The sequence below is a fragment of the Thermanaeromonas toyohensis ToBE genome (genome assembly GCF_900176005.1).
Classification (GTDB): Bacteria; Bacillota; DSM-521; order Neomoorellales; family Neomoorellaceae; genus Thermanaeromonas; species Thermanaeromonas toyohensis.
Window position 1 is genome coordinate 2391800 of record NZ_LT838272.1, and the last position, 115343, is coordinate 2507142.

Here is a 115343-nt window from a genome sequence, read left to right on the forward strand (position 1 = left end):
CAAGGCTTTGGATAACTTGAGAAAGATATAAAGGGGCTATTATCTCATCAGTAACTATTAAGCACCGTTTAGCCAGGTCCAGGGGCTGCAAAAGTACACCTAATTTTTTCAGCAAACCCTGCCCGCAATAAATATTATAACTGCGGTCCCCCAGGTCTACCTGCAACTTTCCAACCATACCTTTAGTCCCTCCAATATCTCCTGAGCTATTTGTCCCGGGCTTTTTCCCTCTACCTCCACATGTAGATGGGCTAAGGCGTAGTAGGGTTCCCGCTGCTTAAACAGGGCCTCTACTTGTTCCCTGGTGCTTCCCTTTAATAAGGGCCGGCTGTCATCTCCTGCCGTCCGTTGCCATACAGTATCTAAAGGTATTTTAAGCCAAACTACCTTGTTATCCGCCCAAAGCCGCGCTCTGTTTTCCGGATCTAATATAGCTCCACCACCGGTAGCTATTACCTTTCTGCTAGCCATGGCCACCCGGGCAATAATCTCTTTCTCCACCTGGCGAAAATAAGCTTCTCCCTTTTGGGCGAAAATAGCTGGTATAGGAGAGCTTACAAGCTTTTCTATTTCACCATCAGTGTCCACAAATTCCCAAGTCAGATATGTAGCTAAAAGGCGGCCTACAGTAGTTTTACCGCTCGCCATAAAACCGATTAAAACGATATTACAGGGCAAAGCAGCCCTCCTCCCTGGCCAGCATCACCAACGAGCCTCTTAAAAAGTGTGCTATAAATTACGTACATAATCCCAATACTCTTTTACTCGTTTCTTTATCTCTTCTAGGTGATCCCCGCCAAATTTCTCAAGATAAGCACAAGCCAGGACCCAGGCTACCATAGCCTCACCTACAACCGCTGCTGCCGGGACCGCGCAGACATCTGAACGTTCTACGGCTGCTACAACTTCTTCTTTGGTTATCCAATCTACACTGCGGAGAGGCTGGCGTAAGGTAGGAATAGGCTTCATAGCCGCACGTACAATAAGGATCTCGCCATTAGTGATACCACCTTCTAAGCCTCCCGCCCGGTTAGAATAATGGAAAAAACCTTTACCTGGAGTAAAACCTATTTCGTCATGGGCTTCAGAGCCACGCTTGGCAGCCAGGGCAAAGCCCTCACCTATTTCTACCCCTTTAATGGCGGGAATGCTCATAAGGGCCTGGGCCAGGCGGCCATCTAGGCGTCTATCCCAATGGACGTGGCTGCCTAGCCCCGGAGGTAAGCCCCGGACTAAAATTTCAAAGATACCGCCTAAAGTATCGCCTTTTTCTCGCGCTTCATCGATAGCTTCCAGCATGGACCGGCTAGCTTCCTCATCAGCACAGTAGACCGGGGAAGCTGTTGCACCCAGGGCTTCATCAAAGGGGATTTCCCGTTTAACCTGTACTGGGCCTATACGTACTACATGGGTAGCCAATTCTACCCCTAGACACTCTAGAAAAGCTATAGCTATAGCTCCGGCTGCCACCCGTGCAGCCGTTTCCCGGGCGCTCGCCCTTTCGAGGACATTACGCAAATCTCCTTGAGCATATTTTATCCCCCCGGGTAGGTCAGCATGGCCTGGCCGTGGCCTTGTAACCCGGCGGTCCTCTTTAGCACCAGGAGCCGGAGACATTATCTCCCGCCAGTTAGCCCAATCCCGGTTAGCTATCCTAAGGGCAATGGGGCTACCTAAAGTAAAGCCGCCGCGCACGCCAGAAAGGATCTCTACTTCATCCTTCTCAATGGCCATACGCTCTCCCCGGCCATAGCCACCCTGCCGCCTAGCCAACCTCGCGTTAATAAATTCAATATTTAGGGGGATACCGGCAGGCATCCCCTCCACGATGGTTACCAAACTAGGGCCATGGGATTCTCCAGCGGTTAAAAAGCGCAACATGGTTTCCCACCTGTCCGTAAAGCCATCCTAGCGTTTAAAGCAAACTATCTAGGACCTCCTTCATGACTTCTAAAGGAGCTTCCCGTCCAGTCCATAAAGTAAAAGCTTCAGCTCCCTGGTATAAAAGCATGCTCCGGCCAGAGATAGTTCGACACCCCCTGCTACTAGCCAATTCCAAAAGCTTAGTACGGGGAGGATTATATACTAAGTCATAAACAATATGGCGGGTTTCTAATTTTCTAGCTTCTAAAGGGAGCTCCCCTCCTTTAGACTCCATTCCCACGCTAGTAGTATTGATTATTAAATCCACTTCCGGCAGGATAGAAGCCAAAGAGCTCTCTTCTAAGGGAAAGGCTTTTACTGGGATCGAACCCGCCTTTTCCAAAGTTTTGGCTAGTTCCTGGGCCCTGTGGTATGTCCGGTTAGCAAGGTATAAACTGCTACAACCCTGCTTAAGTAATGTAAAGGCCACAGCCCGGGCAGCACCACCTGCCCCTAAGATCAAGGCTTGCCGACCCTTAGGGTCTACTCCTTCTTCCTTAAGGGAACGCCAAAAACCGCTCGCGTCGGTATTATAGCCCACCAATTTTCCCTCTTTTACTACCACTGTATTAACTGCGCCGATGAGCTCCGCTAGGGGATCTATCTCATCCAGAAGAGGTAGAATGGATTCCTTATAAGGGATAGTAACATTAACTCCCATAAAACCTAAGGCTTTGATACCAGCTACAGCGGCCGGTAGCCACCGAGGTTCTACACTAAAAGCCAGATACACCCAGTCTAGCCCTAAAGCTTTAAAGGCAGCATTATGCATGGGAGGGGAAAAGGAGTGGGCAACCGGGTAACCCAGTAGACCTACTACCTTAGTGCGAGCTGAAATAGGCAAGAATAGCTACCCCCCACCTGGAAACAAAAGATAAGCTGGCAGAAATACTACCCTGGTTCTTTTAAGTCTAACCATTTTAATACTAATCGTTCCACCAGGCGGATAAGCCTTGTCCCCATAAATTCCTTTTTATCTAAAGGGACTACTAAAATTGTATACAGATCTAAGAGGTTTCCACCCAATATATCGGTAAAAATCTGATCACCAATAACAGCCGTCTCCGCGGGTGAAGTCCCTAACAGTTCCATGGCCTGGCGGAAGGACCGTGCACGCGGCTTGCCAGCCCGAAAGATGGCAGGTATTCCTAAATTCTGGGCTATAGCCTGGACCCTTTTCTGCCTATTGTTGGAAAGAAGGCACGCTCCCAAACCATAGGCCCTCAGGTTCTTAAACCAATCCTGGACCTGGCTATCGAGGGTAGCGCGCCCCCATTGAGTTACTGTATTATCCAGATCTATAATTAAACCCTTAATACCCCGTCTGACTAGGTCCTCCAGGGGCACATCTTGCAAGGATTTAACATAGAGATCTGGGCGTAGGTATTTTAACATCCTCCACCCCTAAGTCGCTAACCTATCTTGTGTTGCTATTATACCACAAAATGTTTTCCTCACTTTAGGCGGCAGTAACTAAGTTACCTCTTACAACTTCCAGTCCGGAAGTATTACAGCCCAATTCCCACTGATACTGATGGCCTTCCCTTTTAATTAAGAGATCCAAGATCCCTTCCCCTACCCGGAGATTACGGATCTCTAAATGGGAGAGGCTTTCAGGAAGAACTGGATCCAAATAAAGTTGTCCCTGGGAGGCTCTAGGGAAAAGACCAAGGAGAGCCTGAATTAAAAGGAACACTGTACCAGCTGCCCAAGACTGGGGAGCACAGGCCGTTGGATAAGGAACCGGCCCCCCTTTGTCCCGACTAAAACCACAGAAAAGTTCGGGAAGGCGATAGTTAAAATGCTTAGCAGCTTGTAAAAGTCCCTCGATCACTTGATTGGCTTCCTGCCGGAAACCATAGCGTGTAAATCCCATCACGATTAAAGAATTATCGTGGGGCCATACAGAACCGTTATGGTAGCTAAGAGGATTATAGGCTCGAGCTTTACTGCTCATAGTCCGGATGCCATAACCCGAAAACATATCGGGTGCCAGTAACCGCCTTACCACTTGACTTGCATTTTTCTTATCCAAGAGCCCAGACCACAAGCAATGACCTGCATTGGAGGCCACCGTCTCCACACGCTGTTTATCCTTATCTAGCGCCAAGGCTATAAATTGAGCATCTTCCATCCAAAAGGCCTGACGGAAAGCCTGTTTAAGCTGCCTTGCGCTTTCTCGCAATCTCCGAGATTGGGCTACCTCTCCCAGCTTCTCTAGGATAAAAGCCCACCGCACTTTAGCATCATAAACATACCCTTGCACTTCTGCCAAAGCGATGGGAGCCCGGGCTAGCTCCCCAGAGCGGTGGACGATAGCTCCTTCCGAATCTTTCCATCCTTGGTTTTCAATTCCTAAAGGCGATTCCTTTAAATATTCCACAAAGCCATCTCCATCTCGATCCCCATACTCATCGATCCACTCTAGGGCTTTAGAGGCCGCTGGCAAAAGTTCCCGCAGGAAAGAAGTATCCCCCGTCCAGTCATAATACTCGGAAAGCAAGATTAAAAAAAGAGGAGTAGCATCCACAGTTCCATAGTAGGGGGTATGGGGAATCTGCCCAGTATTAGCTAGTTCACCCCAGCGTATTTCGTGGGGTATCTTACCCGGCTGCTCATCCCGCCAGGGGTCTATCTTTTTACCCTGATACTTAGCTAGGGTTTTGAGAATAGAAAGGGCTATGGCCGGGTTAAGAATCAGGGTCTGTAGAGCTGTAATTAAACTGTCCCTTCCAAAAGGGACAGCAAACCAAGGCACCCCTGCTACCGGAAACAAGCCTTCCCCAAAATCAACCATCAGAGTCCCCAAATCCTGCAAACTTTGTTCAATCCATTGATTAAAATCTGGATTATCAGTAATGATTTCTGTACAAGGTTGTACCCATTGTTTAGAGGGGGAACGGAGGTCACGTAACGCTCGAGAGATATTCACCCTACAAGGCCTCTTTTCTCCCTCAATAACCGGGGTAATAAAAAGATGGACGGCAAAGGTTCCTCCTGAAGGCAAGGAGATCCTATAACTTGCTTTCCCTTCCGGCGATAAACTACTGGGAGCAGGTTCAAAATTTATTTCCGTCTGCCGAAATAACCCATCTGCCCCGTGGTAGCGAAAAACCAATTCTCGCTCACTAGAACTTACTGTTAAGTTTCTTACTCTTTGGCTAGGGATATACCCCCGGACCTCAAAGAGGTCTTTAAAATCAGCACTTAAGTATAGATCTAAAGTAAAGGAGAGGCTATCCCTGTAATAATTGCGCAAAATTACCTGCACATACAGGACACCTTGGCTAATAAATAGGCGCTTGCGGATAAGGAGAGACCCTTCCGGGAGCATACCCTGGGCAATACTTAATGGGCGGTTGGTCAATAAAGCATTTATAGCATTATTTTCATGTTTTAAAGTAAGAAGAAGGGGCTTTTGTCCGTTAATGTAGCATTCCATCCTGTCTAGAAACCGGGTGTCCCGGGTATACAACCCTAAAGTGGATCCATCTTCCTTGGGCACTTCTCCTGTAGGATCGGCTAGGAAAAAAAGTCCGTTATCTTTTACGACCAAATATTCCACCACAGATCCCCCATATTAGCTACTTCTAGTTCGACTTCTGGTGGTGTTATAACATTAAAAAGAAAACCTGACAAGCCCCAAATTTTTAGATGGAAGGATTATCTCCCTTCTACCTGTAACTCCTTAAGCAGCTTTTGCAGGGCTTTTTTTTCAATACGCGATACGTATGAGCGAGAAATCCCCATCCTTTTAGCTATCTCCCTCTGGGTTTTACCAAACCCCCCTAGAAGGCCATAACGCATCTGTAAGACCTTTATTTCCCTTTTACTTAAGGATTTAATCTTCTCCAGTACTCGTTTCCGTTCATATTTGCTCTCTATAGCCTCCGTTATATCCTGTTCGGTCCCCAGAACGTCTATGAGGGTAATTTCATTCCCCTCTTTATCTACCCCTACCGGATCGTATAAGGAAACCTCACCCCGGCACTTCTTTAAAGCCCGCAGGTGCATGAGAATTTCAGTGTCACTTACAAAGGCTAGCGGTATATACTTCCAGTGTTGTAACCAAGTGGTATACATATTTGCTTCCATCAATGTCCAGAAATTCGTGTACATCTCATTCGGAAGGGTAATATTCATTCTAAGGTCCAACTCAAAGAAATGAGCGGTGAACCTCCACCGAGTTTGCAGCGGTAGATGTTCACCGCTCATAAAGCACTTTCCCTTCTTCTAAGGCAACGTGACAAACCGTCCACCATGCGTCCTTACATTTCCTTATTTTCCCGATTAGCAACAATAATGTCTGTGGGAACCTTAAACTGTTTTCACCTCCCGGAGTCCCTTCCTGCCACCTAGTCCCGCACCCTGTACATAACAATTGTCGATACCACCTTCTTTTTAGGCCTTCGGCCTGTGCCCTCCGGCCTTCGTTACACATATACAGACACCTGTGCTGGCAGCAAGGGCCGCTCCAGGCGGGGCTGAACAACTAGGGAATAGGCGAAACGCAGCGGAGCCAAAGAGCATATACCACAGGCCGAACCCTTGCTGGGCGCCTTACACTTGCACTCCTCCATTATTCTAAAATGGGGTTTCATGGCCTACATAACATACTAAATTATAGCTATTAAATATCTTTTTTATCTGAGCCAATCTTTCATCCGGTGTCCATTCTTTATCCCGGTAAAGATAAGTCTTTCCTAATTGCCGCCACTTAGATTCTCCTAACCGGTGAAAGGGCAGAATATTTATTTCTTCCAACCCTACCTTATTTAAAAACTCAGCCGTCGCCACAATATTTTCTTCCGAATCGTTAAAGCCCTCAATTACTGGCATACGTATAATCAACCGGCCTGGCCAGTCGGAAGCCGCTAAAGTAGCAATGTTTTGCAGAATAATCTCGTTGGAGACGCCTGTCTTCTCTCTATGCTTTTCAGGATCCATATGCTTTATGTCTATAAAGGCCCATTCCACGTAACGAATCGCTTCTAAGAATACTTCTTCCGGAGCATAAGCAGAAGTCTCAATAGCAGTATGGATAAATGCCTCTTGGCATTTTTCTAGCATACTTATTAGAAATTCTTTCTGTAAAAGCGGTTCGCCGCCGGTAAAAGTTACCCCCCCTTCTGCACCCCAGTACTGCCGATCTCTGTTTAATACATTCATCAATTCTTCTACAGTCATCCACTTACCACAGACCTCCAAAGCTTCATATAAGCATACCGTTGTACAAACGAAAGTTTTACAGGAAGCGCAGAGCGACCTATCGATTCGCACAGGAGGTTCCTCTTTATTATCTATCCGAATAGCCTCATACGGGCATGCTTCTACACACCGGGTGCAGCCCCATGCTTTGTACTTACATTTGGTTTCTCTGTACAGCACCTTCTGACCAAATTCCATACCTTCTGGGTTGGCACACCATTCGCAGCGCAGAGGGCAACCAGTTAAAAACACTAGAGTCCGGCATCCTGGTCCATCGTGGACGGAATATCCTTGAATATCAAATATCAAGCCTTTAAGATTACTATTTGCTTTCACTCTTTAAGACCCCCTTCTAAGTACAAAGGGCGGTGAACAAGGTGGCTTTATAGACTCTGTCTCTGACACTCAGTTCACCGCCCTTCCCAAATATAGTCTACAATTATTTGCCCTACTATGCCTTATGAGGGGTTCCCGTTTCAGAAGTTACCTGTAAGCTTTCCAACTCGTGGGCCAAATGGCTCGGTTCAGCTGCCAGGGGTAGACAAACAGCCACTAAGCAGGAAAGCGCATAAGCACCCAAGGCAAATAGGATAGAGTTGCGGTAGGAACCTGATATATCGTACAAATACCCCCCCATAAAGCTCCCAAAGGCTGGTCCAATACCCATAACGATCAGCGTTGCTAGACCCCAAATTTTTCCTAAACTTTTTCTACCGTAAATAGCCCCAGCATACCCTGCTACACCACCTGGTTCGATGGCCCAATACACGGCAAAAAGGATGCAAGCTAATAACCCAAAAACCATAGAAATTTTGGTGGCCAATAGGAGTAAACAAGCCAAAACCCCTACTGCAGGGGCAAAAATCAACATGATTTTTCTTCCCAGGGGTTCGTTTTTAACTGCCCCCACAACTTTATCAGCTACCATACCCATCAAAGGCATGGTAAATATACCGGCTATGCCAATAGCCACATAAAGATTAGTTGCTGAAGCCAAAGATAGCTTCACATCTTTTACCCAAAACATTATAACCTGGGTCCAGATTAAAAACTCCGCCACCATGCTGGTTAGGAAAGCTAAAATAGCTCCCCAGATGGCGAAGCGTTTAAAGGCCTCTCCTAGTGGCCATACATATTCAGGTTTAGTTGGGTCGCCCGAACCTGGGGCCAACCCAAAAGGCTTCAAATTATATGCTTCAGGGCTCTTCTTAGCTATAAGAGCAGCTACCACTAGGGCTATTAAAACTACCACGGCTAGAGCTTGCATGGCCGCCCGCCAATCCATAGTCAACAATATTTTTTTCACTCCCAGGCTTAATACCACCTGGGCTACAGGAGCTCCGGCAAAAGCCAAACCCCACATAGTTGCATAGGACTTACCTACAAACCACTTGCGTACTGAAACTGTAGAAGAAACCCAAAGCATACCAGTGCCTATACCAGCAAACAATGCATAACATAATAAATATTGCCAATAGTTAGTGACCAAACTAGTAAGGTAGAAACCCAGAGCCCCACAAACGGCACCGATAAAGTAAGCAGGCCTAGTACCCCATTTATCAATGATCATACCACTAAAGAAAGCGGTGATAGCATATATGCTCATCATCAAGGAATATCCCAGCGAGGTCTGGGAAACTGTCCAATTCATGCTATCCCGCATGGGACCTAAAAGTACCGAAAATGTAGCGCGATACCCGAACAAACAGAAAACAGCTAGCCATGCGGCAGCTACTACCATGTTTCCCATTTTTCTTGCTTCTCTTTCTTTCATGACTTTCATCTCCTCTAAAGGGATTGGGATTGGAGGGTGCAGGAGCCTGCACCCTCCTTAAAAATTAGTCTATTTAGCCGCGTTATACATTTCGCAGGTAACCGCAATTAATTCGCTGTAGGTCCAGGGCTTGCTCTTTTCCGCTTCGCAGGTTCCTATAAATTCTTCTGTCTCGCTGGCACTAAAGTGACTGCAATTTTTACACTTTGGTAGTGCTGTAAAATTAGGGCACACGGGACTATCGATAACTATCAGTTGTTCAGTACGTCTACAAATCCCTTTAGCTACGTCTACCGGGATAAAATTCCGGCAATCATTATGCTTAAGATCTATATTGGTCATAGATATTACACCCCTTATACAGCTTCATATTCAGTTCTTGCAATGACTTCATCTTGGATAGGCTTACCTAATTCAACCCAATACTGAGTGAAGCCTGCTACTCGCACCATGAGGGTTCGGTATTGTTCCGGATGGGCTTGGGCGTCTTTAAGCATCTTAGAATCGACAATATTGTATTGAATATGAAACCCACCTCTTCTCATATAAGCGCGGGTAAGCTCTAAAAGCTTCCTAGAACCCCCTAGCCCCCTAACGGCACTCGGATGGATCTTTAAGTTCAACTGGGAATTCTGGGACTTGGAGTGATCCCAGACCGTAGCTGAAGTAAATATAGCGTAAGGCCCGTTTCGATCTGTTCCCGGATAAGGTGACATAGAGGCATCAGCGAAGGTGGTACCTGCCAAGCGACCGTCTGCTGAGGCTAGGGTAGCCGCACCCATGGGGCCATGGGTAGAAACTGAAATCTGGCAGGCGTAAAGAGGCTTGCCATATAGAGACTCGTACTTGCGGCACATAGAGCAGAACCACTCTTCGTATTCGGCCAGAATAGAATCTACATAGGGATCGGCATTTCCGTACTTAGGAGCTAACAAGCAATCACTGTGAATTTGATCGTACTTCTCACCGTCCTCTCTCTTTTCCTGCATAGCCAGGGAGTAGCTACCCACCTCTTCCGCCGTCTTAAATCCGAAGTTAGCTAATATAGCTTCTCTCAATTCGTCTAGGGTGTACTTTTTCTCATCGTAGACTAGTTTTTTGATCGCAGCCAAAGAGTTGACCATGTTTATGGTCCCACAACTTTCCACATTGAAGGTAGCATTATATCGGTAGCCAAGATGGCCTATATGGTGCCCCTTCTCTAGACAGTCGGGTTTCAAGAGAGAGTTGAATATAGCCATATTGACTTTCCGCCATATATCGTGCTGGATATTGTTACACTTGGCCAGACAATTTACTGTCTGCTCGTAATAGTCTTTGAAAGCCTCCCAGAGTTCTTCAAAGGTTTCCAGTTTTTTATTGTGAGGTTCATACACCTGCGTACCTGTTCTATGGTCATAACCGTTGAACAAGACTAACTCCAAAACCTTTGGATTGGATATGAAGTGTACACCCACGCTAGTTGGCTGGCCCGCGCCGCCGGGTATTACATATTTCCTGCCATTAAGAGTCAATTCATGCCAGGCACAAGGTGAAGTCTCCAGACAACCACCAATTGCAATGGCTCGAGCTTCTTCCACCGTCATTCCTTCGGGTCCATACTGGTCACATAAGAACTCTATAGCCACCCGGTTATTCATCCACGCCGGCATACCTAAGCCTGTCTTACAACATTCTATGGCTTTTAACAAGAAGTCTTCTGGTAGTTTCTCATCGTACAGCACCGATAAGGTTGGCTGCGGTGTCGGGCATCTTATAGCTGCTTCTAGGATGAGCATCTCCAGTTTGTTAGAAGCGGGCTGACCGTCCCTAGTCAGGCCCCCCAGGCTGACATTATTGAACGTGTTACCTGATAATACGCCGCCAACTACACCCATGGAGGCAAAACAGTCAATACAAGTAAATTTCACTCGGTGCAACTCCAGAAGTTCTATGGTCTTCTCCTCATCTATCCGGCCAGCCTCCATATCCTGTTCCCACCAAGGATAAAGAACCTGTCCCAACCTACCTGGAGACATGCCGGAAATAGCATCTTCATTAAGTACAGCGATGTGAATGAAATAAGTAAGCTGCAGGGCCTCATAGAAAGTCCGCGGTTGCTTCGAGGAAATCCATTCGCAGCAATCAGCGATCTGGTCATATTCTGCTTTACGCTGCGGATCTGAAGTAATAGAAGCCAGCCGTCGAGCTTCTTTAGCGTAGTTTCGTATCCAGGCTTGAATGCCTTCTAGCACCAGGATCACGGCTTCATAGAAATATAACCGATCCATCCCTATAAGGCCGTCTCCATCGGCTTTACCTGCCACTTCGGCTTTCTTTTGCCTTGCCATTTCGATAAGCCCGTCGATACCGTATTGGAGCGGGTAATAATAGTTGATTACCTCGCGGCCTTGGGGAAGGGTATAGCCCGAGTCAAACATGCAAATTATACTGCGCATTATTTTTTCTTTTAGCGGATATTCTGGGACCATCTGCTCATATTTGTGGCCCAGATCCTCGACTGACTTGCCCACCCAGGCCCGGGCCAGTTTAAGTAACGCCGGGACCTCTTCTTTGCGAATACCAAACTTTCCAGCAATGGAGACTACATTTCCGAAGCTCTTGGTTACGTTACCGCCACCTGCGCCGAATTTAGTAACCTCGTCAGCACTGGCGCTACCCCGCTTTAAAGCATCCTGGTAAAGCTCATCCTCTTTAGCCACGAAGAAACTTTCCGACAACCAGGGCATAGGGAAAGAGCCTCTATAATAGTAGGCCTTTCCGCCCACTAGTAACTCTCCAGGAAAAATGGTGGGAGTAAGATGGGAAAAAGCATGCTTTAAAGCCGCTGCCCGGCGAACAACCGGAAGTTCGCCCTCTAATTCTTGGTATTTACGGGTATACCAGTAAGGAAATTCAACGGTCACAGAAGACAACGTATTATAATATAATTCCAGTAATTTTTGCGCTCTCGGGCTTGGATTTTTCTTAATCTCACGATCTACCATTTCTTCAGGTGCTTGACCACCGTACTGAAAACTTAAAGGTATTCCCTTCTCTTTCAAGATATCCGCAAGCTTCTTCGGCATTAAAAAATCCCTCCTGCCCTTGTTTACAAGGTTTTTCTCTCTAACAAAGATCGGGATATGCTTAGAAATATGGTCTTAAGGTTATCCCCTTACTTCACCTCCCCTATAACTTCTTGTGTTTAATTTCACTGTAACATGCCTCGGAAGCTAAGGAAATTGGCCATCAGTTTGAAAAAAGAAGGATAAATACCCTATATCCTGCCTTAGTACTAGTTCTAAAGATGTAATTTATAAACTCAAGGCAGGAAAAACAGGAGAGCAAACGAAATATAAAAATTAAAGCCCCAAAAACTCCGTAGACCCTTTAAAGGGAGAAGTGAGGTAAAAGTGCCAGGCCTCTGGCCTTCAGAACCCCTACTACAACTACAAACACTACAGGATTTACTGTCTGAGGAGTTAGGCCTTTGCCTGGTTTTGGTGGACGAGGAAGGTAGAGAGGTTACGTTGCCTTCGGGTTTACCATTGACTTGTTATCACGCGGAAAGCCAAGGCGAGGATTGTCGTGCTGAGCTTTTAAACCTTATCGGACGGGCCAAGCTAAATAGTGAACCAGTCACCCGGCAGTGTCGCCAAGGGTTATATTGTATGGCATATCAAATTCGCTTAAATCATGAACATAAAAAGTTATTTTTGGTAGCCGGTCGTACCCCATGTTTAGACATTTTACAAAAACACTCAAGGTTGCTAATTGCTATTTATTCTCTGCCACTCTGTTTTAGTATTCACGAAAATATTCCTGAAGGCTCCCGAGTAAAAAACGCTTCCGGTCGCGTTGGTTATGACCTGACCAGCCAGGAAAAAAGGATTTTGTCTCTTATCGGGGCTGGCTTGTCTAATAAAGACATCGCGGCCAAGCTTTATATAAGTGAAAGTACAGTCAAAACCCATGTAACCCATATCTTACAAAAATTGAATCTCTCCAATCGTACAGAAGCAGCCATCTTTGCAGTGGAAAATGGGTTAGTGGTGAGGGAGCATCGTGAAAAGAATTAAAAATTGGCAATTGTTTCCTACTATTTATAGTTACTTGTTGTCTTCCATCGGGTTGGTACTGCTCTTATCCTTACTTTTATTTACAGCCTCCTCTTTAAGTATCTTTTTTGCCCGTAACCAAAATAACATCAATAACCTTCTGGACCGCTCCCTAGCTGTGGCCTGGCAAGAATATAACCTCTTTTACGAAAAGGCTTTAACTTTATTATCACCTCTGGGCTCCCTAATTGGCGATGAAAAAAAATCCTCTCCCTATATGGAGTACATCTCTAAACTATTAGATAGCCAGGAAGAAATTGATTTTTGGCTTATTGTCGACCATCAATCCCATCTACCGGCCCAACTTTCTAAGCTTGTCTATAACAGTTGGCAGCAAAAGGATATAATTACCTGTTCTGAGGTTATATCTCTCTCTGAATTGAGCCTAATAGATTCCTCTCTAGTTAAAAAAGCGCTAGTTGAAGTAAAAGATACTTCTGGGCAAGGTTTACATTATTTTGCTCCTGTCCTGGTACAAGTCATTGTCATGCCACTTACTACTAAGAATTCTAGCTTACAAAGGGCTTTAGTAGTTGGACATATATTAAATAATGATCATGGTACAGCTGATCGCTATTCAACCAAAATCCCAGGTTCCTATCTGTCTATCGGTGTAAACGGTATACGTGTATCAGCTAATATTCAAAGCCCTTCCGGTTCTGATTTTGTAGGAGGTATTCAAAGCGGAATTCTTTTAAAAACGGTTCAAGAAGGTAAAAGATATATAGGCCAAGCGAAGATAGAGCCCAACGAGATACATTTTGTAGCCTCGGATCCTATCAGGGATTTTGAAGGTAATATAATAGGAGCTTTAAGTGTAGGGGTTCCCTCCCAGGGACTGGCCAATCTAAAACGGGATACTTTACTATCCATTTTTATATCTGCCTTCGTCTGCCTGAGCGTCGCCATGGGCGTAGCTTCCTTTGTCGCCAGGAAAGTGGCCACTCCTCTAGTAGTTCTAAGTCACTTGGCTAAGGAAATTTCCCAAACGGAGAGCATTATTTCTGACCATATTGACAAACTAGAAGCTCAACCGGTGGCCAGAATACGAGAGCTTTGGTATTTACAGCGCTGTTTTACGCGGATGGCCAAAACTCTTTACCAAAAATGTCAAGAAAATCAAGCTTATTTAGCTGAATTGGAAAAAGACAGAGAGGAACTGCAGCGTCTGACCAGTGAGTTACAACAAGTAAACCTTTCCCTTGAAAAAAAAGTTGAGGAACAAACTCTCGAATTACGGCAGCTAATAGCAGAGCTTAAAACCCTTAACACACTTAAGTCCCAATTCCTAGCTAATATGAGCCATGAACTCCGTACACCTTTAAATTCTATCATCGGCTTTTCTGAAATGTTATATGACGAACTGTATGGACCACTCAACACAACCCAAAAGGAGTACTTGGAAATAATTCTTAGTAGTGCCCGCCACCTCTTGCAGATTATAAGCGATATCCTGGACCTATCACGGATAGAGCAAGGTAAGATCGCCCTGAGCAGACAAAAGGTCAGCTTGGAAGAACTCGTCCGTTCAGTAGAAAGTATAATCCGTCCCCAGGCTGAAAACCGTCATCTCTCTTTATTTGTCCTTCTACCAGATAAGCTACCTATGATTTATGTTGATCCTACTCGAATTAAGCAGGTACTCTATAATCTCCTCTCCAATGCAGTAAAATTTACACCCTCCGGAGGAACCATTACTATCACAGCTCATTATAACAACCAAGAAATAGCCGTATCCGTGGAAGATACAGGTATTGGAATTAAGGAAGAGGACCAAGCCCGCGTATTCGATGAGTTTTATCAAGCAGAAAGCTTATATGAAAAAAAATTCGACGGGGTGGGCCTAGGACTACCTTTATCCAAACGTTTAGTTGAGCTTCACGGCGGTCGTATTGAATTGCAAAGCAAGTTAGGGAAAGGCACTAAAGTAACCTTCTATTTACCTCTCCACTCTTAAAGCCCTAGAATAAAGAGGAGGAAACCTTGTATGGAAAACCCAGAACAAAATGCGCCACTGGTACTTATTGTGGAAGACAATCCTGCTAACATGCGTTTAGTATGCGATCTTTTGCACGTCCATGGTTTCCGGATTTTAAGAGCCTTTAATGCACTAGAAGCCCTAAAAATTATTCGCCACAACCCCCCCGACTTAATTTTGATAGATATTTCCCTTAAGGGTATGGATGGTTTATCTCTTGTTAAATTATTAAAAACTAATCCAGCTACTAAAAATATCCCCATTATAGCCCTTACTGCACACGCCATGAAACAAACTGAAGAAGATGCTTATGCTGCCGGCTGTCAAGGTTTTATTGTTAAACCCATTAATACCCGTTCCTTCCCCTCTCAACTCCGTGAATTTCTGTCGGGGAAACATTCAAAGTGAGGAGAGGAATAAACCTTGCTAAGACCTGGCATAAAGATATTAGTTATTGAAGACGATCCAAACAGCGCAAGGCTTTTGCACGACCTCCTTACAAGGCAGGGCGCCATAGTTGTCTGCGAAAATAACGGTCCCGCCGCTATGGCGCGGATCGAAAAAGAAAATTTTGATTTAATCCTCTTAGACCTCCGCCTACCAGGACAGAACGGCTTTGTGGTAGCAGAACATTTAAGACGACACCCAGCTTCCGCCAATCTTCCGATAATCGTTATTAGCGCCTTTGCCGATCGTCAAAATCGCTTGCGAGCTTACGAGGCAGGAGCCGATATTTTTTTAAGTAAGCCCATCGATGTTCAAGAGCTCTTGCTTATTATAAAAAACCAGGTAGACCGTAAATTTTTTAAAGGGTCGGTAAACTGGGCTCCCTGATCGCTATTCATTATCTCGGGCTTAGCTTTAGCAATTGCTTCTTTTACTGCTATTAGCACAAAGGCTGTCTCTAAGCACTGGTCCAGGGCCCAGCTTACTACAAAGCGGGTGTACCAGTCCGTGATGCCCACCAGGTACATCCATCCCCAGACTAGCCGGATGTAGGTGATGTCTATACCCCAGACCTGGTTGGGGTAAGTAATAGGAAGGCCCCGCAGCAAGTAGGGGTATACTCGATGCTCGTGGTTTCTCTTGTTTAAGTTAGACTTGGGATAGAGATGACAGGTATACCCATTTCTCGCATGTGGCACTGGACGCCTTTGCGTTAACCGGAGATCCCTTCCGTCGAAGCTGGGCCGTAATGCGCCTGGAACCGTAAAAGGGAAACTCGGTAATATACTTCGTCGATATGGTGTTTTATGGCTATTTCTTCTGGGGAAGGGAGCACTGGGTGGCGTAGCTAATTGCAAAAACGACCAGAAATTCATGATCTAAATGACCTTCGCAAACTGCTGTTCGAATTTGCTAAGATACTAAGAAGGGACAACTTATAGGACCCACACTCACTGATCGTACCTGTCCATCGAAGCCGCCGGGATGATGATCCGCCTGCAAAGGCTATTATCAGTCTCCGGCCGAGGTATTTTAGCCAGAACTGTAATGTTTACTTCCGACAGGTTATACCTTCCGGAGCTGACACGTCCTGAAATGATAACCTGTGTCACCAGTGCCCTGATTAGCGATTTCTTGGACGTAAAATCCAGGTCATTTAGCCTACTTAATACCTCCTGGGCCAATCTGCGTAACTCCTCTGTCCTTTGTTCTAGGGTTCCAGCCCCTTGGAAGACAGCCATAAGCTCCCTATGGCGCTGCTCCAAACTTTCCTTTCGCCGTTTTAACTCAGCCAATTTATTTTTTGTTTGATCATCCAATTCTAGGAGGCCAGAAGCCAGTGCATCCAGGATGGCCACCTTTCCCTTCTCAACTTCTTTTAAATGCTTCTCAATGCGCTCTATCTCCTTACTTATCTCTTCCACCTGGGGGGAAGATTCTAAGGCAGCTTTAACCAGCCTCTCAGGGTCCTTAAGCCAAGAACAAACCTGTTCCCACACCACGTTCTCCAGGGGTTCTGCCAAAAGCATCTTGAGAGGCCTGCACCCCGGATTTTTTGTGCCTTGGCTGTTTTTCCTGCAAGTATATCGCCGTTCCCTAACCCCCCACCATTTAGAGGATACCCCGGTCATGCTGTTGCCGCAATCAGCGCAGGTAATCAACCCACTTAAGAGATAATTGTGTCGACCTCGACCTGCCCATAAGCGCCGGGCCTCCTTCAATTTCTTTTGGGCTTTCTCCCAAAGGTTAGGGTCAATGATGGGAGGAACTGAAATATCTATATCTTTATATCTCCACCTTCCCGTATATACCGGATTAGTTAATATCTGTCTTACTACCATCCGGTGCCATAAACCTTGTCGTTTACGGGTCGGTATTCCTAAATCATTTAACCGCTTAGCCACACCATTAACCCCTATATCTTCCTGAACAAACCACTGGAAAATATTCTTCACCACCGCTGCTTCTTCTTCCAATATCGACACTTTGCCCCTCTCCGGGTCGTAGTTGTAGCCATAGTTGTAAAAACCTATGGGAATACCACCCTGCCTGGCCTTCTGGGTCTTCCCCCTGATCATACGCTCACGGATCTTCTCTTTTTCAAACTCAGCAATAGCCCCTCTGATGGCATAAAACATGCGGCCTTCCGGGGTATCCTGCCAGGTGAAGTCCAGGAAATCAAGCCGTACTCCAGCCTTCTCAAATTCCTCCGTGAGAAGTAGCTGGTGCGCCAATCTCCTGGATAAGCGGTCCGGGTCGCGCACGATTATAACGTCTATACGGCCTTCTTGAACTGCTTCACGTAAAGCGTTCAACCCCGGCCTGTCCAGGGTGGCCCCACTCACACCTTCATCAGCAAATTCTAATATCACCGCGGCACCTAACGAAATAGCCCGACGGTAGCAAGCCTCACGCTGCTCCGCCAGGCTATAACCATGCTTTACCTGCTCCTCTGTGCTAACTCTTAGGTAGATTGCTGCCTGCACTTTGATCTACAGGCCTCCAATACCTTCTGGGCTAGTAGTCGGTACGCATCCCGCAGTCCTGTACTGTCTTCTGAGGAATAAATAACCTTCAGGTTAACAGGAAAATTCCCCGAAGCCTTCAATTTACGGTTTTTACTTGGCACCGGTCATCTCCCCTTCCCCTATTATTTTACGAAGGTTCTAGATTGTCCTACTACAGGAAAAGGACTCCAGATAAAGGAGCCCTTTTAGTCTTAATAAAACGCTTTGAACCTCCAGCCTCTTTCAGTTTTTTCCTCGCCGTCAAGGACGTTATCCCTCACCAGTAGTCTGAAGCTCAGGAAGGCCTGCATGGGCAGACTCTCCGAATGGTCCCTATATCGAGTAGGAGGGGGCGGCTAGCCCCCGTCCTCTCACACCACCGGACATGCGGGTCCGCATCCGGCGGTTCACCAAGCTTGACGAAGACAAGAATAGCGTTCGGTTAAGCTCATGAGGCCCTGGGACTGCCAATAGGCATTACCCAGGGCTCTATTCATTGGACCATGAGCCATCCACCATGGCCCTTTGCGAGCATTAGCAAATTGATGTACCACCCATTCCGGCAGTCCCAATGCGCGTAGCTCCCGATATCTGGTCCGTACTCGCTTCCACTGCTTCCAGAGGCACATGCGCAGCCTCCTCCGCATCCAGCCTTCTATCTCCTCAAAAACGCTGGGCGTTTCGGCCAGGGCAAAGTATCCTATCCACCCGCCCAAATAGGCGTTGAGACGCTCTATGCGTTCGGCCATACTCACGGGTTTATTCCGGGCAGTTATCTCCCGAATTTTCCCTTTCACCCGCTCGATGGTCTGAGGCGCCAGGCGGATAAGAATTTCTCCTGTCTTGCGCTTGTGCATGCTAAACCCCAGGAATTTCAGTTTCCACGGCCGGTCTACCGCACTTTTCTGCTCGTTAATTTTGAGCTTCAACCGTTCCTGCAGGAACTTACGGATACTTGCCATGACCCTCTCCCCCGCCCGCTTGCTCTTGACGTAAATGTTGCAGTCATCAGCATAGCGGACAAACTTGTGGCCCCTCTTCTCCAGTTCTTTGTCCAGGTCGTCCAGGAGTATGTTGGCCAAAAGTGGACTTAAAGGCCCGCCCTGCGGCGTCCCTTCCACCGTCTCTACGACCACCCCGTTTACCATGACACCTGCCTGGAGATAGCGACGGATAAGGGTAAGCACTCTCTTATCTGTCACTTTTCGGGCCACTCGGGCCATGAGTATGTCGTGGTTGACCCGGTCAAAGAATTTCTCTATGTCCAGGTCCACGACCCATTCGTATCCTTCTTCCACGTATTGACGCGCTCTCCTTACCGCATCATGGGCTCTCCTCCCAGGCCGAAACCCGTAACTGGCCTCCGAAAACTGCGGGTCGAAAATGGGCGTCAATACTTGCAGGAGAGCCTGCTGGATCAGGCGGTCCATTGCGGTAGGTATCCCTAATAGCCGCTTGCCTCCCCCGGGTTTCGGGATTTCGACCCGGCGCACGGGCTTAGGCCTATAGGTACCTGTAAGCAATTCCTCCCGGATGCGCGGCCATTCGGCACGAATTTGGTCCCGAAGCCGTTCGGTCGGGATGCCATCTACGCCGGGCGCGCCTCCGTTCCGCTCTACCCGCCTCAAAGCGGCCAGCATGTTGCTTCTTTCCACCACCTGCTCCATCAGGCCGCTACCTTGGCCTCCGCGAGGTGACGTCCCGCCTTGTGCCGGAGAAGAACTCGGCCCTCCCCCAGTCCCCCGTGGCTTCACCACTTCCTCCTGTGGGCAGGCCCCTTCCGGGGTTTTCTGCTTTCTTCGCCCTTCTCGCGAACGCACCAGTCCCACCTCTGACTTGATGTTCGGGCCTTCCCCTGGAGTTCATGACCCCCAGGGTACTATGCCCAAAGCTTCCTCCTGCCAGTTCAGCCGTGCCTTCCGACACGGGTTACCAGCTCTACCTGGCTTATCCGGCAGGCCTCCCCGGGTAAGAGCGTTAACCTTCACCCCGCGCCCGCCCCATATACTCCGCCGTCCTTATGTCTGCCTGGGATTTCGCTGTGTTATGCCAGCTCATCCGAACGGCTTAGCCTCTTATGGGGTTCTTGTTCATCGGGCCGTGGCTTTGCCTCCGGCTTCCTTCGGATTCCACCTCACGATGGACACCCTTGCCTTCGGCTAGCAGGCTCGTGCTGCCTCGCCTGCAGTGGACTCTCACCACCAAGTTAACGCCCATGCCGGGCGCACATAAACAGAGTGCCCGGCAAAACGCCGGGCTGGACAGATGGCTATTCTGATATATTAGATAAGAACGTGCTAACTTCGTCTATCAGGGACCTTACGGCGTCTTTCGCTTTCTCTGTCTCCTCCAGGGTAAAGCTCTTAAAGTCATCATAATCGGCCTCGGTCCTCAGATTAAAAAGTATTGATAGAGTTGTGCTGGCCTCTTTGCTTATTAGGCCAGGCTTCACAAACTCACGGTTAAACAGAGAAATAACACCGCTATGCTTAGCTGAATCCAACCTCTTAATCGCCAGCAATGCCCTTGCCGCATGAAAGGCCGCATAGTAAAAGCGGTTGATAGCCCCATTATAAGACCCTACTTCTAGTAACTGCTCTCCCTCCCGAAAGGTTCGTTCCGCTTTTTCCAGGCGCCACCGGCTTAACTCTATGCTCATAGAGGAATTCCTTCTTCCTGGAGGGACTTATAGAAATGCGTCTCCTTAAATAAGGGCGCTGAATAGCGATCAGCGGACATAATTACTGGCGATACTACAACATCATGCTTTAAATTTACCTCTACGGCTGCCTCGATTATGGCCTCTCTGGCAGCGCTGTCTTCCCTTTGCACGAGTACGAGTATATCAATATCCGACTCTGGAGTAGCGGTGCCGCGGGCTACCGAGCCAAATAAGCGAATCCCCAAAAGGTTCGCACCTAGCTCTCGCCTGAGAAATTCACAGAACTCCTTGATAGCTTTGTCGGCTCTATCTGGTATAATATTTTGGGTCACGGTGACAATCCCTCCTAAACCCTGATTATATACCATCTGCCCTGCACTTACCAGTATTTACAAACTAAGGGAGCCTCACAAGATCCAGCCTCCCCCAAAACATCCCGGATTGTGTACTCAACTTCTGAGGGTGTACTCGCTACTGTTCACCTTCTGGACCTCAACTTCCCTGGGCTGCGCTTATCTAGTTTTTTGAATTGTATTAAGAGTTAATACCTGTCTACATGGGCTCTTAGGTAGCCTTACCGTAAATACTGTTATTCCTTCCTCAACTCGCGAGTCAAAAGAAATGATTCCACCGCATTCAATCACCAAATTCTTAACAATAAACAAACCCATGCCAGACCCTTTCTCTCTCTTGGTCGTAAATCCAGGTTCAAAGATCCTTTCTTGAATTTCAGGCGCAATAGTACCGGGATTGGTTATTTCAAATACAAACCAATCAGCTTCTTCGTCAATTCTTATTTTAAGCCATTTCTCAGCATAAAAGCTCGTCTCATAAATAGCATTATCAAGCAAATTGCCCAGAATACTTACCAGCTTTTCTGGAGATATAGAAAGCCCGGCTAAGTTAGTAGTTATTTCTAACGAAGCTTGTAGATAACTAATGGTTGCCAGCTTGCTGCTAATAAGAGCAGCAACCTCCGGTCTTTCCAAACAGACAAGCTTTTCTATTTGAATCAAGTCCTTAGATAGTCGCTTAATATAATCAACCGCCTCATTATCTCGCTTCATTTGGATAAGTCCTAATATTACTTGTAAGTGGTTTATAAAATCATGATGCTTAGACCTCAAGGTAGTGATCAATCTCTCGGCTTCTTCCAATCTTACCATTATCTTTTCGGCTTCCCTTTCCTTATCGGCTAACCTTAGCATTTCCTGGACTACCCAAAGACTTGAAATCATCGAAGCAATGATGATACACAAAACAACGAAAATGGGTATTCTAAAACTCGTAAAAACATCAAAAACATAATTATAAGCTAATAAAAGGAACAAGAATAACTGCAGTAGGAGCAGGTCTACAAACAATAGCCACCTTTTCTTCATTAATTATCCCTGCTTACCTGTTTTTCGAGAGGTTTAGTCAACGTAAACCCAAACCTACTATTAACTATTAACATTATTACCAGAAAAACATTTTCTGTATGTCCTATTAATACGTGTAACCAAGGGTTGCTTAAGACATCCGTTACACTTAGTTGGAAAAACTGTATTATTAGTATGGATATACCTCCACCAAGCATTCCCAGGCTCGAGCTAACCAGAGCAGCCCCCAGAGCAATCCCCCAATTCACTTTACCGATCGTTCTTATTAAAAGGGAAAAAATCAAAGTAAGAATAATTGTATGAGTGCCAAGGGGAATATGGTAATGACCATATATTCCCCGAACTATCCATACCGCAACCCCATAAGTAATACTAAGGGTTATAAGAGTCCTTAAGCTGCTTCTATAACCGAATAAACGCAAACCAGTCATAGACAATAAGAATGCATTTATTATATGTAAAAAAAGTAGGACTCGAAGGTCCTCCAAAATAGCCCATCCTCCCTAAAAAGAGGATCTCAAATTTTTTTTTATAATTCTCAAGTTCTTATCCTTTCACTTCAAAGCTACTTCGTCCACACTGCCTACTTAAGTAACTTGTTAGGCACTTCAGGTTGGTAGGACCACGGACCGGTAGCAGCAGCGACATTGGCAAAAGCCAGTAAACTGAGCAAAGTCGCCGCTAAAATAATTAGAACCCGCCTCATTCTTATCCCCTCCTATCTCAATTTTTTGCTTAAATCTCCCTCTATCTCTCGCTCTCTTAGATTTTCAAGTTTTTCATCCTCCATCTAAGAAACGAGAGAGAAGGGTTAAAAATTACCATGGGTATTTTTGAGTATTTTTTATCCTAAGGTTTTGGGTGGACCCTCACCTTAAAATTCGCCCCCAGGCTACCCTATCATTTCTCGCAGGGTCTTGCCCTTTCATTCCTTCGTCCTGCCTTAAGGGGGCGGGTGGGGCCTGCCTTTACTTAATTACAGGGTCTATGCCCTTATGGAGGGATTTGGCTTCCCCCACCCAAAACCTCCCTAGCTCTTTAAGCTACTTTCTTTAGTTGTTCTTCCCGGTATTTCCCTAATACTTTGCTGGCATCATATTCCTTCTTCTGGGTAATAAGGGTAAACATCACCCGCACTAGCTTTAAAGCCACAGCTACTAGAGCCTGCTTCCTCGTTAAAGGATTTTCCGGCCTCTTTAGGAAATAGTGATATAGCGCTTTAAATTCTTTGTTCTTAGCCACTAGAATAAGGCTCACCTGGTAAAGTAGATTCCTTAGCCCCGGCCGACCCCTCTTGGATATGGTGGTCTTGGCCTTCTGTTTCTTCCCCGATTTCTGGGCCGTTAGGTTATAACCAGCTAGTTTCCGTATCTGTCTCCAGTGCTGGTATTTCGCTGGGTCACCTATCTCCCCTAAAAAGCCTGCCGCTGTTACTACCCCTACCCCAGGAATGCTTAAAAGATAATTCGCTAAACCTGTCTCCTCTAGGTATCGCCCCATGGCTTCCTCTGTCTTCCTTATTTGACCTTGGTAAAACTCGATTTCTTCCAAGCAGGCTTGAAGTTTGACTTTAGCCCCTTCTAGCCCTTCTTTAACACCTATGCTCTTTTCTGCTGCTTGCCTTAGAGCAAGAGCCCTCTTTATCCCTACTCTACTGTTCGAGGCCTGTTTTAGCCCTTCTTCTAGTTCTTCTAACTTTAGGCTTAATATGTCCTTAGGAAAGGGACAGTTCCTTAAGACCCACTGGGCTGCCTTGCCTAAAAGACTCTTAAATACTTCCATTAGCTCGGGAAAATATTCATCTACTATGGCTTTAAGCTGGCAGAGGGCAGCGTTAAGTTTTTTGTGTTCCTGCTGCCGGGTAATATAAAGGGTCCTCAGTTCTGCATATATCCCTTCCGGTAAGATGCAGTGCAAGAATTTGCCCTCTTTTACCAGTTGGGCTATAAGGCCTGCATCCTTGCGGTCGTTCTTGTCTTGGCTATTGTCTTCCATCTCTTTGCTGTTTTTAACGTGATAAGGATTTACAATTACTACAGTGTAACCTGCCTCTTTTAGGAAATAGGCTAGAGGTTTCCAGTAGTGTCCTGTGGGTTCCATGCCTATAATGATACGTTCCGCCTTCTCTTTCTCCTTGGCTTCGCTTATTTTCCCTAGTAGACGGCAGAAACCTTCTCTGCTATTATGAAAGTAGAACGGTTTTACTACGTCGATACCCATGCTGTTATATATCCGGGCGTAATGGTTTTTCTTAGCTACATCCACTCCCACGATCAGCACGTTGCCATAAACTAAGGCTTTCTTTTCGGCCTTTTGCATCGCTTGCTCGCCTCCTGGTATCTGAGGTTTTGTCGTTCAATTTCTTTCTACCAGGAGGCTTTCTTATTGGCAACGGCTATCCTAAATCATTACAGGAATGCTTTTTATAAAGTGCAAGTGTATAAAGTCAATAATAGGAACACCTCTAAAGGCACAAATCATACCGTGAAAGTATCTCTCTCGCAGCCTGTTCTCAGAACTTAGCTTTAGCAGCTTAGACCATATACCCGCTTCTTCTTAAATATGTTGCAGTTTAATTATCGCTCCATAGATATATCAGGTCTTTATGTAAAATGTTTAAGCAAGGCATCCATTTTCCCTACTACCCTGTAGCCTAATGGTGTAAGGGTGAACAATTGCCATGCCATGCCCAAACAGCTAGATAGTATCATCTTTCTTCCAATAATCTCTACAACAAAACTCAGTTCCCAAAGACTTACGATACCCCAAACGGTTAACAAGGAAAAAGAGATAATTCTTAAGTACCTTCTTTGCAGCTGAGAGGAAATTGGTTTTCCTGGGGTTTCTGCTGGAACGTATCTATAAATAATATAGAATCCGACAAGAAACATAATAATGGGTATAGATATGAGTAGCGTATAATTGTAATTGGGATGGAAGTACATTTTTACTAGATATCCAAATACTGAAAAAACGCTCACTCCAATTAAATTACATCGTAATGGCGAGGAAGCATGGGCACCGCCAGAAAAAATCCTAAACACAGAAGCAGTAATGGCTGCGGCCAATACATAGGGGAGTATTCGTAACAATAAAGCTATAATAATTAACGCAATATAACCAGAAATGCTCGTTAAAAACAAGCGCAGACCAAATAAAATTATCTCCACATCTCGTCCGGATTCATTAGCCAAATAATGTGCCGCTCGGTTTAATAAACTGCTGCCGCCCATGATAAGATTATATTCGCCATAATTTGCCTGTATCCTTCATCTTCTATTAATTAATTTGGGTGAGTAATAGATTGCTCATATCATCAGGGACAGAGGCAAATACCGGATACGCTATTACAACAACCTGCAGGATGTGTTGCGGAGGAAGACGGGCCATTACAATCTCATGCTACCCTTTGTAATTCAGATTTCATTTTCAATACACCGGGCAGCATAGGTAGCCAGTTTAGTTCCCTTTTCGGAATTAAAAGTATTGATGGCTTTAATTAAACCTATGGTACCGATGGAGATAAGATCGTCCATGTCCTCGCCCGTTCCTTCAAACTTTTTAGTAATATGGGCCACGAGCCGCAAATTACGTTCAATTAAAATATCCCTGGCTTCCCGGTCACCTTTTTTAAACTTCTCTAGGTAATATTGTTCTTCCTCCTCGCTTAAGGGCTGTGGGAAGGCATTGTTGGATAGATAAGATAAAAGCAAGGCCAAACCCTTAAGGACAGAAAGAGCCACCAGCGCCAGGATAGTAGGCACCATCTAAATCTTTTCCCCTCCCTTAAGGTAACTCACGGTTTTATAATATGGGCCCCTGGCGTTAGTGGTGCTTGTTCAATTCAAAAATTCTATCTTTCCTCCTGAGAGGCTACCTATCCGTACTAGGGACTCTAACCGGATACCTTGCTTCCGCAAATATTCACCACCGCTCTGGAACACTTTTTCTATTACGGTGCCTACGCCCACCAGCTCTGCGCCCGCCTGTTGTATAATTTTAATAAGCCCTCTAACTGCTTCACCTGAAGCTAAAAAATCATCAATAATAAGCACGCGATCCCCTGGGCCAAGATAGCTGCCTGCTACCACTATATCTACCACTTCTTCCCTCGTAAAAGAGCGCACCTTTCCGCAGTAAGCATCTGAACCAATGGTGGAGGGTTGCTTCTTTTTGGCAAATACTACAGGCACCCGCAAGGCCAAGCCGGTCATAAGGGCTACCGCTATTCCCGAAGCTTCCACCGTAAGCACTTTAGTTACTTTATCTTGAGCAAAGCGTCGGGCAAACTCTTCCCCTACTTTAAGCATTAAGACGGGATCTATCTGGTGATTTAAAAAGGAATCCACTTTAAGTATATCTTCAGATATTACTTTGCCTTCCTGGCTTATCTTCTCCTTCAGCAGTTCCACAACATCCCCATTCAAGGCCTTCACCTCATATGGTCTTAAAGTTTCAAACGGAAAATTCGACCTAAAAAGAACCGCAGCGCCAGGATGGTAGGCACTAGGTCCCTGGCGCTCACGGTACTTGAATTCTTTACCTAGATTCCCGCATCCCTTCAAGGAGAGCAAAATTCTCCCTGACCTTCTGGGCTATATCTTGGGCCGACTTGGAGGTACGCGCAGCTAGCTCACGCACAGCCTGTGCCACCACTGCAAAGGTTCGCCCATGTTCTCCCGCCCGCGCCGCTTCAATAGAAGCGTTCAAAGACAAAATTTTAGTTTGATCGGCGATATCACTGATTATGGAGGCTACAGCAGCTATCTCTTGATGGAAGTGAGTAAGTTTATCGAGCTGATCTACTATGTAGCTCTCAATAGCCAACTCCATATCAAAAACAATACGCTTAATAAAGGCTTCCATCAGGCGAAGGCATAATTCTGGGTCCTCACGGTTATATTCCCATATAATCCGTTGAATGCTCTGGATATACAAGCGGTAAGCTCCTAAGTACCACTTGGGATAAAGCCCAATCTCCTGGTGCTTTTTCCCGATGCTCAGCCGCCAACGGATATAGTTATCATCGATCTTTTCATCAGTTAGGCTTATGAAATATTCCTTCTGGGTTTTAGATAGCCTTTCTACAGTGCTGTGCTTATTGATGAGGGAATTAAGATAGGGATATTTTAAAAGATAATCATAAAACTCCTTTACTACCCGGTCAGCTTCTCGGATAAAATTTTCCCGTTGGCTATGCATCAACTTCAAATCTTCTTCTGTTATTTGAAGAAAATTTAGCTGTTCGTGATAACTCTCTAACAAACGTTTATCCGTTAATATATCAACAGCCATTGTCCTGCCCCCTAGTTTTTAGTAATTAGAACATATTTCGCTCTGAAGATGGATTTTCCCTTTCAAAAATTTTTTAGAAACCTTCCATCTTGAGAGGGCATATCTTACTCATGTAAGAAATCTCACTGGTGGAGAATCCTGGCTATGCGTTTCGGTCTCGCCCTGGGAGGTGGGGGGCTTAAGGGGGTAGCCCACCTCGGAGTCCTTCAAGTGCTGGTAGAACACCACCTTTATCCCGACCTGGTCGTGGGTACCAGCGCCGGCTCCATCGCCGCTGCCCTCTTCTGTAGCGGAAAAATATCTAATCTTAAGGCCCTCGAGGAACTGGCTCAATTTGTTAATTCTGGTAAAAATTTTCTAAAGGGCTGGCCATCGGGTCTATGGGAAGGAAAACTCCTTGAACAAATACTAAGAAAAACTTTAGGCACCCTAAAGTTTAGTGAACTAAGAATACCCATGGCCGCAGTCGCTTGCGACCTTTATAGTGGTAGCACAGTAGTTTATACTTCTTTAACCCCTCCTCGTCCTCTTCCAGCCGGAATAGTGTTGGGCGGTAATATCGCTGTTTGGCAGGCGGTTAGGGCTAGCATCTCTTTACCAGGTCTTTTTTCCCCTGTCCCTATAGGACCTCACCTACTAGTAGATGGGGGTGTAACCAGCAACGTCCCTGCTGATATTGCGCGCTTCCTAGGTACCTCCGTTGTAATTGCGGTAGACCTTACTACCAAACAGACACCGCGTTCCTTTACCCATGTTGGGGAAATTCTATGGCGAAGTCTAGAGATAATGGGCAGCCGTTTGACAACGACAACCCTAGCTCTTTATGCCGACTTGGTTCTCTCCCCCCTTAAAGACCTAAAGGATCCCCCAAGTTTCTGGGAAGTTCGCCGTATTAAGGAGTTAGTGGAGGCAGGAATAACCTCTACCCGCACAGCCTTGCCTAAGATTAAGGAATTGTTAGGAAAACATACTCTCTAATAGTCCCCAAAACCGGTGGATAAGCGCTGCAGCCTCTGCACGGGTAAGAAGGGCTTTAGGCCTAAGAAGCCCTCCCGGGTAACCGCGAAGCAAGCCTTGTACTACTGCCCATTGCACTCCCTTTACCGCCCAAGGTGATACAGATTGTCCATCGATAAAAACTTTTAAGCTATAAATATCACCTTGCTGTTCCTTATCTTGTCCCCCCTCTGTAAGGTTTCCCTCTGTACGGGAAACCTCGCTGTGGGCGACAACCCGCTCTCCTTCACCAGCGCCCCCCAGGCTTCTAAATAAGATTAGAGCAGCTTCTTCCCGTGTCACACCGTTTAGAGGACGAAAGGTGCCATCCTGGTACCCACCCATTATTCCTACCTTTGTAAGGTGTCCAATGGGACCTGCATACCAGACTCCTGGAGGCACATCCGGCCATCGAATTTGGCCTTCTCCCGGAAGCTTCAGTACCCTATCGAGAAGGGCAGCGAATTCTGCCCTCGTGATTACCTCCTCAGGGGCAAAAAGACCCTCTCCCCTCCCATAGATCAATCCCCTTTGGAACAAGACGGTTATAGCTGGATAAGCCCAGTGGGTAGAAGGGACATCTTTAAAATCATCTCCTCTTTTTTTAGGAAGCGGTCTGTTATTATCTTTGTTTTCATTCTTAAGGCTATAATTGGTAGTACCATTCCCTGATTCGCTACTCTCTGTAAGGCCTTGCTGTCCCTCGTTCGGCTTATAAACAATAGTCGCCTTGGCCTCGGCCTCCCAGCCGGCCCCATCACGGAAGATAACTATTACCCTCCGTTCACCCGGGGGGCCAGGTAGAAGCTCCCACGTTTTAACTTTGGAAAAAGGTTCCCATGGCCCCACAGGGCCACCCTCGTTAGATATAGATATCTCCTTTATACCGCTCGTGTCCTCACCCTGGAATCTTAGTTCTACTGTTAGCTGGGAGGTCTCTATAGCACCTCCATTAATTAATACTTGCAAGTTAGATGGTGGCTGTCGGTCTAGAAGTAACCGTCCTTCAAGCCGATTAGTATTACCTTTCCCATCCTTAGCTTCTAAGACCAATATATACCAGCCATCGGGCATTTCTGCCGTCTCCCAAACTAAGTTTTCTTGTAAATGGCGCCCTTCTTTCCCCCACCATATCCTCTCCATTACCTTTTCCTCTGAAGGACCGTAGACAGCCAAGGTGGCTTTATCCAACCAGGTTTCTTCATATACAGCTACCTGCAATGTTAAGGGATCCCTAGTAAGCCATTTTTCCGCTGGGTAAGTGAGGGTAAGTTGAGGAGGCCTACCATCTAAATAATAGGCATAAACCGCCCATGGTGAAAAAAATATTTTACCAATTATAGGTTCTCCATGTCCTTCAGGATTTAAGTCTGGGTGATAAGGTCCATTACTGCTTCCCCAAAAATTTAGGGGAGCAGTGAGTTCCAATTCTGACTGAGCCTTCACTCCTGTGGTATTGTTAAAAATATCATTGCGGCTTAAATCTACTTGAGCCTGGGTTATACCTTCTAAATCTAAGCTGGTATTGTTGGCGGTGAGAAGGCCACCTGTAATCACCCCTTCTATTTCTCCCGCCATACGGACTCCAGTATCATTCTCCTGCCAAGCACAGCGTGAAAAAAGAAATTCCAAAGTTGCATTGATATCGGCACCTATGGTGTTCCGAGTAAAAATATTATCCTCCAGGTTTACTTGGGTGGACTGGGTAACAAGCAATCCTGTACCATTGTTTTCCCACAAGGACCCCGAAAGGGTACTTCCCCTGCTCCCGGTTAATAAAACTCCCGTTGTATTATTACGGAAAGCAGAAGTTGTGATATTTACTCCTTCGCTTTCACTCACCTTAAGGCCTATCGGCCATCCTTCCACCATAAGGCCTTCTATATTCAGGCTCTGACTCCTTAAAATAAGGACACCTGAGGCAACTCCGCCTGTAATTTCTAACGGCCGTCGGATTGTATTGTTCCTTAAGTTTCCGCTAGAAACAGATTCCACAACAATACCCTGGCTGGTAGATACCACGCTATTTTGTTCAGCCGTTATCCTTTGAGCTTGATTTACATGTATCCCTGTAGCAAACCCTTCTAAGATGTTATTCTGCATCACTACGTCTCCGGTTGAAATAAAAGATAAACCTAGGTCTCCAGGACCTTTTATCTGGTTATTTTTAAGTTCTATATAGACTGGGGTACTTAAAGGAAAGGTTTTTATGGTTATAGCAGGAATGTTAGGAGAGGGTGAACCTGTATAAGCTCCGCGGCTGATAAAATTTTCCCTTAACTTTACTGTTCCAGTCTGGACATCCAGGGCTGTCCTATCGCCACGATGGAAAGAAGTGGTATTTATATTTACCTCACCATTAGCACTTATTTTGATAAGGGGTAAACCTTCTTGACTAGCCTCGATAGAACCACCTTGGATGCTTACAAAAGTAGTCCCTGCCTCTATCCATAAGGCGGGACCAGAAAGGGGGTTATCAGGTTTACCCCACTGGCAGCTGTGAAACTCAAAGTAAGTAGAAGGATGGTTACTGCTTAGGCCGCTAAAATAAATTCCCCCCTTCGTGTGGCGCTCAAAGGTAACCGAAGAGAAAACACCAGTAAAATCTTGAACCGTATAGGCTACTAATACCCCATAATTTAATCCTCGAGCCTCTCCACTGTGCCATTCTAACTTGCCGTCGCGTTCAAACTTTACCGAAGCGTTCCCCTCAATTACCATGTTCTCTAAGCGGAGTTGTAAAGGGTAAGAGGCACCAACCCCGGGAGCATAGATACCGCTGGCATTTACACTGCTCACTGATAAACTACCGTTACGGATAGTAGCATTATAGACTTGGCTTGTGACCGTAAGGGCATTTTGGTTCCACGGAGCCCTAACTCGAGCTCCGTTTAAATCTAGGATAAGATTAACCTTTAACTCCAAGATTTCATCCCTAAACTCTCGACCTGGCTCAACTACTTTAATAAAATCTCCTGACTGCGCGGTATCTAAGGCTTCTTGTAAGGTGTTAAAGTATCTCCCTTGAGTTTCGTTATAAACTGCATAAGTAACCTCCGCAACAGCCTGAGTTCCCGTCCCTCCTACTATAAGGGCTAAACTCCATCCGACTAGAACTGCTAAAATGCCTTGGAATAGCTTCTGCAACTTCCCGTCACCTCATTACCCTTATTCGCCCTTTTCCCCTATTTTTCCTCCTTTGGAACATTTTTCGACAAAATATGTGATTTTCTTCTAGGGCGGGGTTTCCAGGGTTGTTCCTCCCAAGGGATAGCTGTTTCCCGGTGTACCGGTCGCAACCAAAAGTAGAGCCATGCAGTCATTTTTTCTCCGGTTTCTGCCAACACTACTGGCCACAAGCGGCGGCGGTAAAGCTTACCATTGTCCTCCAGCTTATCGATGCATAGAAGAAGCTCTAAAGATACTTCGTATAATTCCCCCCGTACTACTTTACCCTTTTCAGGTATAGCACCGGGAAAATAAGGGGTTACTGCATATAGCCCTACCTCGTAGGCCATAGCTTCTCCTAGGAAACGAGCTTGTTCCAAAAGCCAATGGTTTCGCCTACCTCTAAGGAGAGAACCATACACAAAAAGGTTCTCCGGCATCCTAAAGCTCCCTTTCGGTCTTCTTATGCTTCCTTAAGCCCTTTCTAAACTTCCTAAAACCCGTTAGACGCATATCCCAGGTTTTCACTGGAAAAAGCCCAGTCCAGCTTGAAATAAAAAGGTATATTGCTCATGCTCTTCTACAGCTAGTATACTAAAAAAGTGAATATCATGTAGCTTACTGTCAAGATAGATTCGAATTAAGATAAATCCGAGGTGAAAACGCTGATGCCAGACACATTACGAATTGCCTGGAGCAGCACCCATCAGGAATTTTTGATAACGGATAGTTATTATTTCTCTATCCTAGCTAAAGAAAGTCAAAAACAGGGGCTTATCATCGAGGAAGTATCCGAGTTCCCCAGCCTTTTCTTATATGATGTAATTGTTTTCAATTACCCGGAGCAACCCTTCTCTGAGGAAGAGATTAGCCAAATAAAAAGGGCAGTTATCGAGGGACACAAGAGGGTAATATTTGCTGCCCATTTCCAAAATAAAGACAATGTCGCCTACATATGCTCTCAAGTTGCCCAACATTTCGGGATGCGGGCTTCCCCCGGTGAGGTGATGGACCGGGAAAATTGTCTCATAGATGATCCTTATATAATAGTAACTTCCAACGTATTAACTTATAATCAAGGCGTACAGAAGGTAGTCTTTCCTTATACCGCCCCGATAGAAATATATGGCCCTGCCCGGATCGTCCTTAAAGGAATGGCCACTACCTATACAAAAGAAGGACAAGCCTCTCCTATCTTAATGGCAGAAAGGGTTTTAGCTGGAGGGGGAAGCTTCCTGCTTTCGGGAAGCTGTGTTTTCTGGGATAATTTCTCTATAGGGCAACTAGATAATCTTAAGTTTATACTCAACTTATTAAAAGGCCCCTTTTAAAGCTTTTTTATCCTCGCCTCCTGGTTTAATTTAAGGTCCCCCGCAATCTCTGCCTAGCTAGAACTTACACGATTTCTTACACGGCAGCGAGTTAGCTTGTCAAACTCTTCTATAACCTTTCCAGCTTTTCCCTCAGGAACAATAACTTTTAAATGGTCCCCTTCTAGAAGTTTAGTAGAACCGCGGGGAATTATCTCTCTGGTACCCCTGTTAACAGACACCAAAAGGCACTCGGAGGGAAGCTTTAGATCTTTTACTCGACATCCGCTGGCAGGAGAGCCGCTTTCCACCACAACTTCTATAACCGTTGTTTTATCTTCGCAAGACAGCGAAGCTTCCCCATCACTTCTACCTTTCATTAAATCCCTCTCTAAAAGCATCTCATAAATAGGTAAAGTGCCTAAAGCCTCTGCTACTATATAGGCTACCACACAGGTAAGTAAAAGAGGTAACATGTGCTGGTAGTGACCAGTCATCTCGATTATTAATACAATCCCTGTAAGGGGAGCGCGCACGATAGCCACAAAATAAGCTGCCATACTTACTATGGCAAAGCTCGGTGCCATACCTTGGAGACTGGGAAAAAGATAACCGCTAATTTGGCCTATAAAAGAACCTATCAAAGTTCCCAAAACCAAGAGAGGCAAAAAGATGCCTCCTGGTACTCCTGCGCTATAGCTCATGATTGTTAAAAGAAATTTAGCTATAAAGAGGAGAGGAATAACCTGTAAGGCCACTTTGTTGGCCAACACACTCTCTACCAAAAAGTGCCCGCCTCCCAAAACCTCCGGTAAAAAATAGCCCACTACGCCTGCCAAAACAGCCACCAGCGCTGCCCGGAGCCAACGGGGCACTTTTGTTAACTTATCTGCTAACTCTAAGCCTCCTTGTAGGGCGCGGTTGAAGCTTGCTCCCAAAACACCAGTGGCTACTCCCAAAATTACAAATAAAGGTAACGTAGTTAGGGGCAAGGGCAATAAATTTTTTACCTGGAAGGTAGGGAGCGGCCCCAGGATTTTCTGGGATATAAGATCCGCAGCAATGCTGGCTGTAAGAGCTCCTCCCAGAACGTAAGGAGAAAAATTACGCCGGAGCTCTTCTAAGACAAAAACTACACCAGCTAAAGGAGCATTAAAGGCAGCAGCTAGCCCTGCTCCAGCTCCACAGGCTATCAACTGCAGCTCTTCTGCTTTAGTTCGCATAAGACTTTTACTTACCGCCTGACCTGCAGCAGCCCCCATTTGCACTGTAGGACCTTCCCGGCCTAAGGATAATCCTGCCCCAATAGCGAGAGCTCCGGCTATAAACTTGACAGGAATTATTCGCCACCAGACCAGCCTCTGTTGTCTCATCAAGACTGCTTCCACATGGGGAATACCGCTACCAGCAGTTTCCGGAGCAAAAGTGGTCAACCAACCGGCAAGTCCTCCGGCTAAGACACCCAAAAAAGGTAGTATCAGCCATCCCCAAGCAGGTATACTATGCGCCCATATTAAAATATTATTGCGGTATATCTCTATCTCTGTTAATACTAAGCGAAAGGCTATACCTACTGTTCCCGCAACAATTCCTGCTAAGCTCCCCTCCAGCAAAAAACGGAGGAAAAAGTTATACCTGTTCAGCCACAGAATAGCAGGATTAGAGGTGCCTTTAGATAAAACAGCTTCGTTTTTCACCGGTCTTCCTGCTCCCATATATATCTTTTTATACTCAGTTCTCCCTAATTATTATAACATTTTCCTTTTTATTGTTGTTAAACTCCCCAAAACGCTGGTTACTATTATATTTCAGCTAGGCTTCTCTTCCGTCTTAACTTGAGCAATACAATTTTTTAAAGCCTTAGTAAACATGGCCCGCATCTCTGGAATTTTAACTTGTGGCCGGTAACCGAGCTCCCGAGCCAACTTATCCCAGCTTAAATCCCATACTTCATTTAAAAAGGTAGGACCCCTCCAACGAGCGCTGGGTATTAGATTTAGTGTGGAATTAGAACCAGTGAGATCTATTATCATAGCACCTATCTCTTCCCACGTTAAAAACAAGCTCCCCACGTTGTAGACCTGCCCGGCTGCAGCCGGATTCTCTACGGCTAAACGGATAGCCTCGGCCAGATCAAGCATGGTTACAAAAGTACCCCCCGCTCCTGGTACCATCTCTAAAGGTTTATTTTCTAAAGCTGTATGGATTAAATTGCGCAAGTGCCGGCCACCAATGGTATCTCCAAAGGCCCACCAGAAGCGAAAGATGGTGACAGGGAGTCCCCGTTCTCGCTGATACATTAGGCATAATTTCTCCGCCGTAAATTTACCCAAAGCATACAGGGGTTTGCGGGCCTCCTCCAGGAGGCAAGGGTGGTCCTCGGAAACCGGATGAGTTACAGCCCGGCCATATACAGTAGCTGTGCTGGTATAAACGAAACGCTTTACCCCTAATTTACAAGCTGTTTCCAGTAAATTTAGATGACCCTTTATATCTCTCTCAAAAATTATATAAGGATCCTCGGCAAAGCTCCAAGCCAGGTTGATTACAATATCTACATCCTTGAGAGCTTCCTCCACCTTTTTTCTATCCACCAAATCTCCCCTAAAATAACCCGATAAGTTTTTCCCCCAAGCCTCCGGCATCTTATCTTTCAAGTCATAAACCTTTACCCCGAACCCGCGGTCAAGGAGATATCTAGATAGATAGCCCCCTACATCTCCTGCTCCCCCAGCAATAAGAACCTCCATCGCTTCCATCCTCCTTTAAAAACAGGGCGAACGGCAACCATGGCGATTGCCGCCCGCCCAGCTCTTCCAAAATATCTTTTCCTTCAAGCGCCTTTAGAGAGTTCGGTGGGAGTAATCTTGGCGCCCGGTAACACGGGTTTGGGCATAGTACGGAGTATTAAAGCACCTAAAGCAGCCAAGAAGGATAAGGAGGCGGCGGTAAAGAACACTGGAGTCCATCCTTTTAGGGTAGCTAGCCAAGCGGCCACGACACCACCTAAGATACCACCTACTCCTTTAGCGCTGTACACAACTCCATAGTTGCTAGCAGCATAGGTGGTACCAAAACGGTCTGCCGTAGCTGCAGGGAACAAGGCGAAAATCTCACCCCAGGTAAGCATAAGGAAAAACGCCAGAGCAACAAAAACCCACGGGTTATGGCCTATAATAGGTACTAAAGCTACAACCACAGCATTAAGTAGAAAAGCAATAAACATTGTTATCTCGCGCCCAATTTTGTCAGATATCCATCCCCACATTATGCGACTCAGTCCATTAGAAATGCGGTCAAAGGTAACAGCTAATATAACAAATTCCGAACCTATACCTACTGCTTTAGCAAAAGGTTTAGTCTGGGCAGTAAATAACAGGCCACTAGTAGCCATAAATACGAACATAATGTAAATGAGCCAGAAATGAGGTGTTAGAATCATCTCCCACGGAGCAAACCCCCGTTGCCCTGTGGTAGCACCTGTAGCAGTTTTAGTCTTGTGAACATCATGTCTTTGTTCCCACGGTGGGTAGCGTAAAACTTGAGCTACTATTAATATAATTAGCCCCTGCAATACACCCGTGTAGAGGAAGGCTGCTACATACCCTTGGCTCTTAAGAATAGCTCCGATAACAGGTATAAAAGGCGCCGAACCTGCACCGAATCCAGCAGCGATAAGTCCCGAGGCCAAACCACGTCTATCAGGAAACCAGCGTACGGCCACCGCTATACTACCACCATAGACAAATCCTGCTCCCAGGCCGGCCATAGCATAGAAGAAGTAGAGAGCAGGTAACGATTTAACAAAACCTAGTGCAGTCCAACCTATACCCACCATAAGTCCAGATATAGTAAAGAATAACTTGGGTCCGAACCGATCTAAGAGGTAACCTTCGAAGGGCTGTGGCCAACTCTCAAAAGCTATAAATAGCGTAAACCCCAATTGCACTGCAGCCAGAGACCATCCGAAGGCCTTTTGTAACTCTGGCACGAATAACGTCCAGGCATACTGCAAATTAGCGATCATAATCATACCAACGATGGCTGCCACAAGCTGAAACCACCTATTGCCTAAAAGCGGCCCATAGGCCTCGCGGGCATCATAACTTTTTACAACCTGAGGTTCCACCTCTTAGTCCCTCCCTAAATTTTTTAATTTTTTATTTTGACCAATATCTAATACCCATAAGTGACTATAAAGATCAAAAGAGATCGAACCATGTCAAAACATCGAATAATAAGGGGACTTAAAGGTGGAGCCACTGCTTCTGCAAAAGTACCACTGAGAAGGATTAATCGGTAGGTCCAAATTCTGTTGCAATTTTCATCTATAAGGACTTAAGTGTTAAGACGGTTAGCAATTTAGGAGATAGGGGGTTTTGCTCCGGACGATTCTTCGTCCGGAGCAAAAACGTCAAATCAATATAGCTCTCTTATACCGAAGCCACTGCCGGAACCATAATACCCACTTCCGCACACTTAGCGTCCACAAAGGCTTGGAGCTTTTCAATGTGCTCCGGCTTAAGATGGGCAAAGCGCTTTTGCATCTTAAGGTATTCCGCTACCGGCTTCCTCTTCTCCAGCTTCACAGAGAGTTTGTATTCGCCATTTTCATACTCATAGAGCTGGAACATGCCTGTCTCTACAGCTAACTTAGCCATTTCTATAGTCTTGTCGGCTGGGAACTGCCAGCCCTTGGGGCACGGCGCCTGAATATGGATATAAGCCGGACCTTCCACATTAAGCCCTTTACGCACCTTATTCATCAGATCCACAGGCCACCCGATAGAGGCCGTAGCCACATACTTGAGTTCAGGATGGCCGTGGGCGATAATCTTAGGATTATCTTTGGGGAATAACTTCTTCCCTTCTGGTACTTTAGGGCCAGATGGGGTAAAGGTGGTCCAGGCACCATACGGTGTGGTAGGTGAAGTTTGGATACCCGTGTTAGCATAAGATTCGTTATCATAACAAATGAACAACACATCATGTCCGCGGTAAATCATACCGGAAAGGGCCTGGAGGCCGATATCCACGGCTCCGCCATCCCCAGCAAAGACAATCACATGGGGAATTTCTCCCTGATATTTTTTCTTGCGGGCCAGGACCTTGAAGGCCGCCTCTATTCCTGAAGCCACAGCCCCTCCATTGGTGATCTGGGCGTGAATCCAGGGTACACGCCACGGGCCACAACCATAACTGGTATTAGCCACATACATGCATCCGGTCGGCCCTACAAAAATCGTATTAGGACCCGCTGCCTTAGCAGTAAGCCTATAGGCCAAAGCTGGTCCGCAACCGGCACAAGTACGGTGCCCTGGGACGTAATATTCTTCATCAGGTGCTTTCTTGATGGACGGTATCCTTTCTAGCATTTTTCTCCCCTCCCTCCATTAGGTTACAGCTCAAAGGGAAGCCAATAGGCTGTCTTTTCTACTTTGCCGGTCTTGGCGATCTCTTTAAGCTTCTGGAACATGAGATAAAATTCTTCGCGGGTAACTACTTCGCCACCTAAGCCGGCCACAAATCCAACGGTCTTTACCTTATCGCCGTAATCATAAAGGGCTGCCCGGAGTTCGCTGAGCAATACACCACCGCTACAGGCTATACCAAAGTTGACGGAGTTATCCAGGACACCGATGGCCTTAAACCTGGACATGCGCTGGCGTATCTCTTCCGTGGGGAAGGGACGGAAGGTACGGAGCCTCACCACGCCCACCTTCTCCCCCAGGTTCCGGAGCCGCGCCGCCACAGCCTTAGCGGTGACCATATGGGCGCCCTGCCCGAAGATGACCACTTCCGCATCGTCTGTCAGATATTCCTCCAGGAAGGGATCATACCGCCGACCGAATATGCGGGCGAACTCTTCATGGGCTTCTTTCAGGACCTGGTAAGCTGCTTGCATGGCCTGGTAACGCTGGTACTGCAAGGGCGGACCCATAGCCGGCTCAATCTGGGCACCGATGATCATAGGATTCTTGGGATCTAGTACATGATGGTTTTTATAAGGCGGTAAGAACTCCTTTACTTGAGCAGGATCCGGAATATCCACTTCCCCTAGAATATGGGTTATATAGTACCCGTCCTGGCACACATACTGGGGAAGCATTACCCGCGGATCTTCGCCTACCCGATAATAAATGAGGTGCATATCTAGAACTTCTTGCTGGGTGGAGGCCCAACCCTGGATCCAGCCTTGATCCCGGCAGCATTCAGCATCAGTGTGCTCGGAACCGAAATCTCCAGGCGGGTCCAAGGTACGATCGCCTATAGCCATCTGTACTGGCAAGCGGGCTCCCGAAATAGGAGAGTAAACCTCAAAGGCATAAGTCACACCCACACCAGAGCTTCCGGTGAAGGTCCTCGCGCCAGCTGCAGAAGCACCATAAACTACGCTCAGCTGGGCGTGTTCACCCTCACCGTGAATAAATTCAGCATCCAGCTCCCCGTCGGCCACCATACGGGCCAGTTCGGACATAATCCCCGTATAGGGACGGATAGGATAGGATACAATCACATCTACATCCGCTAACTTTACCGCATTAGCCGCTGCTACGCAGCCGGAAATACGTCTAACTTGACCCATAATTTTCACCTCCCAAAATTTTAATCTTTAAAATCTAATTCTGGCACATTGGTTAAGGCCCCACTTGGGCATACATCTACGCAGATGCCACAGCCCTTACAGTATTTAAAATTAAACACGGGTCCCTCATCAGTACGGGTGATACAAGAATCTGGGCAGTAAATCCAGCAAGTATAGCATTCTGTACACATTTCCCGGTCGATAACGGGCCGCTTCATCCGCCAATTCCCGGTAACCATACCTTCGTTTTCGGATACCGGGGAAGGCACCGTACCAGCAAAGGGTAACTGCTTTAGCCTCTCGGCAGCCGTAACTGCTACTTCCTCTACCGCCTCTTTGGCTTCAAGTTTAGTGATTTTAGCTAATTCGTACCCCCGGCGCATAGCCTCCGGGTTCTTAACTACCTTGGCCAAGTTATCCAAGTTCACAATACCGGTCGCTTTTACTACAGCACCCACCAGGGGAGCGGAGATACCTCCACCAATACCTGTAGCATCTGTAGCTCCTTCTGCGCCCGATAAAGTAGTCACCGCCGTAGATAGGCTAGAGGCATCTACAGTGACTAAGGTTTCGAGATTACCTGTATCACCTAGGAAACTCAAGATTTCTTCCGGGCTCCGGCTGGTGTTGACCACCAGCACTCCGCCCCGCCTTAAACCTTTAAGCACTGGTACACCTTTAACTAGGGTTTCCTCTACCAGTACCACAATGTCCGGAGTTTCATTTTCATAAATATACTTGCTTTCGATGGGGTCAGTGCTTATGCGGGCATAGGCGCGTACGGGAACGTACACACGGTCAGGGAGATCCACATAGTTTTCCCATGCCTGGACATACTTTCCCTCCCGCGCAGCCGCTTCTGCCAAGGCTACAACGATATCTCTAGCATCTTTGTTCATTACCACACCCCGGGCCCATACAGTAATCTGTTTTAGCCCAGGTTCTGCGAACAAATCCTTAGGAACAGATGTAACAGACAATTTTAGATGCCTCCTTTCTCTTAAGGTTATAAAGTGTTGAGAAAATGGAAACTTGCTACATATTTACTCTTGTTGAGCAGCTATACACCCTTTTTAACTAACACATCACCTCCCTATCTTGGTCCATTCCCGGCCGCTTCCAGAAGCAGGCCAAAGGGTACGCAAGGTACGAGCTTCAGGTTTAGAAGTTTCACCACCCTTTTCCTCCAGCACCTCCCGCAGGGCCTGTTCTAGATGCCGGGAAGAGATACGCCAGGTTGCCTTATCCTCTGGTGAGACCCTACCACTATGAACAGCCTCACTTAAGGCTAAAAGCGCAGCTCGTTTGCAGATAGCCTCAAGTTCTGAACCCACCATTCCTTCTGTCATGTTAGCTAAGGCTTCCAGATTGACATCCTCGGCTAGAGGTTTCCGTCGGAGGTGAACCTTAAGGATGGCCAGCCTTTCTTTAGGGCCAGGAGGGGAAAACTCCAAAATAATGTCAAAGCGACCTGGCCGCAAGATAGCAGGATCCACTAAATCTATCCGGTTAGTGGCGGCCAGAACTATAACTTCCCGGAGCTCTTCCAACCCATCCAGTTCCATCAAGAACTGGCTCACCAGACGGCTCGTCATACTACCTTCGCTTCCTCTGCGGGTAGGAACCAAGGCATCGATCTCATCAAAGAAGAGGATACAGGGGGAAGCCTGCCGGGCCTTCCGGAAGACCTCGTGCAACGTTTTCTCCGCTTCCCCCCACCAATGGGAAAAGAGGAGGGAACTATTTACCGGTATAAAGTTCACCTGGCTCTCCCGGGCCAAGGCCTTGGCTACTAAGGTTTTGCCTGTCCCCGGAGGTCCAGAAAGGAGAATCCCTTTAGGCGCTTGCAAGTCGAAATACTGGAAAAGATCAGGATACTTCAAGGGCCACTCCACTAAAGCTTGCAGACGAAGCTTAATAGAATCTAAGCCTCCCACATCTTCCCAAGAGACGGTGGGGATTTCCGTAGCAAATTCTCTTGTAGCAGAAGGCTCAATTTCCGCCAAGGCATCCAGAAAATCGCGCATAGTTACTTTAAGCTCTAAGTTAGCTGCCGCGTCGCTACCCAGGGGTATATCTTTGAGAACGCGGCGCAGGGCGTACATACCTGCTTCCCGGCATAAGGCTGCTAAGTCCGCACCCACAAACCCATGGGTCATGGCTGCTAAGCGGGGAATAGAAACATCAGGCGCCAGGGACATTCCCCGAGTATGTATCCTTAAAATCTCTTCCCTGCCCCGCTGGTCAGGTACGTTTATAGCGATCTCCCGGTCGAACCGGCCAGGTCGCCGGAGGGCAGGATCTACTAGATCAGGAATATTAGTAGCTCCAATTACTACTACATTACCCCGGGATTCTAAGCCATCCATCAAGGCCAATAGCTGAGCTACCACCCGTTTCTCCACATCGCCATGGACATCGGCCCGCCGGGGAGCTATGGCATCGATTTCGTCCAGGAAAATAATGCTCGGCGCTTTCTTCCGGGCTTCTTCAAAAACCTGGCGTAACCTGGCCTCGCTCTCACCGTAATACTTATGCATTATCTCTGGCCCATTAACATGTATAAAATGGGCCTCTGTTTCGCTGGCCACCGCCCGGGCAATTAAGGTCTTACCCGTACCAGGGGGGCCATACAAGAGTATTCCTTTGGGCGGGTCCACTCCCAACATCTTAAAAAGCTGGGGATACTTCAAAGGAAGCTCTATTATCTCACGTACCCGCTGGACTTCCCTGGCGAGCCCGCCTATATCCTCATAGGTTACCCGTTGCCTTTTAATTTCCCCAGCTTCCCCGCCCTTAAAGCGAACAGTTGTATCTTTATTAATAACTACTGGCCCCCGCGGGGTAACTCCCTCCACCGTAAAGGCTTCTTCCCGGCCGCTGAATAACGTAATGCTTACCTGGTCTCCAGGTACCACCGCCAGACCTAAAAGGCGAGTCTTGATATGGGTTATCTCATGTTCCCCTTCTAGGGTCCACCCAGGCAATACGGGCGCCAAAACCACTACCTTAGCCCGCTGCCATTCTGCCCGTTCCAAAATTACTTCTTCCCCTAACCCTACCCGGGCGTTTTGGCGGATGGTCCCGTCCATCTGGATGGAACCGGAGGGACACCGGTCAGGAAAAGCAGGCATCACCCGTGCTACAGTGCTGCGTTTACCAGTAATAGCTACCACGTCTCCAGTATTTAAGCCGAGACGTCCCATCACTTCATTTACTACCCGGACAATACCCTTCCTGGCATCTTCAACCATACCTTCAATTACTTTTAAGCTTACTTTATCTTCCATTTCCCGGCCTCCGGCCTCCTAATCCAAGGGCTATCTAGTTAATACGGTGTACGGGATACCAAGATATAAGGAATGTCAAAAATTAGCCGTTAACCAGCTTGCATATTAAATACAATTTAGAAAACGGTTTACATGTAATTTAGCTTAAATTAGCAGAGATGAGTTAGTGGAGACAAGTTAGTGTAGAGAAGAGAATATGTACAAGAACCCATTTTTGTGTACCATTTGAAGCGCTACAGGGAATTTTGGTATACCGAATTTACTGATATAATAATTCGCCGCGCAGGCTAAAATTCCTGCTGGTTATTAAAAAAATCTTGGGGAAGTTATTAAAAAAATTTTGAGGAAAATTTAATCTACAGTTCTCTCCTCCTCAAGGGCCAGCTGAGCAAAGTAGGCCTGCCGGGAATTTTCAATATGCTGACGCGCCAACCTTTCAGCTCTATCCGCATCCCCTGCCTTCAATGCTTCCAATAGCTCCCGGTGTTCCCTAGTAGCGGCATGGGTACGCCCCGGAACAGCATAGCCCACTTTAGTAAAGCCTACAATGTAATCCACCAGGCTGCTTATCATCTGGTGCAACCGCGGGCTTTCAGCCGCCTGATAAATCAATTCGTTATATTCCATGTGCAATCTTTCCAATTCCTTAAGATCTCTTCTCATCCGGGCTTCTTCCATACCCCGCACCAGTTCTTCTAGCTTTTCTAATTGTTTAGGAGTGATTTTTTCTGCAGCGAGCCTCGCAGCCAACCCCTCTAGGACAGCACGAATACTGTAAATTTCCCAGGCTTCTCGCTTAGATATACGGGCCACGACTACTCCCCGCCGGGGTACATGTTCCACCAAACCTTCTAATTCTAGCTTGCGTATAGCCTCCCGTACCGGAGTTCGACTAACTCCTAGTTGACGGGCTAAATTCCTTTCCACCATTCTCTGCCCCGGTTGTAGTTTACCTGTAAGAATAGCCTCTCGTAAAACGCGGTAAACCTCGCGCCGTACAGGTTGATAGGTATCCAAATCTATAGGCTTAAGTAAGCTTTCCATCTTCTCCCTCCTTTGATTTACAAAGCTTTGAGAGTTGGAATCTAAGACGAGGGGTTTGGTATTTGGGATACCTTAACAATTTATTTATCACACTCTCTCCATATAGGCAAGCCATTACGTCTCCATTTAATTAAAAACTCCTTTAGTATACATGGATATACCCGCTGCCCTCAGTAACCTCACCGATCACCCGGGCTGCTTCTACTCCCCGGTTGTGTAACTGTGTAAGTAACTCGGTAACCTTATTAGGAGGCACAGCGATTAGAAGGCCACCTGAAGTCTGGGGATCAAAGAGGATGTCTTGCCAGGTTTCGCTCACTCCAGGGGCAAACTGTACCTTCCCCTTCGCGTGGTTCCGGTTACGGTAGGCACCAGCTGGTACTAGCCCCATGGCAGCAAAATCCAGCACCTGGGGAAACACGGGTATCTCTTTGGTGTGCAATATTATATCTACATGGCTACCCTGTGCCAATTCCAGGCAATGTCCTAGAAGTCCAAAACCAGTTATATCAGTACAGGCATGGGCTTCCACTTCTACCATGACCTCGGCAGCATTTCGGTTAAGTAAAGCCATCCAGCGGCCCATGACCTGTTCTGTCTCTTTATCTGCTAGCTCGGCCTTGAGGGCCGTAGCTAAGATCCCTGTACCCAAGGGCTTAGTCAGGACAAGTTTATCTCCTGGGCGAGCACCACAATTAGTAATTATCCTTTCCGGGTGCACGATCCCAGTTACGGCCAGACCATACTTGGGCTCCTCATCGTCAATGCTATGCCCCCCTACAAGCACAGCACCGGCCTCCAAAAGCTTATCTGCTCCACCCCGCAATATCTCCCCCAGAATAGCGATGTCTAGCTTTGCGCTGGGAAAACATACAATGTTCATAGCTGTCAGGGGACGGCCGCCCATGGCATAGATATCACTTAGGGCATTGGCTGCGGCCACTTGGCCAAAAAGGTAAGGGTCGTCCACAATGGGGGTAAAGAAATCCACCGTCTGGATCAAAGCCAGTTCGGGTGTTAAGCGGTAGACTCCGGCATCATCTAGGCTTTGGATACCCACCAGAAGCTCGGGATGGTGTAAGACCTGGGTTGGTAAAAGGCTTAGGACTTGGTTGAGGGTCCCCGGACCCATCTTGGCAGCTCAACCAGAACTGCAGGAAAGGTGAGTGAGTTTTATCTCTTCTCTGCTCAAAGGGGTTCACCCTCTCTTTACTTTATCTCCAGCCTATTTTAACACAAAAAGGTTAGATTAATTATAACTTTTGGTTATCTATTGTCTATTGCTAGCCAGAACTCGCGCCAGCTCCACCAGTAACTCTCTCTCCCTGGTAGTACACCTTTCTAGGAAGGAAAGGATCTCTTGTTTTTCATCGCCCCCCAGTTCAGGCGGTCGCCGATAACGGTTAAGTATCTTTATAAAAGATACCAGGCCTCCTATCTCCTCGTCTGTCCAAGAATATAGGAGGTTTACTAACTCCTGTACAGCCGGCCGTTCTAACCCTGGGGGAAGGGCAGGTTCTTCTTCTTCCATAAGAAAATAACAGCTGGAGACACCTAAAGCTTCGGCCAAGCGGCTTAAGGTGGCTAGGGAAGGTTGAATGCGACCTGTTTCAATCTGACCAATAAGGCTATGGGAGATACCTACTTGGTCAGCTAATTCTTTCTGAGTAAGTCCCATTTTTTCTCGCAACCGCCTTACCTTACTGCCTAAAGTTTCACTCCGTCTTTCTTGTAAAAGGTAGCTGGTGCTAACCTCTAAAGCTGAAGCCAGTTTCTCTAGTGTCTTTAAGGAAGCCGTGGAACGTCCTCTCTCAATTTCGCTAATATGAGCTAAAGAGACTCCCGACCGACGGCTTAATTCATGTAAGGTAAGACCCTTTTGCTCCCGTAACCGCCGTAACTTACTACCTATACGGGAGGTCTCCCGTGGGGAAAGGGCATCGTCTTTCTCTTCAAAGTAGCTTACATCTACCCCTAGGATAGAAGCTAACTCAGCCAAGGTAGCCGCAGAAAGGCGCCGTTTCCCCTCCTCCACCTCTCTCATACAATCCAGGGGAATATCCAGGAGGTCAGCTAATGTCTCCAAAGGCATCCCTCGTTCCTCACGTAGTTGCTTAAGTTTAGCTCCTACGGACATCTCGTTCCTCCTCTTGGAGTTTCCTTCACTTTAAAGAGGATATCCCCGACTGTACAGCTACCCAGGATACTAATTTTTCAGCCCACCCTAGGTGGGCAGGAGCGAAGAGATGGGTATAACTGGCTAGGATCCCTTTATAGAGGAGGCCATCGAATTGGCCATCTATCCCCCAACCCCGCACCACCCTATAGGCGAAGTTGACCTTCTCCCTCCGGAGATTGACTACCCGTGAATGGTGAAACTCGTGCCCCTTAACCCCTGCTCCTTCAGCAAAGAAAGGATTACCTGGACAGGCTTTTAAGAAAGTGTACCCATGTCCCTGAGGTGTATCTTCCATTTGTACATCTAGAGGCAAGGCTCCCACCATCTCATACCATCGCTCACCATATTTAATTCGCCTAGCTAGGTACATTAATCCACCACATTCAGCGTAAATAGGCAAACCTTCTTGGGCCGCCCGGCGAATATCCCGTCTTAAGGAAGAATTTTCTTCCAAGTCACCTGCAAAAATTTCCGGAAACCCTCCTCCGATATATAGCCCGTCCACAGGGGGTAAATTAGCTTCTTTAAGGCTATCGATGAAAATCAATTCTGCGCCCGCTTGGGTTAAAGCCTCCAGGTTTTCAGGATAGTAAAAATGAAACACACGATCCCGCACTACTCCTAAACGTACTTTACCCACAGGAGCAATGCGCTTAGGTACTTCCTCACAGGTAATGGGCGGGGCTGTCCGGGCAATATCCAAGAGGTGGTCCAGGTCCACGTTAGCCTCTATCGCCGCCCGGGTAGCTTCCAAAGCCCCATGCAACCTTTCGTTTTCCGCCGCAGGTACCAGCCCCAGATGGCGATCGGGTATCACATAACGCTCGTCTTTAGGCAAAGCACCTATCACAGGTAAACCTGTGTACTCTTTAATAGCACATCTCAACATCTCTTCATGGCGGGGTCGCGCCACCCGGTTTAAGAGGATACCCGCCAGCTTAATTCGTGGGTCAAACTGCTTAAAACCCTGAACCAGCGCTGCTGCACTACGGGTCATTCGGGTAGCATCCAAAACTAATACCACCGGAGCTTCCAGAGCTAGAGCAATCTCGGCCGTACTCCCAGTACCTTTTAAATCCAAACCATCGAATAAACCCATGGCCCCTTCCACTATGGCTAGATCTGCTCCCTGACAACCTAGGAGAAAGGAATAACGCAACTGTTGAGGAGACATAAAGTATAAATCCAAGTTACGGCACGGTCTCCCAGCAGCCAGGGTTAACCAGCTCGGGTCGATATAATCAGGACCCTTCTTGAAGGGTTGTATAGTAAATCCCCTTTTGCCCAGGGCGGCAATCAATCCTAAGGCTACAGTGGTCTTGCCGGATCGGCCATGGGGGGCGGCCAAAACCACCCGCGGGATAGTAATAGGTATTGTTGGGCTCCTCAAATTAAAATTTGAAGCGCAGGTTCTGTTTAAAATAGACACCGTTAATAGAATACTCTCCTTCCTCCAGGGCACTACCTCCTACTGCCTTAAGAAAACGGCCCCATCCTAATCGTTCGACAAAGGCCCCTAACCTTTCTCCCGGGCGTGCCCCCTTTATCCAGACTTCCAAAATACGGGTTATTTTCTCCTTGATTTCCGTGTAATCAAGGGATTTAATAGGCAAGAAAGGGAAGACCATACCAGCTAAAGAAGGTGTGGAACCCCCCCGGCCCCCGACCAAGATAGCTGCTCCCCGTTCTCCCTTTAGCTTTATCCCGGTGAGCACTGCCTGCATACATGAGCTGCAGCGCACACAGCGTTCCAGGTTTATAGTTACTGAAGTTCCTCTAGAAGTAGCTTTAGGCCGGATAGCTTTAGTGGGGCACCAGGAGACAAGTAACCCTATATCTTCATTAGCTCCTGCCAAAGCCTCATCATCTACCTCAGGAAAGCCCTGATATACCCCGATAATACCGATATCAGCTTCCACTCCTCCCCCACATCCATTGGGGCAACCGCTTATAGAGATCTTGAGCCAAGCTGGGAGACTAAAATCTTGAAAATACTGCCAAAGATGATCTCCTAAAACTTTAGCCAAACTAGGGGCATCCAGAGCTGCATTTTGGCAGTGGACAAAGGAGGTACAACATTTTATCTGGTGAGCCGTTCTTCCTGTCCCACCCACCAGGAATCCAGACTGGTAGATTTCCTTTAGAAGCATGTCCAGTTTAACAGGATCTACTCCTACCAGCTCAAAGGATTGGCGAGAAGTTCGCCGGCCAACCAAGGCGTATTTACGGATCCAACTGGCCAACAAGCGTAAAGAAGAAGCGCTCAAAAGCCCATTAGGTGGCAAAAGTACCCTTACACTTAAAAGGATGCTCCCATCCCGCCCTACATGTTTAATAACACCAGGTCGAACTATCTTGTGCCAAACCCAGTTGCCCGCCATTTCCTGGAGACAAGAAGGTAATTCGCGGCGAAAATCAGGCATAATCCCCGCTGGCATTTCTCCCCATTCAGTCATAGGTTGGGGCCCTCCTTTATCCCTTCCAGGACATGTCCGGAAGGGCGGAAAACATTGCGCTTTGGTAATTCTACTACCTGAGGTTCCACCTTAAGCCCTAGCTCCCGCAAGATCCGGCTAGGGCCTAAGCGGGCTACAAAATCACCTACCCTTTCCTTACGTTTGGCCTGGTCTGCCCAAAGCTCTAGGAAAGCGCCAAAGAGATCACCTAAGGCAGGATAATCTTCCGGACCCCTGATAGGGAGGAAGGGCACCAGTACATAACCCACCATAGGACCCTGAGGGCCTCGGTGGCCATATTTACCCCCTACTACCCAGGCCACCCCGCGCTCTCTACCAGGTCGAATGGCTGGACACAAGTTTATGCAGGTCATGCAACGGGTGCAGGCCTCACCATCTATTTTCAGGTGTAAGGAATCGCCTTCTACCTGGAGGGCCCCCTCCGGGCAGGCGGCCATAAGAGCCTGCCAGTCTCCTCCCTCTTTTACCCATTCAGTCAGTAAGGATTCATCTATAACGGGTAGATCCCGGTAAACGCCGATAAAGGAATGATCCTTCTGCATCATGGCCCGGATGCAATCGTTAGGACATCCAGCCACCCCGCTCTTGCACTTCTGGGGAAAGCCTGGATACTGCTGATCCTCTATGAAACGCTGCCCTAGGTAGGTAGCTATTGCCGGGGCATCCACCAGGGCCATATCGCACCGTACAGGCCCACAACAAGCTGTAATACAGCGCAGGTCATCCCCTGTAGAGCCAACATCGTAACCTAAAGCATTAAGCTCGCGAACCAAAGGCACTATATTCTCCTGCGTAGTGTAAATTTCCAGAGTCCCACCAGCCGTAAAATGTACTAAGCCCTGACCATAGCGCTCGGCCAATTCAGCCAAAGCTTCAAGAGTTTCTGCGCTCATCCACCCACCTGCTGGCCCAAGAATTCGTATAAAAGGAGACTCCTTCAAAATCTCGGGATGGCGGCTAACCCTTAAAGAGGCCCCGGCCGGAAGCTCCGGGATAGAAAGGTAACCTCCTGGCCCAAAGGCGGAAACGCCTTCCTTAAGGCCGGTTTCATATATTTCCAGGGGGTACCGGCTAGAGGACAGTTCTTTTACATGACTGGGATACTGACCTTTTAGTAACTGGGAGCAAAAAAACAATTCTTTCTCCCTTTGCTCCATTTTAACACTCCTTCGGGTTAACACTCCTTCGGCATAGGTAACCCTGTTATCTTACTTATCTCTCCAATGGGGTTGCCCGGGAATAGCTTATAAATTTTCTTTTTCTCCCACCCGCTAAGCTTCATAAGGGTACGCAGGGTACAAATGGTCTTATGCTTCTGGTAATAAGCGTAACTTAGCTCTAGAAGATACCAATGTTCCTCCCCCAGGTGGATACCCCGCTCCCTGGCCCGAGCAGCGATGGTTTCCCTTTCGGTTGGAGAAAGCCCCATAACCATCCCCCCTGGGTTTAATTTTAACATAAGAACAAATAATTGAGGCTAGCTGAATAAAGCCAGCTAGCCTCCCTGCTTTTAATTTTATACACACCCTGTTGGCTTAGGTAAACCGGCGATCTTGCACGCCCCCTTGGCCGGGCCACTAGGGAAAAGATCATAAATCTGTTTAAGGCTAAAGCCCGTCTCCTTACACAGCTTGCGAATCATGGGAGCAATACCAAACTGCTGGTAATACTGACGGAGGTAATTAATGACCTTCCAATGGTCCTCCGTAAGCTCTGTTACTCCCTCTGTCTCCGCCAGGGCTTTAGCTACCTCCTCGTTCCACTTCTCTGGGTCCTGGATGAACCCATCTTCATCCACTTCAATTTCAATCCCGGCCAGAACCATTTTCGGCATAGGCCTTACCTCCTTCCGAAATTCCTATTTTCTTCCTTAAAACTTCATCGGGGCATAAGGACAACCTTCTACCCCGTATTTCATTAACTCACCACGACTCATCGTACAAGGGCGTTGGCGACTAACTCGCTTATTCCCGCGAAACGAACGGGAAGCTTATAGTAATTAATAAGGTCGCGGAATTGGCCCTTGCAGTTGGAACAGGCTAAAGCTACAATACTAGCCCCTGTAGCCTTAAGCTGTTCAGCTTTAATTTTACCATAAGTCTCCATACGGAATTTAAGAAAATTCCCCTTGGTCATTATGGCGAACCCGCTTCCACCCCCACAGCAGTAGCTCATCTCCCGGTTAGGCTCCATCTCTCGGAAATCTTTACAGCAGGCTTTGAGGATCCGGCGCGGCTCTTCGTAAAGCCCACCTAATCTTCCTACTTTACAGGAATCATGGTAAGTCACCGGTTCAGGATTCTTCTCTGGGTCCACCTTTATCCTACCTTCCCGAATCCACTCGTCTATAAGTTCCAAAATGCTTTTTACCTCAAAAGGCCTCTCAGAGGGAGGGATCAGTCTTAGTATGAGGAATTTAAAAGCCTCAAAGGCGTGGCCGCATTCACCCACCACCAGGGTTTTTACCCCTAGATCGAGGATAGTCTTAATTTGCGCCTTCAGTACCTTGGCGAACTCTTCATCGCTAAAAAATACCCCATAATTTACCACATCATTAATACCTGTATCCGGGGAATTCAGAGTCCAATCCACCCCTGCAGCATGGAAGATCTCCGCCGCCCCCATGACTGTTTCGGCGAAGGCCAGGTAATCCCCGGCATTATGCATAACCAGGTACTCGGCGCCCTTTTTATCTACAGGTATCTTTATTTTATATCCCCGCTGGTCCTCAATCTCCTCCTCTAGAAACTCGATTATATCCAGGAAAGCGGCTGTAGGAGTCCCTGTAGCGTTGCCCATCTCTAGCTGTTTGCGGGTACCTTTTTCTTTCAACTCATCTGGTGCAATCCCTATAGCATCAAAAATTTTCCTGGCCTCCCGTACAATAAGGCCGTTATCGATAGCTAAAGGGCAAGCATAAGCGCAACGGCGGCAGACTGTACAGCGGTATATGCTCTCCGCCAAAGCATCCAACTTATCTTCCGTCAGTTCCTCCGCCCCCACCAAGCCAGGGAAAAGTCTGCCCACCCAGGTGAAATAGCGGCGGTACACTCTACGAATTAAATCAGAACGCACAGCAGGGTGATATATTTCTTGGCGGCCGCTCGCTATATATACTGGGCATACCTCGGCGCAAGTACCGCATTTCATACATACCTCTAACGAAAGTATATATGGCAGCCAGAAAGTCCAATTATCGCGCCGATCTAGGGACTTTTTCATCGCGGCCAGGAACTGGGGGACGCGGACTTCCTGTGCCCTTAAAATCTCATCGGAGAGGGCACGGAAATCATCTAGAACCTTTCTCAATCCGCCTCACCCCACTTTACCCGGTGGTAACTAAAATACTTGGCAGCGAAATGAAACATACGACCAAATGGTAAATACACCAAAAACAATTCTCCCAATAAGATCTCCCAGAGAAGGGAGGTCTTAGCAGGAAGCTCTGGAGAAAACGTTAAGACACCTAGTAAATATTCCCTGACCTCCGCGGTATGGGCGAAAAAGCCAGTAATAAGGCCCACCAATGAAAGAAGAAAAATAAGAAGTAAATTAAGGTATTCCACGGGAGAAGACAACCGTTTTAGCTCCCTCTCCATCCTCTTAAGCCCTAACCATAAAGAACCCGCTCCTGCCAAAAGGCCTCCCAGAGTTCCCAGAAAGCTTGTAAAAGCGTCCGGGAATAGGCCGATAAGGAGCAGTAAAAACCACAAAAGGATAAAATATATCCCCCAGTGCATCAAAAGGGATGGAAACCATAGCTTGCGGTTGTAGGTATACAGGCTGCGCAATGTAAGGACTTCGCTAACCATCTCCTGCAGCCGACCTGCCGTAGTGCGGGGATAAGGAAAAAGCTCCCAATGGAGATGCTTTGGTGCCCGTGACCAAAACAAGATTTTATAAAGGGATCCCGCCAGGCAAACCCCAACGGCTGCGTACGGTAATACTATTCCTATTAGATAACCTAACCCTTCCATCCCTCCGCCTCCCTTACCCAGCTAGCCCCCAAAGGGAAGGTTTAGACCCAAAGTTACCCCTGGCTGAGGCGACTTTAAGCCAGCCCGTCCCGGCTTAGTTTACCGGGACGGGCTTACCTTACCACCGGAACTGGGTAGTAGTTCTAAAGGTAGGTACGCTGAAGATAAAATCATCAATATGCTTATCGGTGAAGGGAATATCCGCTAATTTAAAGAAAGTTTCCCAGCCTATCCTCTCGATCCACTCACCCATCCTCTCGCCTTTACGGGCATGGGTGGCCCAAACCTCCACTAGTTTCTTAACTGCCTGTACCACTTCCGGCCAGCGCGGCGGATTATTGGGAAGGTAGGGGATGGCTAGGCGAGAGAACATAGGTGCCGTCCTGGCGTTGGAAACCTTACCACCCACCCAGATGGAAACACCATCATTCTCGGGATCCATAATCTGCATAGCCGGAGACATGGTGAAGCAGTTTCCGCAGTACATACACCTTTCTTCATTGACTTCTACACTCTTGAGTTTCGGATTGGGCCGGATAGCACCTGTGGGGCAACTAGCCACCACAGTAGGTATTTCGCTCACCTTAGCCAAGAGCTCGTGATCAACTCGCGGGGGAGTCCGGTGGACACCTAAGATAGCGATATCCGAGCAATGGACGGCCCCGCACATGTTAAGACAACAGGCCAGGGAAATACGCAATTTAGCAGGAAGCTTTTCCTCCACAAAATACTCGTACAGCTCATCCATTACTGCCTTGACGATCCCCGAGGCATCGGTGGCCGGGGTATGACAATGGATCCAACCTTGAGTATGCACCATGTTGCTGAGGCAATTGCCGGTTCCCCCTACTGGCCATCCTTTAGCCCTCACTTCTTGGATGAGCGGCTCAATATTTTCTTTATTCGTGACCAGAAACTCGATGTTGTGCCGGCTGGTAAACCGGACATACCCATCGCAATATTTGTCGGCCAGGTCGCATACTTCGCGGATAAAATCGGTGCTCACCAGCCGCGGGGAACCTACTCGTATACTATATATTTCCTCCCCGCTTTCTGCCACATGTTTGAGTACCCCCGGCCGGAGTATTTCATGGTACTTCCAACGTCCATAATTTCTTTTAATTACAGGGGGAAGCATTTCCATATAATGGGGAGGGCCAAAATCGGTCCTAGGCATTCCTTTTCACCTCCTCAGGCCACCAGAACACGTAAGGGTTGGCCCGCGGACGAAATACCATCTGCGGTGCCGGTGGTAGGCCTACTGCCTTAAGGAAGGTCCGCATCCCGACGCGGTAAATCAGCTCACCTATTCTTTCTCGGTTTTTACCGTTTTCGTCCCACCAGTCAAAGATTTTCCTAAGGAGATCCTTAAGTTCTGTATAAGGCGGCTTAAGCTCCATGAAGGGTACAATAACCCACCCTAAGAAAGCCGACTTAAGGATAGTAGCTTTTCCGCCTACTAGCAGGGTAGCACCCCTTTGCGCGCCCGGTCGCAGGGCCTTAGGCATCTTATTGATGCAGTGCATACAGCGGACACAGTCTTCTACCTTAAGCTTGAGTTCTTTGCGCTCGCTGTCCCAGGCCAGGGCCCGTGTGGGACACTTATCCACCACTTCTTCCTGGATGTCTAACCCACCCTGGGCATATTCCGCTATAGCGGCCTGATCTATCTGGATCGAGCCCTTCCAGGTACCTACAATGGCAAAATCTGCCCTGGCTATGGAAGCCACGCAGTCATTGGGACAACCCGCCACTTTTATCTTAAATTTATAAGGCCATTGCGGGCGGTGGAGGAAATCCTGGAATTCTAGCGTTAAGCTATGGCATACATCCAAAGTATCTATGCAGGAGAACTCGCACCGGGCCGGTCCTACACAGGCGCTGGGAGTACGGAGCCCGCCACCAGAGCCACCTAGATCGAAGCCAGCATCGCTCAAATCATCAAAACAGGGTTGGAGATTCTCTGTGGTAGTACCTAGCAGGATAATATCTCCTGTGGAGCCATGGAAATTAGTCAAGCCACTACCATATTTATCCCAGATGTCACATAGCTCCCGCAGAGCCTTAGTGGTATAAAACCACCCGCTAGGTTGGTTAACACGCATGGTATGGAATTCCTTTACGTGGGGGAACTCCTCAGGTTTATCGGAATAACGGCCGATAACCCCGCCGCCGTAGCCCCTAACCCCCACGATCCCGCCATGTTTCCAGTGACCAACTTTCTCAGCATAAGATAAATCTAGCTGGCGTAAAAGATCCCCTGCCGCCGGATGCTTCTCCGCTGCCCGCTTTATTTCCTTCACAAAGCTAGGCCACGGGCCCTTTTCCAGCTCATCCACACGCGGGGTTTGAGAATCAGCCACTTAAATTTCACCTCCACCCAAAATCTTAAAGGTAAAATAATAAAAATTTATAGTTCAGAACGGAACCCTATTTGCTCCATTTACTTTCCCCGTCTTCACCCCCTTAAGGTTTCAATTTATCCCTTTTAATATTCCTGTACTGTGACAGCCCCTGTGGAACAAACGGAAGTACAACTTTCGCAACCTAAGCACTCAGCTGGATCTCCGGTGACCTCAGCCTTTCCCTCTACCATAGATAGGATCTGAGCTGGACAAGCAGCCGCACACTCTCCACATCCGCTACATTTCTCTTGGTCTACATTAACTAGATACATAAAGGTTCCACCTCTTCCAGGTTATTTCGTTTTCGTTATAGCAAGTACGTTTTTCTTTTTAACTAAAAGTTCCCCGCTATAACAACGTAGATATATTTCGACGCCGGACTTAAAAATCCTGCTATGGATAAAAGAAATTACGGTATAATTAAAACGCCTCCGTAAAAAATTTTAAGGCCCCGGGGATCGCCCGAGGCCTTAAACCCCAAAGCTTGAAGACTTCTTAAAAGCGTTTCACTTTAGATCATAGTATGGCTGATCCAGACCAGCAATACAAGTAATATTAACCCCAACCCTAAGCTATAACTTATAAGCTTTTTCTCCACCGGAAGAAGGTCAAACCACTGTTCTTGTTCAGGCAAGGGTTTCTCCTGTGTCATAAACCTACCTCCCTATCATGCCACCTTTGGCGGGGTTATCCCATGGAAGAATAGCCAGGAAATAATAAGACCTATCCAGATAATAAAGCCAAACAAGCATATAAGATACACCAGAGCCAGCCGGCCCATACCTTCTTCTTTAAGTTTCTTAAAGTTGGACATTAAACCGATGGTAAAGAAGGTAAGGGCAAAGAAAATTCCCCGGAAGGTATCCGCTTGTCCCACTCCAGCATTGAGTAGCTTCAGGGTATCTTTACTTGCGCCAGAGCCGATGAGCAACACCAGGATGAAAAGGGCTGCATAACCAAGTACAAATTTGGGGAAACGCACCCAAATCTCCGAGGCAGAAACCTTTTCGCCTTCACGCCTCTCAATCTTCCAGGCCCAGATGATGGCTAGAAGGAAAGCCCAGATGGCGATAAAGATATCGATGAATACCTTTACAGTAGTGGTAGCCATGAGCATCCAGCCCTCTTGCCACTTGGTCCCTAGGACTGTGGCTGCTTTAGCCCGGATCAAAGCGTCTACCATAGCTCCACTAGCAGCCGCCGCACCATCAGTCTTAACCGCCAGACCCATCCAGGCACCCGCCACCATGGGTTCTTTATAAAGCCAAGCCTGGGCCACGAAGGGAAGTATCAACAGCTCTACCACTGCGAAGATAATGACCAGCGAGGATACAATAACAGGCACCACCGGCCGGGCTTTGATGGCCGCCCCGGTAGCGATGGCCGCAGAAACACCGCAGATGGAAATACCAGAGGCGAGGGGTGCGGCCCATTCCGGAGTGAACTTGAAATATTTGCGGGCGATGAAGTACACAAGGGGCCAGTAAATGAGATAAGCTTCGATAATGGCGCATAAACCGCGGAATACTACCTGCGCCGCTAGGCTCGTAGACTGGAGAGCATACAGGCCAACCCTAGCCCCCAAGATAACAATGGCTGTCTTCACAAACCATTCGGGCTTGGTGGCCTCTTGGAGGTACCGTGCAAAGCTAGGCCAGAAATTGCCTATTAGCAACCCTACGATAAGGGCTACAATAAATCCAGACTCCCCAGTTAACCTTAAGGACCAAGGAATTTTCAACTTAGCTACCTGATCAGGGGTAGCAGCAATATAAGCATTGTTACCGATCATCCAACAAGCATAAGTAATCCAAAAGATAATAGTAAATCCCGTGATGAAACGGCCGACCTTGCCGCCCATGGCGGCCACACCTATGCTCAATATCACCGTAATAAATACATAGGTCAAGATGAGGGATACGAACCCTGGTAACCCTTTATAAACATCAGAAACCGGCGACAAAGCTTTAGATATATCGACCCACATATTAGTTTTTACTACCCAGCCGATGACATCTAAGCCCGCCACTTTAAGTAAGCCCAGAAGAAAGATAAAACCACCTATCCATACTGCCCACCAGTCCTCGGTTTTAAGTAAGGGTGACCTGGCTCCCTTTACTTCCTGAGACATACTCCCCCTCCTTCGTAATTTCTGTTGATTCCCTCAATACTCTTACCTCTTGACACACAAGCCGCCCTCCCAGAGCTTACCTTCTCCCATCCCCCTTTCCGCGTACCCCGGCTAAACTAACTTACTAAACCTTTAAGAAGCCTTTCCCTCACCTCCTTTAAAACTAGAACCCCGCTTAAACAAAAAACCCAGGGAGCTACCCGAAGTTACCTGGCCTTAAGCCTCGCGGGCTCTGCTCCACCGGGTTCCATTCGGTATAATTCTATTTTGTTTTGATTTAGCTAATGAAAGAGAATACAGGCGTATAAGTGATAATATAAAAGCCCATTAATCTTCTTGTGTCTACAATCACAATACCCTTTTTATATTTCGACATATGTGAGGAAATTCCTGCTATCATTAAAAAACCATTAAGAAAAATTGTGGACCCCATAAAAATAATTAATGATGTAGAAAGTAAATTAGAACCGAGACGGAAGTATAAAGTTATTTTCCCTCCACAGAATGGGCCTGGTACCGGCGGATAGCTGCGTTATGTTCTTCCAGGGTACGGCTAAACTCGTGGGATCCGTCAGGGCGGGCTACAAAATAAAGATACTCAGTAGGAGCCGGATTAAGGGCTGCCAGCAAGGAAGCCTTACCTGGAGAAGCAATAGGTCCTGGGGGTAAGCCAAACACCCGGTAGGTATTGTAAGGTGAATCAATTTCTAAATCTTGATAGCTCAATACTGGCTTGGGTTCTTCCAGCAAATACTCAACTGTAGCACAAGATTCTAGCTTCATCCCTTTCCGGAGTCGATTTAAAAAAACACCAGCAATGAGGGGGCGTTCCTCGTCTAGCTTGGCCTCCTTCTCCACTAAAGAAGCCAAGGTCACCACCTGGAGAGTATTAAGTTCTAACCCTGGAGCCCGATAACGGATAACTTCGCTATATACTTCCTGAAAACGGTCTAACATCTTACGTATTATAGTTTCGGGCTTAGCCCCTACAGCTACACGGTAAGTGTCGGGAAAAAGAAAGCCCTCTAAATAATGGGGACTAGGGGTTATACCAGCCAAGAACTCGTAATCATAAGGCTGGGCTACTGCCCGCCAGAATTCCGCCTGGCTCATTAAACCTTTAGCCTCCAGGAGCCGGGCGATCTGCTTCAAGTTATACCCTTCCGGGATAGTAAACTCCTCTTCCCAAATCCTCCCTGCCACTAGTTGCTCCAGAAGCGCCTTCAAATTGGTACCAGGTTGTAACCGGTACACCCCAGGTTTTAACTGTTGATCTGCCCCGCGCCAAAAAGCGTACAACCGAAAGGCCAAGGCGCTTTTTACCACCCCGCGGGACTTAAGGATCTCGCCAACCTCTCGGGCTGTGGCCCCAGGAGGAATGGTAACCTTGACAGGGCCGGCTCCTTGGTTTACCAGGGTAGAAGAAATAGTGGCTTGCCACCAGCCGGAAAGAAGGAGGGCTAAAACTACAGCCAGGCTGAGCAGGCTTATCTCAGGCCGTAGAGTTTTAACCCCAGACGTCCCTTTCCCATATTCTGGCAACTGTTCCATGGGGGTCCCTCCTCTTCCCGACCCCATTATAACAGCAGTGTAAGAAGCTTGTCAGCCCCTTTGTTCTTTTTATCTTTTAGCTTAGCCCTAGTTTGGTCCGTGACCGGATTTATCCGGTTGCAAAGTGGTACCTTCAGAGAAGCTTCTGGGAACCTGCTGGAGGTAGGTGCTTAGTTTCTGTTCCAGCCGCCCGCTCCCCAGGCGAATCACCTTAGGTAAAGGAGGATAATAATCCTGAGATACGACTTCTTCCCATATCTCTCCCCTGTTAAGCCAGCGACGTTTAACGCGAACGTTAATACCGGGCTGACCCTTTTTCTCTACTATCATACGCCCCAAGGGAAGGTGGGCATCTTCTATAATCTTACAGGGGGGAGGGATCTCCTTAAGCACCTCGGTCGTTACTTCTATAGAAGGTGCTTGTTGAGGCCCATAAAAAGTAAAAGCTAGGTAATCCTCCCCAACCTCAGCCTTAAGCCAAAACCAATAGGGGGTATCGTTGCGAAGTTTAAGATCAATAAGCCCATAAGCCACGGTCGCGTCTAAACCCGGAGGGACATAGCTGACGCTTAGGCCATGAGGTTGCCGTTCTACCACTGTAAGCCCGGCGCGGAGAGCCGCATTATAAAGGGTGGTGGATACCTGGCAAACCCCGCCACCTACACCAGGAGCGAATTCCAAGGATTCGATAACCAGGGCTTCCACGTAACCCCGTTCTGGAGTCCGGGGGCCCACTATCTCGTTAAAGGATATTTCCGCGCCCGGGGCCATCCATATACCGTCTAGGGCTTGAGCAGCTAGCCGTATATTATGGGCCCGGTTCTCCTCAGCCGGGTTAAAAAGGGTCCGATAGCTAGCCACAGGTTTAGTTATTCCCCGCCGAACTATCTCCTCCGTAGTGACCGCCGACATTAGCTTCGTTACTGGTATCTTTATGGATTCCCCAGAAGACCAGGGGGTTGGTGTCTTCAGCATAGCCCATAGTTCTTCAATATCTACTATCCACCCCTCACGGGCTGGGACCACCTGGATTTTCCCTTTAGAATCCACCTTCAAACTAGCATCCTGCGGATTTTGGCGTAGGGCTCCTACCAAATGTTCAAGCTCTATAAGAGCTTTATCTTTATCGTATCTATATACCACCTCTACTTCATACCTTCTACCAGGCCAGAGGAAACCTAATCTTTGCCGCCAGGAACCATTCCGGCCTACAGCCCAGGCTCGGGCCAGGGTAGCCTCCACATCCAGGGTAACCCCCAAGGCGCCGTAGGTAGTAATGAGCACCCGGTCCCCCCATATCAATTTAACAGGCCGGGTGGCCTCCTCAAGGGCTTCCCTAATCAAGACCCGACGCCCCTCCTCTAGGGTGAGACCACCTAAATATAGGCTCCCAGCATTCACTCCCGGGTAAATCCGGCCTGTTAAACACCTTAAGCCTAAAAGGCCTAGGCTTAGAACACCTAGGCTTAAAATACCTAAAATGACCCTTAAAATCCCTCTAGTCCGAATGACTTGGATAACCTTTTTCAACCCCATCCCTGCCTTCACGGGGTCCTTTTCTCATAATTATTCCCCCGTTGACCGGCAGGATACCATCGGACGTTCCGGATTACTTACTTTTCCCCGCCTCCCAAAACCTCGCAGGGACCTAAGGCCCGGTGAACAGCACTGGCCAAAATGGTTGGTATAACCATTGAAACCACTTGCTGTTTACTTGCGGGTTTCTTGGGTCTTTAGGGTCACTGATTTAATCTACATTTAAAGGGCCAGGATCACTCCGCTTTCACTCCGCTTCATTTCCGCTTAACCCTGCTCTCGAAGGAGGACCTGGTCCGTGACCTTCAAGCAACCTGGTGCCCAAGTTGAATGGCTCATAGCGACTCACCCTAAAACCTTTGTACTAAGAACACACCGAGAACAATTAACCCTGCTCCGATCCCCCGCATTAGGGTAATTTTTTCGCCGAGCAGTAAAGCGGCCAGGAGCAGAGCCAGCACAGGGTATGAGGCTACTATCGGAGCTACCGAGGAAACCTTGCCTGCTTGCAGGGCCTTAAAATAAGCGAAATGCCCAATTACAGACGCGGCTAGCCCTTCCGCTATGAGCAACGCCCAGGTGCGTGCGTCAAAGGTTTTAAGATTTCCCAACCCGGCCGTGGCTGCCCCCCATAAGACAAGCACAACGAATACCCCCAGGGTACGCGCTAACAAGGCACTGAAAGGATCGCTCTTCACCAAACCTAGCTTAGCGAAGATGGGCCCCAATCCCCAGCATATCATGGCTAATAAAGCCCAGAACACCCAACTCATAGCTACCGCCCTCTTTTTACAATATTCGCCTTCAAGCCTCTCGCTTACTACTTCCCAGTCTTTAGTTACCCTTAGTTACCTACACCTTTAGATCCCAAAGACCTCATCTTTCATACCTACAAAGGACAACACGACGCCGCGCTAGCTCTAGACCTTATAGAATCTTCAAGGGCTCCTCTCTAACGTCACCATCTACAATCCAAAAAGCGCGTAGTACAGGTTGTAATGGATCTCGAAGGGAAAGGATAAAGTAGAGGGCTTCGGGGTAAAAAGCGAGACGTACATCAGTAGGAGATGGGTAGGCTTCGGTAACAGGGTGGGAATGAAATATTCCCCTTACTTCCCAACCCTTACTTTCCACTTCCCGGAATATGCGGAGAAGTTCTTGGGGTTCTATAGTATACCGGATGGGGCTATGTTCAGCATTTGTCGCCGGATAAAAGGCTAAAATCTCTTCCCCTGTGCCGGCCAGTATACCGCAGGCCTCATTAGGTAGGTTATTCTGGGCATGGGCGATCATTTCTTCTACTAATTTCCACCGCAGTTTCATGTTCTGTACCTCTCCTGGGTTTCACTCACCCACCTTTTCTATAAGCAGCCGGAAAGCCCCACCCAGGTTCTCCACCGCTAAAACGCGATGACCTTCATCCTTTACACTGCGAGGAATGTTGCGAACCGGATCTCCGGGATCCAGTAAAACTTCCAGCACCTGCCCGGCCTCCAAATCTTCTAAGGCCAGTTTAGTACGTACAAAATTCATAGGACAGGGGGTTCCCCGCAGGTCTAAAGAAACACTCGGTGTAGGAAGCATCTCTTCTCACCTGCCTAAAATAAAATTTCCAATTTTAATCTTCATAAGCAGGGAAGGTAGCTGCTACCCCGCGGTAAAAGACACTCTGCCACCTTGGTTGTCTTAAGTCAACTTGGGAAAGCAGATATTGTCCAATGACTGGTTTAAGGGCGCGGCGTAAAATATTGATCCCCACCCGGTCTATAGTATCGCCTACCCTCTCTCCAGGCTGACCATGCTCCCGGTACCAATGGATTACCGTTTCGATCACCAGGAATATTAATTCATCAGGAACGAGGGAGGCTATAGGATAGGCCACGTGGGGGTGTCGGCCGTGCTTTCCACCCACATACACAGCATGACCACACCTACCAACTGTAAGGGCATCCGTAGGGCAGCTATGGAGACAGTCGCCACAACCTAAGCAACGGCGAGGATCCCGCCAGGGCAGATTATCCTTTAGATAAAGGGCTCCCTCCTGGCACACCTCTACACATAACCCGCAGCCATTGCATTTGTCGGGGTTCAGGACCGGCTCTACTTCTCCTTGAAAACCTAGATCGTTTTCCCGGGACCGCATACAATCAGTTGGACAGCCAGAGAAGGAAATTTTAAACTTATGCGGGAGATCCCAGCCGAAGTAACGCTCGTTTACTTCTTGGGCCAGCCTTTGGGTATCCACCAGGCCATTAGGGTTATATTCGCATCCACCACAGGCAGTGGGTACCCGCACCCGTTTTCCACAAGAAGCTAACCTTTGTCCCACAGCCGCCAGTTCCCGAGTAACAGCTTCTACATCTTCTAGTTTCACATACAAAATCTCAGGCGACATGCGCACAGAAAAATGCACTACACCTTGGCCATATTTATCGGCCACATCAGCTATGGCCCGCAGCCTTTGGGAAGTAAGGCGTCCGCCAGGAGCCATACACCGGACGGTCACCATCTTCTTTTGCCGCTGGGGGATAAGCCCGCCGGCCTTGAGTTCTTCAGGAGATAGCATTGAACTTTCCCCCTAGAGCCCCCTAAATATAGGTTAGGGCGAATGGAGTATGTTTAAATTAAGTAATTTAATTGATTTACTTGGATTTATATTAGGATATTGGACGAGACTTGTCAAGGGCCATAATAAATGTGAATCTAAAACTATCGCACGCTTTATAGCTTTAAGATTTAATGCAAAGGGGCCTCCACAATAAAAGACCCGCTCTTTAAAAAGCAGCGGGTCTTATTTCTCCTTCTAGTTCTCTCTAATTATCTTCCAAAGTATCTTCCCAAATATCTTCCCCTTTTTGTAGCTTGCTCCAGGCTTCCGCTACCCTCTCCCATTCCTCCTCACTTTCGATCTCGCACAGCACTTCCTTACCTTCCTCATCCCAGCCAATCTTTAACACTAGCGCCTCGTCCTTCGTTTCCTCCACAGGAAGAAGAATCACGTACTGTTCCCCGTCTAACTCCAAAATGTCTACCACCAGAAACTCATGCTCCTGACCTTCCTCATCTTCCAACAAGATGGTGTTTTCTTGATCAGCCATGTCCTCACCTCAAATTTTTAGGGTTGGCCTTATCATACCCTATTCTGCCGCTGGCAGTCAAGATAACTCTGGAGAATCAATACTGCCGCTAGGCGGTCGAGGACGCTCTTCCTACGCCGGCGAGAAAGATCGGCCGTAATAAGGACCTTCTCGGCAGCCGAAGTGGTGAGGCGCTCATCCCAGGGAACCACCGGTAGTTTTAACCGTTCCTCTAGGGCCTGGATGAAATCCAACACTTTCCGGGCCTGGGGACCCAAAGTCCCGTTCATATTGCGCGGCAGGCCTACCACCACACGTTCCACGTGATACTCTTTGGCTAACCGTAGAAGTGCTTCAAGATCTTCTTCTAGCTTGCCTCGCCGCCTAATGGTGGTAAGGCCTTGGGCTGTCCACCCCAAGGGATCGCTCAAAGCCACACCTATGGTTTTCTCTCCTACATCTAGACCCATGATCCGCAAAGTTTTAAACCACCTTAAGACAGAAATCCCGGCAAGAGCTGGCACAGTACCCGCAAAGAATACATAGGTCCTCGTCCACCACAACCCTGCCTCCCTCTAATTTCAAAGCACTCTGGGGACACCGCTCAACGCAAGCGCCGCAACTCTGGCACCATTCTTCTATATGTAGTCTACGCTTTTTATTCTTTATTTCCTTAAGGATTTCCGGAGGCACCTCCTCTCCCAGGCACCAGGCTACGTTCGCCATAACCTCCTCAAGGCTTTGCATCCCCACGGCTACAGAATGGACAAAAGGTAAATTTAACACAAAGGCCAGGGCCTCCCGAGCTCTACCCACCAGATGACCCCCGCCTAAGGCTTTCATGGCATATATGCCCTTTCCAGCTAAAAAGGCCTCTTTTACAGCCGCCAGCATTTCCTCCCGGGTACCATCCAGTATCCCTAACCCTTCCATATTGATCAGAGGATGGAGAACATCGATCTCAGCGAACTTAAGGCTAGCTCGGGCAGCGGCTACCGCATGGGTAGAAATACCTACCGCTTTAACCAGACCTTTGGCCTTGGCTTCCAACAAAAAATCTAGGGCTTCTCGGTGCCCAGTCAAGGTCTGTTCTGATTCTTGTTCATGTAAAAGAAAGATATCTATAACTTCCCGATCCAGCGCCCGACGGGCTTCTTCTAAGCTTCTACTCATTCCCTCCCAGGTGTAAGCATAAGATTTGGTGGCTATAACTACAGGCTTAGACCATCCTTTTAAGGCCTCGCGGATATAAGGATAAGTCCCATAAATTTCAGCAGTATCCAGAAAATTAATCCCTAGCTCCAGCGCCCTTCGTATAACCCTGGCCCCTGCCTTGATCTCTAGCCGCGCCTGGAGTGGTCCTAAGGTTAAGGTACCAAAGCAGAGGCGCGAGACCTGGATCCCCGTCCTACCCAATTCGATATACTCCAAAGGGGACACCTTCTTATACCCAATAAAAAAGCCTGTACTTTTAGCCAGGCTTTAGGATCCGATAAGCTCAGCCAGTTTCTTTTCCCAATAGGCCAGCCGACCCTCGGCCTGGGAGAGTATTCTCTTATCTTCCTCAGTAAAGTACCCCTCCTCCGCTTTGGCCCTAGTCTCCTCTAAGTGGGCCCGGAGGATATTAAGCCCCCTCCGGTAAAGCTCCACGGCATAGCCTGCACGCTGGCGTTCGTGCCCCCAAGGGGAATTCCGCCAGTCACGGATGGCTGCCTTCAGGAGGTCGAAAAACTGTTCGCCCTCGGTATAAAGATTTACGGTTAACTCTAAATCTGAGAGGGCCATAAAGTTACTTATCCTCCTTTAGATAATTCTTAAGTAATTCCTCTAAAATCTCATCCCTTTCTACCCGGCGGATAAGGTTACGAGCCCCTCTATGGCTAGTAATATAAGCCGGGTCCCCAGAAAGAAGGTACCCCACAAGCTGATTGATGGGGTTATATCCTTTTTCTTCCAGAGCCGTCTTAACCTCCTGCAGCACTTCCCTTACCCTTATTTTTTCCTCTTTTTCCATTTCAAACATCATGGTTTCCTGCATATTTACCTGCCCCTTTCCCCACCCGAAGCCCTAAGTTGCTCCGCCACTACTTGAAGGGTGTAAGCCAGGGCCTGATCTAACTTAGCCGGATCCTTTCCTCCAGCCTGGGCCATATCCGGCCGCCCTCCTCCGCCTCCAGCTGCGATACGGGCCACCTCACGCAATAAGTTCCCCGCATGTATACCTTTAGCCACTACATCTTTACTGGCCATAGCCACAAAATTTACCCGTCCATCGCTGGCTGAACCTAGTATTACTACTCCTGAACCCAACTTATCCCGTAGCAGATCCGCCATCTCTCGCAAGGCCTCTGCATTAGCTACCTGCACCTTGGCTGGAAGTACCCGTATCCCAGCGACTTCCTTGACCTGGGCCAACAATTTCTCTACTTCATAGGAAGCAAGCCTATGACGTAAGGAAGATATCTCCCTTTCCATTTCTTTAAGCTGCCCCAACAAGGTTTCCAACCGGTGAACTATTTCTCCAGGAGGGACCTTTAGTAAGCTGGCTGCTTCCTCCAGTTCCGCCCGTTCACGTGTGGTTACTTCCAGGGCAGCCCAGCCAGTAACCGCCTCTATCCTTCTTAAACCTGAACCTATCCCGCTTTCACTGGTAAGCCGGAAAAGACCTATCTCGCTAGTAGTAGCCACATGGGTTCCCCCACACAGCTCTAAGCTATAATTCCCGATCTTCACCACCCGAACCCGTTCGCCGTATTTTTCACCAAAAAGAGCGATAGCGCCCATGGCTTTGGCGTGAGACAAAGAGGTCTCCAGAGTACTCACAGGGAGGTTGGCCAGGATCTGCTCATTGACTCTGGCCTCCACAGCTTTCAATTCCTCTACTGTAAGGGGGGCAAAGTGCGTGAAATCAAAACGTAGCCGGTCGGGAGCCACTAGGGAACCGGCTTGAGCAGCATGCTCACCCAGGACATCTTTTAAAGCCCTATGGAGAAGATGAGTAGCCGTATGGTTACGGGCAATACTCCGACGCCTTTCTCGGTCCACAGCGAGCTTAACCCGGGTACCAGCAGTCAACGTCCCCTTTTTAATCTCTACTTCATGGAGGATCCTACCATCAGGTAAACGACGGGTATCTTGGACTAAGGCCTCTCCCTCTGCCCAAAGGATCTGGCCCTGGTCTCCCACTTGACCGCCGCCTTCTGGATAAAAGGGCGTCCGGTCAACTAAAACATATCCTTGCGTCCCTTCTTCTAGCGCCTCGACCCGCTGCCCTTCCTGTACTAAAGCCAAAACTTTTGCTTCCTCCTCGAGCCGCTCATAACCGGTGAAAAGGCTTTGAGCAGTCTCCCCTAAAGCACTCGCCAGGGCCATAGCAAATTCATAGGCCTTACCTTCCTCCCGGGCAGCCCTGGCCCGCTCCCTCTGGGTTTCCATAGCCTGGGCAAAGCCCTCCCGGTCCACCTCCAGCCCCCTTTCGGTGGCAATCTCCTCCGTAAGGTCCAGGGGGAACCCGTAGGTATCGTAAAGGATGAAGGCTTCCTGACCGGTTATAATTTTACGACCTTCTCGGGCGGCCCGATCTAAGATACCGTTTAGGACCCGCATACCTTCATGAAGGGTACTATGGAACCTTTCTTCCTCCTGGCGGATTATCTTAGCAATCTCTTCTTCCTTTTCCACCACTTCCGGGTAGGCTTCACCCATAATCTCAGCTACAACCGGTACCAACCGGTAAAGGAAAGGACCATCCAGCCCTAAGGCCATTCCTAACCGGGAAGCCCGGCGCAAGATGCGGCGCAAAACGTAGCTGCGTCCCTCGTTTCCAGGCAATACCCCATCAGCTATAATGAAAGTACACGAGCGCGCATGGTCAGCGATAACCCGGAAGGGGAAGCCTCCTTCTCCGCGGTCGTACCTACGGCCGGTTATTTTTTCTACCGCTGTGATAAGGGGCCAGAGGAGGTCAGTTTCAAAATTGCTATCCACCCCCTGGAGGATAGAGGCCATACGTTCTAGGCCCATGCCGGTATCGATGCTAGGCCGGGGCAAAGGAGTGAGATTCCCGTCTGCATCGCGGTTATACTGCATAAAAACCAAGTTCCAGATCTCCAGCCACCTATCGCAGTCACAAACCCCCAGGGCACACGTTTGAGATGCGCAGGCATATTCAGGCCCGCGGTCATAGATGATTTCGCTACAAGGTCCGCAAGGCCCGGTATCTCCCATGGCCCAGAAATTATCTTTTTCACCCATACGGACAATCCGCTCAGGTGGCAGATCGGCTATCTCCTGCCAGAGCTCGAAGGCTTCTTCATCATCCTTAAAAATCGTAACCCATAATCGCTCCTTGGGCAGCTCCAAAACCCGTGTTAGAAACTCCCAGGCAAATTCAATAGCTTCTTTCTTAAAGTAATCACCAAAGGAGAAATTACCCAGCATCTCAAAAAATGTATGGTGCCGGGCCGTTCGGCCCACCGTATCTAGGTCATTATGCTTACCTCCAGCCCGGACACATTTCTGCGCCGTAGCAGCCCGCGTATACGGACGCCGGTCCAGCCCTAAGAAAACATCTTTAAACTGCACCATACCGGCATTAGTAAAGAGCAAGGTGGGATCATTATAGGGTACCAGGGGAGAACTGGGCACAATGGTATGCCCTTTATCTGCAAAAAAGCGCAAAAAACTTTCGCGCAAGTTACTTCCCCTCAAGACAGACCTCCACTCCTCGTCAAAACTAAACCTCGCCCCCGCTTGTCCGGGATGACGAGGTTTGTCGGCTAAATTTTCCTTCATTATAACGCTATTTCTATCCCTTTGTCAATTAAGGTGCCCGTCCCGTCTACACACGCTTGCTTCGATTTTACTTCTCTTGAATTTCTCCTAAAACGCGTTCGAGGAGCTGTAAAGTAAGAGGTCCGGTGTATTTAAATTTTATAACCCCCTGGGCATCCACTAAATAACTTGTGGGAATGGCGCGAACTAAGTAATAATTTTCCGCTATGCCTTTCGTGTCCAGAACCACAGGAAAGGTGTATCCATTTGTTTCTAAAAACTTCTTTACTTCCGCCGGGGATTTCTCGCTAGAGGTCAAGTTTACAGCTACGACCTCGACCTTCCCCTTATATTTCTTAAAAAACTCCTGTATCTCTGGCATTTCCACCCGGCACGGCGGGCACCAACTTGCCCAGAAATTGAGGAAAACAGGTTTACCTTTAAGCTGGGAGAGGGTAATAACCCTCCCCTGTAAATCCGGCAAACTAAAATCCGGGGCCAGATATCCCACCTCTGGCCGAACTTCACCTTTCCCAGCTTCCGGGTCGCTAGCCGGCTGTTGGACCGTTTTAAAGGCAGAGCGCCACAAGGAAAATCCTCCAGCACCAGCTAAGAAAAGAAGAACCACTCCTACCAATACTAACAATCCCGCATTGCGTCGCATAAAAAACTCCTTTCTGCCTTAACTTCTTCGCACCCTTTTAGCGCCATACCCAGTTGGGAGGCACTACAGCTAACTTTTGGGCAGCTAAAAAGTGAGCCAAGAGGCTAGCCGGCCCCAATTACCTGTCAATATAAGGAGACCCGCTCCCACCAGCACCCAGCCGCTTCCTTTAACAAGGCGGGGCATCCAATCTCCGTAGCGCTTTAAACCCTGGGCCAACCATCCCCAAAAAAGGGCTGTAACGAGGAAGGGAATGCCCAATCCCAGGGAATATGCGGCTAACAAGTAAGCACCTGCGCTTAAGCTTGCGCTATTTCCAGCTAATACTAAAATAGATCCCAATACAGGCCCGATGCAGGGCGTCCATCCAGCAGAAAAGGCCATCCCTAACAAGAAGGCACCTAAAGGCCCTACTTTCCGCGGCTGGAAATTAATCCTCTTTTCCAAGTTAAGAACTTTTAGCTTCAGTATCCCGGCCATATGGAGACCAAAAATAATCACTATTAATCCGCTTAGCTTCCGCAATAGGGCCTGATACTTAAGGAAGAGGGCACCTATAGCGCTGGCTGAAAGACCTAAGAGGATAAAGATTATACTAAAGCCTGTTACAAAAAGAAAGGCCCTCATCGCCACCGTTATCCTCACATCCTTTGCTTCAATCCTACCCAGCTCAGCTACTGTGGTGCCTGCAAGATAGCTCAAAAAACTTGGAACCAAGGGCAGGACACAAGGCGACAGAAAAGAAATTAAACCTGCTGTAAAGGCTACTAAGAAGGAAACAGGGGTAAAGAGCATTATTATCAACCTTTTTTCGAGGATATTATTGTATTCGAGGATATTATTGTATTAGTTCTCTATATATAATACAACAAAACTGCTCCAGATACTATATAAAAAGGGTTAGTTTTTCGTTTCAAGAAGGCAGGGCTTTTATGTTTTTAATATTTCTCTATCTCCACCCAGGCATCTAACTGGGCAGCGCCGGTGCCAATAAGATCGGAAAGTCCTCCTATTTTTAAGGCTGGGTCAGAAGGCAGTAAGTTATTGGCGGAGAAACCAGAATTCCGGGGGCCCGCTAGCCCCGCCTCTTCATGTTGAGGTTCCCCTAAAATTATAGCCCGGTCGCTATAATGGCTGGGAGGCAGGGGCTGGCGCTGGCCATCAATTTCAATAGGAGTGGCCCCATAAGAATAAGTCCCATAGTTATAGGACGTGCCCACTACTCCTGGGCGTATGCCGGAGGTTACCAGGACCCGGCCGACGGCTTCAAAGTACCTTGATTTTATACGTACCCTATCGCCCGTCTTTAACCCTCGCGGGAGAGCATCCGCGGGATTTATCCAAATATAGTTTTCCCGCTGGATTTCTCTGAGCCAGGCGTCGGCTATATTCCGGTGGGTTCCGATATGGCGCGCCTTCCAGCTGATGAAAAATAGCGGCAGTACCTTTTTCATTTCCTCTCCATTGTAACTTCTTACGGGTTCTAACCTTGGCAGGCCATCAAAGAAACGGCCAGAATAAGAATCCCGCCCCGCAGCGACACCCTCATCATAAAAGTTAGCCTGGCCGGCAAAGCGGTATTTTAAGTGCTCCCCTATATACTCTTTTCCGGGCCTTTCGAACCGCCCACCCCGGTTTAGGACATACACTACTTTCCGCCACTCCTCAGGCTTTACGGCTTTCTCCCAGAGTTCGGGTTTAAAGAAGGGGCCTAGAGCTTTGCGTCGGGTCTGGTAGAATATTTCCATTTCCTCTTGGCTGGCATCCGGCACCGGCTCCTCATCGTAGGCGATATTAGCCACCATTTTAAGATAAAAGTCCTCGCTCCGGTCTAGAGAACTGCCATCCGGAAAAGCGCCTGGTCCTACCCCGGGAAGGTTCATCTTCTTTAAGATCTCGATAAATACATCTTCTATAGAGCGGGCCTCAGGTACGACCCGGGTTACCGGCTGCGTCACGTGCGAGACTTTGACTTTCATATTGGGATAAATAGCTTCGCGTTGCCAACGCTCCAGGTAACTTAAATCCGGTAAGACAAAATCAGCGTAAAGGGCAGTTTCCCCCATGACTACATCAGAGACCACCAGGAGCGGTATAGCTTTCTCGTCCTTTAAAATCTCAGCCTGGAGCCACCCCTGGGGCATGGAAAGGGGAATGGACATAGAGTAGATAAACAGGGCCTTAAGGGGGTAAGGGTAACCTTCTTTAGCGCTGGGCAACACCTCATAGGAGAGGTTTACCCCGAAGGGATACCAGGGCCTTCGGGCAGGGTAGCCATCCCGTTTAAAAAGAGAACTCTTTTCATAAAAAGCTCCTCCCCGTACTAAAGATACGCCCCAGGGCTTAAGGCCTTTAGGCACCTTTAACAGATCATAACGCGGCCCGGTAAAATCTCGGTATTTAGCTCCGGTAGTAATACTTCCTCCCTTCCAATCATGGTTACCGATCAGATGATTTAAAGTATTAATAGCCCGCATGGTGTAATACCCGTTGGTATGCATGGCAGGCCCCCGGTAGACCATCATGGCCGCGCGCTTCCCATGGGAAGTCCACTCCCTGGCAAGATTAACAATATCCTGCACAGATAGGCCACAAATCTTAGCGTATTCCTCTAAGGTCTTCTCCATCACCCTTTCACGGTAGAGGGTAAATACCGATTTAACTTTTATGCCCTGGATCTCCATATCCACTTCCAGCGTGCCCTCGCGTGCTTCAGTATGGGGAACGGGTTTCCCCTTCTCGATAACCACAAACTGCTCTCCACCGATACCCAAGTCCTTAGCTCTCAGTTTGGGCCGACGAGGGTCGCTTAAATTTACCAGGTGGGTGGCATCGGTCCAGGTAGGTTCGTTATCTTCCTGAGCCGCCTTTGGATTAGGATTTAGCAGGTACCTTTCATCATAACGTTTATTTTCTATAATCCAGCGAGCCATACCCAAAGCTAGAGCCGCATCAGTCCCGGGTTTAATCGGCAGCCAAAGGTGAGCTTTCTCTGCTGTCTTGCTGTAGCGCGGGTCTACCACGGCTAGCTTCATGCCTCGGGCCAGAGCATTGGTAAGAGCGGGGGCAAGCCAAGTGGGCCCTTTGTTGGCTACCGCGGGGTTGGTCCCCCAGATGATTACAAATTCGGCATGATCGAGGTCGGGATACAAGCGATCTTTACGTGTAGTCCCGCCTGAAAAAGAGCGAAAATTGCCAATGACGCTGGAGGCGCCGCAGATACCGCCGTGATCTATAAAACTAAGGCTCCCCAGGCCCTGCTGCCATACCCGGGTGCGCATAAAGTCGCGCCGGTCCCCGCCCAGGCACACGATCTGGTTGGCTTTAGGCCCTAAGTCTGGGTGCCGGGTATCGATTAATACCTCACGATATTTTTGGTCGAATTCTTCTTGAGGCATCTCACCTTTCTTAACTTTCTCCCAGTCGCTCATTACTTGTTCCTGGGGGGCATAGCCCCAAAGTTCTTTTAAGCCGGGGGTGCCCAGATCAGGGCTGCCGAACACGATCTCGTTAATAGCTTCTTCCCAAGAAATGGTTTTAAAACGCCCGCTTCCCCGGGGTCCCACCCTTTTAAGAGGTTTCTGTAGCCGGAAGCGGTCGTAGACCGTCTGAATCCCCGCCTGGCCTTTAAGGCAGGTGCGGCCGCCCCGAAAGCTCCTCCCTTCCCGACCCAGCTCATCCTTCCCTTGGGCTGCCTGGGCAGGAGAAGTCTCATAAGGCAGGGGGCCGAAAGGTATAGTATTAAGGGGGCTATAGGGGTTACCAGCTATCTTGCGGACTATAGAAGGTACAGGAAAATCCCCGGGTGCTTTGGCCAAAAGGACCTTGATGCTGCAGAAAGTATTGCACTGGTGGCACATGGTGTAGAGTACATCTGTGGCAGTATACTCCTCTAACTCCTGGTATAGCCCGTGGTCTTGGATAGAGGACCATGACCCTTCCTGAGAGATACGGTAAAGATCTTCCACTAAAGGTGCAGCTAGGGCCAGCCCGCCGGCGAGACAGGCACCCTTAAGGAAAGAACGACGGGAAATTAAACCCTTTTGCCCTTCCATATCCCCCAAATTCACCTCTTTTTTGTGCTTCAAGCTTTAATATCAGAAGGCGCTAACGGAAGTAAATATTCCCCTACAATATAAAGGAGAATTCCTAGAGAAATAATCCCTAAGGAAGACAGTACTTCGATTAGGCTTGGGTAGTACCTGCCTATAGGGAGCCCCTCTAGGACAGGTACTAAAAGAGCCGGCAGCACAATATTGACCCGCACGGCCACAATGCCTAATACCACGGAAACGCCAGCTAGGGCGAGGGCCTTGCTAGAATGGCGGGCTGAGGAATAAAGGAGTACCAGGGGTAACACAAACACAAGGAGAATCTGGCCCACCCAGAAATAAAATGATAATGGACCTGTGAAAAGGGTATAAAGGCTTTCCATTTCTTCGTGGCGCAGGCTATAAAGCGGGATCAGGAACTCGTAAAATTCAAGGCCGAGATCGATTAATAAGAAGCCGGCCAGAAATTTGGCGAGGGCCTGGCTAATTTCTAGATCTTCCGGCTCGTTTTTCTTTTTCCCGGTTAAAATTTGGATTACTAAGAGAAAAGCGGTACCAGAGACCAGGGCTGAAAGGATGAAAATGACTGGGAATAGGCCTGTGTTCCAATAGGGCCGGGCCTTAACAACAGCAAACAAAGTCCCCGTGCCCCCGTGAACCCCGATAACCGCTAGCGGTATCCCCACTATCCCCAAAAGGCGCATGAGCTTCCGGTCGCGTTCCAAGCTTTTTTCGCTTAAATCATCATCATTCCAGGTAAACAAACGGGCTATTAGCCCCATCAAACCTCTTTTCTCGCGCTGCTGTACCAAATCTTTCCGCATGGCCAGGTAAAGTTCGGCCAGCAGGAGCAAAATATAGACCATATAAAAATGCACTTCCCAGGCCAGAATGCTCGTTGTGTTCCAGAAGCGCAAAGTTAACCAGAAACGCTCTATATGGCCTAAATCTAAAAGAATAAAGGTTAGGGCCACCACCATAGAAAGTACAGCCAGGAAAAGGGCCCGACGGCCCACCTTTTCTAAATTGTGCTGGCCAAAAACGTAGACCAGGCTGGAGAGGAGAAAAGCGCCAGCGCTAAGGCCGACAAAATAAATGTAAAGGATAACCCATAAACCCCACGGTGTGATGGAAGATAGGTGGGTAACCCTTAAGCCCTGGGCTACCCGCAGTATTATGGCTATAGCTCCTACCAGCAAAAAGCCCCCAAGGAGCACTTTGGCTGCCAAAGATAAACTTGCACTTGCCTTCACCAGAACTCCTCCTTATAAAGCTTGCCTTATCTTAAATAATACACCCGCGGGCTAGTCCCCAATTCCTCGCGTAACCGGAAGGCGCGGGGGCTAGCTACCAGCTTGGCGACCGTGCTTTCGGGATCGGAGAGGTCGCCAAAATAGCGGGCATCGCCTATGCAGGTTTCCACACAAGCCGGTTCCTCACCGCGCTTTAGGCGGTGGAGGCAAAAGTGGCACTTGCGCACATTCCCCACCGGGCTTTTTTTCTTATCCCGCTTTTGAGGCGCGCGACCATACTCGCTAGCTTGCAAGGCAGAATACCCCAGCATTTCTCCGTCATAATCCCAGCCAAAATCGAAGGACCGGGCGCCATAAGGGCAGGCGGTCATGCAATATCTACAACCTATGCACCGGTCATAGTCGATGACCACAATTCCATTAGAAAGCTTGTAGGTGGCGCCTACAGGACACACCTGTACGCAGGGTGGCTTATCGCACTGCATGCAGGGCCGGGGAATATTTATTCTTTTTACCCTAGGGAATTCGCCTTCTTCCTGCTCAAGGACCACGTTATAGGAAACGCCGGGCGGGGTGCGGTTTTCAGCCTTGCAGGAAACTGTACAAGTGTCGCAGCCGATACACTTGGCCAGATCAATAACCATGGCCCATTGCGGCTTTCTTAAACTTGTGCTTTCTTTATCAGATGCTTTCTTACTCTCAAGGCTCAAAGTTTTCCTCTCCTCCATTTAGTTTTTAATGACTGGGTGGATAGAGCTTAATATCACGAGACTGCCTATAAAAACCTCCCCTAACCTCTGCAGTTAATTAGCAAAACTCATGCCAAATAAAAAACCTCCCTTATAGCCGCATAATCGCTTAACTCCTTGCGACTTAGGGAGGGGTAAAGCAGGACAAAATGTCATAGGCTTTGCCATATTGTCAGGGATTAATTCCCTAGACCATACTCCGCAATCTTGCGGTATAGATTCCGGAGACTAATACCCAAAATCTGAGCTGCCCTAGTCTTGTTACCCCCGGTTGCCCGCAAGACTTGTAAAATATGCTCCTTTTCTACTTCCTCTAAAGTTCGCAACCGCTGATCTCCTCTGGTACATGAAGTGTTCCAACCATAAAACAAGTGTTCTGGTTTGATAGGCCCTTCTCCAGCCAGAAGAAGGCCCCTTTCTATTAGATTGGCCAGCTCTCGAACGTTCCCTGGATAATCATAAGCCAGCAAGGCTTCCATGGCTTCCTTACTGACAGGGGGTGGTTCCTTATGAGGAGAAAACCTGCGTAAAAAATATTGCACAAGGCAAGGGATATCCTCCTTTCGCTCCCGTAAAGGTGGCAGGTGAATAGTAATTACGTTAAGTCGATAATACAAATCTTCCCGGAAACGACCTTCCCTCACTTCTTTTTCGATACAGCGATTGGTTGCAGCCACCACCCGCACATCCACTGAACGCAAACGGTTATCGCCTACCCGCCGGAATTCTCCTGTTTCTAAGAAACGGAGAAGTTTAACCTGCAAAGCTTGATCCATTTCCCCAACTTCATCTAAGAAAAGGGTGCCTCCTTCAGCTGCCTCCACCAACCCAGGCTTATCCGTCAGTGCTCCGGTAAAAGCACCTTTGACGTGTCCAAAAAGCTCACTTTCCAGTAGCTCCCGAGGTAGGGCTCCAGAATTAACAGGTATAAAGGGCTGGCCGGCCCGGCGGCTCCAGGCATGTAAATTTCTAGCCACCAGTTCCTTCCCGGTCCCGGTTTCACCTTGAATCAATACGGGCACCTCACTAGGGGCCACTTTTTGTATCAGTTCTAAAACTTGCCGGATGGCCGGGCTCTGGCCAACAATTACTCCACCTTCTTCGGGCCATAATGCCCTTATTAACCCTGCGTTACGGGTGAGTATATACTTTTTCTCCAGCGCTTTTTCCAGAACAATTTCCAGTTCTTTTAAGTTACAGGGCTTGGTCAAGTAATCATAGGCACCAAGCTTCATAGCCTCTACTGCTGTCTCTATCGTCCCATAACCTGTAAGTATAAGTACCTGGAGGTCGGGCTGGAGCTCCCGGGCTTTACGCAGAAGCTCAAGGCCATTCAGGTCGGGCATTTTGAGATCAAAGATCGCTACATCAAAAGTCCGGACTTTAAGCTCATCCACGGCTTGCTTTCCTCGGGTTAATCCCACTGCCTGGTAGCCCCGGCGCTTTAACCGCTCTACCAGAAAATCACAAAAATCCTTCTCATCATCTACTACAAGAACTGCTCTCTGCCCCTTCATCCATTTCCTCCCCTCTGTCGGGCAGGTAGATAAACCTTAACTGTTGTTCCCTGCCCCAGCGAGCTTTCCACTACCATCCTTCCTCCCAACTCTTGGATAATACCATAACAGATAGACAATCCTAAGCCCGTTCCCTGCCCCACCGGCTTGGTGGTAAAAAAGGGCTCAAAGATCTTCTCCAGATTTTCTGGCGGGATACCCTTTCCTGTATCTATTACAGAAATCTCTATCTCCTGGCCCTTCTTTATAGCCTTAATACATATTTTGCCTTCTTTTTCTATAGCTTCCACCGCATTAGTAAGGAGGTTAAGGAGCACCTGCTCTAATTGTAATCGGTCCGCATATACTTCCAGGTCCTCCTCTATCTTAAGGGTTAGCTCGATACCCTTCTTCTTAAGGGTATAATCCATCAAAGAGACTATTCCTTGCACCAGTTCATTGATTTTAACCCATTCCCTTAAGCCAGGTGCAGGCCGAGCGAAGTCTAGAAGCTTCCGGATAATACTTGTACAACGGGCCACCTGTCTCAGTACCGCAGTCAGGTAGGCTTTCCATTCCCCCTCTTTAAAGCAGGTAGTTCCTCCCTCTTCCAAGCGCTCCAGGAAATCTTCCGTGTAGGCTGAGACAATGGCCAGGGGATTATTTATTTCATGGGCCACCCCAGCAGCCAGGCGACCTACAGCGGCTAGCTTGTCCGTCTGCCGGACTAAAGCCTCCATTTTAGCCTTTTCTCTTAGCTCCCTGCTCATATAGTTAAAGGTCTCCTGTAGGCTAGCCAGCTCCCCCACACTGGACATAAGATTAACTTCTACAAAGTTACCCCTGGCTACTTCTAGGGCTGCTCTGCCTAACTCCTCAATGGGCCTGCTAAAGTGCCAAGAGAGATAGGAATTTAAAAGCAAAAGTAAGGCTACCACCACGGCCAGTAAGGCGAGCAGATGCCAGGCTGCAGTTCTTACAGGGGCCATAGCCCAACTTACGGGGTATTCTATTATTATCCCCCACCCCAGATCCCGTAAAGGTATAACCGCTCCTAAAACTTCCTGTCCATCGTGGGAAACATACCGGGTAGGAGGCTTCTTCCCTTGAAGGAAATCTCGCACTGCAGGGTTTCTCCGAACACCAAGCTGGCGTAACACTAAACTGAAATCCTGATGCCCGATAAGCCGTCCTGTAGAATCTATAAGGTAAATAGTCCCCCCTTGTTGAGCATGGGCTTTAGTTATACTATCCATTATACCCTTCAAGCTTACCTTAGCCTTAAGCCCTCCCACGGGCCAGCCCCTGGACAAATCCCACAGGGGGACAGCCAGGCTAAACAAGGGTCGGCCATCTTCTTCTATCTCTACCGGCCCATAATAACGTTCCCCTCGTCCCACCCTTTCAATTAATTCTCTATCATAGAAGAAGCGTTGCTCTCCCGGTACCACCAGGTGGCGGCGGGAAGCCCTGGCCAGCTCTTTTCCCGTTAGTTCAACTACACTAACCTCCTCAAGATAAGGGGATAAACGGAGTATAGAATAAAGAATACGTTCTGTCTCCTTAAAGGGCATTTCCAAAAGTTCTTTTCCGTATCTTATAGAGAAAGCCTGGAGAAGCCCCTCTTGTTGTGTCGTTAAATTGAAAATATCGTTGGCTATGGCTTCAGCAGCTACCCTGTTCTGTTCCTCTATGGATTTCTCCTGCCATCTGCCTACCAGGTTTAGGTGGTAGGCCCCCAATAACAAAAGGGGTAAAACGGAAATAAACACACCTGCTACCAGTAGGCGAAACCGTAGCTGTCTCCAACGCTTAACTCTAGGGCTTCCCGTAACCAACCCCTCCACCTTCATTTCCTACTATTATCCGATCGACAAATTTTAAATCCTCCGGGTGAAGCTTAAGCCCCAACGTCCGGGCCGTATCTAAATTTACTACTAGCTCTAACCGATCAGGGGTCTCTATGGGAATAGTAGCAGGATCCTGCCCCTCTAGGATCTTATTTACCAGCCGGGCAGCCTGCCTTCCCTGGTCCATAAAAGGGCATCCGTAGGCGGATAAGAGTCCAGCCTCGGCATCCGCTACATTAACCCCCATAATTGGCCAACCTAAAGATTTCCCTGTGCGTCCGATTAATTCGATAGCTTCCCCTTCTTCTAACAAAAAGCTAGAGGTTAAAAGCATCCCCTCTGCCTGTCTGGGCTTCAAGACAGAAAGAAACTTTTTTAATTCCTGTATAGAACTTACAGAAGCGACTTGTAAACTTACGCCTAGCTGGCTGGCCGCCTGCTTAAGACTCGGAAGGCTTTGTATCCCTGGAGCTACTCGAGGATCGACTAAGACCAACACGCACCGGACAAAAGGTAGGAGGCGTACCATGAACTCTAGCCTTTTGACCGCTAGTTCAGTATGAAAATTATCCACCCCTGTCATATATGAAGGTCTAAATCCCCCTTTAACTGAGGCGGCGCCCATAAATACCACAGGTACAGGCTTATTCTGGATAGCTTCTGCTAGGGCCTGGGCCTCCAGCCTCCCCCCTGCCACTAAAACATCTGGTCTTTGGGCAGCCAACTCTAAGGCTAAAGAATAAACCTGCTCCCAACTTCCTTCTGCATTTTTAATCAGGTAGGTGATATCCCTTCCTTCTACGTATCCTAGTTCAGCCAGTCCTAGCTTTAATCCTTCTAACTTACTTGTTCTAGATACATTGGCTAACAACACCCCGACACGTTTAGTTCTCAGATATTGCGGCCGTTCCTTATAAATCCCTACTTTTATGGCCAGCAGAATCACCGAAAGTATTAAAACCCCAGCTATTATAATGCTTGTTACCCACCAGGGCTTGTTAATTTTCAATTCTTTTCTCCTCCCTTTAAAGCTGCCTCGATCCTACGCCAGGGGGCGGGATGGGAATAGGTAAGCCATTCGATAAAAGCTGAAGGAGCTACCTCCTGCAGATTACGCCGGGCCAAATCCACGTGCAGTTCTACCATAACCGAAGGGTTTCTAGTAAGTTCCAAGGCTACCCGGTCGGCCTCGGCCTCTTGCCTCCGGGAAAAGGCATTCTCTACCGGTTGGGCTAAAAACGAAATAAGTTGGAGAAAGACCAAAGTAATGACTAAGAAATGCGGTGGATAGGGCCGGCCTGGTATTATTTCGCCCGGCGCTGTGAGCCGCAAAATATCATATAGTAGAACAAAGAAAATAAACCCTCCTACCATCCCCCATAGCAACCCCTTTACAATATGGCCCTTCTTCCAGTGGGCCATCTCGTGAGCCACCACTGCTTCTACTTCTTCCGGGGAATAGTCACGCAAAAGATTATCATACAGCACTATCCTTTTAGTCTTACCCAGGCCGGTGAAATAGGCGTTGGCTTTAGTGGTGCGCCGGCTAGCATCCATAACCCAGACTTCTTTTACTTTAAGGCCCGCCCTCTCTGATAGAGCCACTACCATAGATTTTACCGGCCCCTCCTTTAGCGGCTCGAAGCGGTTAAAAAGGGGGGCCAGCACCACCGGCCACAAAAAGGTTTCCACCAAGAGCCATACCGCAAAAAAAAGCCCGGCGGCTACCCACCAGGTAAAAGGCCAGCGACCAGTGGACCAAAAGAAAAGCAGCGTCCCAGTACCCGAAAGCAAAAGATCTATTCCGGAAGCCTTTATATAATCTACCCACCAGGAAGCTAGGGTTTGAGTGGAAAACCCCCAACGGTGCTGGAGTATAAAGCCACTGTAAAAAGCAAAGGGGAAATTGACCGCTTTAAGAAGTAACCAAATAGATATAAAAAATAAGCCTGCGGCTAAGTAATACCGCTGGCCGGACCAACGTAAGGCACCCGAGGACAAAGCCGCCGCCCGGCCGCTCCACCAAAGCCACAGGAGCAGGCCAGTTTTAGCCAGGTAGGCTAAAAGACTACTAAATCTCATCACCTGCTGGTAGCGCCGGGCGCGTTCCACATCCAGGGAGGTAAAATATTGCCATACTAAGGAAGGAACTGGCGTAGGGAGGATAAGGAAAAAAAGATATAAAGTTATAAGTAGCGCCACCAACCCCAAAAGCAAACCCCACAAGATGCTGGCTTTGGCCAATTCCTTCCCCATCCTTTCTGTCATAAATTTATTACTCCAACATTACCTACCCTCAGTTTACTCTGGTGCTTCCTGGTAAATACTTAGCCCTGAACTCGTTCCCAGCCGGTTAGCCCCAGCTTCTAGCATTTTAACCGCATCGGAATAGGTGCGGATACCACCAGAAGCCTTTACTCCGGCCTTATCCCCCACCACCTGCCGGATAAGGCGGACATCTTCCACTGTAGCGCCAGGGCCATTAAAACCTGTACTCGTCTTGATAAAATCTGCCCCTTCTTCTAAAGCTAACCGGGTGAGGATAAGCTTTTCTTGTTCCTCTAGAAGGCAGGTCTCAATAATAACTTTGACAACTGTATCTTTATTTTTGGTTTTGGCCGTTTGGATAATCTCTTTTAACTCACGCCTTATATAATCCTCTGCCCCGCTTTTAAACAGACTTAAGTTTATAACCATATCTATCTCTGCGGCCCCATTATCTATGGCTTCGCTGGCCTCCAGAACTTTATTTCTAATGGTGGTAGCGCCCAAGGGAAAACCTACAACCGTACAAACTCTTATCCCAGATCCTTCTAAGAGCTTAGCCGCCCAAGGTACATAGCAAGGATTAAGGCAGACGCTAAAGAAACCGCACTCTAATGCTTCGTTGCAAAGCCTCTCTATATCCCTTTGAGTAGCCACCGGCTTAAGCAGAGTGTGATCGATTACCGCGGCTATTTTTCTTTTATTCCACATGCTAAAAGTTCCCCTTTCTAGTTTAAAATGCCTCTTTTCTTTAGGATTAGCGGTGCCGCTGGTTTGTTTCTCCTCTAAGATACCTCTTCCAAGATAAGGGGTAAAGGCGGAAGAGGAGTAGAAGATAATTTAATACATGCTTTAAGTTCCTCTAGAGCGACCTTTAGCCTGTTCTCATCATTAGCATAAACAGTGACGATGGGCTTCCCTTTATCTATCCGGTCCCCCACTTTACCACCTAGCACCAGCCCTACTGCTAGATCTATCTTCTCCCCTTTCTTTTCTCTCCCGGCACCCAATTTCATGGCTACCTGTCCTAACCTTTCAGCTGGGAGCTCAGCTAGATAAACCTCTTCTTTAGCCAGCCAGCTCTCTTTAAAGCGGGCCTGGGGTAAAAGATTTAGATCTTCTACTACTCGCCCCTCTCCCCCTTGGGCTAAGATAAACTCTCGGAACTTCTCTAACGCTTTCCTACTTACTAGGGCTTCTTTTAATTTCTTTTTGCCTTCCTCTTTATCCTTAGCCTTGCCGCCCAGCACTAGCATAGCGCTTCCCAGCTCCAAGCAAAGGTTTATTAGATCTTGAGAGCCCTCGCCGCGCAAGACCTGTATGGCTTCCGCTACTTCTAAACTATTGCCTATGGCTAATCCCAAAGGTTGGTCCATATTGGTGATGTACGCTATTGTTCTACGACCCACAGAACGCCCTATCTCTACCATAACTTGGGCGAGCTTCCTGGCGGAAGGCAAATCCTTCATAAAGGCACCTTGCCCCACTTTAACATCCAAGACTATCGCATCCGCACCAGCGGCAATCTTCTTACTCATTATGGAACTCGCTATAAGAGGGATGGAATCCACCGTAGCCGTGACATCCCGCAGGGCGTATAATTTCTTGTCTGCTGGGGTCAGTTCTTCAGTTTGGCTAGCTATAGCTATCCCATACCTTTTCACATTTTCTTTAAATTCTTCTAGGGAAAGCTCTACCTTTAATCCTGGTATAGACTCTAACTTATCTATAGTACCTCCTGTATGCCCTAGCCCCCGGCCGGATAGTTTAGCTACCGGTACCCCGCAAGAAGCAACCAAAGGCGCAAGCACCAAAGTAGTGGTATCCGCCACACCCCCTGTACTGTGTTTATCCACTTTTATCCCTGGGATAGAGGATAGATCAAGCCTTACTCCCGAATCCACCATGGCCAGGGTTAAATTTACTGTCTCCTCTATATTCATACCCTGAAAATAAATGGCCATGGCCAGCGCTGCCATCTGGTAATCAGGTATCTCGCCGGAGGTGAAGCCTTTAACAATAAACTCAATCTCCTGGCGGCTGAAAACCCCTCCATCCCTCTTTTTCTTTATTAAGTCGTACATCCTCATAATAATCCCTCCAATGCTTCTAGAAAGGACTTCCCATACGGGGGAGGTTGGACCTTAAAATTCTCGGCTATGGTAGCTGCTACATCGGCATAAGTTTCTCGGGCACCCAGATCTATACCCTGCCGCCAAGAAGGGCTATAAGCTAGCAAGGGTACATACTCGCGGGTATGGTCTGTCCCAAAAGCTGTAGGATCGCAGCCGTGATCAGCAGTTATAAACATAAGATCATTATAATTTAATTCCGCCATCAAAACTGGAAGGTTTTGATCAAAAAACTCTAAGGCTTGAGCAAAGCCATAAACGTCTCGTCGATGTCCATAGAGGGTATCAAAATCTACCAAGTTAGTCCATATTAAACCTCTTTTCATCATCCGCAGGGCCTTTAAAGTAGTCTCTATGCCTTCCTTATTTCCTGAGGTATGAAGGCTATAGGTAATGCCCCTTCCCGCAAAAATATCCTCTATTTTACCTATACCATATACTTCTAATCCAGCCTCTTTAAGGTTATCTAAAACTGTGGGTCGGGGAGGGGGAAGAGAAAAGTCCCTTCTTCCTTCCGTCCTCACAAAACTCCCTGGCTTTCCTCGAAAAGGCCTGGCTATTACCCTAGCGACCATATGCTCTCCTGTTAATATTTCTCTGGCTACCTGACAAAGCCAGTAAAGCTCTTCCAAAGGGATTACCTCTTCATGGGCAGCAATCTGAAACACACTATCAGCAGAGGTATATATTATAGGAAAGCCTGTCTTAATATGGAACTCTCCTAATTCCTCGATTATTTCCGTGCCTGAGGCAGGTTTATTACCCAAAGTTTTTCTCCCTGTTCGCCTTTCAAACTCCTTTATAATTTCTTTGGGAAAACCGGCTGGGTAAGTAGGAAAAGGTTTTGTAAGCCAAAGCCCGGCTAATTCCCAGTGCCCAGTTGTGGTATCTTTCCCGGCCGATTTTTCGGCCATCTTGCCATAGGCCCCTATAGGATTTTTACTTGGAGGTATACTCGGTAGCTGAATTATATGGCCTAGACCAAGACGTTCTAAATTTGGTAGTCTAATCTTAGTTATTGCAGAGATATGCGCCAAGGTATTAACTCCAATATCTTTATAGCGAAAAGCGTCGGGTAATTCTCCTACTCCTACGCCATCTAGCACTATTAATAAAACTCTTTGGAACATAGGCACCCCAGCGTTTCTTCTTTACCTCTTTCGCACTACATAAAACCTAAATTTAGTAGCATTAAAGTAGTTAGAGGAATATAAAATAGGTGTATTAGATTCGTCAAAATGTACTTGTTCTAAGAGAAGTAGGATATCTCCCTTTTTAAACTTCAACTTTTTTTCCGCCACAGTTTCATGTTTTAACGGTATAATCTCCGCTAAAGCATGCGTGATTCTAACATTGCAGAAGGATTCCAGAAAATCGAAAAGGGATTCTTCAACTTGAGGTAGTGTAGGGCCAATAATACTCTCTGGCAATCTATCTATACAATAAACTACGGGTATACCATCAGCTGTCCTGACTCTCTCTATCCGGTAGATTAAACTTCCTGGATTTATACCTAGATACTGAGCCTCATTATCCCGCGCCGGGACTTTTTCTACTTTAAAATCTAGAGTCCCAGGAACTCTCCCCTGCCTTCTTATAAGGGAAGTGACGCTAAAAAGTTCTTCCAGTCCACCTTCAATTAACGGTCTTCTTTTAACAAAGGTACCCAGGCCTTGGTGTTTAATAATAAGACCTTCTTCTTCTAAAATCCGCAAGGCCTCGCGCAAGGTTACCCTGCTTACCCCGAAGCTTTTAGCTAATACCGTCTCTGAAGGCAGCTGTTGCCCCTCTTGCCACTCCCCTCTTTTTATCTTCTCCTTGATTTCTCTTAGCACAATTTCATAAAGCGGTCTCCTATCAACTAACGCCACCTTAAGAAACCACCTCCTCCGTTTTATCCCTCATCGCGGCCATAAGGTATTCCATCAGCAGCCGGTGGCCTGGCTTTAAGAAATACGCCCGCCAAGACTACCAGAGTTAAAACATAAGGGATCATTTTGATAAATTGGTAAGGAACAAAGCCGCTCTCTACCACTCGCAGGCTTAAAGCTTCCGCAAACCCAAAAAGTAAAGCTGCCCACATAGCTCCTACTGGCGACCAATTACCAAAAATCATAGCCGCCAGTCCTATATAACCCTTGCCCTGGGTCATCCCCTCTACATACATGCCTGTGTGCTCGATGGAAAGATAGGCCCCGGCCAGGCCAGCTAAAATCCCGCTAATGAGCACGCCGCTATAGCGGAACAGATATACATTGATCCCCAGAGTATCGGCAGCCAAGGGATTTTCGCCCACTGAGCGCAGCCTCAATCCAAACACTGTCTTTTGAATAACCCAGTAACTTACAGGGACCAAAACAAATCCTAGTACTATCAGGGGTGATAGGTTGGTAAAGAGAACACCAAGATAGGGTATCCTATCCAGCAATGGAATATTTAGGGGGCTAAAGCTATCTACATGGGGGCTCATGGTCGCTTTCTCAAAAAGGGCAAGGCAAGAAAACCTGGCCGCCCCATAGGCCAAGATATTTAAAGCCACGCCACTCACGATTTGATCCACCCGGAAAGTCACGGTGACCAGGGCATGGATAAAGGCTAATACCACAGAAGCAAAAATGGCCAGCAGCACTCCCACCAAGGGCCCATAATAATAGGTGCCTACCGCGCCCCAGAAGGAGCCCGTAATCATCATCCCTTCCAGTGCTATATTAACTATCCCACTCCGTTCGGAATACACTGCTCCTAAGGCTGCTAAAAGAATAGGGATGGTTAGCCGTATAGATGAAGCCAATAACTCCACGATGCTCATATCTTAAGCTGCCTCCTTCTTTTCCATCCGCCGGATGTAGCGGCCCAAAACCTCAGAAACCACTACAATGCTTAAAATCATAATGCCTTGAAGGATAATAACGGTATCCATGGGAACTCCTTCAAAAGCCTGCACTCCCTCAGCCCCCCGGTTTAAGAAAGCAAAAAGTATAGCCGCCAGAATAATCCCTAAGGGGTGATTTTTGCCCATAAGGGCTACAGCGATCCCGGTAAACCCGTAGCCTTTAGGGAAATCAAGATCTAGATAGCCAAAATAAGAAAGCAAATCGCTTAAGCCCGTCAAACCCGCTATAGCCCCGCTTAAAAGAAAGGCTTTTACATAAATGGAGGTAGGATTTATCCCCGCTGCTTCTGCAGCAGCAGGGTTTAACCCTACAGCCCTTAATTCATATCCAAAAGGTGTGCGCCATATTAGGAAATACACGCCTAATGCTGTAAGCAAAGCAAGAGGGAAGAACCAGTTAAGATATACATGCTTAGGCAAATCTATGCCGAAAAGGGCCAAGAAACTATGCATCTTGGGCATCAAAGCTGTAGGAGCTAATTTAGGCATTCGTACTAAAGAGCTCCCCACACCAGGAGCCAATCCTGGCTGCTTGTCTAAGAATATATCGGCAATAAAATAGTGAATCAAAGCTAAGGAAATATAATTTAACATAATAGTGCTTATCACTTCATGTACCTGTCGCTTCACCTTTAAATAAATAGGAAGAATGGTCCACAGCATACCGCCTAAGCTGGCCATTAAGATAACAAGCGGCAGATGTAGCTCAAAGGGCAATCCTTTTATACTAAAACCGGCTAGGGCAGCCAAAAAAGCACCTATTAAATACTGGCCTTCTACTCCAATATTAAAAAGTCCCGCCTTAAAGCCTACAGCTACTGCCAGGCCTGAAAAGATTAAAGGGGTGGCCCCAAACAAAATTATGGCTATACTATCCAGCCGGCTAAAGCCGAAGGTAAACATGGTAGAGTAAACTTTTAAAGGGTCCTTTTTGATTAATAAGATAACCAGTGCTCCTATAAAAGTGGCCACTAAAATAGCAAGCAAAGGAGCAGTTAAGTGGAAAAATAAATACTTGGCCTTTTTAAGCTTCATCAGCTAGTCTCCTCACTTTCTCCTCCTGCGACTTCAACTTGGCACCTAACATAAAATGACCAATCTCTTCTATGCTAACTTCTCCGGGGACGAACTCGGCCACGAGTTCTCCATTATACATCACGCCCACCCGGTCGCTAAGGGAAAGCACCTCGCTTAAATCAGCTGAAACGAGCAAAACAGCGCATCCTTTTTCCCTAGCTTTTAAAAGTTGCTGGTGAACAAATTCAGTAGCTCCTATATCCAAGCCTCGCGTGGGTTGGGAAGCAATAATTAGTTGCGGTTCCCAATCTAATTCCCGTCCCAAGATTACCTTTTGCTGGTTTCCTCCAGATAGGTTCCTTATGGGCAATTCCATAGAACTTAAGCGCACATCAAATTTCTTAATGATTTTATCAGCATACTGCCGAATAGAAGCAAACTTTAAAGAAAAGGGGGAGGAAAAAATACTCAACCGGTGTCTCCCAAGGATGGCATTTTCCCATACACTCATCGGAAGGATAAGTCCTCTATGATGGCGATCTTCGGGTATATAGCCCGTACCTAGGGATTTTATCTCGGCTACTGTCTTGTTATTAACTGCCTGGCCGGAAATTAAAATTCGGCCTTCCACAGGTTTCTTAAGGCCCACCAGGGCTTCTACCAGTTCCGATTGCCCGTTCCCTTCAATTCCCGCAATACCATATATCTCCCCATCCCTTATGCTAAAACTTACTCCTTTCACGGCAACGCGGCCTGAACTGCCTAAAACAACTAGCTTCTCTACTTTTAGCCTTTCCTGACCTGGCTTAACCGGAGCTTTGACCAAATTCAAAAATACGGGACGGCCTACCATCATCTCCGAAAGCTTTGCTTTATCTGTATCCTTAGCTAGAACTGTCCCCATAAGCTTCCCCTGGCGCAATACAGAAATCCGATCAGCTATCTCTAAAACTTCTTCCAGCTTATGGCTTATAAATATAATAGTCTTGCCTTCGTTTTTAAGATGCCTAAGATTAACAAAAAGCTCCTTTACTTCCTGAGGAGCTAAAACGGCCGTGGGCTCATCCAGTATCAATATCTTAGCTCCCCGGTAAAGAACTTTTAGAATTTCCACCCTTTGCTGCTGACCTACAGAAAGGTTTTCTACCCGAGCATTAAGATCCAAGGCAAACTCGTAACGCTCACACATCTCTTTTACCTGCTGGTAGGCCGCTTTTTCTTTTAAGACCCCTACCGTAGCAACTTCTGCCCCCAAGATAATATTCTCTAAAACTGTAAACCGAGGGATTAACATAAAATGCTGATGCACCATACCGATGCCCAAACTTATAGCTCTCCGCGGGCTAACTATATTAACTTTTTTGCCCTCTAGATAAATCTGGCCTTTATCGGGTTGGTAAAGCCCGCATAAGATCTTCATCAAGGTGCTTTTACCCGCGCCATTTTCCCCTACTATGGCATGGATTTCACCTTTGGCTATCTCCAGGGTAATATTATCATTGGCCACAATACCAGGAAATCTCTTGGTAATCCCTTCTAACTTGATGCTTATCATAAAGGCATCCCTTTCACTATATTTAATTGATCGAGGTGGTGGGAAGACACCCCCACCACCTCACTATCTTGGAAAACTTCCTATTTAGAAAGCTTATTCTCAAACTCGCTTAATTCTTGCTTACTAGCAGGAACCTTTATTTCACCTGTTTCGATCTTCTTCTTTAATTCTTCCAGTTTCCCCTTTATATCTTTGAGCATTTCCTCGTTATACTGATTAACCGCATACCCTACTCCATTCTCAGCTATGCCAAAAATACGATATCCGCCTTTAAATTTATTTTCCAAGGTAGCCTTAATGGTATCATATACCGCGACATCTACTCTTTTGAGCATGCTCGTCAAAATGTAAGGCCTCTGATCCGGTTTAGCGGTTAACGACTGGTCGGAATCGACACCTATGACTAATTTCTTTTGGGAGGCAGCCGCCTCTATCACCCCTACCCCTGAAGCGCCGGAGGCATGATAAATAACATCAGCGCCGTTCTTAATCTGGGAAAGGGCTAATTCTTTACCTTTAACAGGATCCTTAAAAGCTTCACCAGTGGTACCTATATAGTCGGAAAGGACTTCGATCTTCGGATTTATATATTTAGCTCCTGCAATATAACCTGCTTCAAATTTTTCAATAAGAGGTATCTTCATACCCCCGATGAAACCTATTTTATTGGTCTTAGTCTTTAAGGCAGCAGCAGCCCCCACCAAGAAGGAACCCTCGTTTTCTTTAAACAATAAACAACTGACATTGGAATCTTCTTTTAAATCAGGTATATACCCGTCGATTAAGCCAAACTTTGTCTGGGGAAATTCATTAGACACTTTTTTGATATGATCAGTAAACATAAACCCTACGCCGAAAATTAAATCGTACTTATCCTCGGCTAAAAGGCGTAACAGCTGCTCCCGGTTTTCTCCTCCTGCGGAAGGTTCTAGATATTTAATTTCGATTTTATCCCCAAAATCCTTCTTGGCTTTTTCTAAACCTGCATAGGCAGCATCATTAAAGGAGAGGTCCCCACGGCCACCCACGTCAAAAACAAGCCCCACGCGTAAAGGTTTGGTCCCTTTGGCTCCTTCTTGAGAAGAGCCCTGATTGGAGGCAGTTTTCTGGCCGCAACCAGCTAGTATAACACTAACAATAAGCAACAAGACTGTTAACCAACCAACTAGCTTTAATCGCATCTCTTCCCACCCTTTTCTTTTTTAGTTTAACAAGATTTTAGTTTACTAAAATCTTCCACTACCCATTTTACTTTAAGCCCTGCTTTTTAGCTCACTTTCCCTTCCCTTCACCCCCTTCTAAATTGAGTTATATTTTAAGAGGATAAGTACCGTAATCTTTAGCCGCTTCATACATAGCTAAGATGTTTTCTACCGGAGTATCAGGTTGGATATTATGGGTAGGTGCAAGTATAAATCCGCCTCCTTTTCCCGCCTGCTTGATGCGCAATTTAACCTCCTCTTTCACCTCTTCAGGGGTGCCCTGCGGGAGCACTCCTTGCACGTCAACACCACCGAAAAAGGCTAGCTGATTACCATATTTCTCCTTTAAGAAAGCCAAATCCATACCTGCGGCCTGGGGCTGAATAGGGTTTAAAACCTCCACTCCTACTTCAATGAGGTCTTCAATAATGGGCATAATAGAACCGCAGGAATGATAAGCAATGATAATCTCCTTATTTACAGCCTTTAAAGCATCGATTATTTTCTTTTGCCGCGGTTTAAATACTTGGCGATATAAAGCAGGAGAAATAAGCATACCCCGCTGGGTTCCAAAATCATCTCCCAAAAGAATAACTTCAGCCCCTAGCTCAATTAACTTGCGCCCTACCGTAATATGAAAATCCAATATGCGATCTATCAGGGCTTCAACATATGGCTTTTGCCAAAGAAGATCTACCAAAAACTTTTCCAGGCCCACCAGGATCCAAGCTAGTTCGAACATAGTTACTTCCAAAATTCCTATAATAGCGTAATCATTTCCATACTTTTTAACCATCTTTTCTGCTACTTCAAACCGGCCAGGAGCCAGAGGCTCCGGAAACTCGTAAGCATTAAGATCAGCGATACTCTCTACCTCGCTAAGGGGACGTACGACAGCCTCTGTGTAGTACCCCACCTCCCGGAACTGTATCCCCCATTCATCTATAAGATGGCCATTGGGAAGGCGCTTGGTAGGCTTACTCCGGTCCCGACCAGGACCTATAGCAACGGCATCATTGCCTAAAGCAAGGAGTATCTCGGTATAAGATAACCGATCGGAAAGGAAGGCATCTACAGGTTGGCTAGGTAGCCCCATTATTTCTCCTAACTTTTGAGCTACCTGGGGTGTTAAGGTAGCAAAAATGGGAACCCTATCTGGCTCTTGCCTCCTGGCCGCTTTTAAAAACCTAGCTTTGGGTTTCACTGCTTGTCGCTCCCAAACACAAGATGGTTATCTTGTTAGTTGTCTAACAACATTATAATATTTTTTATCACACAGGCTCAAAGTTAAAGGAAGGTTAAGTACTAAAGTTACCTGCTTCTTTTTTATTTTAACTTCGAATTAAGCTGTCTACCTTATCGAAATACCTAAGGACAAATTTCTTGTGTCTTTCATTAAAAATAATCAAATATCTAAGAGAAAGAAAAAGAAAGGTTTAAAGGTAAAAAAAGGAGTAAAATTGTGGTACTTATCTACTTGTAGCTTTTGTAAGCAAAGGATTAAGTCAATATAATATTGTTAGACAGCTAACAACTGGTTAGGGTTAACTTAAAACAAGTCCGGGAGGTGGGATAGATAGGAACAAGGGGTAATAAACATTAGGTATAATTTCGCTTAAAAAGGGAGGGAGACGTTTATGCTTTTAAAAAGATCAAAATTAATTTCTCTGTTAATTATTATTGTATTGTTTAATCTTTTCTCCATTTCCCCCCTGCCTTTGCTGGCCGAGGAGCAAAACTCTTCTTACGAGCTTGTTATTTTAGCCACCACTGACCTGCATGGTAATATTTACCCTTGGGATTACTACAAAAATGCTCCCGCTAATTACGGGTTAGCAAAAATAGCTACTCTCGTTAAAGAAATCCGAGCTAAATATCCTAATGCCCTGCTTTTCGATAATGGCGATTTAGTCCAAGGGACCCCGTTAGCTTATTATTATGCCCGAGTGAACCCGCTAAAGGAAAATGAAGTTCACCCCATAATTGCTGTTATGAATTACATAGGGTATAATGCAGCTACTATTGGCAATCACGAGTTCAATTATGGGTTACCCTTCTTGGAGCAAGTCATCAAAGGTGCCAAGTTCCCTTATGTTTTGGCTAATGTCTATAAAAGCGGGACCACTATACCCTATTTCACTCCTTATACCATTATCGAAGTACCCTTAGGTAAAGATAAAGTAAAGGTAGGGGTAATTGGGTTTACCCCTCCAGGAATAATGATATGGGACCGGGCTAACCTGGAAGGGAAAGTTGAGACCGGGGATATTATAGAAGCAGCTAAGCGCTTTATCCCAGAAATGAAAGCTAAGGGAGCCGATGTTATTGTAGCTTTGGCTCATTCTGGAATAAGTGGCACTTCCAGTTACGATGAAAAAGCTACAGGTTTAGGAGTAGAAAATGCCGTTAAGCTATTAGCCCAACAAGTAGACGGTATAGATCTAATAATTGCGGGACATAGCCACCAGGAAATCCCGGGAAAGGTTTTGCCTAATCCTCTGGTAGGCAATACCTTAATCCTGCAACCGGGTTATTGGGGTAACAATCTAGCGTGGGCAAAATTGACCCTAGAAAAAACAGAAACAGGCTGGAAAGTAATAGAGCGGAACGGTAAACTGCTCTCCACAAAAGACATAGGACCAGACCCGGAAGTTCTAAGCATAGCTCGCGAAGCTCACGAAAAAACCCTTAAGTTTGTAACTACACCTTTAGGAAAGACCGAAACACCTATCACTACTTATTCTGCCAGGTTAGCTGATACAGCCGCTATCCAGCTCATAAATGAAATCCAGATGGAGAGGGTAAAAGAAGCTTTAAAGGGGACCAAGTATGAAAATCTGCCCATCATCTCTGCCGCAGCACCCTTTAAAGCCGGTCGCAATGGGCCTACAGACTTTACTGATATACGTCCTGGTCAAATTACCATGGCTGATGTAGCTTCCCTTTATATTTACGATAATACTCTGGTAGCCATTAAAATTAATGGAGCTCAGCTTAAAGCATGGTTAGAACACGCGGCGGAAAATTTCCGACAAGTTGTACCTAGTTCAGGAACAGAAGCTTTGATTAATACCAGCTTCCCTGCTTATAATTTCGATCAAATTGATGGAGTGAGTTATGTAATTGATATTACCAAGCCCGTTGGGGAACGCATTGTTGAACTCACTTATAATGGCCAGCCGGTTACCCCACAGCAAGAATTCATTTTAGTAACGAATAATTACCGCGCCGGCGGCGGGGGTAATTTCCCAGGTACAGGCAAAGAGGCTGTTATAGTTTATGATCGTCAAGAAGAAACCAGAGTGCTGATCGCGGACTTCATTAAAAAACATGAGTCTATCAGCCCCTGGCCAGATTATAACTGGCGTATTAAGGAAAACTTTTTAAACCACTGGGCAGCTAAGCCAGCCACTACTTTGCTTAATCGTGGAATTCTTCGTGGAGATGCTGAAGGCCGACTTTTCTTAGATAAGCCAACCACGCGGGCTGAATTTGTCACTTTACTTATCCGCTCTTTGGGGGATCGGCTGTTGGATGCTTCCAATCCCTTCCAAGACATAAAGAACCACTGGGCGGAAAAATATATCACCACAGCAGCAGCTCTAGGTATTACTAGCGGTATCGGCGAAGGCAAGTTTGGCCCCGATAACTTCATCACCAGGCAAGAAGCTATAAGTATGATAATTAGAGCACGGCTACAACCAGGGGAACTGGATAACCAATCTACAACTGCACTTTCCGCCTTTAAGGATGGAGATAGGGTTGCTCCGTGGGCTATGCGTGCCTTATCCTTCGCCATTGAACATGGTATTTTGGGAGGTTATGAAACCGGTGAGCTACGGCCAGAAGCCCCCTTGCTCCGGGGCGAAGCAGCTAAGATAATTTACCTTAGTATCCCTGAGCTTCTGCCGCCGAATCAAGCTAAGCTTACGTTAATCACCCTCAACGATTTTCATGGCCGGCTAGAAGAGGATCCGAAAAAGGCAGCTGGTGCACCTTTAGGGGCGGCTAGACTGACTACAGCTCTATTAGGGGAAAAATGGCTTAATCCGGGAGGAGTTCTCCTCTTAAATGCTGGTGATACTTATCAAGGTACCCCCATTTCCAACCTTGTATATGGCCAATCAGTGAATGAATGGCAAAACCTAGTAGGATTTAATGCTATGACCATTGGAAATCATGAGTTTGATTGGGGAGTAAAAGTTCTTAAACAGAGGATAAAAGAAGCAAACTTCCCTGTAATTGCAGCCAATATTTATGATAAGACTACCAACCAGCCGGTTGACTGGATCAAGCCAACTGCTATCCTCCAGGCAGCAGGCGTCAAAGTTGGAATTATAGGAGCTACCACCCAGGAAACGGCCAGTATCGTTATGCCTGCTAATGTGGAAGGACTTAAGTTCCCCAACCCGGCTTCTCGCTTTGATGAGCTGGTATCGGAGCTAAAAGGGGGCGGGGCAGAGGTAGTTATAGGCTTAACCCATCTGGGTTCCGAGGTAACCTCTACCGGGGAATTAGCAGGTGAAGCTAGAGATGTTTTGGATCAAATGAAGGACCACCTTGATGCCTTAATTACTGGCCATACTCATCGCGAGATAGCTACTATTTATAAAGGCACTCCAGTAGTTCAAGCCCTTTCCTATGGCAAAGCTTATGGAAAAATCGAGCTTTATTATGATAAACAATTGAAAAAGGTGGTACGGGCTAGTGTAGAGGTAATTAAACCCAGTCCTACCCTGTATCCTAATCCTGAAGCCAGCTCCTTGGTACAAAAGTGGAAAGAGGTTATTGGGCCAAAAGTTAATACTGTTATAGCTAGAACAGTCGTGCCATTAAGCAAAACCTTTACTTCTGCAGGAGAATCAGTCCTAGGGGATCTAATTGCCGACGCCCAGCGTTATACTTTAGGTGCCGACATAGCTATCATGAATGGTGGCGGCATCCGGGCAGATATTAACCTGGGAGATATAACCTGGGGCGAGCTCTATAGCGTACAGCCCTTCGGGAACGTTCTTTTCAAGGTCCCCTTAACAGGGGCCCAAATCAAGCAAGTATTGGAAGAAGGTATAGAGAATTACTATCGCCTTTACAATAAGCTACCCCGTGGGCATTTACCGGTGCAGGTATCCGGGATAAAGTTTACCTGGGACTATAACAAGCCTTTTGGGCAAAGAATCATCCTCACTTCCCTTAAGCTAGAAGATGGTTCTCCTTTGGATCTAAACAAGACTTATATTGTCGCTGTCAATGAATTTGTGGCCACAGGAGGAGATGATTTCAACACTTTTAAGACCCTATATGAGGCAGATAAAAAAGGATATTATGCACGGTACTATACCGGGATAGTAGATCTAGACGCTTTGATCGCCTATCTACAAAAGCTTCCTCAGCCAATAAAATATAACCTGCAAAACCGCATTGCGGTGGTTAACTTCCCTGGGCCATAATGCAAGGATCTCTATTATAGGAAATTAAGGGATCAATAGGATAAATCCTCATTGATCCCTTAAATTTTTTCTTTACAACTGCTATAAAGTTTGTTGAGTTCTACCGCTATCTTAGCCCCCACAGAAGCATTATTTTTGACAAGCTCTATATTGGCTCTAAGGCTCTTACCCCCTGTTATTTCTGCTACTTTCTCTAGCAAAAACGGGGTGAGGCCTTTCCCTTTTATTGCCAATCTTTCTGCTTCCACCAGGGCTTCTTCTATAACCTTACTTATGTAATTTTTATCGAGAGCGTATTCTTTAGGTATGGGGTTGGCTATTACAATACCTCCCGTTAGCCCTAAATCCCACTTTGTCTTTATCACTCTAGCTGCCTCCACCTCGTCTGCCAATACATAGTCCACCTTGAGGCCGCTCTCCCTAGTATAAAAGGCGGGAAACTCCTCTGTCCTAAAGCCTAGCACCGGAACCCCGTAGGTCTCTAAATATTCAAGGGTTAGGGGTAAATCCAGTATCGCCTTGGCTCCTGCACATACAACTGCCACGCTGGTTTTAGCTAGCTCCTGCAAATCTGCCGAAATATCGAAAGTCTGAGGCCCCCCTTTATGGACACCCCCTATCCCTCCGGTGACGAATACTTTTATCCCGGCCAGGTGTGCAGCAATCATGGTCGCTGATACGGTGGTGGAAGCGCACAATCCCTTGGCTATGACTACGGGTAAGTCCCTGCGGCTTGCTTTTAGGACCCTATTAGAGGTAGCTATAAATTCGAGCTCTTCGTTTGTTAAACCTATCTTTATCCTTCCCTCGATAATGGCAATTGTGGCGGGGACAGCCCCGCTATCCCTTATAATCTCTTCTACTATTTTTGCTGTTTTTACGTTTTCAGGATAGGGCATACCATGGGATATTATGGTGGATTCCAAGGCCACTATAGGTTGCCCCTGATCTTTGGCCTTCCTCACTTCTTCTGAGAAAACAAGGTAGTTAATCCCCATAATCTATATTACTCCTTTGACTGTACTCTTTAGCCTTTCTTCGCTCAAAAAAGGATTCACAGTATAGGGCGAGGAAATGGTTAGCGCCGCTGCTGCTAGGCCGAATTTCACCGAAAGGCGCAAGGTATAGCCATTGAAAAGGCCATACACCAGGCCAGAAGCAAAAGCATCTCCTGCCCCGGTAACATCTATCACTTCAGCTTCATAAGGTCTGATAAACTCTTCTCCTTCTTCAGAGGCAAGATAAACGCCTGTAGCTCCCAAAGTTACAATTACGGTTTTAACCCCCTTCTCACGTATGATTTTAGCCAGCCTCGGCACTTCCTCCCCAGGCGAGACATCTAAAATAGCTGCTAATTCGCCTCGGTTAGGAGTGATATAGTCTATTTTATCTAATATCTCCCTTACTTTCCTCGCTTTTTCTATCGATACAGGATCAACCAGCAAGGAGATGTTTTCTTTACGGCATATCTCGGCTACATATTTCATGCTATCAGTTGGTAGGTTAGTATCCATGATTACTAATTCGCTATTCCTAATTAGTTCCCTCTGCCCTTCCAGGTATTTAGCATCGCACTCTTCTAATACTTCCATCTGCGCTATACCGATCTCCATTTCTCCTTTAGCATCGAGCATGGCCAGAAAAACCCCTGTGGGTCTGGTAGGTGAGATTAGAACGTGTTCCACATTAACGCCAGCCCTCCTCGTCTCTTCCAATATTTTCCTTCCCTCGCCATCATTGCCCACTACAGTCAACAGCGTAACAGGTACCTTTAACAGAGCAAGGTTGTGAGCGATATTCCGCGCTACCCCACCCAGGCTTATATCCACTTGGCCGGGATTGGAAGTATGCCTGATAAGCTCCTTAAAGGGGCGCCCTTTAATATCGATATTTGCTCCACCTATTACTACAACTCCCTTACTTTCCTTTACCACATACCCCCTTCCCAATATAAATCCTTTCTTCATAAGATTAGCAATATGGCCCGCAATAGCAGAACGGCTAAGGCCTAATATATTCGCCAGCTCTTCCTGGGAAACCATGGGGTTTCGTTTTATCAATTCTAATATTTCTTTTTCCCTTCTAGTTAGAGACATATCAGCTGCTCCCAACAAAAGTTTGTTTTGCAAACAATTGTTAGTAAATTATAAACCAGGCCAGATAACCTGTCAAGAAATATTGGCCCTTTTTCCAAAAACAAAGCGCTGGTCTCCAAACCAGCGCTCTTAAAGGGGGCTAACTAGTATATGTCCCACATACCTCTAGTATATAATCCTCTTCCCCTAACTTGCCTCTTTTTCCACAGGTATACCCGCCATTTTCATCTTCTCCCGGAATTCTTCCTCATACTCCTCGTAAGTATGCACCTTTACCGGGTAATTCCAGGGATTGATATGCCTTACAGCCCGGCTGTTGTTAGGCAGGTTCCGGGTAGGGGTTAAGAAGATCCCAGCCATATGGACCAGTTTACTAAAGGGGAAATAAGCTGCCAGGGCGCAAACCAGGAAGAAGTGGATGTAAAAAAGTACCCCGATACCCTCTGGAACCCGGGGGTGGAAGGTAACCAACCCCAGGGCCAGTTCTTTAACAGCAGTCACATCCACGCCTAAAAAATAGCGCATGAGAACACCTGAAAGGCCTATCCCTAGGATTAAAAAGAGAGGGGTATAATCCGCAGGCAAGGAAATATAACGGACATGCGGGATAATAAGCCTTCTAAGCAAAAGATAAGTTACCGCAGCAAGGAATAATATATCTGTAATATATACAGCTCGTAAACTGATGCGGAAAAATCCATCTATCCCCTCAAGAAAAGAAACCCACCCGGGCACCGGGTCAGTAAAAAATCTTAAGTGCCGGAAAAGGATAATAAAGAAAGACCAATGGAACAAAAGCCCACCCAGCCATAACCACTTTTCCCAGTGATAGGTAAGCCGCGGTCCTTCCCTGAGTTCTGCCTTAGTATTGCGGAAAAGGGAACGGAAAAGGAAAACTTCGGAAGCCACCCTGGCAGCTGCACCTAAAGCAGTAGAGGGATTATCCAAAAAGCTAGGCTTAATCCAGGGCAGCGATTTTTGCTGGCCACCTGTGGTGGGTATACGGAAGGGTACCGGTGAACTACCCCACTGCAAGATGCGGTACACCATCCCTCCGAGGAAGGTGGCCAGGGCTACATAGGGTACTACAACCCCAAAGAAGAATTTAAGCTTTAACACTTCTACCCCTATAACGGCCACTAGGATGAGAGCCAAAACGATCCCTAGCGAAAAGACAATATCCATTTCCCCTTACCCCTTCAAACAGTTTCTTCTTTAACAGAAATAACTATCTTATAAAGCACAGTAAGTATGAAAAAGCCTGTAGCCCATACACCTAAGGTAATTAAGGCTTCCGGTAAGGTAGGAGCATATTCTCTGACTTTCTCCAACGGATTGGGGATAAAACCAGCTATAACTAAGGCCAACCCCTTCTCAATCCATAGGGAGACAAAGGTGGCCGCGCAGGCCAGAAGAAGCGTACCCTCCTTTTGGCGAGTACCTGGGATCACCAGGAGAACTATAGCCAGAGCAGCCAGCACAGCAAAAATCCACATGAAGGGTACTAACTTCCCATGGCCTTCCAAGCCAGCAAAAAGGTATCTTAAGGTATACATCCCATGGGCCGGTACTTGGCTATAAAAGGCAGTAAATAATTCCAGACCTACAAAAAAGGCCGTAACAATCATGGCATAAGCCACAATAGCGGAAAGCTTTTCGATAGCCTCTTTTCCAGGATCAAAACGGCTAAATTTTTTAAGGATAAAGCAAAGGATAATAAGCAGGGCCGGCCCGGAAGCAAAGGCCGAAGCTAGGAAACGGGCCGCCATCAGGGCCGTAAGCCAGTAATGCCGTCCTGGCAGTCCCGCATACAAGAAGGCGGTTACCGTATGGATGCTGATAGCCCAAGGGATGGAAATATAGGTTAGTACTTTAACCCACTTGGGAGGCGCCACTTCCTTGTATTCTGCCTCTAGCACATTCCAGCCGATGATGAGGTTTAAAAGGAGATAGCCGTTCAACACAATCATATCCCAGAAGAGAATGGAGTTAGGTGTAGGGTAAAGGAGGACATTAAATAAGCGCATGGGTTTACCCAGGTCTACCACTACGAAGAGAAGACACATAAGGATAGCGGATACTGCCAGGAATTCCCCCAAGACAGTGATCCTGCCAAAGGCTTTCACGTTATGAAGATAGTAAGGTAGAACCACCATCACGGCCGAAGCCGCCACTCCCACAAGGAAGGTGAACTGGCCGATATAAAGGCCCCAGGAGACGTCCCGGCTAAGACCAGTAATGGTAAGACCCTGCTTAAGCTGCCAGAGGTAGCAGGCCAAGCCTACTCCCATTAAGGTGAGCAAGAATATAATCCAGCTCCAATACCTGGGGCTCCCTTTTAAAGCTTTCCCCAACATGGCTTCCCTTCCTCCAAAACCTTTTTCTTTCTAAATTCTAAGACACTACACCTTAAGTCAAGGCATAATAAACCTTCGGCCGGGTACCCAGCTCAGGCTTGCGCTGGATGTTAAAGGAGGAGCGCAATTTTTTCCGTATCTCAGAATTCGGATCCTCCAGATTCCCGAAAATAAGAGCACCCACTGGGCAGGCCTCCACACATATGGGCTTTAACCCGGCATCTATCCTTTCCACGCATAGATTGCACTTCTCCACTACCCCTTTTTCCCGGGTGGGGAAGGAAGGGTTTATCTCCTTTATAAAGGGCCGGGGATCCCGGAAATTAAAGCTTCGGGCACCGTACGGACAGGCCGCCATGCAATACCTGCATCCGATGCACCGGTGATAGTCCATCATCACAATGCCGTCCGCTCGCTTATAAGTAGCCTTAGTGGGACAGACTCTTACACAAGCCGGGTTATCACAATGATTACATAGTATTACTACGGGTTTTTCTCGTAGGGCCTCTGGCAAGTACTCATGCTCCTGTTCTGGGAAGACATTGGCGAAAGGCTCCTTCCATATCCATTTAATCTCTTCTTTCGGAGTAGGTATCTCAGGGATGTTATGACCTCTTCTACAAGCCAGGATACACTCTAGGCAGCCTTCCCTCGACCAACATTTTTCCATATCCACCAACAGGCCCCATTTGATCTCACTTGTCCCAGCCCGGGATGAAACAGAAGGATTCCCTGATTGGCTCGCTACAGCCAACTTTCCTGTAAGGCTCCGCTCTCCTTCCCCAGCGGCAATACCCTTAACCGCCGGAAACACAAGAAGGACTAACCCGCAAGCACCACCGATCTTAAGAAAATCTCTCCTGGTCGTCCTCATGGCTATTTCCCCTTTGACTCTAGATGGCAACTCCAGCAGTCAGGTTTCACTTCCAGGTAGTTATGGCACTCGTCGCAAAACTGGGCCTTGTTGGAGTGGCAAGCCAGGCAAGTATTCTGAAGGCTCATGGTGTATTCCTTCCCGCTCGTAGATACGTAAACCCTCTCCCCCTGGCGAACCACCCTGTCTCGCCACTCGTTCAAAAGCCTCATATGATTGGCCCGCATATAGGAGGTAGGCTCCACACACTCCTTCACGCCCATTTGCTTTATAGCCGGGGTGTCGAGGTTAGGAGTAGGTGTCGTAGCCGCCCTTCCGGCGTTATACCAGAAAGGGAAGGTAAAAAGGACAATAAATACACCTACTCCCACAAGTATATACTTAAAATCAGGCGCCCTCATCTTCTCCCCTTCCTTCCAACCTGGCTCACCCTTAGGTGTTCCTCCCTTCATGGGCCATTTCCACTTCATGCCCTCCCTTTTCTTCTAGCGGTTCACCCCGCAAGGTGGTGGTGCGCTCTTTTTCCCCTTTCATCACCAAGGCATTGCCTAAAAGCTCATGCACACCGGCCACCGCCACCCCCGGTACCCAGTAATCCATAAGGGCTGGTAGCGCCGCCCGGTCTATAGCGCAGATACAAGCTAGAAGGTTAACCCCGTATTTATCGTGTACGTATTTTACCGCGTTAGCTCGGGGGAAACCGCCCCGCATCCGCATTTCCAAGTTCTCATCAGCGTTAAGGCCAGCCCCGCTCCCGCAGCAGAAGGTATTTTCCCGGATGGTATTCTCTGGCATCTCATAGAAATACCGGCACACGTGCCTTAAGATATAGCGGGGTTCCTCGAAAAACCCCATAGCCCGGGAAGGATTACAGGAATCATGGAAGGTCACTTTAAGGTGATCATTACGGCTGGGATCTAGGTTAAGTTTCCCATGGCGGATAAGATCAGCAGTGAACTCACAGATATGCACCATCTTAGTGGACTTGGCATTCTCAAATTTAGTACCCGTGATGGGGGAGACAGGTTCCTCCAGGAAATCAGCCGGGCCGTTCATGGTATCCATGTACTGGTGGATCACCCTCCACATATGGCCACATTCCCCGCCCAGGATCCATTTCACACCTAGTCTTTTGGCCTCGGCGTACATCTTGGCATTGAGCCTCTTCATCACTTCATGGGAAGTAAACAGCCCGAAGTTGCCACCTTCAGAGGCATAGGTGCTCAAAGTATAATCTAGGCCTATCTCATGGAAAAGCATCAAATACCCCATGAAGGTATAGATCCCTGGATCAGCGAAGACATCACCAGAGGGGGCGATGAAGAGTATTTCGGCACCTTTCCGGTTGAAGGTGGGCTCCACCCTGATCCCCGTTATATTTTCAATCTCATCCACGCAGAACTCCACCATATCCCGGAAAGCATGGGGCTCAATACCCACGTGGTTTCCTACCCGGTAGCAATTAGCTGCTGAGGCCACCGTCCAATCAGGATAGCAGCCCAAAAGACCTAAAAGTTCGCGCCCCAGCATAGTTATCTCCGCTGTGTCTATCCCGAAGGGGCAGTAGAGGGAACACCGGCGGCACTCAGTACACTGGTAAAAGTAGTAATACCACTCTTTTACTACCTCTACCGTGAGATCCCTAGCGCCCACTAGCTTTCCCAGGATTTTTCCCACAGTGGTAAAATCCCGGCGGTAGATGCTCCGCAAAAGCTCAGCCCTTAAGACCGGCATATTCTTGGGGTCACCGGAGCCGAGGAAAAAGTGACATTTGTCTGCACAAGCCCCGCAACGCACACAGATATCCAGAAAGAGCTTTAAGGACCGGAACCTCTCCAGCCGTTCTTTTAATCCTTGTAACAGAATCTCTTTCCAGTTTTCCGGAAGCTTCCAATCTTCTTCCTCCGGCGACCATTCCCGGGGGTTGGGAAGCCCTAGAACCTCCAAGTTTTTGGGCTTAGCAGCATACAGCCAGGTACCCCGTCTGAATTCCACCGGTGTATCCATCCACCTGGTCTGGGGCGGTTTATAATTTATCTTCATCAATTCTTCTGGCTTACTAAGCCTGGACATCCTTTCTCCACCCTTTTCCCCATAAAGATTACTTTATGAAGGCCCGCTTTTACTTTAATAAAACCAAACTACCTACGGTAGCTATTTTTCTTAAAGGCTAAAAGCCTAACTGTTCACGCCAATACTTCGCTTTAAGTTTAATACGTTCCTTTATTGACTTATTTCATCAGCCGAAAGCTTTTCTAGGTCTACCTCCGCTTTAAGTTTAATACGTTCCTTTATTGACCCGCTCCCAAAGCTTTTGAACCTGATTCTTTATTTCTTTTACTCGTATCTCATGTAGCTCCTCCCGGCATCTGGTATACACATCGAAGGCCAAAAGTAGTAGCCTATCCACCAGTGAATAAGTAAATTCCAAATCCTCCCAAGACACCCGTCCTTCCCCTATCTCAGGTTTCAATTCCTGACGTAAGGCCTCTTTCAATAGCAACACAAAACCTATGGCCTCGCCAGGTGAAAAATCCTGGACCGCCCGGATGCGAACTATTCTATCCATATAGGGATAAAGTTCTTTTTCACTTGCCCCCTTAAGCCAACCCTCATACAACCCTTCCAACCCTTCCCGCAAGGCCTGGCCTACTGGGTTAGCAAAGGGATCATTTTCTTGAATCAAAAACTTAGCTGTATCTGCGGGATAAGTGTTTACCACTAAATAGAACCACCTAGCCACGATCTCTGGCTTTTTTTCTGCTAATATTTTGGGCAGCTTCATGCTTCTATTTCCTTCTCTTTTTAGCGTTTTCTTGAGGAGCACTCTTCTGTTTTTCTCTATCTATTTTTCTTTTCTATTTCTTACCAAGCTCGTCTTCTCTATACCGCCTCTTTCTTCTCCTTATTTCTATAAATTTTTAACAAGGGAAGGATGCTTTTTCGTTCTCACTGGAACTACTTCTGTTATTTTTAAATTTCATTCGCTATTTCTTTTTAAATTCCTGCCAAGGGACCTAAATTTTTGTGAGAGTAAGTAATAGAACAAACTTCCGCTATCCTTAACTTAAACCGAGCCATTCCTTATTTATTTTCTTGACTTAGAAGGGTATGTTAAGGTTATACTCAGAGTAGTTCACTTTGTCCTAACTGGTGGTTAAAATGCGCTTTTTATCCTCCATGAGGCTGGCCATATACCTTCTTTTAATCTTAGGAGCCCTAGCTGCTGCTGGCAGCCTTATCCCCCAGGGTCAACCCCCTGAATTCTACCGGGCTTATTACGGAAACCTGTTAGGAGGACTTCTGTTACGGTTCTCCTTGCACGACGTTTACCATAGCTGGTGGTTTATTACTCTGGGGGGACTGCTAGGAATCAATCTCCTCGTCTGCACAGCCCGCCGGGTAAGACAAGTAAAGGGTATAAGGGGATGGGGATCCCTACTCCTACATGTTGGCGTGCTAGTAATCCTTGTGGGAGCCATACTTTCTGGGGCTTTAAAAAGAAGCGTTTATGTGGAAATGGGCGTGGGGGATAGCCTAGATCTTACTTCTTACGGTTTTCCTAATACAACCCTTACCGTAGAAAACTTTAAGATAGAATATTATCCTAACCTAGAGCCCAAGCAATACATAAGCTATGTAACCTTGAAGACCGCCCAAGGCAAGCAAACTAAGAAGGAAATTAAGGTTAACTATCCCCTGGAATTTGTTGGGTTTAAAATATATCAGGTGAGTTACGGCTGGCTCCTAAAAGGCCAAGTGGTATCCAGCGATAAAATAATCCCCTTTGAATTGCCAGATAAAAAAAGCCTTCCTCTAGATGAAACTAAGGGTATACGGTTACTTTTTATGTTTCTCCCCGACTACGATGAAGAAAGTGAAAGGTTGGAAACTCGTTCTCCTTTACCTCGTAATCCCCGCTTGGCCTCTGCTCTAATGAAAGGACACGAGATATTGGAGATAACCCTTATCCGTCCAGGGGAAACAGCTAAACTTAAGGAGTACTCTGTCACCTTTTCTGGCTACCGGTACTATACAGGCTTAGAAATAAAAAAAGATCCGGCTCTATGGATACTGTATGCCGGTTTTATATTGCTCCTAGGTGGCCTCGCTATGAGATACCTTTTTAGGTGAGATGACCTTTTTAAGAGCGTATCATAGTAAGAAGCATTTTAAAATTATCCAGCGCCCGAAGGGCGTGAGGCTGGTTGGCAGGCATAATTATGGCTTCCCCGCTTTTAAGCCTGAAGGGCTGACCCGCTATGGTAATCTCTACTTCCCCCTCCAACACCTGTACCAAAGCATCATAAGGAGCTGTATGCTCGCTTAAGCCTTGCCCAGCGGCAAAGGCGAATAAAGTTACTGTCCCCGCCTTTTTATCGATAAGGGTCCGGCTCACAATGGAACCTTCCTGGTAACTTACCAACTCCCTTAAGTTGGCCACTCGGGCTTCTAAACTTTGAGTTGCTGACTGGTCCATATTATGATGCATCTTTTTCCCTCCTAAATATCTAGGTCTTGGTATTCAATCTGTTTACATTATATCATTACTCCCCGGTGCCCGCCGCCATCATTATTAACATAGCCTTACCCCGCAGGAAAAAGGAGTGCAGCGTCGAAGATGAACATGAAGAGTTAACGCGCTCGGGCGAAGAAGAAAACGGCGGGTTAACCGTTGCGGGAATCGTACTGGTATTGGCCATTATTTTAAGCAGCAGTTTCCTCTTTGCTTTAAACATAGCCAAGCCTTTCTGGAATACAGCCATCTTGCCTCTCCTGTTCTTAGGCGCGGCTATAACTTCTGGCGGGGCTTTGTTGACCATCCTCACCAGCATTCTGTGGCCCGAAGATAAAACCCTTCTAGCGCTACTTAAACAAGTGGTTCTGTATTCTTTAGCCCTTACAGCTTTTATAGAGTTTAGCGAGATTTTCCTGGCGGTTAAAGGCGATATCCCGGAACATTATGAAGTAGCTCGCTCTCTGCTCGTAGGCCGCTATGCTTGGCCTTTTGGGTTAGGGGTAGTGTTCCTAGCCTTTGTGCTGCCCGTTAGTTTGCTGCTCCCTCTCCAGTCGGGTGGGGCCAAGACTTTGGGGGGCTGCATATCTATACTGGCCGGTTTTTTCACCTTACGGTTCTTGTTTGTGGTACCTGCCCAGGGGGTTGCCGTCCTTAAGGGCTTGGAAAACGCTATTATGGAACCACGCTATTCCTACGACTATCTTCCCAGTATAGGAGAATGGTTAATTGTAATCTTCCTTTGCGGCCTGGTAGCAGCCGTAGTGCTAGCGGGCCTGGACAAACTTAAAGAATTCAGGGTGGTAGGAGAAGGGAACAAGGAGGCGAAAATAAATGCCTAAGGGCTTGCTTATGAACCGGCGACAGTTCCTTAAAACTTCCGCTCTTTTAGGAGGCTCGGCCATCTTGCTCTCTAAGGTGGAAAAGGCATTTAATGATGTAGCCGAAGCCTAAAGCAGAGGCGAATACCCTTTGGGCAAGCCAGAGAGCTATATAGCTACTGTCTGTTTGCAATGCAATACAGGGTGCGGGATAAAGGCCAAAATCTATGACGGTGTAGTGGTCAAGATCGATGGGAATCCCTTAAACCCCTGGACCATGCATCCTCCCCTGCCTTACCAGTCCAATCTAGAAGAGGTAGCCAAAATAGACGGTGCCATATGCCCCAAAGGTCAGGCCGGTATCCAAACTTTATACGATCCTTACCGCCTCCGGAAAGTCCTAAAACGGGCAGGCAAACGGGGGGAGAACAAGTGGATTACCATCCCCTTTGAACAGGCAGTGGAGGAAATAGTTAACGGCGGTTACCTGTTTAAAAACGTCCCTGGAGAGGAAAACCGTTATGTGCCGGGGTTGAAGGACATATTCGCTCTGCGCAACCCTAAGCTAAGTAAAGAGATGGCCAAGGACGTAAAAAAGATCTGGAGCAAGGAATTAACCGTAGAGCAGTTTAAGGCTAAGTATAAGGATCATTTGAAGGTCCTGATAGACCCAGATCACCCAGATTTGGGACCCAAAAATAACCAGTTAGTATTTATGTGGGGCCGCCTTAAGAAAGGACGAGAAGAATTTATCAAACGTTTTGTCCAGGATGGCTTCGGCTCGGTGAACACCCACGGTCATACCACTGTGTGCCAAGGCTCCCTTTATTTCCTGGGCAAGGCCATGAGTGAACAATATGTATTTAACGAGAGCGACGGGAAGATGAAATGGACAGGCGGGCAGAAATTTTACTGGCAAGCTGATCTCCAACATGCGCGCTTTGTGCTCTTTGTAGGTGCTTCGCCTTTCGAGGGCAACTACGGGCCTTCTCACCGTGTTCCCGGGATTACCGAGGGGCTGGCCAGTGGTCGCTTAAAATACGCCGTTATCGACCCCCGTTTTTCCAAGACTGCAGCTAAAGCCTGGAAGTGGTTGCCCAACAAACCTGGCACCGAAGCCGCCCTAGCCTTGGCTATAATCCGCTGGATGATCGATAACCAGCGTTTTAACGAAATGTATGTGCGCAATGCCAACAAGGCAGCGGCTAAGGTTGATGGTGAGGCTTCCTGGACTAATGCTACCTGGCTGGTGAAGATAGAAAACGGGAAACCGGTGAGATTCTTAAGAGGTTCGGACTTAGGATGGCCCAAGCAGGTTAGAGAAGCTGAGGTAAAGGGACAGAAGGTAAAGTATGAATTCGATCCCTTTATAGTCCTGTCTGCCGGTCAACCTGTCCCCTGCGACCCCAACGATACTGATAACCCTGTCGAAGGAGACCTACTGGTAGATACCAGTTTAAACGGGCACCAAGTTAAAAGCGCCTTACAACTCCTTTACGATGAAGCGAGGAAAAAATCCTTTGCCGAGTGGGCGGAAGTTGCCGGGGTCAACCCTGCTGACCTGGAGGAGGTAGCAAAAGAATTATTAACGTCCTACGGGAAAGCGGCGGCAGTAGACGTGCACCGGGGAGTATCCCAGCATACCAACGAGTTTTACAATGTTTTTGCCTGGATGTGTGTTAACGTTTTATTGGGTAATTTTAACTGGGCAGGGGGTATGGTAAAGGCAACAACTTACGATCACTTTGGAGAAAAGAAAGGAAAACCTTATAACCTCAAGGAGCTTAACCCGGGCAAACTCTCTCCTTTCAGGATAAGCATTATTCGCCATGAGGTGAAATACGAAGAGACTACCCTGTTCAAGGGATACCCGTCTTTACGACCCTGGTATCCCCTTTCCAGCGACGTTTACCAAGAAATCATACCTTCTATAGGCGACTCTTACCCTTATCCAGTCAAGGCCCTATTTCTTTACATGGGATCGCCGGTGTACTCCCTGCCGGCCGGCCATGCCAACATAGAGATACTGCGCAACCCGGAAAAACTCCCTCTTTTTGTGGCCATTGACATCACCGTGGGCGAAACTTCTATGTACGCTGATTATATTTTCCCTTACGGAAATGATAAGGCCGGGCACAATGGCTTTCAGCCTCGGTTTCGGTCACTGGGCTTATGGAGCTAGCGACATAGTAGTCGACGGCAAGGTCATAAAGGGAGACTCTCGAAGGGCGCGCGGGGTACACGCCAACGCTGCCATGCGCATCGACCCCGTGCTTAAAAACATGTGCTTGATCGATTTCCCCGGTGGCAGCGCTGTATTCTACGACACCCTGGTCAATCTGGTCAAGGTGTAGAGGGTTGGAAGTGAAGCTTAAGACTTAAGCTAAAAAAGGCTGTTAGCAGGCCCAAAAACCTGTGACGGCCGTATAGGGTTGGAAGCTTAAAACCCCGCTAAGGAAGGTTGCCCTGTCAGGAAAGGTTGTCTGACTCCTGAATTCTTAAGTTGGTGTTCCCCGCAGGCTGGCTGTGAAGGATAAAGAGGGAGACAGTGGATGCACTGCCTCCCTCTTACGTCGTGATCATGAAGTTGTAAGACCGTCCAGTTCCTTTCTACTTGGTAACAACGTCCACGAAGTAATCCTTCTAAAACGAGAATAGTTTACACTTAATAGTATACATCTTTCCTTAGTTCCACAAGTTACACAAACCAGGCTTCGTTTAGCTCCTCCCTAGACACTATAGAAAGACCAGTATCCTCCCGATATAAAGTATCTTCACTTAAACGTAGTATCGTCCGACCGGGAACACAACGTCCAATTTCCGCAGCCACTTCCAAAGGAACCTGAACCACAAAGTGATTCATCAGTCCCATAAAAGCTTTCCTTTCGGTAAAACTCAAGCTCCCCAAAAAATCTTTTCGTACATATAACTCCCATATATCCTCAGGTTGAGAAATGCCAAACCTTCTCATAACAACTTCCATTGCCCTATCGAGCTTGCCCCACCATCGTGGTACAAAAATTCCACAACTTGGGACCTCCGGCCCAAACGGATGAACATCCCGTAAAACGGAATGGTAGCCATAAGCTGCTTTTAAAAGTTTCTGTAAGACAGCCTGGTGGGTGTTGCGTCGGAAACACTCCTTATAAAACTCTCGTACCACCTGAGACGCTTCGTTCTCAGAAAAGGTAGGATACCAAGTAAGGCATAGGTCAGTAACCTGCCTTTGGTCTCCATCTCGATAAACATATGGTCGTGTGTCGGTTTCGTTTCCGCGGAGAAGTTTGATTACGTATAATCTTCCTATTTCCTCTTCTCCATGACGGTTGCATCTGCCAGCGGCCTGTACTACAGAAGGAATAACTGGCAAGGCACGTATCACTACACGGAAACTCAAATCTACCCCAGCTTCCAGCACTTGAGTACAAACTACTATAACCTGTAAGCCCTTGTTTACCGCGTTTCTAATCTCTTCTATACGGTCCTTTTTATGCAAAGGGGTGAGCCTGCCAGAAAGGAAATAAACGACCTCACTACCAAGCTGGTCTTTTATTATTGAATATACTTCTGACGCATCTTTAATGGTATTACATATCACAGCTACAGAACCGCAAGATCTATATGCTTCGATGGCTTTACAGGCAAAGTACTCTTCATCTCCTTCCCCCAGCGTTTCCACCCTAAAGCGTGACACTACTGGCTGGGCTATACCTAAAGACACAACTTCTCCGAAAATACCTCCAGTCAATTCTGGAAGAGTGGCGGTTGTCAACAGGACCTTGAGATTCAACTCCGCGGCTGCAGCTTCCATAAGGGCCAAGAAAAGATTCCAAACCCCAGCACTTATAATTTGCGGTTCATCTACAATTACAAAAGAATTCTTTAGCCCCTGAAGCCGCAAAGTGTGCTGGGCCCGAGCAGGGAAAAGGGCGGCAAAGAGTTGATTGAAAGTGGTAACCACCACCGGGGCCTGCCAAGAATCCAGTACTATATCCTCGTCTCTTTCTAGATCCTCGGCTTTTTCTTCTCCAAGCTTTTCGAACGACGAAAGATGATGATAGGTCATCACATCTAGGCCAGTGGCACTTTGGATTTCCGCTGCCGCTTGAGATAATATAGAAAGATAAGGGGCCACGTAAACAATACGCCGACATAACTTTCGCTTAACGGCCTCCAAGGCCACCGTCAGAGAAGTTAACGTTTTACCGTATCCTGTAGGAAGCTCCAGAGTAAATAAGTTACTGCCCTGCTCCTTCACAAATGTCTCTGCTGCCTTGTTTCGCCATCTTCCCCTAGCCTCTAGTAAAAACTCATCTGCTCCCGCCGCAACCAAAGCTTCTCGCCGAGCGCGGCAGAACTCTTCTATCTTTTGCAAAGCTTCGTATGCCATCTCGGAACTAATAGACTCATATGGTTTCTCTTCACCTAGGATGCAACCAGCGGCATGGAACCGATCAGCAGCAACCAAGCGCGAGTTTTCTATCTGCAAGCATAGTCGAGCCGCTTGGGCATATGGATTATTCCTTTCCACTAGCCTACCGACATAACGCTGCACATCACTGGACCATTTCCGCCAACGTAAGGTAATAGCCTCCAGCTTCCTTTCAAGGGTAGCAAGAGACAATTCACCTGCTTTACATAAGTCCTCTAACTCCGGAAAATACTCTACCGCTAGGGTTAAGATCCCCTTTAGGTCGCAATCTTGCAGATCTCCAGGCATGAATCTTCTGATCCAAGGTGGATATTCTTGCCCTGTGTCAGGTATGTCCCCATGGTGCTCATAGAGAAAGAAAGTAAGTACCACTCCTAAATGAAGGACAGCCTGTTTCTCTTTAACAGGTATATCCCATCTTTTCAGGAGTTCATCCAAACAAAGGGCGAATAGCATGGAGCCCGCAAAGGCATGTGGTACACTTTGGCCGTGACCGCGTATATATTTCTGCCATCCGGGTCGAGTTTTACCGGCATCGTGCAAGAGCCCGGCTAAAAATCGTAACCGTTCAAAGACATCTCCATCGGGGCGGCCTACTCCATGAGCTACAGCTAACAAGTGTTCGTATAAGGGATATTCTCTGTTGCCAGGCCCGGTTGGACGAGCTAGACATTCTGCCAAAGAACAGCGCATCTCTACCACAGGTATATCACTTCCCCTGTCTCCAGCTCTAGGACCTGATAAGGAAAAGGCGGATTCTCTTTCAGGCGCACTTTAATGCTTTTCCCAGTTTGTTCATAAAGTACATTAACAGTGTCTTCAAAGATTCTTCCTCCGCAATGTCGATAGGGCATACCTCGTGCTGCAGCGTAAGCTAACCCAGGCTCTATTCCCACTTGGGCTACTGCTTCCCTAGGTACTACGGTATGAACGTCCAGGTAGTTTGCCGGTAAGGGATACAACAAATTTGCTTCTACTACATCTTCGTATTCGGGGAAAGTCAGACAGTAGGCACTGCCCAAATAAGTATGGTATACACTTTGCCTGCAGCGGATTCTAGCTGCCAATTCATGTAAACATTTCCCAGTATAGAAAACTCGGTAATGGGGTTCTACTACCAATTCCACTACCGTAGGACGATTGAAAAAGTCGGTCTCCCCGCTTATGAAGCCTTTCCCCAAAAGTGACATCTGCATACATACCGTGCGCACCGGTGCCAAAAGTGAAAGTCCTATATAGTGCTCATAGTCTAGGAAAGATCTACCTTCTTGAGTCGAAAGATTGATCCCCAAGATAGATGCCAAGAGGCCATGAAGCGTAGGGCGAGGCGGGAACGGGTATGTGGCTTGGGTAATAATGGTATCAGGTTGCCGGAAGTGGGCCAGCTTTCCTCGTAAAGTGAATATTAACAGCTGAATACGATTGTTTCTCATCACTACCCCCCTCTCTACGCCCAGGCGGCAGTTTCTCGACGTTAGGTTCGGTTTAAACTCCCGACCCGCCTCGAGCTCTGGCCTTGTCCGTGGCTCATAGCCCACTTATGCTAAATCCATAACCTTCCAACGCCCTTATTACCACACCTTATTCTCAGTACCCGGAAGTTCTCCTTTTAAGGTCAACTCGGGATTTTTCCACCAACGGACTCGCTTAATTTTGTTGGCAAAGGGACTTTCAGGGCCCAGCACCCTAGCCAGCTTTTGAACGTCCAGCGCCACCTCAGATAGTTGCGTGGGAGGGGTACTGCCCAACCACCGTTCCTTCTCAGGCTCTAAAGCAATATAATCTTCTAAGTAGCCAATGCGGAAGAAAGGATCATTATATTCTACATGTACCAGCAATAGAGGCTGTTGAAGTCCTCTACCTCTGGCCTGCCGATGAAGCGTTCCTTTCCATAATCCTTCCAGCAATAGTTCTACGTCGTCATCAGTCATGTTGTTTTCCATAGCAATAGTAGCATTTATTACGCCTGGCATGGCAAAAACGGCAAAGGGAAGGATGTAAGTGGTCCAAATAGAACCTTGACCGGCCTCATCATCGCTGGGCATAACAACAGTTCCCTGAACGTACTTAGTTTCTACAGGGTGCAGGGAGTGAGCCCAGCCGAATTGGACAGGCCCTGTACGATGAAAGTTTTGTTCTTTTACGCTGAACACAGCCCCGAAAACTCGCATATCGAACGCAGAGTCAAGTAACGCCTTTTCCTTGTTCACTTCCTTATCTCTACCAGCTCTTTCCAAGATAAGATCTGCCAGCTTTTTCCGGTCATAGAGCTTCCCATCTGGCGCTCGTTCTTCTCTACACCAGACAAAGTAGCGCTTTTCCGGTCCACCATCCGGATACTTTGCCATAACATAGTCTCGGACATCCCTTTTAATGCTTACATCAGAAAGGGATATACGGCCGTCCTCCTCACCGAAAATACGCCGTGCATCGCTATCATTAAGTGGATCACGGTTGGGTATACCGTCCTTAACACATTTAACAAATAAAATTTCACCTGTGGCAACTGCCATCTCTTATCACTCCTTAGTCAGATGTTATGCGGTCAATATAAACAGTATATAATTGAAGCTTCTCCTGCTTACCCTCTAAAGCCAACATATATCCGCTCCAGAAGGCACCAATAAACTCATCCTTGTGTGAAGCAACCTGCGACCTTAGCCGCCGATACTCACTTTCTACAACTCCAGCTCGACGACGAAAGTCATCTGACATAAGTTGGTCCAACTTGTTTAATTTAAGAGCATATTCTTGAAACCTGGATAACCCCTTCTTCCAGATCATATCCGGAGTAAGAGCAGAGCCGAAAGCCATTATCCTATGTTTTATAAAATCTTTCCCTCCTTTTTCCGCACCAGTGGCTACCCAGTACCAGCGAGAAAAAAGCCGTACTAGGTACCCGGCAGCAAAACCAAGCTCTTCCACGTTATTGAACGAGAGTTCTACCGGAGGAACAGTAGATACCTTTTTCAACATCTCCCGCCAATCACTCAATACTCTTCCTCCTCCCCCAAGCAATCTGTTATACAAGTTATAAAAGTGGCGAAAAGCCAAGTAAAAGGTCACTTCGTCTTTCAAATTCCAAAACGCTTGCTTTTCGTTTTCTTTGTTACTATGCATACGGACCCACCCGTTCATCCGTGCCGCTGCACCAGAGACAAAAGCCTCCCAACTGATTGGTCTTTTGTGTAACACCGACCGTAAAGTAGACCAGAGGTAGCAACCACCGTAAGCACGGGTAAGCAAGTAAAAAAGAGACTCGTAGTATCCAGGTACTCTATCATCACCCCCACTTTCTGCTGCCAAACAACGCCAGACGGCGATTGCTTCGGCCGCCACTTGTGGCATGTATTCCAAGAGCTTACTTATTGTTGAAGGAAGTACATCCTCAATTACGGCTCGCAAATGTATGTCTCCTCTATCGGGTTGGCCGGAAAAATATACCATAGTCAAACGATACTCATCACTGCTAAAATCTTCAGGTAAGACAGCCTCAAACCCGGTTATGGAGGTCAAGAACCGGTCTCCTCGATTCGGTCGAACCTGTTTTTGACGCAATACTTTCAATGCTTCGCTGAAAGCTTCCCCGCCGTCGTCCTTACTCCTATCTAGCAGGGGAATAACCATCGCACATCCCCAGATCCCAGGAGGCCGTTTGTTAGACTTTCTAGCCACTTCCTTTCCCGCTGCAGATGCGACAGGCACAAAAAGTTCCCGAGTAAGCGTGATAGGTAATTCCGCCGACATCTCCTTGAAAACTCCTGCTCCTACTATAAGAGAAGAATAACACTTCTTACAGAGAGCTCCTACTGCAGCGGCTAGGTCAATGTCTTTCCCTTTCTTTAGTTCCTCAGAAAGAGGAGCATGCCAGGTTGGGGCCAGCCAGGACCAAGCTTTACTATATACGGATACTGATTCCTCATTAACACCACATAAAGAACATCTCTCTCTTCTTCCTTTTTCAGCCCCTTCTTCCATTTTGGACGCCCAGAAGTAATTGGCAATTGTTGGTAGGTGGGCAACAATGAACTGACCCTTGTGTAGAATACTTTCCCCTACAAGTGTGTATGAAGGATCACCTATCATTGGTATCTTTCCCGCATATCTATATGGACCGTTAGGAGTTGGCAAAGTCAGAACTACTAAAGCATAACCTTGGCTTATTCCCTCTTCCATTCTCCTTTTTACCTGCAACGCAATCTCTCTCAGTAGCTCGGCAAGAACCAATTCCTCCTCAGATGTAAATTTTCTGGGAAGATGTAAGGTTCTTCGTAAACGCCCCCGCAAGAAGCTAAGGGCTTCGTCTTTGCTGCTTGAAATTTCATTTATACTTCCGGGGTAAGCCGGATAAACAGGAACACCATATCTCCCCTGAGGATATTTCTTAATGCCCCCCGTAACTATAATGAATGGCGTTCCTAGTCCTCGCTCCACGTCGGGCCTAAACGTTACGATTCTCTTCTTCTTTCCCTCCTGACTTATGAGTTCACCCCACGTCTGCAGAGGCAGAGCTGCAGCCTCAAATTCCCTCTCACAGCAAACTTCTATCACCATAACATTTTCGAAGAATCGTCCATGTTTTTCATTAGCAACGTCCGAGATCTGTAGTAGGGTTTGCCTTGGTGTCATCCCGTACTCCAGCAACGGCTCTCCTTGGGCTATCAGTCTCTCGATGAACAACCTACTCCCCCCATGAACATACCCTGTATAAATTATAGGTTCCGGTCTTATGCTAATATCATTTTTACTTTAGCATACCCTGCTGCAACCAACCTTCAGTGTGATACACAATAAATAAGAAAGTTGCCCCTTATTCAATTCCCCAGCTCTTAGTTAAGCTAATCCTGGAAAAACCCAGCGTAGCAGGTGTCTGTTTATATTGGAAACCTAACAGCTCTTTCGGTAAAGCTGCATCATTCTCTCGATTTCCTCCTCCACCGCCTGCCTTAAAGAAGTAGGAGCCAGAACTTCAGCGTGGCTGCCATAACCCATCACCCAGCGTTTCACCTCATCGAGGCCGCCAGTGAAGAAGCACAAAAGAAGGCCGCCACCAGGAAGCTCCTCTATCTCTTGGGTCGAGTGCCAACGCCTCTCACGGATATAACGTGCCTGGTAGGGGTCAAACTTGATCACCACCTCCACCGGCTCCTCTCCCCTCTCGGCTACGAAGGCCTGAGCCATCCACTCCTCTACAGAGAATTGGGGATCACGGGTGAAAACTTTAGACAGCACCTCCCACTGGTCAATCCTACCGGCGTGAAAGATGCGCATCTCGCCCCGCAGGTGGTCGAAAGCGATGAGATACCAGTCCCCTCGGAGATTGTAAAGGTGATATGGTTCCACTACCCGTACCTGCCAGCATCCCCGGCTAGCTGTAAAATAGCGTATCTTCACCTGCCGGCACTGCTGAATGGCCCGGTAAAGATCAAGGAGGAGCTCTTCTTTTACCGATACTACAGACGGAGGAGCAAAAATATAACACTCCTGCAACTCCTTTAGACTTACTTCCACTTGACCCTTTAGACCGGCCGTTATCTTTTCTACTGCGGAACGCAGAGGCGCCTCGAAAGCGGTACCTAGGTAACGCTTAGCTATCTCCACGCTTAAGAAAAAGGCCAAAAGCTCTCCTTCCGTCACCAATACCGAGGGCAAAGCCCAGTTAGGATCCGTGTAGTACCAACCGCCACGCTTACGGTCGTAAGCCAAGGGAGCTCCTAGGCGGTCGACTAAGAATTGGCGATCCTGATAGATTGTACGCTCACTGACTTCCAGCTCTTGAGCTAAGCTACGGGCATTAGGATACTTAAGAGCTCGGATCTGTCTATCGATCTCCAATATGCGCTCAAGCTGCTGCCGGCTGGACATACCTTGCCCTTCCTCGACCATTCTCCTCAAT

101 protein-coding genes and 3 pseudogenes (1 of these 104 cut by a window edge) are annotated in these 115343 nt (G+C 47.4%); 12 read left to right on the forward strand and 92 right to left on the reverse strand.

Going from position 1 to position 115343, the window contains the following annotated elements:
• The 11 genes and pseudogenes from aroB to hpdB all read right to left on the reverse strand — a co-directional run.
• A protein-coding gene (aroB, locus tag B9A14_RS12380; protein ID WP_084666002.1) for a 3-dehydroquinate synthase crosses the window boundary here: on the reverse strand, window positions 1-178 show its beginning. Its footprint begins 899 nt before the window's first position; only the first 178 of its 1077 coding nucleotides appear in the window; it begins with the start codon at window positions 176-178; the stop codon falls past the left edge of the window.
• Window positions 157-678 (reverse strand): shikimate kinase, encoded by a 522-nt coding sequence (locus B9A14_RS12385; protein ID WP_084666004.1) that lies wholly within the window; start codon window positions 676-678, stop codon window positions 157-159. Before B9A14_RS12385 ends, aroB begins: the two co-directional genes overlap by 22 nt.
• A gap of 51 nt (window positions 679-729) precedes the next feature.
• The gene (gene aroC, locus B9A14_RS12390) at window positions 730-1881 is read right to left on the reverse strand and encodes a chorismate synthase (protein ID WP_084666006.1); all 1152 of its coding nucleotides are present in this window, start codon (window positions 1879-1881) and stop codon (window positions 730-732) included.
• A gap of 34 nt (window positions 1882-1915) precedes the next feature.
• Window positions 1916-2767, reverse strand: coding sequence for a shikimate dehydrogenase (locus B9A14_RS12395; protein WP_084666008.1), 852 nt, complete (start codon window positions 2765-2767; stop codon window positions 1916-1918).
• Between the two features lie 47 nt (window positions 2768-2814).
• A complete protein-coding gene (locus B9A14_RS12400; RefSeq protein WP_084666010.1) occupies window positions 2815-3318 on the reverse strand; it encodes a YqeG family HAD IIIA-type phosphatase in 504 nt (167 codons plus the stop codon).
• Between the two features lie 64 nt (window positions 3319-3382).
• The gene (locus B9A14_RS12405) at window positions 3383-5488 is read right to left on the reverse strand and encodes an amylo-alpha-1,6-glucosidase (protein WP_084666012.1); all 2106 of its coding nucleotides are present in this window, start codon (window positions 5486-5488) and stop codon (window positions 3383-3385) included.
• Between the two features lie 98 nt (window positions 5489-5586).
• Window positions 5587-5952 (reverse strand): annotated as a pseudogene (locus B9A14_RS12410) (sigma-70 family RNA polymerase sigma factor); the annotation flags it as partial.
• Between the two features lie 555 nt (window positions 5953-6507).
• The gene (gene hpdA, locus B9A14_RS12415; protein ID WP_084666016.1) at window positions 6508-7467 is read right to left on the reverse strand and encodes a 4-hydroxyphenylacetate decarboxylase activase; all 960 of its coding nucleotides are present in this window, start codon (window positions 7465-7467) and stop codon (window positions 6508-6510) included.
• 115 nt (window positions 7468-7582) lie between these two features.
• Window positions 7583-8905 (reverse strand): MFS transporter, encoded by a 1323-nt coding sequence (locus B9A14_RS12420; protein ID WP_084666018.1) that lies wholly within the window; start codon window positions 8903-8905, stop codon window positions 7583-7585.
• A gap of 69 nt (window positions 8906-8974) precedes the next feature.
• The gene (gene hpdC / locus B9A14_RS12425) at window positions 8975-9247 is read right to left on the reverse strand and encodes a 4-hydroxyphenylacetate decarboxylase small subunit (protein ID WP_084666020.1); all 273 of its coding nucleotides are present in this window, start codon (window positions 9245-9247) and stop codon (window positions 8975-8977) included.
• 14 nt (window positions 9248-9261) lie between these two features.
• Window positions 9262-11973: a 4-hydroxyphenylacetate decarboxylase large subunit gene (gene hpdB, locus B9A14_RS12430; RefSeq protein WP_084666022.1), complete on the reverse strand. Its 2712-nt coding sequence runs from the start codon at window positions 11971-11973 to the stop codon at window positions 9262-9264.
• 327 nt (window positions 11974-12300) lie between these two features.
• Here hpdB and B9A14_RS18025 point away from each other — a divergent pair, with 327 nt between their 5' ends.
• From B9A14_RS18025 to B9A14_RS18115, 4 genes are read left to right on the forward strand one after another with little or no spacing between them, the layout of a single operon-like run.
• The gene (locus tag B9A14_RS18025) at window positions 12301-12966 is read left to right on the forward strand and encodes a LuxR family transcriptional regulator (protein ID WP_084666024.1); all 666 of its coding nucleotides are present in this window, start codon (window positions 12301-12303) and stop codon (window positions 12964-12966) included.
• On the forward strand, window positions 12953-14962 hold the full coding sequence (locus tag B9A14_RS12440) for an ATP-binding protein (protein WP_084666026.1): 2010 nt from the start codon (window positions 12953-12955) through the stop codon (window positions 14960-14962). Before B9A14_RS18025 ends, B9A14_RS12440 begins: the two co-directional genes overlap by 14 nt.
• 30 nt (window positions 14963-14992) lie before the next feature.
• On the forward strand, window positions 14993-15391 hold the full coding sequence (locus tag B9A14_RS12445) for a response regulator (protein WP_084666028.1): 399 nt from the start codon (window positions 14993-14995) through the stop codon (window positions 15389-15391).
• A 15-nt stretch (window positions 15392-15406) separates the two neighbouring features.
• A complete protein-coding gene (locus B9A14_RS18115) occupies window positions 15407-15817 on the forward strand; it encodes a response regulator (RefSeq protein WP_084666031.1) in 411 nt (136 codons plus the stop codon).
• Here the strand turns inward: B9A14_RS18115 and B9A14_RS18325 are convergent.
• The 13 genes and pseudogenes from B9A14_RS18325 to B9A14_RS18035 all read right to left on the reverse strand — a co-directional run.
• Window positions 15793-16268, reverse strand: a pseudogene (locus B9A14_RS18325) (transposase); the annotation flags it as partial. The gene B9A14_RS18115 and the pseudogene B9A14_RS18325 overlap by 25 nt on opposite strands.
• 112 nt (window positions 16269-16380) lie before the next feature.
• Window positions 16381-17916 carry a recombinase family protein gene (locus B9A14_RS12460; protein ID WP_084666035.1) on the reverse strand — a complete coding sequence of 512 codons (1536 nt, stop codon included), beginning with the start codon at window positions 17914-17916 and terminating at the stop codon, window positions 16381-16383.
• A 428-nt stretch (window positions 17917-18344) separates the two neighbouring features.
• The gene (gene ltrA, locus B9A14_RS12465) at window positions 18345-19604 is read right to left on the reverse strand and encodes a group II intron reverse transcriptase/maturase (RefSeq protein WP_231967747.1); all 1260 of its coding nucleotides are present in this window, start codon (window positions 19602-19604) and stop codon (window positions 18345-18347) included.
• Between the two features lie 195 nt (window positions 19605-19799).
• Complete coding sequence (locus B9A14_RS18030) at window positions 19800-19925, reverse strand: hypothetical protein (protein WP_269456741.1); 126 nt, start codon at window positions 19923-19925, stop codon at window positions 19800-19802.
• 281 nt (window positions 19926-20206) lie between these two features.
• Window positions 20207-20596: a HEPN domain-containing protein gene (locus B9A14_RS12470; protein WP_084666039.1), complete on the reverse strand. Its 390-nt coding sequence runs from the start codon at window positions 20594-20596 to the stop codon at window positions 20207-20209.
• Window positions 20593-20931, reverse strand: coding sequence for a nucleotidyltransferase domain-containing protein (locus B9A14_RS12475; protein ID WP_231967753.1), 339 nt, complete (start codon window positions 20929-20931; stop codon window positions 20593-20595). Before B9A14_RS12475 ends, B9A14_RS12470 begins: the two co-directional genes overlap by 4 nt.
• 180 nt (window positions 20932-21111) lie before the next feature.
• Complete coding sequence (locus B9A14_RS12480; RefSeq protein WP_084666043.1) at window positions 21112-21981, reverse strand: sensor histidine kinase; 870 nt, start codon at window positions 21979-21981, stop codon at window positions 21112-21114.
• A 583-nt stretch (window positions 21982-22564) separates the two neighbouring features.
• A complete protein-coding gene (locus B9A14_RS12490) occupies window positions 22565-22687 on the reverse strand; it encodes an AgrD family cyclic lactone autoinducer peptide (RefSeq protein WP_084666047.1) in 123 nt (40 codons plus the stop codon).
• A 332-nt stretch (window positions 22688-23019) separates the two neighbouring features.
• A complete protein-coding gene (locus B9A14_RS12495; protein WP_084663962.1) occupies window positions 23020-24300 on the reverse strand; it encodes an IS110 family RNA-guided transposase in 1281 nt (426 codons plus the stop codon).
• A gap of 284 nt (window positions 24301-24584) precedes the next feature.
• On the reverse strand, window positions 24585-25214 hold the full coding sequence (locus B9A14_RS12500; protein ID WP_084666049.1) for an accessory gene regulator ArgB-like protein: 630 nt from the start codon (window positions 25212-25214) through the stop codon (window positions 24585-24587).
• A 186-nt stretch (window positions 25215-25400) separates the two neighbouring features.
• A pseudogene (locus B9A14_RS12505) lies at window positions 25401-25748 on the reverse strand (sigma-70 family RNA polymerase sigma factor); the annotation flags it as partial.
• A 72-nt stretch (window positions 25749-25820) separates the two neighbouring features.
• On the reverse strand, window positions 25821-26393 hold the full coding sequence (locus B9A14_RS12510) for a xanthine phosphoribosyltransferase (RefSeq protein ID WP_172839217.1): 573 nt from the start codon (window positions 26391-26393) through the stop codon (window positions 25821-25823).
• A 127-nt stretch (window positions 26394-26520) separates the two neighbouring features.
• A complete protein-coding gene (locus B9A14_RS18035) occupies window positions 26521-27276 on the reverse strand; it encodes a globin-coupled sensor protein (protein WP_084666053.1) in 756 nt (251 codons plus the stop codon).
• Between the two features lie 144 nt (window positions 27277-27420).
• On the opposite strand from B9A14_RS18035, the gene B9A14_RS12520 reads away from it, so the two are divergent.
• Entirely contained in the window at window positions 27421-28254 is an 834-nt protein-coding gene (locus B9A14_RS12520; protein ID WP_084666055.1) for a patatin-like phospholipase family protein, read from the forward strand.
• Here the strand turns inward: B9A14_RS12520 and B9A14_RS12525 are convergent.
• Window positions 28234-31419 (reverse strand): S-layer homology domain-containing protein, encoded by a 3186-nt coding sequence (locus B9A14_RS12525; RefSeq protein WP_084666057.1) that lies wholly within the window; start codon window positions 31417-31419, stop codon window positions 28234-28236. The two genes, B9A14_RS12520 and B9A14_RS12525, sit on opposite strands and share 21 nt — an antisense overlap.
• Window positions 31420-31457: 38 nt before the next feature.
• On the reverse strand, window positions 31458-31880 hold the full coding sequence (locus B9A14_RS12530) for a gamma-glutamylcyclotransferase family protein (protein WP_084666059.1): 423 nt from the start codon (window positions 31878-31880) through the stop codon (window positions 31458-31460).
• Between the two features lie 228 nt (window positions 31881-32108).
• Here B9A14_RS12530 and B9A14_RS12535 point away from each other — a divergent pair, with 228 nt between their 5' ends.
• Complete coding sequence (locus B9A14_RS12535) at window positions 32109-32771, forward strand: hypothetical protein (RefSeq protein ID WP_084666061.1); 663 nt, start codon at window positions 32109-32111, stop codon at window positions 32769-32771.
• Window positions 32772-32824: 53 nt separating this feature from the next.
• On the opposite strand, the gene clcA is transcribed toward B9A14_RS12535, so the two are convergent.
• From clcA to B9A14_RS12790, 52 genes are all read right to left on the reverse strand, one after another.
• Complete coding sequence (clcA, locus tag B9A14_RS12540; RefSeq protein WP_172839154.1) at window positions 32825-34447, reverse strand: H(+)/Cl(-) exchange transporter ClcA; 1623 nt, start codon at window positions 34445-34447, stop codon at window positions 32825-32827.
• 111 nt (window positions 34448-34558) lie between these two features.
• Window positions 34559-35500 carry an NAD-dependent epimerase/dehydratase family protein gene (locus B9A14_RS12545; protein ID WP_084666065.1) on the reverse strand — a complete coding sequence of 314 codons (942 nt, stop codon included), beginning with the start codon at window positions 35498-35500 and terminating at the stop codon, window positions 34559-34561.
• An 83-nt stretch (window positions 35501-35583) separates the two neighbouring features.
• The gene (oxlT, locus tag B9A14_RS12550) at window positions 35584-36879 is read right to left on the reverse strand and encodes an oxalate/formate MFS antiporter (RefSeq protein ID WP_197686512.1); all 1296 of its coding nucleotides are present in this window, start codon (window positions 36877-36879) and stop codon (window positions 35584-35586) included.
• A 304-nt stretch (window positions 36880-37183) separates the two neighbouring features.
• Window positions 37184-38125, reverse strand: a complete 942-nt coding sequence (locus B9A14_RS12555) for an oxalate oxidoreductase subunit beta (protein ID WP_084666067.1) — start codon at window positions 38123-38125, stop codon at window positions 37184-37186.
• 23 nt (window positions 38126-38148) lie between these two features.
• Window positions 38149-39336: an oxalate oxidoreductase subunit alpha gene (locus tag B9A14_RS12560; RefSeq protein WP_084666069.1), complete on the reverse strand. Its 1188-nt coding sequence runs from the start codon at window positions 39334-39336 to the stop codon at window positions 38149-38151.
• A gap of 20 nt (window positions 39337-39356) precedes the next feature.
• Window positions 39357-40316, reverse strand: a complete 960-nt coding sequence (locus B9A14_RS12565; protein ID WP_084666070.1) for an oxalate oxidoreductase subunit delta — start codon at window positions 40314-40316, stop codon at window positions 39357-39359.
• Between the two features lie 105 nt (window positions 40317-40421).
• Window positions 40422-42626: a CDC48 family AAA ATPase gene (locus B9A14_RS12570; RefSeq protein ID WP_084666071.1), complete on the reverse strand. Its 2205-nt coding sequence runs from the start codon at window positions 42624-42626 to the stop codon at window positions 40422-40424.
• Window positions 42627-42977: 351 nt separating this feature from the next.
• Entirely contained in the window at window positions 42978-43670 is a 693-nt protein-coding gene (locus tag B9A14_RS12575; RefSeq protein WP_084666072.1) for a GntR family transcriptional regulator, read from the reverse strand.
• A 142-nt stretch (window positions 43671-43812) separates the two neighbouring features.
• The gene (selD, locus tag B9A14_RS12580; RefSeq protein ID WP_231967755.1) at window positions 43813-44862 is read right to left on the reverse strand and encodes a selenide, water dikinase SelD; all 1050 of its coding nucleotides are present in this window, start codon (window positions 44860-44862) and stop codon (window positions 43813-43815) included.
• Between the two features lie 78 nt (window positions 44863-44940).
• Entirely contained in the window at window positions 44941-45807 is an 867-nt protein-coding gene (locus B9A14_RS12585; RefSeq protein ID WP_084666075.1) for a helix-turn-helix domain-containing protein, read from the reverse strand.
• A 25-nt stretch (window positions 45808-45832) separates the two neighbouring features.
• Window positions 45833-47239, reverse strand: a complete 1407-nt coding sequence (locus tag B9A14_RS12590; protein ID WP_231967757.1) for a cobyrinic acid a,c-diamide synthase CobB — start codon at window positions 47237-47239, stop codon at window positions 45833-45835.
• A 1-nt stretch (window position 47240) separates the two neighbouring features.
• The gene (locus B9A14_RS12595; protein ID WP_084666077.1) at window positions 47241-48305 is read right to left on the reverse strand and encodes a hypothetical protein; all 1065 of its coding nucleotides are present in this window, start codon (window positions 48303-48305) and stop codon (window positions 47241-47243) included.
• A complete protein-coding gene (locus tag B9A14_RS12600) occupies window positions 48302-49483 on the reverse strand; it encodes a hypothetical protein (protein ID WP_084666079.1) in 1182 nt (393 codons plus the stop codon). Before B9A14_RS12600 ends, B9A14_RS12595 begins: the two co-directional genes overlap by 4 nt.
• A gap of 17 nt (window positions 49484-49500) precedes the next feature.
• On the reverse strand, window positions 49501-49755 hold the full coding sequence (locus B9A14_RS12605; protein ID WP_157109957.1) for a TusE/DsrC/DsvC family sulfur relay protein: 255 nt from the start codon (window positions 49753-49755) through the stop codon (window positions 49501-49503).
• An 87-nt stretch (window positions 49756-49842) separates the two neighbouring features.
• Window positions 49843-50160 (reverse strand): TusE/DsrC/DsvC family sulfur relay protein, encoded by a 318-nt coding sequence (locus tag B9A14_RS12610; protein ID WP_084666083.1) that lies wholly within the window; start codon window positions 50158-50160, stop codon window positions 49843-49845.
• A gap of 98 nt (window positions 50161-50258) precedes the next feature.
• The gene (locus B9A14_RS12615; protein WP_084666085.1) at window positions 50259-51635 is read right to left on the reverse strand and encodes a (Fe-S)-binding protein; all 1377 of its coding nucleotides are present in this window, start codon (window positions 51633-51635) and stop codon (window positions 50259-50261) included.
• Window positions 51632-52303 (reverse strand): respiratory nitrate reductase subunit gamma, encoded by a 672-nt coding sequence (locus B9A14_RS12620; RefSeq protein WP_084666087.1) that lies wholly within the window; start codon window positions 52301-52303, stop codon window positions 51632-51634. The genes B9A14_RS12615 and B9A14_RS12620 overlap by 4 nt, the downstream gene beginning before the upstream one ends.
• 118 nt (window positions 52304-52421) lie before the next feature.
• Window positions 52422-53480 carry a dissimilatory-type sulfite reductase subunit beta gene (gene dsrB, locus B9A14_RS12625; protein ID WP_084666089.1) on the reverse strand — a complete coding sequence of 353 codons (1059 nt, stop codon included), beginning with the start codon at window positions 53478-53480 and terminating at the stop codon, window positions 52422-52424.
• Window positions 53473-54666: a dissimilatory-type sulfite reductase subunit alpha gene (gene dsrA, locus B9A14_RS12630; RefSeq protein WP_084666091.1), complete on the reverse strand. Its 1194-nt coding sequence runs from the start codon at window positions 54664-54666 to the stop codon at window positions 53473-53475. Before dsrA ends, dsrB begins: the two co-directional genes overlap by 8 nt.
• Before the next feature lie 125 nt (window positions 54667-54791).
• The gene (locus B9A14_RS12635) at window positions 54792-54980 is read right to left on the reverse strand and encodes a 4Fe-4S binding protein (protein ID WP_084666093.1); all 189 of its coding nucleotides are present in this window, start codon (window positions 54978-54980) and stop codon (window positions 54792-54794) included.
• 239 nt (window positions 54981-55219) lie between these two features.
• Window positions 55220-55360 (reverse strand): hypothetical protein, encoded by a 141-nt coding sequence (locus tag B9A14_RS17485; RefSeq protein ID WP_172839155.1) that lies wholly within the window; start codon window positions 55358-55360, stop codon window positions 55220-55222.
• Between the two features lie 15 nt (window positions 55361-55375).
• Window positions 55376-56839 (reverse strand): YeiH family protein, encoded by a 1464-nt coding sequence (locus B9A14_RS12640; protein ID WP_084666095.1) that lies wholly within the window; start codon window positions 56837-56839, stop codon window positions 55376-55378.
• 486 nt (window positions 56840-57325) lie between these two features.
• Window positions 57326-58390, reverse strand: a complete 1065-nt coding sequence (gene mltG / locus B9A14_RS12645; RefSeq protein ID WP_084666097.1) for an endolytic transglycosylase MltG — start codon at window positions 58388-58390, stop codon at window positions 57326-57328.
• Between the two features lie 87 nt (window positions 58391-58477).
• The gene (locus tag B9A14_RS12650; RefSeq protein WP_084666099.1) at window positions 58478-59938 is read right to left on the reverse strand and encodes a VanW family protein; all 1461 of its coding nucleotides are present in this window, start codon (window positions 59936-59938) and stop codon (window positions 58478-58480) included.
• A gap of 338 nt (window positions 59939-60276) precedes the next feature.
• Window positions 60277-60699, reverse strand: coding sequence for an EamA family transporter (locus B9A14_RS12655; protein ID WP_084666101.1), 423 nt, complete (start codon window positions 60697-60699; stop codon window positions 60277-60279).
• Window positions 60700-60853: 154 nt separating this feature from the next.
• Window positions 60854-61249 carry a M67 family metallopeptidase gene (locus tag B9A14_RS12660; RefSeq protein ID WP_084666103.1) on the reverse strand — a complete coding sequence of 132 codons (396 nt, stop codon included), beginning with the start codon at window positions 61247-61249 and terminating at the stop codon, window positions 60854-60856.
• Window positions 61250-61270: 21 nt separating this feature from the next.
• A complete protein-coding gene (locus tag B9A14_RS12665; RefSeq protein ID WP_084666105.1) occupies window positions 61271-61510 on the reverse strand; it encodes a sulfurtransferase TusA family protein in 240 nt (79 codons plus the stop codon).
• Between the two features lie 34 nt (window positions 61511-61544).
• Window positions 61545-62492 carry a 4Fe-4S binding protein gene (locus B9A14_RS12670; RefSeq protein ID WP_084666107.1) on the reverse strand — a complete coding sequence of 316 codons (948 nt, stop codon included), beginning with the start codon at window positions 62490-62492 and terminating at the stop codon, window positions 61545-61547.
• A gap of 247 nt (window positions 62493-62739) precedes the next feature.
• On the reverse strand, window positions 62740-63024 hold the full coding sequence (locus B9A14_RS12675; RefSeq protein ID WP_084666109.1) for a DUF1292 domain-containing protein: 285 nt from the start codon (window positions 63022-63024) through the stop codon (window positions 62740-62742).
• Window positions 63025-63056: 32 nt separating this feature from the next.
• Window positions 63057-63482 (reverse strand): Holliday junction resolvase RuvX, encoded by a 426-nt coding sequence (gene ruvX, locus B9A14_RS12680; protein ID WP_084666111.1) that lies wholly within the window; start codon window positions 63480-63482, stop codon window positions 63057-63059.
• Between the two features lie 4 nt (window positions 63483-63486).
• A complete protein-coding gene (locus B9A14_RS12685) occupies window positions 63487-64434 on the reverse strand; it encodes an aldo/keto reductase (protein ID WP_084666113.1) in 948 nt (315 codons plus the stop codon).
• 51 nt (window positions 64435-64485) lie between these two features.
• Window positions 64486-64788 carry a hypothetical protein gene (locus tag B9A14_RS12690; RefSeq protein ID WP_084666115.1) on the reverse strand — a complete coding sequence of 101 codons (303 nt, stop codon included), beginning with the start codon at window positions 64786-64788 and terminating at the stop codon, window positions 64486-64488.
• A gap of 4 nt (window positions 64789-64792) precedes the next feature.
• On the reverse strand, window positions 64793-65041 hold the full coding sequence (locus B9A14_RS12695; protein ID WP_084666117.1) for an IreB family regulatory phosphoprotein: 249 nt from the start codon (window positions 65039-65041) through the stop codon (window positions 64793-64795).
• A 2-nt stretch (window positions 65042-65043) separates the two neighbouring features.
• Complete coding sequence (gene alaS, locus B9A14_RS12700) at window positions 65044-67713, reverse strand: alanine--tRNA ligase (RefSeq protein WP_231968020.1); 2670 nt, start codon at window positions 67711-67713, stop codon at window positions 65044-65046.
• A 151-nt stretch (window positions 67714-67864) separates the two neighbouring features.
• Window positions 67865-68440, reverse strand: coding sequence for a TlpA family protein disulfide reductase (locus tag B9A14_RS12705; RefSeq protein WP_084666121.1), 576 nt, complete (start codon window positions 68438-68440; stop codon window positions 67865-67867).
• A gap of 84 nt (window positions 68441-68524) precedes the next feature.
• On the reverse strand, window positions 68525-69235 hold the full coding sequence (locus B9A14_RS12710) for a cytochrome c biogenesis CcdA family protein (RefSeq protein WP_084666123.1): 711 nt from the start codon (window positions 69233-69235) through the stop codon (window positions 68525-68527).
• 143 nt (window positions 69236-69378) lie between these two features.
• A complete protein-coding gene (locus B9A14_RS12715; protein WP_231967761.1) occupies window positions 69379-72528 on the reverse strand; it encodes a molybdopterin-dependent oxidoreductase in 3150 nt (1049 codons plus the stop codon).
• On the reverse strand, window positions 72525-73745 hold the full coding sequence (nrfD, locus tag B9A14_RS12720) for an NrfD/PsrC family molybdoenzyme membrane anchor subunit (RefSeq protein WP_084666125.1): 1221 nt from the start codon (window positions 73743-73745) through the stop codon (window positions 72525-72527). The genes B9A14_RS12715 and nrfD (B9A14_RS12720) overlap by 4 nt, the downstream gene beginning before the upstream one ends.
• 26 nt (window positions 73746-73771) lie before the next feature.
• Window positions 73772-74455 carry a 4Fe-4S dicluster domain-containing protein gene (locus B9A14_RS12725; protein ID WP_231967762.1) on the reverse strand — a complete coding sequence of 228 codons (684 nt, stop codon included), beginning with the start codon at window positions 74453-74455 and terminating at the stop codon, window positions 73772-73774.
• Between the two features lie 218 nt (window positions 74456-74673).
• A complete protein-coding gene (locus B9A14_RS12730; protein ID WP_084666128.1) occupies window positions 74674-76011 on the reverse strand; it encodes a sigma-54-dependent transcriptional regulator in 1338 nt (445 codons plus the stop codon).
• Window positions 76008-77843, reverse strand: a complete 1836-nt coding sequence (locus B9A14_RS12735; RefSeq protein WP_084666130.1) for a sensor histidine kinase — start codon at window positions 77841-77843, stop codon at window positions 76008-76010. Before B9A14_RS12735 ends, B9A14_RS12730 begins: the two co-directional genes overlap by 4 nt.
• Window positions 77809-78849, reverse strand: a complete 1041-nt coding sequence (locus tag B9A14_RS12740; protein ID WP_084666132.1) for an ABC transporter substrate-binding protein — start codon at window positions 78847-78849, stop codon at window positions 77809-77811. Before B9A14_RS12740 ends, B9A14_RS12735 begins: the two co-directional genes overlap by 35 nt.
• Window positions 78846-80108 (reverse strand): M48 family metallopeptidase, encoded by a 1263-nt coding sequence (locus B9A14_RS12745; protein ID WP_231967764.1) that lies wholly within the window; start codon window positions 80106-80108, stop codon window positions 78846-78848. Before B9A14_RS12745 ends, B9A14_RS12740 begins: the two co-directional genes overlap by 4 nt.
• A gap of 33 nt (window positions 80109-80141) precedes the next feature.
• A complete protein-coding gene (gene deoC, locus B9A14_RS12750) occupies window positions 80142-80816 on the reverse strand; it encodes a deoxyribose-phosphate aldolase (protein ID WP_084666134.1) in 675 nt (224 codons plus the stop codon).
• A gap of 74 nt (window positions 80817-80890) precedes the next feature.
• Window positions 80891-82195 carry a pyrimidine-nucleoside phosphorylase gene (locus B9A14_RS12755; protein ID WP_084666136.1) on the reverse strand — a complete coding sequence of 435 codons (1305 nt, stop codon included), beginning with the start codon at window positions 82193-82195 and terminating at the stop codon, window positions 80891-80893.
• Entirely contained in the window at window positions 82192-83367 is a 1176-nt protein-coding gene (locus tag B9A14_RS12760) for a phosphopentomutase (protein WP_084666138.1), read from the reverse strand. Before B9A14_RS12760 ends, B9A14_RS12755 begins: the two co-directional genes overlap by 4 nt.
• 21 nt (window positions 83368-83388) lie before the next feature.
• Window positions 83389-84108 (reverse strand): GntR family transcriptional regulator, encoded by a 720-nt coding sequence (locus B9A14_RS12765; protein ID WP_084666140.1) that lies wholly within the window; start codon window positions 84106-84108, stop codon window positions 83389-83391.
• Window positions 84109-84131: 23 nt separating this feature from the next.
• Window positions 84132-85046: an ABC transporter permease gene (locus tag B9A14_RS12770; RefSeq protein WP_084666142.1), complete on the reverse strand. Its 915-nt coding sequence runs from the start codon at window positions 85044-85046 to the stop codon at window positions 84132-84134.
• Window positions 85047-85049: 3 nt separating this feature from the next.
• Window positions 85050-86165 (reverse strand): ABC transporter permease, encoded by a 1116-nt coding sequence (locus B9A14_RS12775; protein WP_084666144.1) that lies wholly within the window; start codon window positions 86163-86165, stop codon window positions 85050-85052.
• Window positions 86155-87702, reverse strand: a complete 1548-nt coding sequence (locus B9A14_RS12780) for an ABC transporter ATP-binding protein (RefSeq protein ID WP_084666146.1) — start codon at window positions 87700-87702, stop codon at window positions 86155-86157. The genes B9A14_RS12775 and B9A14_RS12780 overlap by 11 nt, the downstream gene beginning before the upstream one ends.
• 80 nt (window positions 87703-87782) lie before the next feature.
• The gene (locus B9A14_RS12785) at window positions 87783-88883 is read right to left on the reverse strand and encodes a BMP family lipoprotein (RefSeq protein WP_084666148.1); all 1101 of its coding nucleotides are present in this window, start codon (window positions 88881-88883) and stop codon (window positions 87783-87785) included.
• Between the two features lie 127 nt (window positions 88884-89010).
• Window positions 89011-90108: a uroporphyrinogen decarboxylase family protein gene (locus B9A14_RS12790; RefSeq protein WP_084666150.1), complete on the reverse strand. Its 1098-nt coding sequence runs from the start codon at window positions 90106-90108 to the stop codon at window positions 89011-89013.
• Window positions 90109-90541: 433 nt separating this feature from the next.
• Here B9A14_RS12790 and B9A14_RS12795 point away from each other — a divergent pair, with 433 nt between their 5' ends.
• Complete coding sequence (locus tag B9A14_RS12795) at window positions 90542-94351, forward strand: bifunctional 2',3'-cyclic-nucleotide 2'-phosphodiesterase/3'-nucleotidase (RefSeq protein ID WP_084666152.1); 3810 nt, start codon at window positions 90542-90544, stop codon at window positions 94349-94351.
• 59 nt (window positions 94352-94410) lie between these two features.
• Here B9A14_RS12795 and B9A14_RS12800 read toward each other — a convergent pair whose 3' ends face one another.
• From B9A14_RS12800 to B9A14_RS12835, 8 genes are all read right to left on the reverse strand, one after another.
• Window positions 94411-95349, reverse strand: a complete 939-nt coding sequence (locus B9A14_RS12800) for a pseudouridine-5'-phosphate glycosidase (protein WP_277995816.1) — start codon at window positions 95347-95349, stop codon at window positions 94411-94413.
• A gap of 3 nt (window positions 95350-95352) precedes the next feature.
• Entirely contained in the window at window positions 95353-96447 is a 1095-nt protein-coding gene (locus tag B9A14_RS12805) for a carbohydrate kinase (RefSeq protein ID WP_084666154.1), read from the reverse strand.
• A gap of 186 nt (window positions 96448-96633) precedes the next feature.
• Window positions 96634-97632 (reverse strand): sulfate reduction electron transfer complex DsrMKJOP subunit DsrM, encoded by a 999-nt coding sequence (dsrM, locus tag B9A14_RS12810; protein ID WP_084666156.1) that lies wholly within the window; start codon window positions 97630-97632, stop codon window positions 96634-96636.
• A 14-nt stretch (window positions 97633-97646) separates the two neighbouring features.
• Complete coding sequence (gene dsrP / locus B9A14_RS12815; RefSeq protein WP_084666158.1) at window positions 97647-98804, reverse strand: sulfate reduction electron transfer complex DsrMKJOP subunit DsrP; 1158 nt, start codon at window positions 98802-98804, stop codon at window positions 97647-97649.
• 52 nt (window positions 98805-98856) lie between these two features.
• Complete coding sequence (gene dsrO, locus B9A14_RS18040; RefSeq protein WP_084666160.1) at window positions 98857-99678, reverse strand: sulfate reduction electron transfer complex DsrMKJOP subunit DsrO; 822 nt, start codon at window positions 99676-99678, stop codon at window positions 98857-98859.
• Window positions 99679-99680: 2 nt separating this feature from the next.
• A complete protein-coding gene (dsrJ, locus tag B9A14_RS12825; protein WP_231967768.1) occupies window positions 99681-100148 on the reverse strand; it encodes a sulfate reduction electron transfer complex DsrMKJOP subunit DsrJ in 468 nt (155 codons plus the stop codon).
• Window positions 100111-101751 (reverse strand): sulfate reduction electron transfer complex DsrMKJOP subunit DsrK, encoded by a 1641-nt coding sequence (gene dsrK / locus B9A14_RS12830; RefSeq protein ID WP_084666162.1) that lies wholly within the window; start codon window positions 101749-101751, stop codon window positions 100111-100113. The genes dsrJ and dsrK overlap by 38 nt, the downstream gene beginning before the upstream one ends.
• A 205-nt stretch (window positions 101752-101956) precedes the next feature.
• The gene (locus B9A14_RS12835) at window positions 101957-102463 is read right to left on the reverse strand and encodes an RsbRD N-terminal domain-containing protein (protein ID WP_084666164.1); all 507 of its coding nucleotides are present in this window, start codon (window positions 102461-102463) and stop codon (window positions 101957-101959) included.
• Between the two features lie 395 nt (window positions 102464-102858).
• Between B9A14_RS12835 and B9A14_RS12840 the strand changes: the two genes are divergently transcribed.
• Entirely contained in the window at window positions 102859-103812 is a 954-nt protein-coding gene (locus B9A14_RS12840; RefSeq protein WP_172839156.1) for a cytochrome c biogenesis ResB family protein, read from the forward strand.
• A gap of 10 nt (window positions 103813-103822) precedes the next feature.
• Here the strand turns inward: B9A14_RS12840 and B9A14_RS12845 are convergent, their stop codons facing one another.
• Window positions 103823-104170, reverse strand: coding sequence for a cupin domain-containing protein (locus B9A14_RS12845; RefSeq protein ID WP_084666168.1), 348 nt, complete (start codon window positions 104168-104170; stop codon window positions 103823-103825).
• 26 nt (window positions 104171-104196) lie between these two features.
• Here B9A14_RS12845 and nrfD (B9A14_RS12850) point away from each other — a divergent pair, with 26 nt between their 5' ends.
• The 4 genes from nrfD (B9A14_RS12850) to B9A14_RS17605 are packed head-to-tail and all read left to right on the forward strand — an operon-like array spanning window position 104197 to window position 107369.
• Window positions 104197-105036, forward strand: coding sequence for an NrfD/PsrC family molybdoenzyme membrane anchor subunit (gene nrfD / locus B9A14_RS12850; RefSeq protein ID WP_084666170.1), 840 nt, complete (start codon window positions 104197-104199; stop codon window positions 105034-105036).
• Window positions 105029-105148, forward strand: a complete 120-nt coding sequence (locus B9A14_RS17600; RefSeq protein ID WP_197686513.1) for a twin-arginine translocation signal domain-containing protein — start codon at window positions 105029-105031, stop codon at window positions 105146-105148. Before nrfD (B9A14_RS12850) ends, B9A14_RS17600 begins: the two co-directional genes overlap by 8 nt.
• Window positions 105149-105166: 18 nt before the next feature.
• Complete coding sequence (locus B9A14_RS12855; protein ID WP_197686514.1) at window positions 105167-107197, forward strand: molybdopterin-dependent oxidoreductase; 2031 nt, start codon at window positions 105167-105169, stop codon at window positions 107195-107197.
• Window positions 107154-107369: a hypothetical protein gene (locus B9A14_RS17605; RefSeq protein ID WP_197686515.1), complete on the forward strand. Its 216-nt coding sequence runs from the start codon at window positions 107154-107156 to the stop codon at window positions 107367-107369. Before B9A14_RS12855 ends, B9A14_RS17605 begins: the two co-directional genes overlap by 44 nt.
• A gap of 344 nt (window positions 107370-107713) precedes the next feature.
• On the opposite strand, the gene cas3 is transcribed toward B9A14_RS17605, so the two are convergent.
• The 5 genes from cas3 to B9A14_RS12880 all read right to left on the reverse strand — a co-directional run bounded on the left by cas3 (window position 107714) and on the right by B9A14_RS12880 (window position 115333).
• Window positions 107714-110140, reverse strand: coding sequence for a CRISPR-associated helicase Cas3' (gene cas3 / locus B9A14_RS12860; protein WP_172839157.1), 2427 nt, complete (start codon window positions 110138-110140; stop codon window positions 107714-107716).
• Between the two features lie 2 nt (window positions 110141-110142).
• A complete protein-coding gene (gene cas5 / locus B9A14_RS12865; protein WP_084666174.1) occupies window positions 110143-110880 on the reverse strand; it encodes a CRISPR-associated protein Cas5 in 738 nt (245 codons plus the stop codon).
• A 138-nt stretch (window positions 110881-111018) separates the two neighbouring features.
• On the reverse strand, window positions 111019-111960 hold the full coding sequence (locus tag B9A14_RS12870; RefSeq protein WP_084666176.1) for a CRISPR-associated protein: 942 nt from the start codon (window positions 111958-111960) through the stop codon (window positions 111019-111021).
• A 13-nt stretch (window positions 111961-111973) separates the two neighbouring features.
• Window positions 111974-114127: a TM1802 family CRISPR-associated protein gene (locus B9A14_RS12875; RefSeq protein ID WP_084666178.1), complete on the reverse strand. Its 2154-nt coding sequence runs from the start codon at window positions 114125-114127 to the stop codon at window positions 111974-111976.
• Between the two features lie 207 nt (window positions 114128-114334).
• Window positions 114335-115333 (reverse strand): helix-turn-helix transcriptional regulator, encoded by a 999-nt coding sequence (locus B9A14_RS12880; RefSeq protein ID WP_231968021.1) that lies wholly within the window; start codon window positions 115331-115333, stop codon window positions 114335-114337.
• Window positions 115334-115343 lie beyond the last annotated feature (10 nt).

Coding starts and splice junctions, on each gene's coding strand:
- aroC (WP_084666006.1), bottom strand. CDS start 1,881: ATGTTGCGCTTTTTAACCGCTGGAGAATCCCATGGCCCTAGTTTGGTA.
- B9A14_RS12400 (WP_084666010.1), bottom strand. CDS start 3,318: ATGTTAAAATACCTACGCCCAGATCTCTATGTTAAATCCTTGCAAGAT.
- B9A14_RS12420 (WP_084666018.1), bottom strand. CDS start 8,905: ATGAAAGAAAGAGAAGCAAGAAAAATGGGAAACATGGTAGTAGCTGCC.
- hpdC (WP_084666020.1), bottom strand. CDS start 9,247: ATGACCAATATAGATCTTAAGCATAATGATTGCCGGAATTTTATCCCG.
- hpdB (WP_084666022.1), bottom strand. CDS start 11,973: ATGCCGAAGAAGCTTGCGGATATCTTGAAAGAGAAGGGAATACCTTTA.
- B9A14_RS12445 (WP_084666028.1), top strand. CDS start 14,993: ATGGAAAACCCAGAACAAAATGCGCCACTGGTACTTATTGTGGAAGAC.
- ltrA (WP_231967747.1), bottom strand. CDS start 19,604: ATGGAGCAGGTGGTGGAAAGAAGCAACATGCTGGCCGCTTTGAGGCGG.
- B9A14_RS12470 (WP_084666039.1), bottom strand. CDS start 20,596: ATGAGCATAGAGTTAAGCCGGTGGCGCCTGGAAAAAGCGGAACGAACC.
- B9A14_RS12480 (WP_084666043.1), bottom strand. CDS start 21,981: ATGAAGAAAAGGTGGCTATTGTTTGTAGACCTGCTCCTACTGCAGTTA.
- B9A14_RS12490 (WP_084666047.1), bottom strand. CDS start 22,687: ATGAGGCGGGTTCTAATTATTTTAGCGGCGACTTTGCTCAGTTTACTG.
- B9A14_RS12495 (WP_084663962.1), bottom strand. CDS start 24,300: ATGCAAAAGGCCGAAAAGAAAGCCTTAGTTTATGGCAACGTGCTGATC.
- B9A14_RS12500 (WP_084666049.1), bottom strand. CDS start 25,214: ATGGGCGGCAGCAGTTTATTAAACCGAGCGGCACATTATTTGGCTAAT.
- B9A14_RS18035 (WP_084666053.1), bottom strand. CDS start 27,276: ATGGCTGTTGATATATTAACGGATAAACGTTTGTTAGAGAGTTATCAC.
- B9A14_RS12520 (WP_084666055.1), top strand. CDS start 27,421: ATGCGTTTCGGTCTCGCCCTGGGAGGTGGGGGGCTTAAGGGGGTAGCC.
- B9A14_RS12530 (WP_084666059.1), bottom strand. CDS start 31,880: ATGCCGGAGAACCTTTTTGTGTATGGTTCTCTCCTTAGAGGTAGGCGA.
- B9A14_RS12535 (WP_084666061.1), top strand. CDS start 32,109: ATGCCAGACACATTACGAATTGCCTGGAGCAGCACCCATCAGGAATTT.
- B9A14_RS12545 (WP_084666065.1), bottom strand. CDS start 35,500: ATGGAGGTTCTTATTGCTGGGGGAGCAGGAGATGTAGGGGGCTATCTA.
- B9A14_RS12555 (WP_084666067.1), bottom strand. CDS start 38,125: ATGCTAGAAAGGATACCGTCCATCAAGAAAGCACCTGATGAAGAATAT.
- B9A14_RS12560 (WP_084666069.1), bottom strand. CDS start 39,336: ATGGGTCAAGTTAGACGTATTTCCGGCTGCGTAGCAGCGGCTAATGCG.
- B9A14_RS12570 (WP_084666071.1), bottom strand. CDS start 42,626: ATGGAAGATAAAGTAAGCTTAAAAGTAATTGAAGGTATGGTTGAAGAT.
- B9A14_RS12575 (WP_084666072.1), bottom strand. CDS start 43,670: ATGGAAAGCTTACTTAAGCCTATAGATTTGGATACCTATCAACCTGTA.
- B9A14_RS12585 (WP_084666075.1), bottom strand. CDS start 45,807: ATGTCCGTAGGAGCTAAACTTAAGCAACTACGTGAGGAACGAGGGATG.
- B9A14_RS12595 (WP_084666077.1), bottom strand. CDS start 48,305: ATGACTGAATGGGGAGAAATGCCAGCGGGGATTATGCCTGATTTTCGC.
- B9A14_RS12600 (WP_084666079.1), bottom strand. CDS start 49,483: ATGGAGCAAAGGGAGAAAGAATTGTTTTTTTGCTCCCAGTTACTAAAA.
- B9A14_RS12605 (WP_157109957.1), bottom strand. CDS start 49,755: ATGGGGCTTTCTCCAACCGAAAGGGAAACCATCGCTGCTCGGGCCAGG.
- B9A14_RS12610 (WP_084666083.1), bottom strand. CDS start 50,160: ATGCCGAAAATGGTTCTGGCCGGGATTGAAATTGAAGTGGATGAAGAT.
- B9A14_RS12620 (WP_084666087.1), bottom strand. CDS start 52,303: ATGGAAGGGTTAGGTTATCTAATAGGAATAGTATTACCGTACGCAGCC.
- dsrB (WP_084666089.1), bottom strand. CDS start 53,480: ATGCCTAGGACCGATTTTGGCCCTCCCCATTATATGGAAATGCTTCCC.
- B9A14_RS12635 (WP_084666093.1), bottom strand. CDS start 54,980: ATGTATCTAGTTAATGTAGACCAAGAGAAATGTAGCGGATGTGGAGAG.
- B9A14_RS17485 (WP_172839155.1), bottom strand. CDS start 55,360: ATGACACAGGAGAAACCCTTGCCTGAACAAGAACAGTGGTTTGACCTT.
- B9A14_RS12640 (WP_084666095.1), bottom strand. CDS start 56,839: ATGTCTCAGGAAGTAAAGGGAGCCAGGTCACCCTTACTTAAAACCGAG.
- mltG (WP_084666097.1), bottom strand. CDS start 58,390: ATGGAACAGTTGCCAGAATATGGGAAAGGGACGTCTGGGGTTAAAACT.
- B9A14_RS12655 (WP_084666101.1), bottom strand. CDS start 60,699: ATGAGTTGGGTGTTCTGGGCTTTATTAGCCATGATATGCTGGGGATTG.
- B9A14_RS12660 (WP_084666103.1), bottom strand. CDS start 61,249: ATGAAACTGCGGTGGAAATTAGTAGAAGAAATGATCGCCCATGCCCAG.
- B9A14_RS12665 (WP_084666105.1), bottom strand. CDS start 61,510: ATGCTTCCTACACCGAGTGTTTCTTTAGACCTGCGGGGAACCCCCTGT.
- B9A14_RS12670 (WP_084666107.1), bottom strand. CDS start 62,492: ATGCTATCTCCTGAAGAACTCAAGGCCGGCGGGCTTATCCCCCAGCGG.
- B9A14_RS12675 (WP_084666109.1), bottom strand. CDS start 63,024: ATGGCTGATCAAGAAAACACCATCTTGTTGGAAGATGAGGAAGGTCAG.
- B9A14_RS12690 (WP_084666115.1), bottom strand. CDS start 64,788: ATGGCCCTCTCAGATTTAGAGTTAACCGTAAATCTTTATACCGAGGGC.
- B9A14_RS12695 (WP_084666117.1), bottom strand. CDS start 65,041: ATGCAGGAAACCATGATGTTTGAAATGGAAAAAGAGGAAAAAATAAGG.
- B9A14_RS12705 (WP_084666121.1), bottom strand. CDS start 68,440: ATGCGACGCAATGCGGGATTGTTAGTATTGGTAGGAGTGGTTCTTCTT.
- B9A14_RS12710 (WP_084666123.1), bottom strand. CDS start 69,235: ATGCTCTTTACCCCTGTTTCCTTCTTAGTAGCCTTTACAGCAGGTTTA.
- B9A14_RS12730 (WP_084666128.1), bottom strand. CDS start 76,011: ATGAAGGGGCAGAGAGCAGTTCTTGTAGTAGATGATGAGAAGGATTTT.
- B9A14_RS12735 (WP_084666130.1), bottom strand. CDS start 77,843: ATGAAGGTGGAGGGGTTGGTTACGGGAAGCCCTAGAGTTAAGCGTTGG.
- B9A14_RS12745 (WP_231967764.1), bottom strand. CDS start 80,108: ATGACAGAAAGGATGGGGAAGGAATTGGCCAAAGCCAGCATCTTGTGG.
- deoC (WP_084666134.1), bottom strand. CDS start 80,816: ATGTGGAATAAAAGAAAAATAGCCGCGGTAATCGATCACACTCTGCTT.
- B9A14_RS12755 (WP_084666136.1), bottom strand. CDS start 82,195: ATGAGGATGTACGACTTAATAAAGAAAAAGAGGGATGGAGGGGTTTTC.
- B9A14_RS12760 (WP_084666138.1), bottom strand. CDS start 83,367: ATGTTCCAAAGAGTTTTATTAATAGTGCTAGATGGCGTAGGAGTAGGA.
- B9A14_RS12770 (WP_084666142.1), bottom strand. CDS start 85,046: ATGAGCATCGTGGAGTTATTGGCTTCATCTATACGGCTAACCATCCCT.
- B9A14_RS12775 (WP_084666144.1), bottom strand. CDS start 86,165: ATGAAGCTTAAAAAGGCCAAGTATTTATTTTTCCACTTAACTGCTCCT.
- B9A14_RS12780 (WP_084666146.1), bottom strand. CDS start 87,702: ATGATAAGCATCAAGTTAGAAGGGATTACCAAGAGATTTCCTGGTATT.
- B9A14_RS12785 (WP_084666148.1), bottom strand. CDS start 88,883: ATGCGATTAAAGCTAGTTGGTTGGTTAACAGTCTTGTTGCTTATTGTT.
- B9A14_RS12795 (WP_084666152.1), top strand. CDS start 90,542: ATGCTTTTAAAAAGATCAAAATTAATTTCTCTGTTAATTATTATTGTA.
- B9A14_RS12800 (WP_277995816.1), bottom strand. CDS start 95,349: ATGGGGATTAACTACCTTGTTTTCTCAGAAGAAGTGAGGAAGGCCAAA.
- B9A14_RS12805 (WP_084666154.1), bottom strand. CDS start 96,447: ATGTCTCTAACTAGAAGGGAAAAAGAAATATTAGAATTGATAAAACGA.
- dsrM (WP_084666156.1), bottom strand. CDS start 97,632: ATGGATATTGTCTTTTCGCTAGGGATCGTTTTGGCTCTCATCCTAGTG.
- dsrP (WP_084666158.1), bottom strand. CDS start 98,804: ATGTTGGGGAAAGCTTTAAAAGGGAGCCCCAGGTATTGGAGCTGGATT.
- dsrO (WP_084666160.1), bottom strand. CDS start 99,678: ATGAGGACGACCAGGAGAGATTTTCTTAAGATCGGTGGTGCTTGCGGG.
- dsrJ (WP_231967768.1), bottom strand. CDS start 100,148: ATGAAGTGGAAATGGCCCATGAAGGGAGGAACACCTAAGGGTGAGCCA.
- dsrK (WP_084666162.1), bottom strand. CDS start 101,751: ATGTCCAGGCTTAGTAAGCCAGAAGAATTGATGAAGATAAATTATAAA.
- B9A14_RS12835 (WP_084666164.1), bottom strand. CDS start 102,463: ATGAAGCTGCCCAAAATATTAGCAGAAAAAAAGCCAGAGATCGTGGCT.
- B9A14_RS12840 (WP_172839156.1), top strand. CDS start 102,859: ATGAGGCTGGCCATATACCTTCTTTTAATCTTAGGAGCCCTAGCTGCT.
- B9A14_RS12845 (WP_084666168.1), bottom strand. CDS start 104,170: ATGCATCATAATATGGACCAGTCAGCAACTCAAAGTTTAGAAGCCCGA.
- B9A14_RS17600 (WP_197686513.1), top strand. CDS start 105,029: ATGCCTAAGGGCTTGCTTATGAACCGGCGACAGTTCCTTAAAACTTCC.
- B9A14_RS17605 (WP_197686515.1), top strand. CDS start 107,154: ATGGCTTTCAGCCTCGGTTTCGGTCACTGGGCTTATGGAGCTAGCGAC.
- cas3 (WP_172839157.1), bottom strand. CDS start 110,140: ATGCGCTGTTCTTTGGCAGAATGTCTAGCTCGTCCAACCGGGCCTGGC.
- cas5 (WP_084666174.1), bottom strand. CDS start 110,880: ATGAGAAACAATCGTATTCAGCTGTTAATATTCACTTTACGAGGAAAG.
- B9A14_RS12870 (WP_084666176.1), bottom strand. CDS start 111,960: ATGGCAGTTGCCACAGGTGAAATTTTATTTGTTAAATGTGTTAAGGAC.
- B9A14_RS12880 (WP_231968021.1), bottom strand. CDS start 115,333: ATGGTCGAGGAAGGGCAAGGTATGTCCAGCCGGCAGCAGCTTGAGCGC.